The organism is Pseudomonas sp. KH_021 (genome assembly GCF_057838865.1).
In genome coordinates, this window is the sequence record NZ_CM174477.1 from 2964384 (window position 1) to 3078819 (window position 114436).

Consider the following 114436-nt stretch of genomic DNA (forward strand, 5'->3'; position numbering starts at 1 on the left):
TTGTCGCACTCGCCCCGGATGGCCTGAGCTCGGTAGGCGGCTATCCCGGCAATGACGACAAGGGGCGGGAGCTACAGCAGAAGGTCGATCCAGAAAAGCTGATGAATGATTTTTTTGCCGCCATCGAGTGGCTGATGAAGGACGCAGCCACCACCGGCAAGGTCGGTATCACAGGGTTCTGCTATGGCGGTGGCGTCGCCAACGCGGCGGCGGTCGCGTACCCAGAGCTAGGAGCGGCGGTGCCATTCTATGGACGCCAGCCCAATGTTGAAGACGTGGTGCGCATCAAGGCGCCTCTGCTTTTGCATTATGGCGAGCTGGATACGCGCATCAACGAAGGGTGGCCGGCGTATGAAAAAGCCTTGAAAGCGGCCGGCAAAACCTATGAAGCCTATATTTACCCCGGCGCCAACCACGGTTTTCACAATGATTCGACGCCTCGCTATGACGAAGCCGCCGCCAACCTGGCCTGGGACCGGACCCTGGCCTGGTTTCGCCGCTATCTGGTGTAAGGCTTAGCGGGCGCCGAACATCATCGTCCAGTAGATGCCGTATTCGCTGCGCGAGTCGGTGGTGGCCGCCGCGCCGACCTGTGTGAACATCGGGTTCATCAGGTTGGCGCAATGGCCGGGGCTGGCCAGCCAACTGGCCATGGCCTGGCTGGGCGAACCTTGCCCGGCGGCAATGTTCTCGCCAACTTGACGCCCACGGTAGCCGGCAGCCCGGGCCCGGTCATAGGGAGAGTTGCCATTCGGGTCCTGGTGAGCGAAGTAATCGCCACGGGCCATTCCCCGGCTATGGCCCAAGGCCGCCGTTTGCAGGGCGCTGCTCCAGGCCAGCGGCTTGGCGGGTGCAAAGCGCTGACGCCCACACATGCGCGGTTTGGCCCGAGCAGCGTTGACCTGAGCCAGCAAGGATTTATCAGTGCTGCGCCCGTCGCTCATACGGCTATCGATCAAAGGCCGGGCCAGCACCAGCTGCCATCGTCCACCGGCTTGGCTCAAGCTGATGTCGGCGTATTGGCTGTCGAGTACCGAGTCGCAATACTCATTGCGCAGCATGGCGAATGCGGAATTGGCATCGCGGGCCCCCACCAGTTGGATACTTTCCACCTTTGCCGCCTGATAGCCACGGGCTTTCAATCCATCGCGCAAGCTACCGCCGTAACCCATGGGCAGCGTTAGTTGTGACGTCAGTTTCAGCGGCGCCATCGCTGGTGCAACGCGCCCCTCGCAGCGTCCGGGGTGGGCACGATAACTGTTGATGGCTTGTAGTAACTGTCGCTCGTCAGCGCCATGGGCCGAGTTGGCAAATAGGGGCAGTGTGAACATCAGGCACAGTGAAAGAGCGCGACAGCGGAAGGTAAGGCGCATGGGCGAGCAGCTCGAAGAAGATGAGGGTGAAGACTCAAGGCTCGAATAGGACTGCTCGTTGGTGCACTAGTTTCAGCTGTTAAAACAAATATTTACCCGTGCTTTCGAGGACCAGTTCTAGGATTGAAGCGCGTCAGGTGCGTAAACCATAGAGCAGGCAATTTGCTGGCCCCCGGCTTATTAGCCAAGCGGCAGAATCCTTCTTTTTCAATGGATTAGGTGAATAACCTTATGCGGATTGTCTGTTATGCGCTGGCATCGCTCGTCATGGTCATTGGCTCGCTGACCGCCCAGGCAAAGCCTCTGAGGGAAAACGAACGCTATGTGTGCCGATGGGGCTCGGGCATCGCCGGTAATGCCCAGGCCTGGAAGCTCTCGGGCATCAGCCGATACGGCGCACGTCAAAAGCTAATCAGCCACAAGTTCGAGAAACAGTGGATGCGCCGCATGGCCTTGGGTATCACCGAGCAGACCTACGACAGCGCCACACGGATGAAGCCTGAGCGAGTCAAGCAGATCTACTTCGATGACTGCATCCGACACGAAATGGCGCGACGCTGACGCCCCTGGCAACGGAATTGGGCTGTTTTAACGCCATTGGGTCAGGGCTGCACCGTTGTGAGCAGACTGTGCGTGAGCTTTACGGTTTCTTTACGGCGATTGTTGCGTCCTGCAAGGATACTTGCAGATACAAATCTGCACTTCAATTTTCGAGAAACATCATAGTGAGCCAACCTGCTTCCCACATAAACGAAGACTCTCATGCAAAAACTTCAGCCGCAGGCCTGCTGGTTGCAGCGGTAGGCGTGGTCTACGGAGACATCGGCACCAGCCCGCTTTACACCCTCAAAGAAGTATTCGCCGGGCACTATGGGGTACAGGCTAACCACGATGGGGTGCTCGGCATTCTTTCGTTGATTTTCTGGTCGTTGATCTGGGTGGTATCGATCAAGTATGTCTTGTTCATCCTGCGGGCGAACAATCAGGGGGAAGGCGGCATCATGGCACTGACAGCACTGGCCCGTCGTGCTGCCGTGCCCTATCCGCGCCTGAGCAGAGTGCTGGTCCTGCTCGGTTTGTTCGGTGCCGCGCTTTTCTATGGTGACAGCATGATCACCCCGGCGATCTCAGTCCTTTCCGCCGTAGAGGGGCTGCAGCTTGCATTCGATGGGATAGAGCACTGGGTCGTACCTTTGTCCCTGGTCGTTCTGGTTCCGCTGTTCTTGATCCAAAAACACGGTACCGCACGAATAGGCATCTTGTTCGGCCCCGTCATGGTGCTGTGGTTTTTGGTTCTCGGTGCTCTGGGGATCTACGGCATTTTGCAGCGTCCCGAGGTGCTGCAAGCGCTCAATCCCTATTGGGGCGCGCACTTCTTTATCGTCCATCCGGGGATCGGGGTGGCTATTCTCGGCGCCGTCGTGCTTTCACTGACAGGTGCCGAAGCGCTGTACGCCGACATGGGCCACTTCGGTCGCAAGCCGATCGCTCGCGCCTGGTTCATGCTGGTGCTGCCAGGGTTGGTGCTGAACTACTTCGGCCAAGGCGCCTTGATCCTGGGCAACCCCGAGGCGGTACGCAACCCGTTCTATCTCCTGGCACCCGATTGGGCGCTCCTGCCGATGGTCGGCCTTTCTACGCTGGCCACCATCATCGCCTCGCAAGCCGTGATTTCCGGTGCCTTCTCCCTGACCCGCCAGGCCATCCAGCTTGGCTATGTACCCCGTATGTTCATCCAGCACACTTCGAGCCAGGAACAGGGGCAGATTTACATCGGCACGGTCAACTGGGCACTGATGGTGGGCGTCGTACTGCTGGTCATCGGCTTTGAGTCTTCAAGTGCCCTGGCCGCCGCATACGGGGTAGCAGTGACAGGCACCATGTTGATCACCACGATCCTGTCCTCGGCTGTCGCGCTGCTCCTATGGAAAATGCCGCGCTGGCTGGCGATCCCGATGCTGCTCGGCTTTTTGCTGGTGGACAGCCTGTACTTTGCGGCCAACGCCCCGAAGATTGTGCAAGGTGGGGCCTTTCCCGTCATCGCAGGTATTGCGCTGTTCATTTTGATGACGACCTGGAAACGCGGTCGCAAGATAATTGTCGAGCGCCTGGACGAGACCGTGCTGCCGCTTGATCTATTCATTGGCAGCCTGCGTGCGCAACCGCCGCATCGAGTACAGGGTACCGCGGTATTTCTAACGGCTCGGGCAGACGCCGTCCCGCATGCCCTCTTGCACAATTTGCTGCATAACCAGGTGCTGCATGAGCAGGTTGTGTTGCTCACTGTGGCTTCCGAAGACAGCCCTCGCGTACCTGCAGAGCGGCGGTTTGATGTGGAAGATTACGGCGACGGGTTCTTCCGGGTAAACCTTCACTTCGGCTTCATCGAGGAGCCTGACGTGCCTGCGGCCTTGAGCCTTTGCCGCGTGAGCAAGCTGGATTTCAGCCCGATGCGTACCACGTACTTTCTGAGCCGTGAGACGGTTATCCCGACCAAGCGTATCGGTATGGCGCGGTGGCGGGAGCATTTGTTCGCCTTCCTGCTGAAGAATGCCAACAGCAACCTGAGGTATTTCAATCTGCCGCTCAATAGGGTGATTGAGCTGGGAACCCAAGTAGAGATGTAGCGTTGGGGCGGGCGATCAAGCCGAAATCTGCCGATAACCGTCTTCCTCCCCAGGGCTGCGGTCAAAGTGGCGTTTGTACTCGCGGCTGAATTGCGAGGTGCTCTGATAGCCCACTCGATGCGCGACCTGCGCCACACCCAGGCGCTCACCGATCAACATCTGCTGGGCCTTGAGCAATCGCAACCGCTTCAGGTACTGCATGGGCGAAAACAGCGTGTTGCGCTTGAAATGTTCGTGGAACGTCGAGGCGCTCATGTTGGCGCAATTGGCCAATGCGTCGACGTTTAGTGGCTCGGCATAGTGTTCGTGCAGATAAGCCAGTGAAGACGCGATGCGAGCAAAGTCCCCTTGCTGTTCGACCAGCGCGCGCAACACGCCTGCCTGGGGACCGCGTAGCGCTACGTACAGCACTTCGCGCACCCGGGCCTGGCCCATCACCTGGCATTCGAGCGGGTCCTGCAGGCAGCGCAGCAACCGCTCGACACTGTCGCGCATGGCCGGGGTCAGCGCGGCTGAAGTCATGGACTCCGGGGTCTGGGCCTGTACTTGCTCATCGGGCATCAAGCCCATGCTTTGCACCAACTCGGCCAATACGGTGCGATCGATGGCAACGGAGACGCCCAGCAAGGGTTCATCTTCGGTGGCGAAGGTTTCGCACATGAAGGGGACGGACAAGGCCTGCACCAGATAGTGGCCGGCGCCATATTCCAGCGTCCGCGGACCGAGGCGCGCCAGTTTGCTGCCCTGTGCGAGGATCATCAGGCTGGGCTCGTAGATCTGCGGGCTGCTGGCCACATAGTGGTCCCAGGACAGCACCTGCACCTGAGGCAAGCGGGTATCGACAAAGCCCGGCCGGGTCGCCAGGGGCTGGATAAGCGAGCAAAGCGTGGCATTGGCATCGCTGTGGCGGGTGAGCAGCATGAGAGTCCAGGCGCAGGATTAGACAGTTGCATCATCGCAGATCCAAGCGCAAATGCCGCACGCCAAAGGGCAATGCCGGAGTTTTAGGCATGACACCCGGAGGAATGCTGGTGGGCGCACAGGGTGAGGACCGGGACAATGCGCCGCCTCTACCTTTGTCGCTTTTGCGAGGTTCGCTATGTACACATCCATCGGTTACGCCGCCCAGTCGGCCACCACCCCCCTCGCACCCATGACGTTCCAACGCCGCAGCCCACGGGCAGACGACGTGGCTATCGAGATTCTTTATTGCGGTGTGTGCCACTCTGATATTCACCAGGCACGCAATGAGTGGGGCATCGCTGTCTATCCACTGATGCCGGGCCATGAAATTGTCGGAAAAGTGACCGCAATCGGCGCCAATGTCAGTCGCTACTCGGTGGGCGACCTGGTGGGCGTCGGCTGCATGGTCGACTCCTGCCGTGACTGCCAGGCTTGTCATGCAGACCTTGAACAGTATTGCGAGCAAGGCCCGACCATGACCTACGCCACCCCGGACCGGGTCGATGGCAGCAACACCATGGGCGGCTACTCCAGTAGCATTGTTGTCAACGAGCACTTTGTCGTGCGCATCCCTGCAAGCCTGGACCCCGCCAACGCCGCGCCGATCCTGTGCGCGGGTATTACCACCTATTCACCGCTCAAGCACCACGGTGTGAAGGCCGGGCACAAGGTCGGCATTCTCGGTATGGGAGGGCTTGGCCATATGGGTATCAAGTTCGCCAAGGCCCTGGGCGCTGAAGTGACCTTGTTCACCCGTTCGGCCAGCAAGGCCGAAGAAGCCCGCCGTCAGGGGGCTGACCATGTCATCGTCTCCACAGACCCTGCGCAAATGGCTGCAGCGGCGGGGCGCTTTGACTTCCTGTTGGATACCATCCCCGTGCAGCACGACCTGAACCCTTACCTGGAAACCCTGACCTTCGGCGGTGTGCACATCCTGGTGGGGTTGATCGAGCCGGTAGACCCGCCGATCCACGCCGCCAATCTGGTGCTCAAGCGTCGGGTGATTGCAGGTTCCTTGATTGGTGGCATCGCCGAAACCCAAGAAGTGCTGGATTTCTGTGCCGAGCACGGCATTACCTGCGATATCGAAATGCTCGACATTGAACACATCAACGAAGCGTTCAGCCGCATGATTGCGGGGGATGTGAAATATCGGTTCGTGATCGACATGGCATCGCTCAAGGCCCGTGCTGCGTAACTACAGCGTATCGATCGGCGTTTTCAGATAGCGCACGCCATTGGACTCGGCCTCCGGCATCTGCCCGCCGCGCATATTCACCTGCACGGCAGGCAGCATCAACAGCGGCATGTCCAGGGTCTTGTCGCGGGCTTCGCGCATCAATACGAAGGCGTCCTCGCTCACACCTTCACGCACATGCACGTTGCCCAGGCGCTGCTCGAGGACGGTGCTTTCCCAGGCGATCGGTCGACCGTTCGGACAGTAGTCGTGGCACATGTACAGATGGGTGTCGCCGGGCAGGGCGAGAATTTTCCGGATCGAGCGATACAAGGTGCGCGCATCGCCGCCCGGGAAGTCGCAGCGTGCGGTGCCATAATCGGGCATGAACAGCGTGTCGCCGACAAACGCCAGGGCCGGCCCTTGTTGATGCACCACATAGGTCAGGCAGGTCGGTGTGTGGCCTGGGGTGTGCATGACGGTGATCTCATGCTTGCCCAGCTGGAACGACTGACCGTCTTCAAGCAACACATCGAACTGGCTGCCATCACGCTTGAACTGCTCATCGCAATTGAACAACTCGCCAAACACCTGTTGCAGCCCGACGATCCGGCTGCTGATCGCGACGGTGCCGCCCAGTCGACGTTTAAGGTAAGCCGCTGCACACAAATGGTCGGCATGCACATGCGTTTCCAGAATCCACTGCAGCGAGGCGTCGAGTGCCTGGATGCGGGCGATCAACTCGTCAGCCGCCTTTGTACGACTGCGACCAGACTTGGGGTCGAAGTTCAGCACGCTGTCGATCACCGCGCACTGGCGCGTTTCCCGGTCCATCAGCAAGTAACTGAAGGAGGAGGTCGAGGGGTCCAGGAAACATTCCAGTAGTAGTTGATCGTCACTCACCAGGCAGATCTCCGCACAGAGGCTTGATCAAGCATGGTACAGAATGGCCAGGTTTACAGCCCGCCTTGTGTAATGACGCCAATGCACGTTGAGCATATGAAGTTGGTTATAAATTTATGTCATAACGATATAAGTGCTTATAAGAATTATCGCTATGCTGCGCGCCTGCAGACGATTTTTAGGGCATATCGATGGACTTCGGTAATCTGGGTTTTGTACTGGCTGGGTTGATTGTCGGATTTATCGTGGGCATGACAGGTGTCGGTGGCGGCTCGTTGATGACGCCCATCCTGTTGTGGTTCGGGATCAACCCCGCCACTGCGGTCGGCACGGATTTGTTGTATGCAGCCATCACCAAGTCGGGCGGTGTGCTGGTGCACAAGAAAAACAACAACATCGATTGGAAGATTACCGGCTGGTTGACCGCCGGTAGTGTCCCGGCGGTACTGCTGACCCTGTGGTTTCTCAGCAGCCTGGGCGAGGCGCCGGATGCGTTGAACTCGGTGATCAAGCAGGCGTTGGGTGTCGTATTGCTACTGACGGCCCTGGCGATCCTGTTCAAGAAGCAGTTGCTGGCCTTCGCCCAGAAGCATGCCGGCGACCACTACCATCTGAGCGATGCCAAACTCAACGCATTGACGGTGCTGACCGGCCTGATCCTGGGCACGATGGTGGCCTTGACCTCCATCGGTGCGGGTGCGCTAGGCACGGTAGCCCTGTTTGTCCTGTATCCATTCCTGGCCACCAAGCGCCTGGTGGGCACTGAAATCGCCCATGCGGTGCCCTTGACCCTGGTGGCGGGCCTGGGCCATGCAAGCATGGGCAACATGGATTGGCACCTGCTGGGTTGGCTGCTGATGGGGTCGTTGCCAGGGATTTACATGGGCAGCCACCTGACCGGCAAGGTGCCCGATGGCGTGTTGCGACCTTGCCTGGCGGCGATGCTGGTGATGATCGGGGCCAAGCTTGCGTTCTGATTGTTTCCGGCACACCGGACACATCAGTCAGACCGCGTCACCTTCATCGCAGGCAAGCCTGGCTCCTTCACAGCCCATACGCCATGCGGGGTGTAGGAGCCAGGCTTGCCTGCGATGGCCATAGGTATCTACACAACTCTGGGGCAGCGCGGCTCTTGTAGCCGCTGCCGAGGTACGAGGCTGCGATCGGCGGCGAAGCCGTCGTAAATTCAGGCCCTTCGGCGTGCCTGATGGATTACGGTCTCAGGTTTTACGGCCGCTTCGCTGCCGATCGCAGCCTCGTACCTCGTCAGCGGCTACATTCGTAGCAGTACGCCAAAAGATGTGTAGATACCTATGCTGCGATGGCCATAGGTATCTACACAACTCTGGGGCAGCGCGGCTCTTGTAGCCGCTGCCGAGGTACGAGGCTGCGATCGGCGGCGAAGCCGTCGTAAATTCAGGCCCTTCGGCGTGCCTGATGGATTACGGTCTCAGGTTTTACGGCCGCTTCGCTGCCGATCGCAGCCTCGTACCTCGTCAGCGGCTACATTCGTAGCAGTACGCCAAAAGATGTGTAGATACCTATGCTGCGATGGCCGCACCGCGATATCCGATCAAAGCAACGAACCCCTGCGCTCATGCGCGAGCAACCAGCGTTTGCGCTCGATGCCGCCGCCATACCCGGTCAAGGCCCCGGTACTGCCGATGACCCGGTGGCACGGCACCACCAGGCTGATCGGGTTCAGTGAGTTGGCCAGGCCCACCGCACGGGCCGCGCCAGGGCTGCCGATCTGTTCGGCGATCTGGCCATAACTGCGGGTTTCACCCGCCGGTATGGTACGCAGGGCATCCCAGACCTTGCGCTGAAATGTCGTACCGCCCCCGTCGATGGCTAACCCATCCAAGGCCTGCAGGTCTCCTTCAAGATAGGCGAGTAGCACAGTGCTGATGTGCCCAAGCCCGTTGCTTGCAACCCACCGAACCTGTTCCCCGAATCGTGCCCTCAACAACCGCATCAAGCGCTCGTGTGGTTGATCGAAATCCAGCGCCACCAGCGCCTGTTCATTGGCCACGATCAAGATAGGCCCCATCGGCGCAGGCCAGTCGATTTGAGAGAACAACAGCAAGGCAGGCTCCTTTATTGGGTCATGCTAGGGCGCGCGATGGCGCTCATAGTACGCCAACATGGGCTGGGTACTCAGGCCATGGACCAGAATGCTCAAGGCTACCACTGAAAGCGTCAGGTCGATGGCAACATTCGCGGTGGCGGGCGCCAGCCCATGGTTCATCGCGAAAAACAGGTAGTACAGGCTACCAATGCCACGAATGCCGAACCAGCCTATCAACAGACGCTGCTTGAGATTGAGCAACGAACCCCAGGGCAACAGCAACACACTCAGCGGCCGCACCAGGCAAAACAGGGCCAAGCCTGCGAGCAGTGCCTGCCAGTTCCAGTGGCTGGCAACCACCACCCCTAGCAGCGTCACCAACAACACCTCCATGGCACGCTCCACCAGGCTGCCGAAGGCAAGCATATCGCCCATCATGATGCCCGCGGCAACCTGGGCATCCGGCAGGTTCTCGATGTCGCCATGCACGGCGTTTTCGGGGGCCGCGTCAAGATGCCCCGCAATCGGCTGGGCCAGATGTTCGGAAGGGGTGTGGGGGTCGCCGGTGAACTTGACTTCCGCCTGGCGCAGGCCCAGGCCTGCCGCAAATACCGACAGAAAACCATAGGCCTGCAGCCAATCGGCGAGTACATAGGCCAAGGCGATCAGGGCAAGGCCCAGGTAGTCGTTGGGCGACAGGGTACTGTCGTCGTTCCTGATACGCAGTGCCAGGGTCAAGCGGCCCAGCCACTTGCCCATCCAGTAGCCGATCAGAAGCCCGGCCGGTACAGCCCAGAGCAGGCTGTACAGCACCCAATCGAGGATCCATCCTTCATCGTTGCCGCCATGCTGCAAGGCCAACAAGCCCAGCAGAACGAAAGGGAAGGCGATGCCATCGTTGAGCCCCGCTTCGCCAGAAAGCCCAAAACGCAGGCGGTCGTAGTCGCCGGCATGATTGACTTGAACAAGCCCGGCCAGCACGGGGTCGGTGGGTGCCAGGATTGCACTCACCAACAACGCCTGGGGCCAACTCAACCCCAGAACACTGTGCAGCACTGCACACAGGCCCAGAATACTGAGCACCAGGACCGGGCCCGCCAGCCCGAAAGACACGCGCCATTGCCGGTGCTTGAGCGGCAAGCGCAGTTTCAGGCCGCTGACGAACAGCGAGAACAGCAACGCGACCTCGGTGAGGTGTTCCATCCATTGCGCGCTGTCCTTGAGATCAAGGTGCAGCACCCCCAGGCCTGCCGAGCCTATACCCACCCCCAGTGCCAGGCATACCGCCGAGGTGGTCACCGGCATCCAGCGCAAGTACGAGGAGGTCAACGCAAGCGTCAGCAGCACGGCACCCAGCGCCGCCACCCAGAGAGTGAAGCTCATGATCGGACCCTGCCTCGTGTGACGCCCCCGTGAGCATTCGAGGCGCGCTGCGGGGCAGAGGTTCCTGCTGACCGATCACTGCCGGCTCACGCTAGCCTCGAGTCCCAGGCAACATACTGCGCAGCACACCGTCACGGCGTATCAGCCCATGGAACAGCGCTGCCGCCAGGTGCAACAAAACGGTGGCGAACAGCAGGTAGGCAAGCCAGCTGTGAAGCGTTCGAAGCGGCGCATACAGCGTGAGGTCATGGGGCAGCAGCGCCGGCAGTTGCAGCGGGATCGGGTAACCCCCGGCCGAAAGCATGCCCCAGCCAATCAATGGCATGGCAAGCATTAAACCGTACAACAACAGATGCGAGGCCTTCGCCGCCCAGCGCTGGGCTGCTGGCATATCGGTTGGCAGTGGCGGCGGGGCGAAGGTCAAGCGGGTGACAATGCGTACCAGCACCAACACCAGCAGCGCCAGGCCAATGGCTTTATGCAGGCTGATCAGCAGGGTATGGCGAGGTGAAAGGTCGATGACCATGCTCACGCCAACGAACAGCATGGCCAGAATCAGCACGGCCATCAGCCAATGCAGCAGGCGGGCGAGTGGATGGAAGCGAGTGGACGGGGTGCGGTTCATGGCTTGGCTCCCAGGCTTGCGGCCTCGCGGCTGCGGCGGTTGAACGATTCGGAGTAGGCGGCTGAACGGGCAGCGAGAACCGGGTCGTCAGAGGGTTCGATGCCGCTTGGCAGAATCAACGGGTCGAAATTCAGGTCTCGGCAGGCGCCCTGTTCAGGGGCTTCGACCTGCTCGATCACCAGCGTGCCAGCCTCCACTTCGCGCCGCTCGGCAGGCCATGGATGAGAGGGGTCATCGACCGGGTCACCAGGCTCGGCCAGGGTCAGTAACAGCTTCCAGCGCAGCGGGGCCTGGGCCAGGCGGTGCGCAAGATCGTGCTGCAGGAAATCCTTGTCTTCGACCTGGGCGGGCAGTGGGGCGAACGGCGTTTGCGGGGCCATGCGCCAGCGCACATAGCGGGCGGTGCCCTGGGCGTCGATCAGGCGAAAGGCATTGATGCTGTGATAGGTGGTGCTGGCAAAGCTATCCGAGGCCTTGTAGTCCTTGGCCCACTGGCGAAAAGGCGCGCTTTCCGGATGCTTGGCGAAAAACGCCGGCATCTTCGTCGGGTCTGGCTTGCCGGTGGCGGGGTCTGGAACCATGGCGAGCATCTGCTCGTAGAAGGCTTCGGCCGTTCCGACAGCCAGCACGGGCGGGTTATTCATGCCGCTGCGCCAGTGCTGGCCATCGTCGGTGCTAAATTCCACGGCAAGGCTGCGAACTGGCACATTGGTATCGGCGCTGGCGGGGTTGGCGCCACCGATGGCGAAGCGGCCGATCACCGGGACCTTGGGTTGGCTGAACACTCGGGCGCGAGACAGCGATTCGGCCAAGCCACTGCTTTGGAAGTAACCGCTGACACACAAGCCCTTGGCGTGGTTTTTTCGATAGCCAGGATGGTGCCCGGCCTGGGACTCGAAGGTGTCGATGATTTGATTAGGCGTCAGGCGATCTGGGCCGATCCAGCCGGCAGCGTAGGCAAAGCCGGCTCCCAGGGCGGCGACGCTCAGGCCGATGGCGGACAGGCGTAACACAAGGGCGCGACCTTGTAATGGAGTGCTCATGGGCATTGACCCGGTCAGTGAATGAGCCAGTACGACGTTGCTGCGCCGACTTTATTCCACGCATCGGGGAATAAAGTTGGGGCTTGGGCGTCTGCCTCTTACACTGACCGCCTGCAGGCCCAGATTCCTGACTATGAATGACCTCAACGACGATCAATTGCGCGACATGCTCCAGCGCCTGCGCCGCTTTGCCTTGTGGTTGACCCGCGAAGCCAGCAGCGCTGACGACCTGGTCCAGGCCACCGTAGAGCGCGCCCTGAGTCGTCGCGCGCAGCAACAAGGCGACGACAGCTTGCGCCCTTGGCTGTTCTCGATCCTCTATCGACTGTTTCTGGACAGCAAGCGCCGCGAACGCCGGCATGCCCGCTGGCTGGCCTGGTTCGGGCGCGAGGAAGCAGTGGGCAGCAACACCGAGGACATCGTCCTGGCCGAGTCGGGCCTGGCTGCCTTTGCCCAGTTGTCGGCCGAGCAGCGGGCGTTGCTGTTGCTGGTGACCGTCGAAGGGCTGGGCTACAAAGAGGCCGCCCAGGCCCTGGATGTCCCCATTGGCACGGTCATGTCGCGCTTGTCGAGGGCACGTGCGGCACTGCGTGAACTGGCCGAGGGCAACACACCGCCCCCAGCACTGCGGAGGTTTAAATGAGTCGCTTGATCCCATCTGAAGAAGAATTGCATGCCTATGTCGACGAGCGTCTTGAACCTGGGCGTCGGCGCGAAGTAGCACTGTACCTGGCCGCCAACCCGGAACAAGCCGCGCGCATCGAAGGTTGGCGTAACGACGCCCGGCAACTGCGCACGGCCTTGGCCGGCTTTGCTGAGCATCCTTCCAACCCACGCCTTGATCCGCGTAATGTCCGCCGTCAGTTGCGTCAGCGTCGGCAGCAGCGCTGGGCGGTGGCGGCCATGTTACTGGTAGCGCTGGGCATTGGCGGGGCAGGGGGCTGGCAGGCTCGGGAGTCGAGCCTGTTGGCCAACAGCCCGCCGATGGCCGACGCCGTGCAAGCCCACCGTTTGTTCGCTCACGCCTCCAACCTTGACCTTGCGGCGCAGCGCCCGGCGCAGCTGCAGGCCTGGCTGGCCGAGCACTTTCGCCAAGCAACCCCGTTGCCGGATCTGTCGGCCTACGGGTTCACGCCTGTCGGTGCTCGGCTGCTGAGTAATGAACAAGGGCCTGCGGCCCTGTTGCTGTTTGAAGATGCCAAGGGCGAACGGATCAGCCTGTTCCTGCGTTCCCCCAGCGAGCACAACGCGCGAATGCCCCGTGGGCAGCGGGTCGAGGGCCAGTTGCAGGCCCGGTACTGGTCCGAGGGGGCCTACAACTATGCGTTGGTGAGTGATGCTGGCGACAGCCGGGCCGAACAGGTGCGGCAGGTGTTGGATATTGCGCTATGAGGCCGGGCAGTCGCATGAAGTGCGACAGGCCCTCCGGTGCCTATGACTAGGGCGTAACCCCTGAAAACCCATGACAAAAATCAGTAAAAACGGTCAGACCGTTGAGAATCAGTCGGTACGGCCCCGGCCATGCCCGACACAAGTTCGAGCCGCCGAGCAGTTCTGCACCCGCCAATCCAATTACCCGGATACTCGGGCGCTCCCCGGGCATAGGTTGTCGGCGCAACCTCAGTCCCGCCACAGCGGGAACCTCGGCAAGCTTTGGTAGAAGGCCATATCGTGGTTAGGCCAGAGTTGCGCGTCTTCGTCGCGGGCCAGCGCGTTGAGCTTGCGGATACTGGCGAGGGCCAGCGCTTCGTTGTCTTGCCAGCAGTAACCGGGGGCGATTTCCTCCGTCAGATTCTCGTTGAGATCGGCGGCGTCGCCGCAGAGGATCACCGGTCGGCCTTTCGGTAACTCGATGAACAACGACATATGCCCGGCGGTGTGGCCAGGGCTGGAGATGGCTTGGACGCCTGGGGCGACGGTGTATTCGCCAGTTTGCAGGCGCCATTGATCGGCATTGGTCAGTTCGTCGGCAAACACCCCCTCATCCAGGCCGGTACGCGCGGCCGCCAGTTCGTCGGCGTGCAGATGCACCTCGCAGCCCGGCAAGTCGCAGATGCCGCCGGCGTGGTCGAAGTGCAGGTGGCCGATGAAGACCACATCGATATCGGCTGGCGTCAGACCCAATTTCGCCAAATAGCGCGGGATGCGCTGCTCTTCATGCATGGTGGGCGGCTCGAACTGAGGGCGCATCGGCTCGAAGTACTGCTTACTCAAATTGGGATCGGCCACCTTGCGGTAGTCGCAGCCGACGTCATAGAGAATGCGGCCGTTGGGTGTCTCGATCAGGTACGCGAGGATCGGCGCTTGAATGAACTGCCCATGGCCGCGCCCGCGGGTCGACACGGTCTTCTCATAACGGTGGGTGCCCGTCAGCAGGGGCCAAAGCTTGAGAGCACGAGACATGGTGAATTCCTCGCGACACGGAGCCTACGAAAGCTGTGGCTTCATCGGCGGCAGATGGCAGTGGCGAACGAGGCCTCTGAGGGACTGGCGCTAGTCCGCTGTAGTTGAACTCCCTTCGGGTGGGAAAGGCGGTCCCGGGCTTGAGCCCCGTCGCCGCGATCTCCTTGTCCATGCGGGCGTAGTGGCTGAGCGTTGTACAGGCGTTGCGTGAGGCAATGCCTGCGCGAACAGTGGTCGAAGCATTCCCAACTCGTACGGCCGTGTACGTTCGTCATCGGTCAAGGGCATTTGGTTTTTTCGCAGGGGTTCGCATTCCAGGAGGTGTTACCCGTTTTCTTCCGATGGCAGCACAGATCGTCCAGCACCGAACTGGTGTAGGTCACCGTCACCGTCGTCACGCCGATCCGCGAGTGGTGATTGAGATCGCGAATCGTGGACTGGGTGTCCAGGTGCACGCAGGCATGTGATCCCATGTCGAGTGGCCCCTCGTGAATGGCTTGAACGCCCTTGAAGAAAATTGCGTAGTTCATTGTGCCGGCGCCACTGGCGGAGTAGCGCGCCCCCTTGCCGGACTTGGCGACCGGGTCTTTCAAATTGCCGAGACCGATGTTCTGGGAGTCCGTGTAACCCAGGCCTTCCAGCCGCGTGACCTTGGAAGCCTTCACACGGTCGGTCAAACCAATGCCGAGCATGGTGGAGCCGCCTGTAATCGGCAGCACGACATCGGCCAGGACCTTGCTCGATTTGGCGCTGTATTTGGCGGTCAGGGTCCCGGTGGGCATGCGGGGTTCCAGTTGTCCCGCGGATTTCGCGTCCTTCTTGTGCCCCTCGTCGACGACGGCCTTGTTAAACTCAATGGTGATGGTGTCGACCCAGGGTTGTGTTTTCGGGTCCGTGAGCGTTTCTTTGGCTCCTTCGAAAGCGATCGTGTCCTTGCCCTTGCTGCGGTATCGGGAAAGCGTGCGATTCACGCCTGCAGATGAGGATCCCGTCGAGCCGGTTTGCTGGACGACATGGGTCAGCTCATGGGCGATCAAGTGCTTGCCGGCTACCGATTCGGGCGCGTACTTGCCGGCCCCAAACACCAGGTCGCGCCCCACCGCGTAGGCGTCGGCGCTGACTTCATGGGCCGAGCGTTCGGCCAGGCTGCCAAGGTGCACCTGTACATCGGAAAAGTCGTAGCCGAAACGCTGCTGCATATCCTGTTGTAACGCCGGTTCCAGATGCCTGCCGGGGCTCGCCAGCGTCTGGTCCACGCTGTCAGGTACTGCAACTGTTCGCCCGGTGGCTTGTCCTGCGAAGCGCTGGATACCTGATGACACTGTGCTAACGGCAGGCACTGCGGACGTTGCCATCACCTCATCGGCCACCCGATCCGCTTCCCGCTCGTAACTATCCCCCGGTGCGCTGATTGCCAGTTTCGTTTGAATCAACGAAGACTCTAGGCAGCGTGGACAGGAGCCACCGCAGGCACATCGACCGGCTTTGGGTTGCAGGAGCGCCTGGTTCTGCCCTTGGGCCGACCGCCTCATGATCATTGGCGCATGCTGCGAAACACGCCCCTGCGAGGGTGCGCGCGAGTGTTCTGGTGGTTGGAATACCTGGCCCATTGGGTTGTCTCCCGAACTGATATGCCGCCGGCCGTGTCACAACCAACGTGGCCGGCGGTCAGGTGGCAGTAGACTCATTTTTTCTTCGGCGTGGTCGTCTTCGGTGTGGCCTTCTTCGCGGTCGAGCGGGGCGTGCGGGTCGGGGTCGGCGGCGATTGGCCGAGCACTTGTTTCGCCAGTTCGATCAGTTTCTCCGCCTTTTCTGCGCTACCGACGATCTTGATCAGGGTCCTCGGGTTGGCTTCAAGGAGCCCTTCAACGTCGACGATACCGCCTTTGGTCAGCTGTTTGCGCGTCGCTTCATCGAGATTGAGCTTGTCGAGCGGGGTGCGCACGCTGGGCTGCGGTGTCGGTTCAGGTGTCGGTGTTGGTTCCGGTGCTGCTGCCTCCGCCGGCGTTCCGTAAATGACCGTGCCGCTGACGGCCACCGACTTCGGCACGACGCGAACCGGCACCATCAGTGCAACTTGCAGCGCAACACCGGTACTGATGTGCTGTGCAGTCTTGTCACGCAGTACTTCAATACCAGCGGGGTCTGTGAGACGTACGTACAGATCGCCCGCTTTGCTCAGCCTGGCAGTTTCGGCGTTGTCATAGGCGGCGCTGAAATAACCTGAAGCGTCGGTGCGGCCGACAGCTCCAACGAGCGTACCGTTGGCGCCCATCAGTTCGACCGAGTGTCCGGCCAGGCCCTGGTCACGGTCGTTGACCACGCGGCCGCTGAAGGTCGAGCCACCGTCAGGCGTGACGGGTACGCTCATGGCGAGGGTGTCCGCGCTGGTGGCCAGCAAGCGACCGATCTGCGCACCGGCCGCACCCCGGGCGGCCAGCGCGAGGCTGGCGGGATGGTCGGCACCGTGCTTGGCGGCCATGCGCACTGCTTCGACCTGGTAGGCGCGGGTTGTAGCCACCTGGGTCGAGTTGATGTGATTAAGTGCCTGGGCTGTGGTCTGCTGCGTCAATGTCGCCAGCTCGGCCGAGCTGAACGCGTTTTGCGACAATGTACCGCCGAGCTGATCGGCATTGGCGGCCAGCACGTTGACCAGGAAGCGGCCGATGGCGGACGGTTCGGGGAACAGCCGATTGCACATTTGCGCGTCAAGCACCTGATTGGGCCGGTCCACCGTCGGCAGCGGGTTGGACCCCGCCGTCGGCTGAGCGACGATGCAATGGTCGGCCTGATTGAGCGCTGTCGTGTTCATGCGCATTGCCATCGTCAACAGCGAAATCGTCTGCGTGACGTCTTCGCGCAAGCGCGACGCGGTTGCGCGCACACTGTCGGCCATCAGTACCGCGTTGGCGAAGAAGGGATCGCCGCGGTAGACCGCTGAGGTGTTCGAGGCATACCCCAGGTCGTCCACTGCCAGCAGCGCCTGCGAGGTAATCGAGCGGTTGAACAACCCCAGACGCACGTAGTTGTCGTCGAATATCGTTTCACCGCCCGGCAGCGCCTGTTCGGCGGCCACGGCATAGCGACCCTTGGTGGCGGTGGAGTCGAACGCAAGGTAAGCGCCGAACCTGCGCGCCAGCAGGCGGTGGATACCGCCGAGGTTGAGCAGCAGGACGCCGCCCACGGCGGTATCGAGGAAGCCGAACAGGCCGCTGAACTCGCTGTTGAAATGGTTGTTGACCACCGACACAGGGCCAAATGCGTAGGCCGTCAGCGCGCGGCCGGCTGGCTGGTCGACGCGGTTGTCGTGCACGCGCAGCGCGGCGTTGCGCCCGCTGGAGGTCGACAGCTGTGTGGTCAGCGCCCCCGCGAAGCGGATGTAGAGGCCGCCGCGGATGCCGGCGTTGCGCTTTGCCTCGTAGTCCATGGTGGTAGCGCCGTTGGCGGTGAGCACGTTGTCGGTGATCTCCAGGTTATCGCCATAGCCGACGAACACGCCGCACACTGGATCGGCGGCGCGCGGACCATTCTCGTAGACGTGGTTGCCGCTGATCACTGCCGATTCAACGATCGCCAGCGAAACGCCACCGCGACCGATGAATTGCGCGTCAGCCAGTAGCGCCTCGGTAAATGGGTTGCGCAGGTTGTGGTGCACGCGGTTGTTGAGGATCACGAGGTCGCGCACCAGGTCGGTCGCGCGCAGCAGGGATGTCAGTGCGAGACTGAGGAGCGCCGCGTCGATGAAAGTGAGCAGTGCGGCCTTGGGGTCGTTGGTCGGGATCGTCTTCGTCGGGTCGGTAATGACGATGCCGGTGCGCAGCGCGAAGCCGATGCCCGACAGCCCCATCATCGCAATGTCGTTGGCCTCGATCGTGATCGCATGGAGAAAGCCGCGCGTTGTCGTCCGGCCACTCGGGGCGAGGGTGACTGCGTTGACCAGCATTCTCTCGTTACGCGCCTCGGTAACGCGCAGCACCCGGTACTGCGGAGCCACGAGCGTGTAGGTGCCAGGGGCGGTCTTGATGCTGGCCATGCCTTGCGCGTCGCTGCGGTCGGAGGCTTCGGTCGCGGCTTTGAGGTAGAGGTCGACGTCGGCCAGCGGCTTGCCCTGCTCGTCCTGCACCAGGGCGAGGAATTGGCCATTGTCGGTGACAGTGACGGTCGCCGGTGGTGGCGGGTCCGCCGCCGCGGTGAGAGCGATGCGTGGCTGGTTGGGCGCGGGTGGCGTTGGCGCCGGATCGAGGTCACCCCCCAGGGTGATGCCGTTGCCGGCGCCGCCTACGATGGTGTTCTCCAGAATGCGTACACGCTCGGAACCGGCGCGCACATGGATTCCGCCAATGGCGCGGTATGGCTGCCTGGGCAGTATTTGGGTGATCAGCAGGGCCCACACCGAGAAGGCATGGAGCCGCACCAGTCGAGGGAATTTATAGAGGATTTCCGGCCGTGCACAAGGGTCGGCCGGGTCGCGGGTGGGGTCCTCGTCAGGCTGTTCCGGCTTGTCGGGTGTCTCGTCGATGAAGGGCAACAGCAGCAGCGCGTTGCGCTCGATCAACACATCGTCGGCGAGCACAGAAATCGTCGCGCGGCCGTCGACCGTGTCCAGCAGGTGCAGGCGATTGCAGGCGATCGTGAGCTCGGCGGCGTTGCTGGCGCGGATCGCGTTGGTGCGCGCAATCATGCGGTTGTCGTGGATGCGCACATCCTGGCATCTGTCTTCGCTGCTGCCGTCGATGCTCACCGCGATGGCGTCGAAGTTGACCAGGTCGAGCTCGCAGACCTCGATGCCGACGCAGTCGATGAGGTGCAGGATCGGCTGGGCGCGCGTTTCGGTGCGCGGCAGCACCATCGAGCGCCAGCGGCAGCCGTGGATCTTGACGTTGCGCCGGCCTTCCAGGCGCAGATTGGCGCGGTGCAGACCCGGCAACAGGCATAGCTCTCCGCCAGCCGCCGGCAAATGCGCGGCGGCCTCTTCGAGCGAGTTGAAGTCGCCGAAGCTTGACACGCCGTCGCCGATCAGGAAGGTGCAGCAGGTTTTCTGGTTGGTCAGAGGGCGAAAGTGTTTGCGGCAGTCCTCGATCGAACCACTGATCGTGGTGTTGCGGTGCCCCGTCCAGTTGATTTCGGCCAGCGGCACGCGGTGATAGACGATGCCCACGGGTGGGGCGTCGTCTATCAGCATCTGCGGATTGGCGATCTCGCCGGCGCGTACCGTGAAGGTCCAGTAGTCACTCGGCCGGTAGTTGCCGGCGGCGGCTGCGTCGAATGCGAGGCGAATGCCGTCGCGCAGCTCCAATGGGTTGGCGACGTCGGGGAAGGCGCCGATGTCGGCGATGCCATTCCACAGGCGCAAGAACACCGAGTCAGTGGTCGCCGGCAACGTGCCGAAACTGGGCGGGGAGGCGAGTTCAAGGTCGTGGTCGGTGTTGAGGGTGGCGATGGTGCCATAAACCACGGTCCAGGCGCCGATCAACTCATCGTATTGCAACGCCTCGAGGTAGAACTCGGTCAGGCCGGAGTTGACGATGGCCGCGCGACCGGCGTCGATGATCACGCGATCGGGATCGGTCGTCGCGTCGAAGCGGCCGCGTCCGGTCAGGCCACCGTTGCATTGGCTCCATTTGAATCGCGGCGCCGTTGCAGGCGGCACGTCGGCGATTTCAATACGGTACAGGCAGTGCTCGAAGCCCGTGTATCCGCCACCGCCGACCATTGGGCAGTCGCCAGCGATGGCCACCACCGGCGCGAGCGAAACGCTAAGGCGCCCCTTGGCTGACGGGTCGTCGTGCAGCTTGGCGAGGACACTCGTGCAGTCTTCACCGTCAGTCAGGCGCAACAGGCGAACGCGGAAATTGACGAAGGCGCGCTCGGCGGTGTCCGGCCCGCCCAACGCCGGTTCGATCAGGCGTTGCGGGTATTGGAAACCGTGCAGCGCTTCTTGCGAAACTTCCAGAATTACCGCGTCGCGGATGCCGTTGTCGATTTGCGTCGGGGTGGGCAGCGGCATCGACAATGGTGGCCCGAAGTAGGTCGCGAGCCGCACCACCGGCGCCAGCGGGTCGGGTGTCATGCCCGCCAGCCGAGTGAGGATGCCGTCGGCCCAGGCGCGACCGGGGCGCAGCAGTACGTGCACCTCGCCATTGACCACCGCCGCCGATTCGACCCGAAAACCCTGCGGCTCGCTGGCCGGCACCGCGCACACGCCGGCGCCGATGATGTCGCGCCCGGCCTGGCCGCTCCAGCCGAGTTCGAGCAGTTCGCCCTCGGTCAGGTCGGCGTCGCTCATCACGCGGCCCTGCTGATGCAGTACACCGCTGAGGTTGCGCAGGACACCCTGGGCCGGCGGGTTCACCCCGCGTTCGTGCTCTTGAGGGTCGAAATTGAGTATCGAGAAATCACCTTGCATGGCGTCCTCCGTTACGTGAAAGGTATCAGTAGCGGCCTCACGCCCACCGGCATGAACTCCCGTAGCCGCACTTGCAAATTGGTCCATTTGTGCGCTTCGAGCAGAAAGCCAAAGGCGCCCATGGCATCGTCGTCAGGCCCGAGTTCGCGCACACGGCGGTCGGTTTCGCGCCGTAGCTGCGCATAGCCTGGGTCATTGAAGCGTTCGGAGGTGACCATGACGCGCGCGTCCGGCGCATACACACAGAAGTGGTTGGGTGGCAAGCGATCGTCGCCGCCGCTGAAGACACTCCATTTGATGCAGCCGTGCTGGTTGTCCAGCACTTCAAAGCGTTGCGTGAATAGGCCGCCCAAGCCGCCAACGGCGGCCACGCGCACCGGACCGAAGCAGGTCAGGCCGGAAAAATCCAGGTCGGCAGCCCAGCCCTTGAGCGGATCGCTGGCGGCGCTGATGGCGAACAGACCGGTTGGCGCGGTGGTGAAGCCGAGGCCGGCGTCGATGATGCTGTCCTGGATATCGAGGCGGTAGCGTGAGTCGACGGCGATAGCGCCGGTGATCGAGCGCTGGATCACGATATCGGGCGTGCGGACGAAGGCTTCGACGTCGATGGGGTCGCTGAAGCCGTAACCGTCGATCAGCCGCAGCGCGGGCTGCATCGGTGCGCGGCTGCCGTCGCGCAAGCTGTGGCCGCCGGGGGCGAGCGTGCAGCCGATGATCTCCAGGCGCGCCAGCGCGACGCGGTTGATCAGCGCCTGGCCGGCGGGGAAGGGTGCCGCTTCGTCCGCCGCGAGGTACAGGCCCTCGAGCCGCACCTGTGGCGTTGATAACGTGGTGCCTGCAGCGGTGAGCGGACGCAGCGACAAGGGTTGTGCCAGTAGCAGGATGGGCCGGTGCTCGCCAGCGGCGCGGATCGTCAGCGACTGCGTGAGGCGCAGTGAGTGGGTGCCGTCGACGGCGGTGCCGGACAGCAGCGCAAGGTCGATGCGGTGCATCAGGCTGTCGTTGATCTCGATGACTACGGGTCCGGTCGCAGCGTCCAGTCCATCCAGCGCGGCCTGTAGCGTGATGCAGCCGGTGGCTTCACCGACTTGACGCAGCTCCATTGCAGGCTCGGGCGCCGGGAAGTGGCGCGACACCGGGTGCGCGCCCACCGGCCCGGCAGCGCCGTAGGTGAAACTGGTGTACAGGCGCGACATCAGGGCGCCGTTTTGCGAGACGATCAGCTCGTTGGCCTGCGCTTGTGAATCCAGGCCGATCAGCACGCGACCGATGTCTGGGTCGATGACGATCTCGCCGAGACGCAACGGCCGGCGCAGGCCGGTTTCCCAGCCACACAGGTTGTCGCCGCGAAACAGCCACTGCCATTCGCTGAGCGGCGCCGGCGGCAGCAGAAGCGGCGCCAGCGACTGCGGCATGAACAGGTGCAGCCCGACGTCGCCGAGGTCAAAGCCGGTCGGTGGCGTGATGTCTGCGTTGTAGAAATCGACCTGTACATAGGCTTCGGCATGGCCCGCGGGCGTCTGGCTGGTGAGACGCGCGTCAAGCATCGGGGCGGGCACGGCATCGGCTTCGGTCAGCGGCGAGATGACGCCGCCTGAGGTACCGGGGCGCAGGAAACCAGGGCGGCTGGTGTTGAACAGGCGTACCGGGATGTCCAGCGGATGCAGGTCGAAGCGTAGCGCGAACTGCGCCAGGCCGGCCGGTTGGGAGCCGAGGTCAATGGCACCCTTGGCCAGCGGCAACACGCACGGCAGTCGGTAGGCCGCGAGCCGCCAGAGAAAGATCGCGAGGTTGGGCAGGTTGATAGGGCGCGCACCGTTTTGAGCAGGCTTTACGTCGGCGGTGTAGGCGAAAGTGTCGAACGGCGTACCGAGCAGCGCCAGCGCGGCCGGGTCGCGAATCGGCGCGGTACCGCCACGCGGGATATTGAAGCGCGTCAACGTCGGGACACCGTAAGGCGGCTCGCCGCCAGCATCGGGCCGCTGGTGGTTGAGGTGCTGTGTCCAGCCGAGATTCTCTCGCAGTTCGACGCTGCGACAGGCCCAGCCAGTGAGGTTGACCGCGAGCCGCTCGATGGCGCCGAGTGTGCCCTTGCGCCGTCGCAAGGCGATGGTGTCGGCCACGTCGGCGCGCAAGGTACGCGGGTCACCTTTCAAGTGTGTGGTGCCAAGCAGGTCCGCCAGGTAGGGGATGACCCAGTCGTCGCAGGTGTCGATGAACAGGTCTTCGTAGAGCTGCGCGATATTCGCGTGCAGGGCACCGAACGGCGTTTCTACCGCGGCGAGGTAGGCGCGCAGCTGGTTCGGCGGTACCACCTCGGCGTCGCGGGTGCGATAGATCTCGGGCAGGCGCTCGTACAGTGGGACGGTGGTCATGCGCATTCTCCCGCCGAGGGCTCGGCGACCGAGGTCAGGGTGAAGTGCTGTGCAGCGAGCTGAAGCAGTTCGTGTGCGCTGCATGGCAGCACCTGCGCCGCCGGCCGGGGTGCGGGTGGCAGTGAAAGCGTGGAGGGATCAAGGACGCCGGCGGTGAACAGGCCCAGCCCGGTGACCTTGCACCACAGCACCCCGGTCACATTCTGCAGTCGCCCTTCGATGCGGCTGGCGTATTCGCGCTCGCCGAGCCGCCGCGCGTGCAGGCCGAACAGGCCGTTGCGCTCATGCGCGGCATCGCCGGCCAGGCCGAGGGCGGCGCGCAGGGTGGTCTCGACGTCTTCTTGCCGGTAGCTCGGGTCGCGCGCATAGCTGAGGTCGACGAAGGCATGGCGCAGCAGCGCCTGCTGCACCACCAACGGAAAACGGTCCGGCCCACGGCAGCGCTGCGCGTGCGCCAGCGTTGCCCGGACCTCGGCGAACTCGGCTTCGCGCCCGCCTTCCAGGAGCACGCGCAGGATCACCGCTGGCACACCGGCATACAGATCCCAGGCGGCGGCTGCGGTGACCACGCCTGCCACGCCAAGCGTTTCGGTTTCGTAATCTTCGATGCTGACCAGACGCCCCAGGCTCTGAACCTTACCTGGCGCTGCTTCGCGCGCTTTCTCGCCGTCCTCCGGCTCGGCGCCACCTGAGACAATGCCGGCCAGCGACACTTTGTCGAAACCGGGTGGCCGCTCGCTCGCAGTCGGCGTGGCTCCGGGCTTGATCGCACCAAAGGCGCCGACGCCGCTGCGGTAGACAGCGACCACGTTCTTGAGCCCCGATGGCAGGCGCGCGCCGGTTTCGCCGTCGCCAAACTGTACGAAGCTGCGGCCCTGCGCGTCTTCGCGGACGATGTAGACCTGCGCTTGTGGCCCCCGGCCATAGAACGTGTCGGTCCGCGTCCACAGGCGTCCGTCGACCCAGACCTCCAGTTCGGGCGTCTGCGGCGGGATGCCGCCGGCAGACAGGAAGTAGGTCAGTGGCGATTTGGGTAGTGCAAAGGTTTGCCACTGTTGCCGGTGATCGCCGTTGCCGAGCACCGCGTCGTGTTCGGCCTTGCCTTGCGACGCGTCGACCAGGTTGCCGAATACCGTGACGCTGGGCGCGGCCTCGTCGAAATCAGCGCGGGTGAAGGGGGATGGCGGGCGGTCAAAGGTCAGCGGCCACATCTTCGTCACGTCCGGCGTTGGCGTGGTGAAGCTGGCGAGGCTGTTGGTGCAGACCAGTTCGACGCTGCGGCCGTCGGGATGGGCAAAATACAGCCGCCGCCCAGCCAGCGCTCGGGCTTGCGCAGCGGTGCCGTAGTAGTACAGCGCTTCGCTGCCACTGGCGAAACTGCCTTGCGCTGGCGTCATCGACGGACGCAGGGTGAGCGCCGGGCTCTTGACCTCGTGCAAGCGCATTTCGCGGATGTCGCCGATCTCGGTGACAATCGATGGGTTGGGTATCAGCTGGTTGTCAAGCTCCAGGATTGTCGATGGGCTTGCAACGTTTCCCCATTGCAGCGCACCCGCCCGCGAACCGATGACTTTGCGGGTGACGACGAATGGCACCGGCGTTTGTTGGCCGTCGAAACGCACCTTGCCCTGGACGATCAGCGTGCCACCGGTGGCGAAGTCGGACACTTCCTGGTCGAGCGGCATGTCGGTCTTGGCAAGCGAGGTGTACCACGCGGTGTCGAAGCCGTAGGTCGACGGGTTGTAGTAGAGAAAACGCTCGAACTTCGTATTGCTCGAGGTCGAACCGGTGATCGTGCCGGAGGCATCGATCAACGGTGCCAGCAGGGCGGCCGGTGCGTTATGGCCGAAGTGGCGGAAGGTGCGGCCAAGGCGCCAGGCTCTCACAGGCTGCAGCCACGAGGCGATGAGCGGCTTATCGAGGTCGATGATCACGCGACCCAGCGTGCGCGTGATGCTGGCTACTGTGACCACCTGCGGCGCCTGCTGCGTTGAATAGGGCGTGCCAGGTGCACTCCACATCTGTTCGTCGGGTACACACATCAGGCGGTCGCCGGGCTTGATTGCGACGCTGGCGAGGCTGGTCGAATCAGTGGCGCCGTCTACGCCGGCGAGTTCAATGCGTGCACTGCCGGCGGCAATGGTCGGAAGGTAGTGGCGCGCACGGTAGAGGTTGAACCGGCCGAGGTGGGGCCAGGCATTGAGCTCGGTGTCAGTCTGAAAATCCGCCGGTGTCGCCAGGTCCACCAGTTCGGCCTTGACTGCAAAGCCCGCGCGGATAACCACGGGCTGGTCGCCGCGCGCCTCGAAGGCGAGTGTGGCGCGCCCGCCGATGCCCGGCGCCAGGCGGTAACCGGTGAGTCGCACCAATTCGGCCACGCTCTCGCGCCAGGCGGCAGTGCGCAGGTAGGCCTCGTTGGCGTAATGCTCCTGGTAGAAGCTGAGAATGTCGCCGAGGATGGCGGCGCCTTGCAGCAGGGCGATGCCGGGGTCGTCGGCCTCGCGATGGGTCCAGGCGGCAAGCTCGGGCGCGGCGTCGATGCTGCGGGTCATGGTCTCGACGAAGTCGGCGTAGCGACCGATGCGGTAGGCAATGCGCGGCAGGCCGGGGCGATTGTCGGCGCGGCGCGGGAAAATGAAGGGGTCGATGATCAGCGGATTGCAGGACATCAGCGTCTCCCACCTTGCACGTCGAAGCGGATCAGTCCGCGTTCGAGGTGGTCAGGGTCGTTGGCCAGCAGGACGACCTCGTCGAAACCCATCTCCAACAGCTCCGCGCCGGGTACGCCGGGATGCGGGGCCGAGAAGCGCTTGATGGTGATGCTCACCACGTGCTTGATGCCGGCGATGCGGTGGATACGACCTTCGATTGTGCTGCGGTGCAGTGCCTGGCCGAAGGTCCATTGGTCCGGGTGGAAAAAGCCGCGCCGCCCGTCCGAGGTCCAGGTGTCGGAGAATTCCTGCTCCAGCAAGAAACGCAGGTCTTCACACCAGTAAGCTTCGTGCGCGCAGACCATCACGTGGATCTCCAGTGGCACGTAACGCGGCGGGCGCAGTTCGAGGTCCTCGCCGATCAGACGAACCGCTTCGAGGTGATCGGCGAGGCGTGGTTGCAGCTCGTCCCACAATGCGTCCGAGCGTGCGTCGCCGAGCGCGGTGAAACCGGCCGGGTCGATTGCGATGCGTACCGTGCGCCAGCTACCGGTCCAGGCGTAGCGCGCCACCGCGCGCGCTACGCCGCTCACTTCTTCGGCACGTTTTACATAGTCTGCCAAGGTGATCGCCCGGAGCTGGCGCGCGCGAAAGGCCTCGGGCGCGTTACGGCGGATGCGTTCGGCCGGCTCCGGGTCGCGACCGTCGGTGACGTCGAATGGATTGGTTACGGTAACCACGGCGCCCATCAGTACACCGGTCAGCGGTGCGTGGTTGATCAACTGGTCGGCGCCGATGTTGCCGGCATGCCCCCCGCCAATCTGGTACTTGGTGCGCACCACCGCACCGCTGGGCAAGAGGCGACCGTTGCTGCCGTTACCCATGCGCAGCACGCTGCGCTGGTGTTCGTCGGTCTCGACCATGAAGTGGTCACCGTTTTCCGCCGAGTCGTCGCTGTGCACCAGGCTTTCCACCTCGTTCCAATCGTCGTGCGGCACACCCGGGGCTTTGACCCGCACCCATAGCGTTGAACGCGCCGGCTCCTCGCCGTTCGGCACACCGCCGTGGCGGGGTGGCAGGTAGGCGAGCGGGCCGTCGTCGGGTAGTGCGGCGAGAACCCAGTCACGGCCATCGCCGTAGCGGTCCATGCGCTGGTAGTGGCGGTGTTTTATCGCCGCGCTGTCGCTCGGCAGCAGGGTGCCCGGCTCGTGGAAGTGCACTTTCTGCGGTCGACCCGCGTGCACCGGCAGCAGGTTGCCGTAGAAAATCGATACGTCGGCCACTGTCTTGGGTGGCGGACCGGGGCAGAAGGTGGTGAAGCTGTAGTCGAAACGCAGCGCATCTTCCTCACGCCAGTTCACCCGTACGAGCCAGGTAGTGGTCAGCGGATCGAAGAGGCTTTCGGCGCCGCCGCGATCGACGTCGTCACCGGGCACCAGCCTTAGCAACTGGAGCTTGGCCCGATGCCGGCCGGGTTTTTTGCCGGTCAGCGGGTTCAACTCCTCGGCGATCAGGACTTCGCGCCACTGGCCGACGCGCACCAGGTCACGCAATGCATCGGCCTCTGCCTGCGAGGCAAGGCCCGTAAACGGTACGATGTCTGCGCTGGTACTGCCGGCGGCCAGGGCCGGCTGCGCGTTGCTCCAGGTATGCAAGCGCAGGCGGTTGAGCAGTGGATCGAGGCGCTGGCGTTGCGCAGAGAGGAGCCGCCGCTGGCGGCTGGCGAAGAACACTGCATCTTGCATGGCCGGTGCGTCGCCGGTCCAGGTCAGCAGTTCCTGATCGTCCAGGGTGAAGGGTACATGGCCGGCCACCACCTGCAGCGACAGCCAGGTGCTCGCCTGGTTGCCCTCGTGCAGGTGGTAATCGACGAGCCGGGCATGACGGGCGAGGGAAACGCGCTTGCGCGTGGTCGCCAGATAGGCCTCGGCCATGACGCGGTCCTGGAAATCGCTCAGCTCGTCAGCGGCGGCGGCGAACAGGTCGATCAACACCTGGTCGTGGTCCGCCTCGCTGGTACTTGTCCATCCCGGAACACGCTCGGCCATCGCTACCATCAGAGTGTGGCGCAATGAGTCGTAGTCCTTGGCCAGATAATCGATTGCCGGACTGGGCTGCGGCGGGCGACCGGGTTGCAGTGGGGCACAGTCGTTGGTGAAGCAGCCGGGGCGGAACTTGAAGCCGATGCAGCTGAAGAACGGATCGATCAGGCTGGCATTCCAGACCAGTTCGAGGCTGTAGGTCGAGTAGTCGCCAACCGGTTCTATGCGCAGCGCCAGGCGGGTCGCGTCGATGCCCGTCACCGAGGTGACCTGGACTTGCCCCGACGCGCTGCCAGCGACGATGCGCGCGCCGCCGCGAATGCGCAATATCTGGCGTGCGCGCACCGGGTCGCCGCCGATGTCGGTGAGGATCGCCGCCACGTGCAGGCCGTTGAAGAACTGCAGTTCGACATTGGCATGGTCGGGGTTCGGTCCTGTGGGCAACGACACCAGCGCGAGCTTCAGACCGTCGAGACCGTGGCTCTGCAACTCGTGCGCGCGAACGTCGACCTGATCGGGAAAGGCTATGGCAGGCATGGAAGGCACGTCCTATCGGGAGTTGCGCTTGAATTTGATGACGCGTGAATCCGGGCTGCCGGCGGGACGGTATTTCACCGTCACCTCCAGCGTCGCCGCGGCGTCGTTCCAGGCCACGTCAATCAGTTCCACCGTCAGTCGGTGACCCAGCCAGCGTGACAAGCCGTTGGTGATGCGCGCCTTGACCACACCGCGCAGCGCCTCCGAGGCGGGCTCGAACACCAGTTTGCGCACGCCGCCGCCGAACTCGGGCAGGAACAGGCGTTCGGCGGGGCTGGTCAGCAGCAGTTGGAGCAATTCGTCGTGTACGTGCGCGTCGTCATTCGCTGGGCAGGCGGTACGTCCGTCGTTGCCGATATGAAATGGGAAGGCAAGGTGCCGTCCATTGGTAAGTGCCATGTTCATAACCCTTTGGCTTTTTGCTGGGTCTGCACGACCAAGGCTACGCCCTGGGGTACCTGCGCGGCGTTGAGGCACAGGCCGACACTGTTTTGCAGCAACACCGGCACGCCGTGCAGGGTGGTTTGTGTCGCAGCGGTCACCCAGCGGATGGACAAGCAGGGCGAATAGGCGCCCGGCGTGAACGGACAGCCGACGATGGGGTGCACATCGGTCTGCAGCAGCATCGGCGCGCCGTCGACCAGCGCCTCGGTGTTGGTCGTGACGAGCTGGGCGATCCCCCCGTGTGTGCACATGACGGTGCTGCCGGTGGTGAGGATGGGGATCATGGCGGCACTCCGAAGCTCATCGCCCCGTTAACCAGGCTCACACCCGCCAGTCCGACTTTGATCAGCCCGTTGTTCAGCGAAATGTTCTCGTTGCTGATCTTGATTTCGCAGGCACCGCAGGTGATCACAATCTCGCTGTCGGTGATGGTGATCGTCTTGGCGATGACCTTGTCGCCGTGGACGATCCTCACCTCGTTTGCCTCGTCGTCGAGGATCACCTTGTGCCCCTTTTCCGAGACGATGACCCGCACACCATCGCCTTGCGGCTCGGGCCGCTGGCCGCTGGCCCACCAGGCGCCCGACCAGATCGGGTTGTCCAATTGGCCCGCCTCGAACTCAATCCACACCCCGGAGCCGACCTTGGGCAGCAGAACCATGCCGTGGCCGTCACCGGCAAAGGGGGCGACCGGCAGCGCCCAACTGCATTCATGTTCGCCGAGCACGACCGGTACGGTGGCGCGGATGCGACACTGATTGTTGGGATCGCCGACGTCGGTGACGATGCCGCGGTATTTGCCGAAGTAGCGACCACCGACGCGCTCGACGAGGCTCTCGATGGTTTTTTCCATCAGGTCGGTCATCAGAATATCCCCCCGTTCATCGACACCGCCAATTGCAGGCCACCGCCCAACGCCTCGGCGACGGCCGCGCCCGAGACTTCAGTCACCGAATCGGACTTGGCCTCAAGTTCCTGGGTGTACAGCGATGGAGTGATGCGATGGACCACCTTGGTGATCAGGTAGTCGCCGCTGTACGGCGTGGCGCCGGCGTCGACGCGGACCTTTTGGTAGGGCGTCAGCAGACCGCCATAACAGCCGGGAATTACATGGCTCGCCAACTTGTAGACATAACCGTTGCGCCGCGCCTGAGCAGTGGCGGCCGCGGCCGGGTCTTCGCGGGTGTTGTCCGACGGGTTGAGCAACAGCCGTGGCGTGAGATCGGCCGGTAGTGCTGGCAGGTTGCGCATCAGGCCGAGGTCCGCCGCGCTGGTTTCAAAGGTGGTGACGCCCTGGTCATTGACCCGCAGCACCTGCGCATGGGTACGCCCGCCGCCGTTGGGGTCCTGCGTAATGCTGGCGTTGGCGAGATTGCGGCCGTTGCCAATCAGAACCAGAGGCGGCAGGTCCGCCGAGTCCGCCGGGTCGGCCAGGAAACAGCCGGTGCTAGAACCACGCTGGTTGCCTGGCAGTACGTAGACATGGCGATCGTTGGCGTTCGCCAAGTCGCGCAAAAATTGCAGCACGGTGCCGCGCCGCGTGGTGGCTTCGAGCGTGGCCTGGGTGGCGTCGATGCGCGTGTCGCCGATTTGTGCGAAGCGGCCGAACAGCTCACTGGCGATGTCGCTGGCCTTTCGATGCTCGAACGGCGGCTCCGTTTCCTCATCGCGATTGAGAAACGCGCTGTCGTCGCGCACGACGAGGGTCGCGGTACTGCGCCCGGGCTGCGAATCGAGCGCAGCGTCGACACTGACCAGCGGACCGTCGATCAGCGGGACGAAACGGCCATTGCCGATGTCAAGTTCGATACGCACGCGCGAGAAAGGCGCAATGCTATCTCCCGGCCAATGCAGCCAGACGCCGTTCGCATCCAGGCACATCACCATGCGCAGGTGCGCCTCCCAGAATGCGTCCATTTCCTGGGTAACCTCGATGTCCTCGATGCGCCGCAGTTGTTCCTCGCTCGCTGCGGTGTCGCCGAACCACACGCGAAAGCGTTGCTCGGCCATGATCAGGTCCTCGGTACAATGATGGTGTCGCCCGGTGTTTCCACCTGGGTACGACTGTCGAGTGCGGTGTTGGCGTCGGCCACGTGCCAGAACTGGGTGGCATCCCCGGTCCGGGACTGAGCGAACAGGTCCAGACGGTCGCCAGATTGCACTGTCTGCGCCTCGCCGCTCATGGGTGTCAGATAGCGCAGTTTCAGGGCGACCACTGTCTCGCCGGTCGACGTGGTGGTCGCGACGGTAGCGACTTTGGCGTAGCGTGAGTTCTGCAGAAACATTCGGCGCCTCCTGCTAGGGAATCAGCTCGACAATCTGTTCGGCCGTGTTGGCCAGGTTGGCGATGGCCTGGGCTTCCTTGGCGATGGTCGAGTACTCCAGGGCGCCCTTGGCCAGGATGTCGTCGGAGCAGTCGTCCACGGCGATCACGCTGAGCTGCAGGTCGACCTCGGCACGCGTCGGGTTCAGCACCGCGTCGTATTCAAGTTCAGAAATGCTCATTGAATCGATGGTCACCGGCAGCACCCGCGTGAGGCCCCAGATGAACAGGATGCGTGGGTACTTTTCGCGTGGAATCGGCTGGGCCGGAGCGTCGCCGCTGCCACCGCCGAGCGCGCTACCGATCGCGTCGATGGCAGCGCCGATCAGGCCGGCGATCTTCGAGCTGGGCAACACCATTTTTTCCAGCGCCGCGAGTTGCGGTCCGACGCCGAACAGCTGTGCCAGCTCCTTGCCCTCGTCGAGCATGTTGGCGGCGCTGAAGTGCGCCTTGAAGCTGATCTTCTCGAAGGTCTTCTCACCGGCCTGGGTGCTTTCGCGCTGAGTGACGCCGCTGGGTCGCGGTGGAATCTCCAGCGTGCGCGACAGCGACTCCGGATTGAACTGAAAAATCACCACGTTGGGGATCGGCCCGATCAGGTCGATACCGTATTCGATCAGTGCGCCGCGCAGCAGGCTCATATGCGCTCTCCGTGCAAACTACCGACGATGTGCTGGGCGATGCCCGCTGCCAGCTCGTTGGCGCCGGGCGACGCCGGGATGATCAAGCGGCCGGCATCGAGCAAGTGCTCGGCAACAGTGAGGCGCGCGTGATGCTGGGCAAGCGCCTGCGCGAAGGCAGGACCCAGTAGACGGGCCGCCGCTTCGGCGGTCGCCGGCGGAATGCCGCGCAGGTCGAGTTCGAGTGTGTCTATACGCAGGCGCGGGCCTGGCGAGGAGGGTGTTGTCATTGGTTATTCTCCTGCAATGCTGTGCGGGGGGCCGCCAGGTTCATCGGGTGATCCATTGCGCAGTGACCAGCTCAGCATAGGGGCCGAACTGTTCGAGACTGTTGGTACGGTCCAGCTTGTCGTACTCGCGTTGCAGTGCGCGCACCACGGCCGGCATGCTCAGGCGTCGCGGCGCGCCTTCGGCGGCGCTCTGCAGGCAGGCATGGAAGACGATGCCGCGGATGTGTCCGCCGGCCAGGGCGAAGCGCTGGGCGAGGAACTCGAAGTCGATTTCGCTGGCGTCGACGTCGGTGGGGATCACACTGCGCCAGATGCGCAGCCGTTCCACCGGCCCTGGCAGCGGGAACTCGACGACGAAGCGCAAGCGACGCAGGAAGGCCTCGTCGAGGTCCTTCCTGCGGTTGGTGGCGAGGATCGCGAGGCCCTTGAATCGCTCCATGCGTTCGAGCAGGTAGCTGATCTCGAGGTTGGCATAGCGGTCGTGCGCGTCCTTGACCTCGGTGCGCTTGCCGAACAGGGCGTCGGCCTCGTCGAAAAACAGGATGACGTCCGCCGAGTCGGCGACATCGAACAGCCGACGCAGGTTCTTCTCGGTTTCGCCGATGTACTTGTTGACTACTTGCGACAGGTCGATGCGGTACAGCGGCAAGCCGAGCTCGGCGGCAATCGCTTCCGCCGCCATGGTCTTGCCGGTGCCGGGTGGGCCGGCGAACAGCGCTGCCAGTCCGCATTCGTTCCAGGGGCGCGCAGTACCCCAATCGTAGTGCACGCGGGTCAGGTTACTCATGGCCGCGACGATCTCGTCGATCTGCGTGGCCTGGGCCGGTGGCAGCATCAGCTCGCTGCGGACGAAGCGCGGCGCGACGGCTTGTGCCAGGGTGCCGAGGTCGAGGTCGGCGCGTGCGGCAGCGAAGAGTTCGGCGGGATGGGGTGTCCGGCTCAGGGTCGCCAGCTCGGCGCCTATCCGGGTGATGGCCGCTTGCTCGTAGCGGAAGCGCCGCGCGAGCTCGGGCAGTATCGGGGCGAACGTGCTGTCAGGCAGCTGTCGACGCCAGCAATCGAGGCGCTGGGCGTAGTTCAGCGGCTGCACGTCGATGGTCGGCAGTGTCTCGCCGAGTCCGCGCAGCGCGGCGCGATCATGCGCGCCTACGAACAGCGTGAGCGCCAGGCCGGGCAGCGGCGGCGCCACCAGCACTCCATCGTGAGTGGTGCTGTCGGCCAGGGTCGCGGCCGGCAGATACACTGCGCAGCCGCGCAGCCAGGCGGTGCAGAGCGCCTGCGCCAAGTGTTCGCGTGGTAGTGCGGGGCTGAGGCGCACGGTAGGCACGCCAACACGCTCGGCGCAGGCGGCAGCCACCTCGGCAAGCGGCGCGCCGGGAGGCCCGATCACCGGTATAACGCGCATGCCGTTATTGCCGCCCGCATCGGTAAGACTTGCCACCCTGGCGCAAATACACGCGGAGCTGGCCGCATCCATGCCCAGCGGCAAGGGGGCAGGGGGGATTGATTCGAGTGCTGGTGGCAGCTCACCACCGGCGAACAACAGCTCACGGGTGACCATCGACGGCACCGCAAGCGAGGCCTGCCAGTCGTACGGCCCTGCGCCAGGCATGAATGCAAGCACGCCATGGCGCAGCAGTGGATGCGCCGGATCCATGCAACGCAGCAACTCGTCCGGTTCGTCCCACAGGCGCTGAGCCAATGCCAGGGTAGGGCTGGTGCGTGACAGGTCGTTCAGGCAGGTGGCGATGACCTGGCCAGCGGCGCTGTCAACACTCGGCAACAGCGCCATTGCCAGCACGAAACACTCGACAGGTGCGAGCTGCAGGTACTGCACGACCCAGCCGAAGGAGCCGCGCGGTGCGTCCGCCAAGGCCGACGGAACGGCCGTGGCGATGCAATCGCTCAGGTAGCGCGCGGTGACGTCCTCGGCGAAAAACAGGCGTTTGTCGCGCTCATAGCGCATAAGGTCGAGCGCGGCCAGTGCCCCGTCCACCAGTGGTGGCAGTGCCGCACCGTCGCTATCACTTCCACCCTGCAGGCGGCGTTCGCGCCATAGCCAACAGACTTCGCGTCGTAGACGCAAGCTGACTTGGCCCAGCCAGTATCGCGCCAGTGGGTCCTGCCCGTGGACACCCGGCAGGAACGCGACCGGATCGACGAGCGTGTGAGCGGCGGGAGGGTTGGTCGTCATGGCACCACCACGGTCGGGCTGGCGTTGGCCTGCTGGTTGTTGACGCGCAGGATCACGCGGTAGCTGCCAGCCGGCACTTTGGCTGCCGCGCCGACAACGGTCAGCGTCTGCTGGTCGGCGGCGCTCGTTACGGTATCGAACATCTGCACCGTCAAGGCGTCGGACTCACGGTAGAACAGCACCATCACATCGTCGGACTCAGCTCCAAGCAGCAGGCCTTGCAACTGGAGGTCGCCGGCGACGAGCGCAACGCTGTTCAAGGTCGGCAACAGCCGCGCGGCCAGCAGGTTGCTCGAGCGCGTACGGGTCGGTGACAGCCGACGGCGCACGATCAGTGGCATTTCGCCCCCCGACAACGAGGTGCCCGAGGCGATCGGCGTGCCGGGGCTGCCCTCGGCGATAACGACGAGCCGGTCGACATGGCGCTCGACGATGCTCAGTATCACGCCGCCGAGCACGACTTCCATCGTGCTGGCGTTGAGTTCGTCGCCATACAGCGTCAGCGTCGCACCGACCTCGAATCGATCGGGTTCGACCCGCTCCAGGCGGGTGCCCATCGACGGGATCACCTCGAGGCGCACACCATCGCCGCCAATGGTGGTTTGCGGGGAGGTGCTGTAATCGATACCGACCAGCAGCGACCCGCGTGGCAAGCTGGCTGGCATGATCATCACCGGGCGCATCTGGAAGGCCACCGAAAGCCGGAAGCGTTCATCGGTGCCTTGCATGATCTTGGACAACAGGTCCACGGTCGACTCGTCGAAGCTCAGCTTCAGTGGCTCGGGGTTGTTCTCCAGTGCCAGCTGCACGTCCAGCGCCACCGCCGGGTCCAGGTGCAAGAAGTTGAGCTCGTGAAGCGCTGCGATGCCGCGACCGAGCAAGTCATGCGCGGCGGCGGTGTCGCTCTTTTCTTTCGCGTCGAAGGCGGTTAGCAGAAACTTCACCACCAGCCACAACGGAGGTGGTTCGCCATCGCGCAGCGACAGATTGCGCAGATGCGGATCGAAGGCTGTTTCGTAGAGGAACAGGTTGAGCTTTTCGCTGGTGTTGTTCTTGGCCGCGTCCTCGGGTTTGCCAATCGAGACTTCGAAGCCACGGCGGATCAGGTGGTCCTGCAGCAGACGCGTCACTGCGCCAATCGCCCGGCCGGAATCTTCGAGTGCCATGGTCAGATACGGCGTAGCGAGCGCCGTGACAGGGCGCTGTGCGGTGATGGGGGGAGGGTAGGCGCACGTGGCGCAGTCACCGGCGGTGCCGGCGCGCGGGCCACTGTCTGCGCGGTCGGGGCTTCTACGCGCAGATGGATCGCGCCGATGGATATCTCGATGGACTCGTCGCGCGGCACGAGTGCGGGAGTAATCGGTGCCGGCACCAGTGTCGCCGGTTGGCTGACACGGCGGGGTGGGTCCTCCTTCGCAACCTCGGCGTGTATCAAGCTGTCAGCCTGTGAGTGCAAGACCGCTTCTGCGTTGGCGATAGCGTTGGTGTCGGTGTCGGTGTCGGCATCGGCATCGGCATCGGCGAAAGGTATAGTTGCCGGTGTGACAGGCTCGCTGGTGACGTTCACCACCACCAATGGCTCGCGGTTTGTCTGGTCAAGGGGCAGGGGCAGGGGCGTTTCCTGCTGCGGATCGGCGGCCACCCATTGCAGGGCCGCACGCACTACCGTCTGGCTCAGGGGCTGGGACACCGGTTCGCTGCTTTCAACGGACGAGGGGGGGGTACCAGCCGGTAGCTCATCGGTAAGCGGCTGTTCCCGCAGCTCGGGAGATAGCGCCGACTCTGGCTGTGCCTGCATGGCTGGTACGCTGTGTTCGATGTTGCTTTCGAGCGCTCGCGCAATACTGGCTGGCGAAGTGACGTTCACCGGCGAACCGCCAGTGGGGGCAAGACCGCTGGAGCGAATCAGAGCGCCGAAGTAGTCGATCATGATTGGCTCTCGATCAAGGCAAGGTATTGCGCACGCCGGGCTGGGGGTATCGCCAGCACTTGCGACTCGGTCCACCCGTAGTGCGAGGCCAGGCCGTGGATCTCATGCAGCAACACGCGCTGGCGGGCACAGAGTCGGGCCAATGCCGCCGCATCGAGGTCAATGGGCACTTCATTCGGTGCGCCGCAAGTCGGACACTGGCACGACACCGAGAAAGCGGTCAGCGGGTCGGCCGCCGCGATCGAGTCGGACAGTCGTGCCTCGTCTTGCGGCTGAACCTCGCCGGCAAGCAGCAACGTATCGAGCATCATGCGTACTGCCGCCGAACGCGAGGCTGGCTGGGCGGTGCGCCAGTGGCGAAGATCGTCGCCGGTGGGGCGGCGCAGGGTCACCGAGCGCTGTTCGTCGAGCGGCACATGGATCGGTTCGGCAGCGTCGGCGTCGGCGACCAGTGCCGGCAGCGGCAGATCAAACTCGAAGGCTTCGCCGCAGGGCGCTTGCGCGCAACGGGCCGTGAACGAGAAAGCGTTCACCTGCTCGGTCGTGGCGACCAGGCGCAGCAGGGCCGCGGTGCGCACGCTCACCGGTTGCGACCACCAGAAGGCGGGATCGCTGCACTCGCCACATTGCACGAGCAATCGGGTGACGAGACTCGGCCGGTCAGCGTGGTCGAAATTCACATCGAGGTCCACGGCATCGCCGAATGGGCGCATTGGCATGCGTGATGGAAGCTGGCTCATGGTTTTATGTCAGCCCGCCAGGGCCGGTTCCGTCGGTTCGGAGACATCCGGGTCGCGTTCCCAGCCCTCGTTCTCGAGCTTGAGCGTCTGAATCGCGATGGCGTTGGCATTCGCGTCGAGGTCGGGCAGCGCCTGGAACTCGGACACCCAGCAACGGTAGATCTTGTAGGCCAGCACGACCTGGCCGGTCTCGTTGTAGACTTCGAGGATCAGGTCCTTGCGAAAGTCCTTCAGACTTACCTCGGCACCGAGCCCATTGCCCACATGCCAGACCTTGTTGGCCCAGGCCTCGAATTCGAGGTCGTGGGTGACACCGCGCTCCAGGGTGATGGCTTCGTACTTGGTGCGTCCGGGCGACTTGCGCGAGGTCGACGGGTCGCCGCCTTCGCGGTGCTCGACGACTTCGGTGCTGCGCTTGAGCGCACCGACCTTGCTGACGCCGGCGACGTAGCGGCCGTCCCACTTGATGCGGAATTTGAAGTTCTTGTAGGGATCGAAGCGGTGGGTGTTGACGGCGAATTGGGCCATGATTCGACTCCCTTATTGCAGATCGCCGGCGATCTGCTGGATGGTGATGACGACGAACTCTGCCGGTTTCAGCGGTGCGAAGCCGACCTGAATGTTGACGATGCCGAGGTTGCGGTCGGCCTGCGTTGTGGTTTCCTTGTCGCACTTGACGAAGAAGGCTTCCTGCGGCGTCTTGCCCTGGAGCGCGCCCTGGCGGAACAAGCCGTTCATGAAGGCGCCCAGGTTCAGGCGGATCTGCGCCCACAGCGGTTCGTCATTGGGCTCGAACACCACCCACTGCGTGCCACGGTACAGGCTCTCTTCGATGAACAGCGCGAGGCGGCGGATCGGGATGTACTTGTACTCGTCGGCCTGCGCGTCGGCGCCTTTCATGGTGCGGGCGCCCCAGGACACCCGTCCGTAAACGGGGAAACTTCGGATCACGTTGATCCCTAGCGGATTGAGCTGGCCGTTCTCGATGTCGTTGATTGGCAACGCCACGTCCAGCACGCCATTCAAGGTGGCATCGGTACCGGCCGGCGCCTTCCACACGCCGCGCTGCGCGTCGGTGCGCGCGTAGATGCCGGCGATGGTCCCCGAGGGTGCCATTTCGCGCAGGCGCAATCCATTCAAGGGGTCGGGTATACGCACCGCCGGGAAGTAGGTGGCGGCGTTGCGTGACTGCGATGCTGAATTGCTCCATGTGCCTATGTCGTCCAGGGTGCGGTTGGACGGCGCGTCGACTATGTAGAACGCGCGCTTTTCCACGCACAGCGCGACCGCCGCGGGAATCAACCCTGCTTCCTCCCCGGTGAGCATGTCGAAGGTCTCGGGGATCATCATCAAGTTGAATAGATCGACGTCACGCAACGCGTAGATACCGGACTTCAGCGTCTCGTCGCCGAGTAGGTCCACCGCGTCGCCGCGTGTGCCGGTTCCAAGCGTGCTGGGCGCGACGTTGGCTGCCGCTACAGGTCGATGCTCGGCCGCGGCAGGGAATTCTCGGCCACCGTTTTCCAACCCCATGTGGATCGCTGCGGCTAATCCCCCGAATGCACCGCGCGCGATCACAACACTCGACGACTCACCAGCGGTCTGCGATTCAAATTTTAAACAGTCCGCGCCAGCGCTGCCGTCGGGTAACGACGTGGACGCTTGTAGTCGCGTAGTCAGGCCGGCAGCAGCGATGGCGTTGTTTGCTTCTAGAACAAGGGCGGCGAGGTCGACCCATGGAGCCCCAGCGATTGTCAACAGGAATGGCGTATCGCCATCGAGGACGCCGCCAATCAGGGTATTGGATGGCGATGGGGGCAGCGCGGTGATTTTCGCGCTGACTGCCGATCCCATGAGAGCAAATGTCAGGCCTGTATGCCAGTTGGCCTCGATGAGCGTTGAGTTGTTAGTGATCACCGACGTAACGAACTGAACGGATTTTGGGTCCATGCTCAGGCTGCGATGAATCTCGAGCGGCACAGTGCTGCCGTCTGATTGCAACTGTGAAACGATTAAATTGAAATCAGAATCGCGATTGCGCATCCCTGGGGTGTCCACTTCCACAGTGATACGCAGGGTATTCGCCCATGTGCCAGGACTCGCCGCAGCCACATCCAACACGTCTGCTGCTGCGTCTCCCTTTAACTTCCAGCCCGTCTCAACTTTACCGGCGGCGACCACCCGCACGATCAACGCCTGAGTGCCGCCGTTCATGAAGAACTGTCGCACCGCATACGACACGGGGCTGTCACGATCCAGGCCGCCGTAGCTGCGCTCAAAGTCGGCGAAGCTCGTCACCGACATCGCTTTGTCGGGTATGCCCTTGCGCGTGTAACCGACGAAGGCTGCGATCGAAGTCGCGACACCGGTGATGGTGCGCACCCCGCTGGCCTTTTCGACAATGTAGACACCGGGATAGCTGACTTGGGCCATGTCGCTGACTCCTTTGCTGGGCAGGGGGCCCACCAGGAAGAGTCCGACGGAGACTTCCTTGGTGGACTGTCTGTTTGGGTCGGTTCAATTGTTTGAACGCCGGGACCAGTGCCGCTATTTGGCTATTAACCGTCGGCTCGCCTATTCAGGTTGGCGATCAAGTAGTTGCTGGAGGAGGGGGCGGGCCCCAAGTAAGCAGATAATACGGGTAGGGCAAAATTGATTCATGTCACGTGCTCAGCGCTCTACATTCTGGTCGCGAGAAGCGTTCAGAATGTTCAACGAGTTGGTTGGATAAAGTAGCGAGCAAAGCTACCGCCATTCGCTTGAGCAGGACGGAGCGAAAGTTGCAGAATTGAAACATGCGCACTACCAAACTGACACAGTTCCATCAACTGCAGTTGCAGAGAGCTATCAAACATGGATCATGTGTACAGAGCAAAAATGATGATAGTTCGACTGGGAGGGCACACAATATTTCTACTGTACGAAACGCTTCTTTCCGACCAATGGATCCGTCGAAAACACTCGGTGATTTGTCTGAAAAAAACAGGCGATTTTTAATGCGTGCGTTAATTTCGGAATTTATATTATTTCCAAAAAATCTGATTGAATATTGATAGGTACCGCCACAGTTGAGGCAGGTTCGCCTTCAGCGGGGTCTCACCCAAGAGGATTTCTCACTGGTCAGCAGTCGCACAAACGTAAGCTTGCTTGAGCTGTCCTTATTGATCTTTTGGCAATTGGCTCTACACCATGACCCGGGCAGATCAACGAATGACCAATCGCCTATCCAGCCTGAAAGGCTCAGCACTCAACGAGGCGTTGGCTGAGTCCAGGTGCATGGGGTTGAAGAGGTAGTTTTGACTGTGCGGCATGACAGCACTGGGGATGGGCAGCAACAGGGAAGTACCGGACTTGAGAAAGTCATCGCCGAGGCGTTTTGTATAGCGGGTATCGGTCTCCCAGCCGACCTCAAGGTCTGGCGCAGGTGCAATGCCCACCTCATCAGGTATTTCAACCTTTAACAATTGCAGTGTTTGCGGAAAGTCTTCCTGGTCCACTTCCAGGTGAACAAGAATCTCCAACATGGCACCAGCCGGCGTACCCGCCAGGTACACGACCGGTCGCCCCGCGCTGTGCCAGCGACCACCGGCCAACAAACCACCTCGCCCGGTCAAATCCGCAAAAGCGCTTATCCGCCAAAAAATCAAAAGGCAAATCCTTCTGCCAGCTGCAATAGCATTTCTTCGACCTGCCGGGTGCCCTGAATCGTAGACAGCATGGCCATGGGGCTTTTGCCCGAGAATCTATCCTTGGGCTTGGTTAACCAGCGCTTGGCCTTTTCATCATCACCGAACAGTACATCGGCCATTGCAGTGATATGGGCTGAACGGAAAAGCCGGTCGCTTTCATCCACCGTCAATCGTTGGTCCTTGGCGATTCGAGTCTTGAGGGTTTTGAGCGGGATGATCTGATCCCGCTCAATCGGTGTGACGTCGCCCTGATCACAGAGCTGCATCAAGCGACTGGCGGCAAAGCCGAACTGGATCATTTCGTGGATTTGCAGCTCTGTGGCTTCGGCCGGTATCTGTAACAGTGCCTCCAGGCGAGCCCGGTAGGCGAAGTACGCAGGTTCTCGCATGATTTCGGCAAACATTGGGCTCTCCAGCATTGCGGCGTATGCCGTGTAGTATCAGGCATACGCCGCACATTGGAAACCCCAATGCACTTTGGCGACCGCCCACTCACGCAGGTTTGAGCCTATTGTGGCTGGCCCCTGGCAGCAAGATTTCGTAACATTCCTGCCTATTGCGCTTTCTGCAACAACCCCCGCCGCTGTGCTTTTCAGGTAATCCATGAAATCTAACCCTATACGTGCCGACGTCCTGGCTGGACTGACGACCTCCTTTGCATTGGTCCCCGAATGCATTGCCTTCGCCCTGGTGGCACATCTGAATCCACTGATGGGGTTGTATGGGGCGTTTATCATCTGCACCCTGACAGCCCTGTTCGGGGGACGGCCTGGGATGATCTCCGGTGCCGCGGGCTCCATGGCGGTGGTGATCGTCGCGCTGGTGGTGCAGCACGGCGTGCAATACCTGCTGGCGACGGTGTTGCTGGGTGGCCTGATCATGGTGCTGTTCGGCCTGCTGCGGTTGGGCAAGCTGGTGCGGATGGTGCCGTATCCCGTGATGTTGGGCTTCGTCAACGGGCTGGCGATCATCATTGCCCTGGCGCAGCTTGAGCACTTCAAGCAAGGCGAAACCTGGCTCAGTGGTACACCGTTGTATGTCATGTCTGGCCTGGTGGCACTGACCATGGCGATTGTCTACTTGCTGCCGCGCCTGACCCGTGCGGTGCCGCCCGCGCTGGTGGCGATCCTCGGTGTAGGGGCGATGGTCTACTTGCTCGACATTCCCACCCGCACGCTGGGTGATATGGCGCAGATTGCCGGTGGCCTGCCGGCCCTGTCGCTGCCTGTGGTGCCTTGGAATCTGGAAACCCTGCGCATCATTGCGCCTTATGCCGTATTGATGGCACTGGTGGGGTTGCTGGAAACCCTTCTGACACTCAACCTGACCGACGAAATCACCGAAAGCCGAGGCTACCCGGACCGTGAATGCGTGGCGCTGGGTGTGGCCAACATAGCCTCTGGTGTGTGTGGTGGCATGGGCGGGTGCGCGATGATCGGGCAAACGGCGATCAATCTGAGCTCAGGTGGGCGGGGGCGGCTGTCCGGCGTGGTTGCCGGTGTGCTGATCCTGATGTTTGTGCTGTTCCTGTCGCCTTTGATCGAGCGTATCCCGCTGGCCGCACTGGTCGGTGTGATGTTCGTCGTGGCCCAGCAAACCTTCGCCTGGGCATCGTTGCGAGTGCTTCACAAGGTGCCCAAGAGCGATGTGCTGGCAATTATTGCAGTCACCGTGGTGACAGTGCTCACTGATCTTGCGACCGCGGTGCTGTGCGGCATTTTGATTGCGGCCATCAACTTTGCCTGGCAACAGGCACGGGAGTTGTATGCCGACAGTCATCTTGAGGCCGACGGCAGCAAGCTGTACCTGCTGCACGGCACACTGTTTTTCGCCTCGACCACACCGTTTCTCGAACAATTCGACCCGGCCAACGACCCGACACAGGTGACTCTGGACTGCAAACACCTGAGTTTTGTCGACTATTCGGCCATTGCCGCACTGAAGACCCTGCGTGAGCGTTACGACAACGCTGGCAAGCACCTGCGCGTGGTGCACTTGTCCGAACGCTGCAAAAAACTGCTCAAGCGGGCGGGCGTGCAGTACGCCTGACCGGCGTCTGTAGGAGCACGGCTTGCCGGCGATGAACACAACGCGGTGTATCTGAATGACCGAGGCGAAACCATCGCCAGCAAGCTGTGCTCCTACAGGCCGTTGTAGGAGCACGGCTTGCCGGCGATGAACACAACGCGGTGTATCTGAATGACCGAGGCGAAGCCATCGCCAGCAAGCTGTGCTCCTACAGGCCGCTAAAAAAACAAATGTATAAATTAATCAGCTCTGGCCTGGACCTTTTCCCACGATGCGCAATCATTGTTTCATCGGATATGAAACGGAGGTGCGCATGTTCACCCGGTCCCTGACCCTTATCACGCTCTTGGCGATCGCCAGCCCTGTGCTGGCCGCCGACAGTGATTCCCCCTTGGCTCAGGAGCGCGGCAGGACCAGACCCTTGATCGTGATCGCGCCAAGCTCGGTCGACCCTACACTGGTCCAGCTGAAACAGGCGCTGGATAAGAAGGAAAACAAGGACGCCTTCAGCGAGCGCAAGATGGTGTTGTTCACGGTGGTCAACATGATCGGGCAGCGCGATGGCAAGAACCTAGACCCGCAAGCCACCATGGCGCTGATCCGTGACCTGAAACTCGGCGCCAGCACCGGCACCAAGGTGATCCTGGTGGGCAAGGATGGCGAGAAAAAGCTTGAAGAAACCGGCAATGCCGACATCAAGAAAATCTTCTCAACCGTCGACGCCCTGCCCACAGCCGAGAAGGAAGCCAGTGTTGCCGCAGTGCCAGAGCCGGCCGCGACAGCACCCGCTGACAAAGGGGGTAAACCGGCCAAGTCTTCCAAACCTGCGAAGCCGGTCAAGCCTGCCGAATATCCAGATGACTGAGTTGCTGTCAGTTAAGGTCGCGCCTCCAGGATCAGGTTGAAGGGCGTTTCAGTCGCTCGACGGAACTGCGTGAAACCGGCCTGCTGGAATACCTCGCGCAAGCGACCTTCACCCGCCTGTGCACCCAAACCCAGCCCGACTTCCTGAGACAACGAATTGGGTGTGCAGATAAACGTGGACGCTGCATAGAACAAGCGCCCCACCGGGGTGATGTTTTCGTCCAGCGTATCGTTGGCAAACGGTTCCACCAGTAACACGCTGCCGTCCGGCTTGAGCGCCTGGCGTGCATGACGGGCAGCGCCAACCGGGTCGCCCATATCGTGCAGGCAATCGAAATAGCAAATCAGGTCATAGTCCCGGCCAGGATAATCCTTGGCGGTGAACTGCGAGAAGTGTGCCTGCTCGGTGACGCCAGCCTCGTTTGCACGTTCAGTGGCGACGCCGATTGACGGGCCGTGGCAATCAAAGCCCTCAAAGCGCGAAGCCGGAAACGCCTGGGCCATGATCACCGTAGAGGCGCCGTGCCCGCAGCCCACATCGGCCACCTTCGCTCCGGATTTCAACTTGGCGACCACACCATCCAGGGCTGGCAACCATTCGCTGACCAAGTGTGCACGGTAGCCCGGACGGAAGAACCGCTCGGTGCCATGAAACATGCACGGATGATGATCGCCCCAGGCCAGGGCACCATTACCGCGCATGGCGGCGATCAGTTTGTCCTTGTCATGGAACAACGACGCCACCACGACCATGCCACCGGCGACGTAGACCGGTGAGTCCTCGATGGCCAGCGCCAGGGCCTGCTCTTCTGGTAAGCGAAATTGCCCGTCCTGATGCTCCATGTAGCCCGATGCGGCATGGGCACTGAGCCACTCCTTGATCAGGCGAGCGTTGCAGCCGGTCTTGTCGGCCAATGCCTGGGGCGTGATCGGCTGGCTGTCGGCCATCGCCCGGTACAGCCCCAGTTCGTCGCCCAGGATGATATTGGCAAGCATCGCCGCAGCGCCCATGTCGCTGACCAGCTTGCCCATGAAATCGTTGAGTTTGGCTTCGTCCATCGTCTGTACTCCCACCAAAAGACCGCCTGCACAGGCAGGCGGCCGGCCAGATTGGGCGCCAGCTCGGCATAGAACGACAGGGGAGGAGGCGTCGACGTCTTGCGAATCGAGCAATGCTCGAACGGGAAGAGCATTCCCGTCGGATAGGTCTTTAAGTGTAGACCGCTGGCGAGGGGATCAGCGTTTGCCCATCGAACGACGGCTACCGTTCGGCGCGCGGCTTGGGGATTTGTCGTGATTGGATTTGCCGGCACCCGGGTAACGCGCTTGATCCTGTTTTTTGGCAGCGGCAAAGGCGGCCGGTTTGAACGGGAAGCTGAACGCCGGGATGGCTGGTTTGCTGTCCTGGTCGTCGAGGTGGGTTTCAACGGGGGCCGATTCGACAGACGAAGGAGGTACGACAGACATGGAAAAGCTCCGAAGCGTGCGAGGTGATGGCCTGGAACTCACGCTATCAGACGTTCCAGGGGCGGCAGTATACCTGTAGATCGGTTGATACGGCGTTCTGGCTGTCAGTTCAGCTTCTGGTGCAGGGCCGACAAACATCTACCGCCAGCTCAGCGGTCGGCCCACGCAACATCGCTCACACAGTAAAGGAGAACTGTATGAGCGATGGATACGTAAACATTGTGCATGGAAGCAGGCCAAGCGCCAGCAACGCTGGCTTTTTTGGCAGCAGTTTTACCCGACCGGGGAAATCAAGTAACAAACGCCGGGCCAAACGGCTACGCGCCCAGCATGAGCGACGCCTGCAACAAGGTGTCGCGGCGCAGCAGCAGGTCATCACGGCACGCGGGCAAACGTTCGAGGCGACCCGAGATCGGCTCGATCTACAGCACACCGCCGGGGCGGCCGACAGAGCCAGGGCATTACAAGTCGAGTTGGACGCAGTACGTCGCGCTCCCCCCACGATAAGCGAAGTTCCCGGGGATATCTCGATCCTGCAGGAAAAAGGCGCAATCGAGCAGTTGATCGCGCGCAAACAGCAAGCACTTCAGACAGTCCGCCCGACGGCTCACGCCTTTTACGGAACTGATCCGCTGGGCAAGTCCGTCGATCAATACCTGGCCACTTACAACCCTCTGGCTGGTAACGCCTTCGAACGTTGGCAAAATGCCTACCTTGCAGGTCTGTCGGCACAGCAGCTCAACGAGGCAGTGAGTTCGCTGACCGCGCGCCTGGATGCGTTGACAGCTCAGCATGTGCAGCTGCGCGAATACTGGCAGCGAATGGCCGAACGTGGGCAGGCCCATGCCCAGGCTGAAACGCTGCGTAAAGCCGATATCAAGTTGTTGCGTTCGGGGGAAGAGCGTCGACTCCAGCGCCAGGTTTTGATGGCGCACACCGCGAGCGTCCCTGTTGTTATCGCCGCCGCACGGCCTATTTGGGTGGCTGGCACGGCCGCCTTGGGCCTCGAAGCAGGTCTGACGGCACTGAATACGACGCTGCGCCAAGCGGTCGCTGAACTGGCCAGGGTGGCCGCCATTCCGGTCGGGCGATCGCTCGGCTCATTTGTCACCTTGATGTTGTATTCGCCACCGCTGGCAGATGGCGAGCTGTCTGCCGAGCAGCGCCGCTTTCAGGCATTGGTATTACCTGTAGATGCGTTGGCACCGGTCTCGTCGCCGGACCTGAGACGCGCGGCTGATGGCAACACCACCGTCGAATTGCCCTATCGCATCAAGACAGAGACGGTGAACGAGACGACGAAGGTTCATCTGGTCAAGACCAACGAGCACACCGTGCCCGCGGATGTATCGGTCAAGGCTGCCGTGCATGATCCGTTACGCGATGTCTATGTGGTGCAGAGCAATAGCATGCCGCCCACCACGCTTGAGTTTGCGGCGGCTTCAGTAACGCCAACCGAGTCCGCTGCGGTATCTGGGCTCGCGGGCATTTCCACCGGAACGGTCGTCGAGTCCATACCCACGGGGGCCGACACCCAATGCAATGACTGCATCGTAGTGTTTCCAGCGAGCAGCGGCATTGAGCCGATGTACATCGGTTTCAAGAGCATTGAAGCCGGGCCAGGCGTAGTCAGTGGGGTGGGGCAGCACGCGGACCGTAACCTGAGACCGCAAGTTTTCGAGCACGGTAGCGCCGCGATTGCTTCGCCCATCGCCGATCAGTTGCGCTGGAGGACCTTCGAATCTGTCGAAGCACTCAGCTCGACGGTGTGGCAACAGATGGCCAGAGAACCTTCGCTGCAGGGTTTGTTCGAGCCTCTGAATTCCAAGCGCATGCAGCAAGGCTTCGCGCCAATCGCACCCCGTGCGCAATGGCGTGATGGCCAGCAGACCTTTGAGTTGACCTATTCGCAGTCAGGACTGCCAGCGGGCGCGGACTACAACCTCGACAACCTGCGCATTACCAGCCCGCGAGTCACTCATGGCAAACGGTTGGAGACACAGACTGTAGCGGCCTGGTCCGAGGCGAGCAGCGTGGCTTCGCAAATGTTGGAGCAAGCGCTGGAGCAGCAGCGGGCACTTGCACATCAGTTGCGACGTGAACAGCTTGAGCGCGAGGCCCTGCAAGCGCTGCACAAAGAAGCCCAACGTGCCGCAAATACCTACTACTTACCGACCCGGTTCGGCGAGTCGGCTGCGTTTATTACCAGCCCGTCCGGCCTGATCCCGGACAATGGGACATCCCTGCAAGACGCCCTCGGTCACGCCATTGCCGAACTGGCCCGCAATCCCTCCGTTGATACCGTCGAAGTCTTTGCCAGCCTGAGCTTTCCCGTGCCGGCCGATGCCGAGTTCGCTTTTGCGGTGGCTCTGCCGATGCTTGCGCCTCAGCTTGATCTGGCAGCGCCGCCCCCCGCGACCCTGGATCTGCCTTATCGCATAGGCGTGCTGAGCGAAGGCGCCGAAGTGGGTGTTTTCGTCACCAGCACACAAGGCCTTGAGCTCGGCACAGGCGTGCGGGTCAGGCATTTGCAGTTCGATGTCGCCAACAACAGCTACAGCGGGCAAACCGACGACCTGCCCACCAGGACGCTGACTACCACGCCAGCCCGAGCACCGGGCAGTGAGTTGCTGGGTTCGACGTTTTTACCTGCAGCCCCCTCATTGATCCTGGCGTATACCGGCAGCGAAACCGGACCCATCGCACCTGAGCTTGAGACTTACCCGGCTGCCGAAGGTGATATCGATGACTACATTTACTGGTTCCCAAAGGAGTCGGGACTTGCGCCGCTCTATATTGTTTTCAAGAGCAGGGAGGGGCCGCGATATCAGCCAGGGATAGTGACCGGGATGGGACAGCAGGTAGAGGGACGCTGGTTGGGGGCTGCAACGCAAGCTCTAGGGGCGCCGATTCCGGTACAGGTGGCGGATGTATTGAGAGGAAGGGAATTTAGGGACTTTGATGGATTTAGGTCTGCATTTTGGGCGGCGATTGGCGCTGATCAGGTGTTGGTGGCCCAGTTCAGTCGCTTGAACCAAGTCCGCATAAATAGGGGGTTAGCGCCTTATGCACTGCCCTCGGATCAGGTAGGGAAGCGAGGTGTTTTCGAATTGCATCATGTTCAACCAATCAGTCAAGGTGGCGCGGTTTACGATGTCGAAAACTTGCGCATCCTCACGCCACGTAAGCATATCGAGACGCATATCCAGAGTTCCGAGGGTACGTTATGAAGCTGAGAAATAAACTTGAAGATTACACTGAGGCAGAGTTCGAAGATCTGTTAACTATCGTCTTCAACTACACGTGTGATTCGGAAGATGCCTACCATGAACTGGTGGCTGAAATTGACCGGATCACTGAGCATCCGAAAAGAAACGAAATCTTGTTTTATCCCGCCCCCGACGCCGAAGACTCCCCGAAAGGCGTCATCAACACCATAAAAACCTGGCGCGCCGCCAACGGCAAACCCGGCTTCAAACCTCCTCAAGATTGAAACAGGCAAGCGGTTGGCGATGGATTCGCCAACCGTCTTTCAACCAATTCGTCACCCCTCGAATGGAATCGAATCATGGAACTCAAACCCAATCTACAAGCCTATACCGAAGCCCAATTCCTGACTTTGCTCCAAACCCTTTGGGCAGGCACTCCTACGGAGGCCGAGCACAATCGACTTGTCCATCATTTTGACCAAATCTGCGAGCACCCCTTGGGGGCGGACTTGCTCTTCTACTCAAATGACTATGGCACATGGGCCGATCCAGAAGGCATCATCGCCTTGCTCAAGGCTTCCCTGGCCCATAAAGGCCGGCCCGGTTTTATCCAGGATTTATCGGTGCCAACCGCCCCTCAACGCGTCGGCGAACTGGCCACTCAAGCGGGCCTTGAGCGGCAGGCGGCTCGTATAGCCCGCGCAGCAAGTCGATCGACACGATTTCCTGATCTGCTCGCCTTGGCCTTGGCACTGGATCAAGCCGAGCAGCAGGCTGACGACGCCCTCAGCCTGTTGCACACAGGCATCAGCCAGCTTGAGCGAGAGCTGGATGTTCCACGCGGTGGGCTAACACCCGCTGAGATCATGGACCAACAGGACGCCGAAAGGACAAAGCTGGAACTTTTGGCGATCAGCGCTCGCAAGGCGGTGTGGAATATTCTGGGTAGCCAAATAAAGGCAGAAACGGCTCAACGTTCGGCGCAGACGGCTCTCACGTTCAAAACCAAAGGCAAATCGCTGGAAGAACTTCAAGCCGCGCTTGGGTTTATCACCTTTGAAGTGCAGCAACACACGTCCGGCTGGCCCGCTGTCGAGGCGTACCAAGCCCAGCTCAAGTCCCGGATGCAGGCCATTTTCGAACGCTTGGATGAGCGTCGCACGCGCTTGCAGGCTGCCAGCGGGCAGCAACCTTGGAACACGGCCAGTCATTTTTCTGCGTCGCTTAAGGCTTCAGCACAGGGCCCGCAAATCCTGACACCGGCTGTTGGGGCAATGAATGCCTTTGCGAGCACCCTAGGCCCCTTGCAGCAATCGGTGTTGTCTGCGGTGGCGCACTTCAACCGTTGGGTTCTAACCGGTCAATCCTCCAAGGGCCTGCTTGCCGACGTCCTGCAGTTTTCCACTCGCCTGGGCCATGACGAACGTTTCGTTATCAGCCTGCCGCTCGCAGAGCTTGGGCCTTTGCCTGAAATGAACTGGCTGGAAGTTGCCAAGGCACACAGTGAGATCGAACTTCCTCTCAGGCTTGGCACTGCCAATCGTGAAATTGACGGCAGGAAAATGAAGCGCGTTTATATCGCCAGCACAGAGCAGCAAGCCATGCGCTCTGGCGTACGGGTTCGCTTGGCGCAATGGGATCAACAGCGTCAGCTCTACACCTTCGCGACTTCTGGCGCTGCTCCGGCAAGTCTCTACTGGACCTTACCCAACTCCACCGGTGCGCCTGATCCGGCTTCGTCGGGCGCTCAGTACCCAGGCGTCATTTCAGCGCCTCGCCAGCCGCTGCTTGAGCCTTTCAACCCTGAAAATCTGCATTTCGACGATTACGTCGTTGTCTTTCCGGCCGGGTCTGGAATTGCGCCGCTCTATGTCATGTTCAAGGACCGCTTCGATTACCCGGGCGTTGCGACGGGTCGGGGCGAGGGCGTTGGGCCATCGATTCGCGCAGGGCTCGACTCGGGTGCCGGTGCGCCTGTTCCGCTATCCGTTGCCAATGAACTGCGCGGCCGGGTATTCGAGAATTTTGCCGCGTTCAAGCAGGCGCTGTGGAAGGCTGTCGAGCAAGAATCGGCGTTGCGCCAGGACGTTGCCAGCGAGTCGCTAAGGTGGGTCCATCGAGTGGCTGTCGAGGCCGGTGGCGGTCTCTATGACATGGACAATTTGCTTATCGTGCGGGCGGATTGACCTGGCTGCCCTGCACCTTGGATGGCGGGAGCTTCAAGGTCCCCGAATCACTGAACCGAACCGTTCCGAACAAACCGCCCGCCAATTTGCCCCGCACTACATAAGGCAGGCCGTCCAGGCTCTTTACTTGGCTGAAGCCAACTGCCTGGCGCAGGACCGAGAAGGCAGTGATGCTGACGGGCACCACCAATACCTCTTCGCTGAAGCGTTCGACCACACCGCTTTGGTCGCTGACGCCGCTGGCCAACGGCTGGCCGTTGACGACCAAATCCAGGTACACGCCGTTATAGTTGATGGCGGAGTCGTTCGGGTTCAGCAGCCGCAACTTGACCGCCATGCGCATTTCCAGTTCTTGGCTGGGCAGGGGCTGGATACCGACCACTGTGATGCTGACGGGATCGTGTTGGGGAAACAGAGCGCACGCACTGAGGCTCAGAAGCAGCGATAGGGTGATGACGAGGCGATGGATCATGCCGGCTCCAGTGGGGTAGGCGTGCGATAACTAAAGCATACCCCGCCGACCGCGTAGGAGCGACGGGGGCGCCTAGCCCTTGGTCGCGATGGCATCACCGCGTATGCCGGATAGAGCGCGGTGATGCCATCGCGACCAAGGTCTGCTCCTACAAAAAAGCAAAAAAAAACGCCGGTTCACGAGGAACCGGCGTTTTTGAATAGTGGGGTGGACGATGGGGATCGAACCCACGACAACAGGAGTCACAATCCTGTGCTCTACCAACTGAGCTACGCCCACCACTGCATGTTGCTGCGGGGCGCATCTTACATCGATAACTGACTGATAGGTAACTATTTTTTCAAAAATTTGAAAATAATTGGTTTTAGCAGCCATCGATACAGGCATACACCACCAGTTCCACCAGCATTTCCTCACGGGCCAGCCCCGCGACGACGATGGCTGCGCGGTTGGGGTAGGGGGCCTGGAAGTACTCGGTGTATAGAGCGTTGACCGTGGCCAGGTAGCTGCGATCGGTGACGTAGATCATCACTTGGGTGACGGCGTCCAGTGAACTGTTGGCCGCCTCGAGGGTATGGCGCAGGTTGTCGAGGGTTTGCCGGGTTTGCGCTTCGATACCGCCTGGGACCACCTGGCCCGTAGCGTCGATGGGGATTTGCGCGGTGTAGAGCGTGCCGTTGCCGACCACCGCCCATTCCATCGGGGCTTTGGAGGCGAATAGGTCAGTCTTGATGGCGTATTTCATGGATGAGTTTCCAGAGTGAAGGGGGAATTCAGTCGGCATCGCTGCCGCCACCGGCACCACGCTGACGCGAGGCTTCGGTGCTTTCGACCAGTATCTGATCGGCCAATTGCTTGAGCCGCTGCCAGGTCTGCTCGCTGACCGTGAAGCCTTGCGCCAGTGCCTGCTGGGTTGATGGGGTGGTCGACATCGCCGTTGTCGGCTGGCTGAACGCCACGGTGATGCACTGCTCATCACCCAACCCCGGTGAGGGCATGTCTTCGATGTGCAAGCCAGGGCAGGTGCTGCCCGCGGTGAAGAGGGCAATACGCACCTGTCGAGCATCACGCCAGCGGGCTTGAACGTCCAACCCAAGTTCCGCCGCCCGACGCAGGTAGCCCAGCAACAGCAAGCGGTTATGACAATGGCGGATGCGCAGGACGGCGTGCCCGGTGTGCAGCGCCTTGGCAAGGGCCAGCTCCACGGCTTGCGCGGCGCAACGCAATACACTTTGACCCTTGGCATCGATCACCAGCAGGGCACTGTCCTCAAAGCACAGCGAAAACGGCCGGTTCGCCTCGCTTTGCAGGTACTCCAAGGCTTTTTCCAGGGCAGCCATACCGTCCAGCCCTTGTAACTGCAACCAACCGACCATCTCGGCGGCGTCTTCGCAATCGCCCAAGGCAAAACCCATGCCCTCAAATGCCTTGCGGCACATCACGTGAATTTCGTTAAGTGATACTCGCATCTCAATGAGCTCCATCCGGCATCACGGCAAAATTCCAGTCGTCGGTGAAAGGTTGGCCTATCTCACTGACCAGCGGCGCACCCTGGAACAGCGTGATACGTACCCAGCGGCTGGATTTTGGGTCGAATTTGCCGGCGCCAAAAAACGCCAATTTGCAGCGCAACAGGTGGATCGGCAGCATGTCGCGGGCCAGCAGGTTGGCGCGGATTTCGCCGAAGGCGCATTGCGCCATGGCCTGCAAACGCCGAACCGTCCCCTTGAAGGCTGGCTGGGCAATCAAAAAATGCGCGGTCAGGTCGCCCGGATGGGTTTCCTGATAGTCCAGTAACGCGGCGTGGCAGCGCTGGATATTGCGTGCGATGCCCAGCTGCATTTCCTTTTCGGCGCCTGGCTCATCCAGGCGCATGCCCAGGCGTGGCTCTTCTTTCTCAGCCGAGCGATACCAGAAAAAGTGCTCGGCGTCGGTGTTGCTGAAATCGTAGGACAAGGCCCAGCCGTAGTGGTTTTCGATCAGTTCGCGCAGTTGCGCCAGTGGCATCTGCGCGTCCAGGCGTAAGCTTTCGACAACACCCATCTGCTCAGCCAATGGCGTGACCTGCTCGGGGTATATCTCCAACAGCAGGCTCACCAGCAGCTCCTGGCAACCGAGGCTGGCATTGGCCTGGGCCCAGGCTTGCAAGCGTGGCCACAGGTCAACGCTGGCCGGTTGGCGGTCGAGCCAGGCGGCCAAGGGCGCAAGATCAGCCAGCGTTTGCTGGTCTAGCTCGCTTTGGCGCTGATCTTCGGTCAAGGTCTGCGCAAGGTGCAGGCGCGCCCGTTCCAGCAACTGATGGAAGCGCTGCAGGTTGGCAGCGCTCGCGGGTTGCGCCAGTACCTGGGCCAGCGCCGTTTCTCGTGCCCACAACCACTGGTTGACCAGTTGCGGGTGGTTGAGCAGAAAGGGCGCCATGCCCAGGCCCGTGGAGTTGCCAACACCCAGGTAGCGCTGCAGGGCGGCATCGAGTTTTACCGCGCGGCGCGGATCACGCGCCTGCGCCATATGTTCGATCTGTTCGATGCTGAAGTGACGCAGCAGGTACACCGTGAACATCTGCGCACTGAACGGTTGGTTGAAATCGGCGTTGTCTTGCAGGCAGCCAAAATCGGCGATGCCGAACTTGCCGTTGCCATACACGGCGGTGGTGCGATACAGGTAGCCGACTTCGGCCAGTTGGCGCGGGTCTGGCTGGTTGCCTTCAGCCAGGGCTGCGATAAAGCGGTCGAAATTGCGCAGGCTGCGGTTGGCCCGTGACAGCACCAATACGCGGGCATCGAAGCGGCCCGCTTCCTGCAATGGAGCATTACGTTGCAGGTCGGCCAGTTGAGCTTCGTCGACATCGCCGGCCACCAGCACAAAACTGACGTCCCACTGATCGGCGATAACCCGGTCGCTGCGTTTTTCCGGCGGCAGGTAGGCGGAGAAAATGACGCAGTGATAATGCGCCGATGGCGTCTCGATACGGTAGATGGCCGTGCCAAAGCCTTCGGCGTCCAGGTCGAAACGACTGCGCTGGATACGCCATTGCTGGTTCATCATCCGGCGCATGCTGCTGCGCACAAAACTCAAGGGACTCTGGAAGTGGCTGCCCAGGCGAGCCAGGTCCATGACCTGGCTGGTGGGGCGTAGCGATACGGCTTCTGGCCGGTGGTTTTCACGGTTGGACATTGTTGTTATTCCTGAATGCATCATGATCAGATGCCTTGCTCGCGCGCCATGTGCCGGGCAATCCGCACGGCGTCCCAGAGCGCCGGGAGGATCAGCAGCGACACCGGTACGGCGGTGATGACAATAAAGGACTGCAGGGCGGTGACGCCGCCAGCACCAATGGTGATCAATACCACGGCTGCCAGGCCCATGCCGATAGCCCAGAAACCGCACAACCATTTCTTCGGCTTGTTGGTGCTGGACATTGCCAGTGCCACGGTAAAGGCCATGGCATCGCCGTTGGTCGCCACCGAGATAAAGCTCAAGAACAGAAACAGCGCACTGATCAGTCCGCCCAGGGGCAGGTTCTGGGTCACGCCCAGCAACAACGCTTCAGGCTGGCTGCCGTGGGCGGTGACGATGCCAGGGGTTTGCAGTTCCAGGCCGATCCCGGTGCCGCCGACGACGGTGAACCAGAACATGGTGACCAGCGGGGCGATGATCGACAGCGTCATGATGATCTCGCGAATGGTGCGTCCGCGCGAGATGCGTGCGACGTACAGGGCGACCATCGGGGCGTAACCGATAAACCAGCCCCAGTAGAACACCGTCCACCAGTCCAGCCACTTGGGGTCGGCGCGGAACAGCGTCAACGGGATGAACTGTTCTACGTGCAAGGCGAAGGCTGATGGGAATCCACCCAGGATAAACATCGTTGGCCCGAACACCACCATGAACACCGCCAGCCCCAGCATCAGCCAGACGTTGATCTCACTGACAAAGCGGATGCCTTTGAGGCCCACCAGGCAGGAGGTGGTGTACATCAGCGTGACCAGGATGATGGTGATCGATTGAGTGACAATGTCGTTTGGCAGGCCCCACACCGAGTGCATGGCACTGCTGATCTGCAACCCGAGGAAACCGATCGGGCCGATGGTACCGGCCACCACGGCGATGATCGAGGTGGCGTCTGCCAGGGTGCCGATCGGACCTTTGAGTGCGCGCTCGCCAAACAGCGGGTAGAGCAGGGTACGGGGTGCCAGTGGCAAGCCCTTGTCGTAATGCAGGTGCATCAGCACGATCGCCAGCAGGCTGCCAAGTACAGCCCAGGCCAGAAACCCCCAGTGTACGAAGGACTGCGCCAGTGCGGCGGTGGCCGCCGCTTCGCTGTGCGGCTGCACACCGGCGAAGAACGGGGGCGGGCTGGCGAAGTGCATCATCGGTTCTGCCGCCGCCCAGAACGCACCGCCACCGGCCAGCAGGGCACACATGATCACGGCGATCCAGTTAAAGGTGCTGATGTCCGGGCGTTGTTCGATACCGCCCAGGCGTACGCGCCCGCATTTGGAAAAGCAGATGCCCAGACTGACCACGAAGGTTGCCAACATCAATACCTGCCAATACAACCCGAAGGCCTTGGTGGACCAGGCGAACAGAGTGTTGACCAGCGCCGACACCGCCTCGATGTCGACCAGTGCCGCAATCAGGAACGCTGCCAGGAAACCGCCGCTGATCAGGAACAGCGGCCAGTCGATATCCCGGGCGACGGGCAGGTTCATGGCCTGGCCGTCGGCTTGCAAGGTGGTTGGGTTTTTCATGAAACCTCCAGAGACCGGCGATTATTGTTATTGTTCATGCTGTCCGTGCAGGGAAGGGCTCAGGCCTGCGCCGTGGTGGCGGTTTCCAGCAGGCGCAACCAGTTCAAGCCCATGATGTTGCGTACCTCATCTTCAACAAAGCCGCGGGCGCGCAGGCCTTGGGCGATGATCGGGAAGTCGCGGCTGTCACGGAACCATTGCAGGGGGGCAGGCCAGTTGGCATTGTCCTTCGACCCCTCGCCGTAGTCCTTGTCCTTGCTCCAGCGGCCGTTGCGCATCCACTCAAGTACCGCGAGCGGTTGTGCCTGGCACAGGTCAGTGCCGATCCCGATGTGTTCCACGCCCATCAGGTCTGCGGTGCTGGCGATCATGTCGCAGAAGCTTTCCAGGCTGCATTGCGAAGCGCCCTTGAGGTGGAACGGATAGGTACTGAAGCCCAGCAGCCCACCGGATTCGGCAATGCCACGCAGCACCGCATCGGATTTGTTGCGCTTGGCGGCGTGGAAACTCGACGGGTTGGCGTGGGAGATGATCACCGGCCGGCTCGACAGCTCAATGGCTTGCAGCGTGCTGCGCTCGGCGCTGTGGGACATGTCGATCAACATGCCAACACGGTTCATCTCGGCAATCACCTGGCGGCCGAAGCGGCTGACGCCGTTGTCTTCGCTTTCGTAGCAACCGCTGGCCAGCAGGCTTTGGTTGTTATACGTGAGCTGCATGACAAACACGCCCAGTTGACGGAAGACTTCCACCAGGGCTATATCGTCTTCGATTGGCGAGCAGTTCTGGAAACCGAAGAAGATGCCAACCCGACCTTCCTGGTGGGCGAGGCGAATATCACTCGCTTCGCGCACTGGACGGATCAACTCGGGATAGGTCTCGAAGCGGCGGTTCCATTCACCGAGCCTTGAGAGGGTTTCACGCGCGTTCTCGTGATAGGCGATGGTGGCGTGTACCGCACTCAAGCCACCGGCCTGCATCTGCTGGAATATTTCCGGGCTCCAGTTGGAATACTGCAAGCCGTCGATCATCAATAAATCTTGCATGGTGAGTGTTCCCTTCAAGGCCGCACGTAAGTGGTCTTGACCACGGTGTAGAAATCGCGGGCGTACTGGCCCTGTTCGCGGGGGCCGAAGCTGGAAGCTTTGCGACCGCCGAAGGGCACGTGATAGTCGGTGCCGGCGGTGGGCAGGTTGACCATGACGCAGCCAGTCTGGGCGCGACGCTTGAACTCGCTGGCGTGGCGCAGCGATTGGGTGATGATCCCGGCGGTCAGGCCGTATTCGGTGTCGTTGAGGGTGGCCACGGCTTCATCGAAGTCACTCACGCGGATCACGCAGGCAATGGGGCCGAACACTTCTTCGCGGTTGATGCGCATGTCATTGCGGCTGTCGATGAACAACGCCGGACGCATGTAGTAGCCGTCGGTTTGCAACTGCAGCTGCTCGCCACCTTCAATCAGGGTGGCACCTTCGGCCTGAGCCAGACGCAGGTATTCCAGGTTCTGCTCCAGTTGCCTGGCCTCGGCCACCGGGCCAATCTGCACGCCAGCCTCCAGGGCATGGCCGACCTTCAACTGGCGCATCCGTACACGCAGGGCCTCGACGAAGCGGTCATGGATGCCGTCGCAGACGATCAGCCGCGAGGACGCCGTGCATTTTTGCCCGGTGCCGAAAAAGGCACCGTTGAGGGCGCACTCGACGGCGATGTCCAAGTCGGCATCGTCCATCACCACCAAGGCATTCTTGCTGCCCATCTCCAGTTGGCAACGCACCAGGTTGCCGGCGGTCGCTACCGCTACGCGGCGCCCGGTCGCCAGCGAGCCGGTGAAGGTCAGGGCGTCGATTTCGGCCGATTGCACCAGGGTTTCACCGACGCTGGCGCCGCTGCCCATGACCAGGTTGAACGTGCCCTCGGGCAAGCCCTGGCGGCTGATGATTTCAGTCAGCGCCCACGCACTGGCCGGCACCAGGTTGGCCGGCTTGAACACCACGGCGTTGCCAAAGGCCAGGGCCGGGGCGATCTTCCAGGCGGCGGTGGCCATGGGGAAGTTCCAAGGGGTGATGATGCCGACCACACCGACCGGTTCGCGGTGCACTTCAATGTCGATGCCAGGGCGCACCGAGGCTGCGGTTTCGCCCATCTGGCGCAGCACTTCAGCGGCGTAATAGTGGAAGAACTGGCCACTGCGATTGACCTCGCCGATGCCCTCGGCCAGTGGTTTGCCTTCTTCGCGTGACAGCAGTTGGCCGAGTTCTACCTTGCGGGCGATCAGTTCGTCGCCGATCGCCATGAGGATCTGCTGGCGCTGCTCCAGGCCGCTGGTCGCCCACAAGGGTTGTGCGGCGCGGGCGGCCTGGATGGCATCCTGGGTCTGTTCGACGGTGGCTTGCTGGTAGACGCCGATCAGGTCCTGGGTGTCTGAAGGGCTGTGATTGCTGACGGTGTTTTCGCCGTCGCACCAGTGCCCGCCGATGTAGTTTTTGTAAGTGTTGAGTGACATGAGAAGCCTCCGATTGCCTGGCTTCCATCTTGCGAGCAATATGGATTAAATAAAAATTAATAATAAATATGTTTCTATAAGGAAAACTAACCATGTTGCCCGAGCTGAAGATCGCTCAATTACGGTATTTCGTGCTGGTGGCTGATCTGAAAAGCTTCCAGGCCGCGGCGCGCCATGCCTGTCGTACCCAGCCTGCATTGTCATTGGCTGTGCGCGAGCTTGAGCAGAAGCTGGGGCAGCCGCTGATAGAAAAGGGCGGGCGAGCGGAGCTGACGCCTTTTGGCGAGCACTGCCTGCCGTTGTTTCGCGATTTGCTCGAACACCACGACCGCATTGCCCGGGAAGCGACCTTACTGGCCCGGCATGAAATCGGCCAGGTCAGCATCGCCACGGTTCCGTCGGTGGCCAGTCGACTGTTGCCCGGATTACTGGGCCGTTTTGTGGCTGAGCATCCCAATGTGCAAATCAGTATTCAGGACGGCAACGCTGACAGCGTCCAACAGTTGTTGCTGCAAGGGCAGGTGGACTTTGCCATCAGCAGCGTGTGGATTCCCAACGAGCAGATCGAGTTCGTACCGATCCTCAATGACCAGATCGGGGTGGTCTGCCGCCTTGATCACCCCTTGGTACAGGCCGATGGCGAATTGCACTGGACGCGGCTGCAAGGCTTGCCGCTGATTCGCAATGGCACCTCGCGCTTGCTGGAGGGCACTGAGGCTGAGGTGTTGCTCGAACACAGCCGGTTGTTTGTCTCCAACATGATTTCACTGATCGCGATGTTGGAAGAAGGAGTGGGCATCAGCACCTTGCCCTACCTGGCATTTCCGCTGGGTAATGAAAAGCTCGCATTCTTGCCATTGGCCGAGCCGAAGGTCGAGCGCCAGATCGGCTTGCTGACGCGCAAGGGGCGCAGTCTTTCGCCTGCGGCCGGGGAGTTGATGGGTTTTTTGCGAGGAGGTTTATCCCAGTCGCATTGATGCCATCTCTATGGTTCAGTGCTTCGACTTACCTGCGGTGGACCTCACCGCGGTACATCAGGCAGACACGCGCCGTGTTCATCGCGGCTAACTACCAAGGCGTGTGCCACCGTAGCTCACGTAGTCTGCACTTAAGAAGTCATGTGCATATTTTTCAGAGTGGAGTAGGATTAAATCCTATCTGATTCGGGAGGCTCATCATGCGTAGCACTCAACAATTCAGCATCACTCTGCCCAACCAAATGGCAGAGGTGGTGAAAGCCAAGGTCGCTACCGGTGAATATGCAACTGAAAGCGAAGTGATTCGTGATGGCCTGCGGGCGCTGCTGGCCCGTGATCGTGCCTTGGAAAGCTGGCTCGTTGGCCAAGTAGCTCCGGCTTACGATGCCTTGAAAACGGACGCCTCGCGTACACTGAGTGTCGACCAGGTGCGTGCCCGACTGTCGGCGGAGCACCAAAACGCCATTACCCAATCGTAATGGCGTATACCGTCGAATTTGCACCGGAAGCCTTGGAACAACTGGCTGCGCTCTATCGCTACATAGCCACGGCGGCCTCGCCGGAAATTGCCCAGCGTTATACTGACGCCATCGTGACCTATTGCGAAGAGCTACAGACGTTCCCGCACCGTGGGAACCAGCGAGACGATATCCGCCTAGGTCTACGTATTACCAACTATCGCAAGCGGGCCGTGATTGCCTTTGCCGTTGATGCCAAGCAGGTTTCCATCCTGGGCGTTTTTTACGGTGGACAGGACCTCGAGGCCGCCTTGCAATTTGAGCTGGACGATTAGCGAGCAGTAGTGCTGGAGAAGGTCCGATACCCAACGATCGAAGCATCAATCCATGACGCTGCTGACCGCTCCACATGGCGGCCTGCCCAGCACCTCGTAACTGACACGTGGCACCCGTGTCAGGTGGGTTTGCAACAGCGTGGCCAGTGATTCACCGCTCTCAAGGTAAGCATCGCCAAAGTCGGCGCCCAGGCGGCTTGGATGCGTGACCACTTCCAGCACGCCTTCTTTGGGCAAGCGGTTGTCGCGCAGGTCGGTCGGGGTGCAGACGTAGTCGGCGGTAGAGCCCGACAAGCGTTTCAGGCGTCGATTGAGCAAGGTTTTGTACAGGCGCTTGCCCGGCCCGATGTTGCCCCCAAGGTTACGTGCCAGGCGCACGGCTACACCTTGGCGAGCCGCGAAGCGGGCGACGATTTCGCCGATTGGCCAAATATTGTGTACATGCTGGTGGGAGTCCAGATGGCTGGGGCGAAGGCCATGATCCAGGCAGCGCTGCCATTGCGCTTCAAGTTCCTGCAAGACCGCTTGGCGAGTGCGCGAGCTCAGGTGCAGGGCATGACGGCGCAATTTCAGGTCGAACTCACCCGCGGCATTACAGAAATGCGGCTCGGACAGAATTGCCGTGCTCAGCGGCCTGCCATAAGTAAGATTGAAATGCAGCCCCACGCGGCCGCCGATCACTGGCAGGCCGGCCAGCACGCAGGCGCAGGTGAAGGCTGGCATGTTGGCCATGATCGTCGCGGAGCTGATCAAACCGCATTGGAAGGCCCGCAGGATGGTGGCATTCTCCTGATCACTGAGGCCGAAATCGTCAGCGTTGACTATGACTTGGTACGGCATCGCGTCCCCCTTGCTCGGTAGCAATGGTGGTGGCAGGTGCCACGGGTTTGGCAAGCCTGCGTTGTAGGTAGGGTTTGAGGCGCTTCCAGGCGCGTAGCGCCAGGCCCAGGCAAAGGCCGCTTGGCCGCCAGGAGTAGAAGCTTGCTCGGTAATGTTCCGTTTGGCCGGTCTGGCGCTCGTGCAGTTGGTGGCTGGAGTTTTCCAGGCTGACCCGCGAGGCGTCGATCCATTCCCAGCCTTCGTCCAGGCCCCAGCGAATCCACTCCTGCAGCAGCACCCGGCCGCTGCCAAGATCAGCATGGCCGGGCAGGAAAGCCAGGTTGTAGTCGTAGAGCCGACCGCGCTCGAATACGCCCAGCCGGTAGCTGATGCAGTGACCGTCCAGCTCCAGCAGTACGATCTTGACCCGGCTCTGTTCTGCCAGGTGGGTAAACGCTTCCCGCATCCATTGCTGACGCTGATGGCCGGAAAAAATCCCGACGCCTTCATCGCCCTTCCAGCTCTGGGCCTCGACCGCCTGGATCGCCTGCAGTAACGCCGGCATGCTGGCCGCGTCGGGAGTGATGCGGCGAATGTGCGCGCCACAGGCTGCTATTCGTTTGTAGGCTCGGCGCAGCTTGTAGCGTGGGTCACCCGAGACTTCCTGGTGGTCGGCCTCGCTCAGGCGATGCACCGGTACTCGGCAGGCCAGCCTCTGTTCACACGTTGAACTGCTCCGGCCCCATTGTTTGAGAAGCGTACCTGCGGCACCGCCAGGCACTTCATTGAACTGCAGCAAGGCATGGGGCAGGTGCTGACGAATCGCTGTCAGTACCTGTCGCGCGCCGATCGGATCAACCACGACAAGCAGGGCGATGCGGTCACTCAAGGGGTAACCCAAGTGATGCACCACCCTGAACTTCAGGGGGCCAAACGGTTGGCGGGTGGCCACCAATGGCAGGCACAGCCGCAGTTGCCCGTGCTCCCAGCCCAGCAATACCCGCAGGCGCTGGTCGCAGGCCAGGGCACGCTCGGCGGCGATCATCCAAGCCAGGCTATTGAACGGTGTAGCCTGGGCACAGTGTTCGCGCAGCCGTTCGTAGTCAGCAGCGGGGAAACCCGCCGCTTGCAGAGAATCACGCCACTCCAGGCGCAGCCCTGTCATCGTCAGGTCGCCGTCGCGGTCACGGAAGGTCGAGCCGGCTTGCACAAGGCATCCAGCCGCGATCCGGTGTAACGGGTTTCATGGCTGAAACGCCAGCGTCCGAACAGACCATAGACATGCATCACGCGACCTTGCTCCTGGTAGCCCATGCGAATGTGCAACTTCAAGGCAGGGATGTTGTGGGTTTCGCATACATCCACGACCTTGTCGCAGCCTTTTTCGGCCATGGCTTTCCACAGGTTCAGTTGCACGTCCACCGAAAGCGAAGTACCCCAGTAAGCGCGGATCAGTTCGCCACCGAACTCGAAAAATTCCCCTGTACCCACCGGGAAGATACAACCGTAGTAATGACGGTCGTCGTAGTCACGCACGCTACCCCAGATAAAGCTCACCGCGTCGCCCTTGTCGTCCAGGTACATGTGGCCGGTATGGCCTTGGGCAGCCAGCTCGCGCATGGTCTCGACCCGGTCACCGAAGTGGCGGGCAAAAGCGTTGGCGTTGAGCACGGTGATCGTTTCAAGGCGCAGCGGCGGATAAGGGCGCAGTTTGTGAGGGGGGACGGGGCTGACCAGGTCGCGCTCCATCCATAACAGCTCCCAGTGGTAAAACACGTAGCGCTCGGTCAAGGTCTTGAGGGTAGCCTTCAGGCCTTTTTGCTGAATGCGTTCTTTTATTTTTTGCAGTGTACTCATAGTGCCTCCGGTGTTGCTCAGAGAGGGTTGTGCACTGTTCCATGTGCTTTAACTGGCGTGCCAGGTCAAAGCAAACAGGGTCTGGCCGGGTAGCTGGAAACTCACTCGGCCGTGTTCGCATACGTATGGGGCAGGTCGGCTCTGGTTGTCTTCGCCAAAAAAAACGAGCTCGGCCGCCTTGAGTGGGCACAGCGATGCCTGCGCTTGCAGGCTCACCTGCTGCAGTCGCCGGCCCTTGTTGACGCCCAAAAGGCTGCGGCGTTGTTGAGCCGCCATGGCCAGGGCATCGACTTCAAAGGCGTCGTTGTCCAGCGCCAAGACCGTGTCTAGCCAGCGACGCTGGATAAACTGCTGGGCCAGGCCCACGGGCTTGAGTTCGAAACGGTTGCCGTCGATCACCCGGATCATGCCCTTGGGGTACTCGGGCTCATCGGCGGCATGGAACCAGTTGAGCATCGACAGCAAGCCATCGGCGGAGGCGTTGATCACCACCGAGGCCCACCAGAGCGCAGTGAAGTGGCTGTTCTGTTCATACAGGCTCAGGGTGGAACCGCTGGAGAGATTGGTCTGGTCCAACAGCAGGGCCTTGCGCGGCCGGCCCTGAGCATCCAGGCCCACCAGTTCTGCGGCCTGGCGCACGCTGTCGCGGTAAGTGCGGGTGGCCAGCAGATCGCGGATCATCCATTCATGCCAGGCCAGGGCATCGATCTGTAAACCGTTTTCCTTGAGCATCCTCCGCGCCCAGTCCAGGCCACGACGGTCTCGCGCGTTATCGTGGAACGGGCCATTGATCAGCCGCGAACTGGCGGGCATCGCAATGCGCACGCCGGCTTCCCGCGCACCGGGCGTTTGCTGGACGCGCTGGGCCATGGCCTCGAAAAAGCGTTTGTAGGTGTCGTAATCGCGGTAATTGAGGTTGGGCTCGTCCGCGAAAGCGATGTAGTGCAAGCCATTGCCGCCCAGTGCCTGGGTAGCGGCCAACCAGGCATCCAGGCCGCGTTGGCTCTGCGCGCCAGCATTGAGGTCGGCACGTCGGCCGGTGGCCGCGAGCAAGGTGATGTCCTGGCGTATACCAAAGCGTTGCTGATACAGGCGCCGAAAGCCGTCTTCATAGTGGCTGTCGCGGGCCAGGATATCGGCAAAGGTGTAAAAGCCGGCCGCTTGCGGGCGCAGGGCATCGAGCACCGCATGGCTGGACACTGGCGGCACGACATAGGGCAGATTGATGCCCAGTGCTGGCGTGGGGCCGAGCTCTTTAAGCCCCAGGCTCAAGTTCGTCCGACCGTTGGCCTGGCGCAAAGCCCCGAGGTGTTCAGGCTGTTGGGCGAATAGGTTGGCCGTGCCGTCGAGCCAGAAGGCTGCCTTGCCGTCGCCGATCAGGCGCAGGTGCCAGATCTGCTCCTTGGGGCTTACCGGCAACGCCACCTGATCGAACTGCCAGTAAGCGGGGTGAGGTTTGAGGGCCAGCGAAACGCTGCGCTTGTCCGAAAGTCGCTCTGCTTGCAGCGCGCGCACGCCGCCGTGGAACTTGCCAGCGAGTATCGCCTGCTGGTTGGCACCGACCCGGAAGTACAACGCATCACCGTCCCGAGTCTCGGTGCTGAAATGCACTTTTACCGGTTCGAACTGCGCAGTGGTCGTGACACTGTGCTCAACGCGGTAGCGGCGAAAGCTGTAGCCGGGAACTTCCAGTCGATAGTGGGTGGTGCTGGCTGCCAGGGGCCATTGCTGGCGGCCGCTGGTTTGCGTGGGGCTGATGATGCGTTCGGCCTGTAGCTGGCCTTGGCCGTCAAGCAGATACAAGTGCTCGGTATTGGCGTCGGCTTGCCAGGCGGGGGCCCAACTGATGTTCAAGGTGGCGGCCTGGGTGGGCGCCAGGTACAGGCTGCCGTCACGAATGTCCGCCCAGCGCATCGGGGCAGCTGTCCCGGCAGCCAGCCAACAGACGCTCAGCGCCACGACGGCCCAGCGGATCATGCGGCTTTCCTTTGCAACATCTGGCGCAAGGGGGCCAGGTCGCTGGGCAGAATCAACAGGGTGTGCAGCATCGGCACGCCACTGAGTTGGCAGTACAAGCGCAGCAGCGCCAGGGTGACGGCCAGATAGGCGATGGAGGAGGCGGCTGCCGCACCGACAATACCGAAGCGGGGGATCAGCAGCAGGTTCAGGGCCAGGTTCAACAGGGCACCGAGCCCCATCAACAGTGACACGGCGCCAGGACGGTCCTTGCCAAGCAGGTCCAGGCGCAAGATGCTGGCGTAGCACAAGCCGAACAGGCCTGGCAGCAAGGCCAGCAGCGCCGGGTAGGCGGGTTGGTAGGCGGCGCCGAACAGCAGCACGATCAGCCATTCGCCGATCAGCGCCATGCTCAGGCAGGCACAGAGCATGACCGTGGCGGTCAGGCGCAGGGCAAAGGGTGTCAGCCGGGCCATGTCCTTGTCTTGTTGCAGCAGGCGTTTCATCAGGGGGGTGGTCACCGCTTCCGGGACGATCAACAGCAACTCGGCGGCGGCGCTGGCCATGGCGTAATGACCCAATGCGGTACTGCCGAGCAAGGCACCGATAAACAGGTAGTCCGAGCGCAAAATCACCTGCTGGAACAGCAAATCCGGGTGGCTTCGGGCGCTATAGCGCAACAGTTCTTTTTGCCCGGCGCGGTCCCAGCACAGGCCCAGGTTGTGGTTGCGAGCGAGCCAGAACCAGCCGGCGATCACCACCAGGCTGATGCCAGCCAACCAACTGATCAAGGCAGCTTCCAACGCGGCCGACTTCCACATCCAGAACATCGCCAGGAACAGCAGTAACGGCGCTAATGACTCCACCAGCCGCAGGGCGTTGAAGGCGCCGACGTTGCCGGTGGCGTTGTGCAGGGTCAACAGGCCGCTCTTGAGGACGGTCAGCGGAACGGCCAACAGCAGCAGCCAGGCCAGCAGGCCCAATTGCTGGGTGACGGCAAGTTCAGTGCCGAACTCGCGCATCAAGGCCACGCACAACAGGGTCAACAGCGCGGCCAGCAGGCAGCCATACACCAGCACCTGGCTGATCAGCAGGCCCATGGGCTTTTGTTTGGCGGCCTGATACCCCACGGCCGAATTCAGGCCACCGCTGGTGGCGGCGCTGAGCAAGTCGGGCAGGGTGCTGAGCAGTGCGAACAGGCCCCGCTCACTGGGCCCCAGGATCCTCGCCAGCAAAACGTTGCGCAACAGACGCAGGAAGATCATCGCCAGGCGCGTGCCCATGCTGAGCAGCAAATGACGAACATAGTGGCTGCGACTCATGCGCGACTCCCACGACAGATTCGCCAGGCCAGCAGTGAAGGGCGGCTGGCATTGCGCTGGCTGACACCGATGCGCGGCAGCGCCAGTGGGTTGTTCTCGTCGCGACAGATACCTGCCCGCGTACTCAGCGCATAAGGGTAATGATGCGCGGCCAAGCGTTGGCGTACGCGAGCATCGTGATCACCGTTGGGGTAGCAGTAAACCGGCAACGGGTGCCGGCAACCTTGCTGCAAGGCCGCATGGCTGCGACTCAGTTCCTGGTCCAATTGACGATCATCCAGCCCGGTCAGGATCGAATGGCTGGCGCCATGGGGGCCGAAGGTGATCAGCCCGGAATCCTCCAGGCTGCGCACCTGCTGCCAATCCAGGGCCTGGGGCAGAGATTCAGCCGGGCAATTGTTGGTCAGTGCGCGCAAGGCCGCCGGTGCCAGGGTTTTCAGGCTTTGCAGGTAGTGAGCCAGCGCCAGGCTGCGCCTGGTTTCGCTGCCCCCCATGAAAAAGCCGGTTGGCAGTGGCCGGCCGAGATGCCGCACCTGCGCCATCAGTTTCAGGCTCGATTCGTCACCGTAGCTGCCCCAGAGCGTTTCACCCAGGCTCTCCCACCAGAATCGCTGGTGACTGCCAATAAAGTCGGTGGACAAAAAAATGCTCGCGGGTACTTGATGGTGTTGCAGCAGAGGGAAGGCGTTGAGCGCATTGTCGCGCCAGCCGTCATCGAAGGTCAGCGCCACTTTGGGCCTTGAACCCGGCGCACCGGCTTCGGAGTGTTCAAGCAGGTCCATCAAGGACACGCAATCGAAATGCCGCTTGAGCCACTGCAGCAGTCCGCCGAAGGCTTCTGGCCCTACGCACAGCTCGTTACGATGGGGCAGGTCCGCGCTGCGGTCGTCAGCCAGCACCCGGTGCAGCATCAGGATCACTCCGGTGCCGTGCAAGCGTCTGCGACCCAGGGGAGAGTTAAGGTATAGCCAGCCGCTGGTACGTTTGAGCATTTGCTTGATAGGCATGACGGGCTCTCAACGGTTCTGATCCGGGTTCCACTGGCTGTAGCGATGGCCCCGCAAAAATTGCCAGAGGCCAACGCTCATGCCCGCCAACGTCACCAGCACGAAGGCCGCCAAGCGAAACGGCTTGGGCAGGCGGTGGCGCATATCCAGCAGGCCGGCGATGGCAATCCCGTAGGCCAGCAACTGGGCGATCAAGGTGAAGCGATAAAAGCCATGGGCGTCCCACAGCAGCAGGTTGCTCAACAGCAAGGGCACTAGCAGTACCGGGGCCAGGCGGCGGATCAGCTTGTGGCTGATCAAGGCCAGGGCGTACAAGCCGTGCTTGCATGGATTAAGCAACGTGCGTCGCTGCGCCAGGCTTTGCAGCCCGCCCACGGTGACGCGCTGGCGACGGCGAAATTGCTTATTGGCGTCATCCACACCTTGGTCGATGACGCGTGCCGCGGGCACGTAGACGATGCGCTTGCCGGCCGCGGGCGCGCAGGTACTGACGAAGAAGTCGTCGTTGACCTGCGCCGGGATCGGCTCGAACAGCTCGCGTCGCAACGCCAACAAGGCGCCGTCAGCCGACACCATGCAGCCGGTACGGTTTTCCAGATGACGCAACCAGCCCTCGTAATGCCGGTAGAGGCTGTCGCCCAGGCTCAGGCCCTTGCCGGCCACGGGGATGACCATATGCCCGGCGGTGGCGCCCACCTCAGGATCACTCAGTGGTTCGAGCAGATGGCGCAAGGTGTCGAGCGCCCATTGATTGTCGGCGTCGGTCAAGACCAGGATATCGCCGCTGCTGTGGGCTACAGCGGCATTGAGCGCGGCGGCCTTGCCTTGGCGAGGCAGGTCGAGAATGCAAATCCGCGAATCCTTCACGTAGCGCGCACGTGCCACGGTATCGTCACTGGAGCCATCGCTGGCCAGGATGATTTGCAGGTGAGCGGCGACGTAATCCTGGGCCAATACGGTGCGCAGTTTGGCTTCGATATGGCGCGCTTCGTTATAGGCGGCAATGATCACGCTGACGTTCAGTGGCTGATTGGGATGCGCCTTTGGGGGGCGAAAGAAGGGGGCCGCCAGTGCCAGCGTCAAGGGGTAGCCCAGGTAGGCGTAGAGGGGCAACAGCAGGCAGAGCCAGAATATGAATTCAGCCACGGGCAGGCCTCCTTGCGGTGCGTTGACACAGATTCAGGATGAAGGCGACACCGGCCAGGTGCAGGCGGACCCAGTGCAAGCCCCACAATTGCAGGATGAACAGCGTGTCCCGGTGCTTTAAGCCCTGACGCAAGGCCAGGACCAGCGCCGGCAAAGCCGAAAACAGCACAAACAACAGGGTGACGGCCAGGTCACCGCTGGACAACGCCACCCAGGCGATCAGGTCGAGCAGCCAGATACCCAGCGCCAGAACCGGAAAGCGCAGCAGACGCAGGCTCGCGCCGTGGTTGAGCAGCAATTGCAGATGGTTGCCCTGGCGCCACATCTCCTTGCCCAACCATTCACGCCAGCTGCCTTCATACCCCCAGTGCAGAGCGGTCGGTTGGCTGACCATCATCAGCCGCGCCCCGGCCGCGGCCAGGCGCATAGTCAGTTCCTTGTCCTCGCCGGTGCGCAGGGTTGGATGAAAACCACCGACCCGCTGGAACCTGCTTTTGCGCATCAATAGATTCGCGGTCGGCAACCACTTGACCCGGTGCATGGACGGTTCAAGGGGGCGAGCATTGCGCCGTTGCCAGGCCTGGGCGAACCAAGGTGCTTCTGCAGGGGCGAGGATATCCAGGGCCAGCACATCGGCATGGCCACGCGCTTCGACGTCGAGCAGCAGGCTGAACCCGTTTTTCGGCATTTCCATGTCAGCGTCGATAAACGCAAGCCAGGTTCCGTTGGCCTCTGCCGCGCCATGGTTGCGCAATGCGCCGATCGCCACGTCCGGCAACACCAGCACCCGGGCGCCAAACTCACGGGCAATTTGCGGGCCTTCGTCGGTGGAGCCGTTGTCGGCAATGATCAGCTCGCAATCAAGGTTGGCCGTGTCTGCTGCCAGGCGTACCGCTCGCAGGGTGCGAGCGATATGCCGCGCCTCATTGAACATCGGAATCACCACGCTGATCTGGCTCATGGCTGTATCTCTGGGTTCAGACGGCGTTCGGCTTCCACCCGAATCACACTGGACATGGCCAGCAGGATCCAGACGTATTTCTGACTCGGCACACTGAGGAACATCAAAAACAACGCCACTGCCAGCACGCTCATGCCCAGGTGAGTGACCAGGTCGGCTTGCTCCCAGGCCTCGCGTTGCAGGCAGGCGCGGCGGGCGCGCGCGAGGTTGTACAAGCTCATGGCAATCAGGCTGACAAAGAACAGCCCCGCCGGTATCCCGATTTCGCTGAACAGTTCCAGGTAGGTGTTGTGCGCCCGACGGTACAGGTCGGTGATCTTGTGGTTGTTGGAGGCGAAGGCCTTGGCAAAACCGGTATTGGCGTAGTGCATCGGGAAGGTGCCAGGCCCTGTCCCCAGGAACGGATGGTCCTTGATCATTTTCTTGCCGACCACGATGTACGATGCACGCCGGCCAAGGGAGTCATCCTTGTAGGCAACGCCCTTGGACTGCAGCACGCTCAGCGAAGCGATCCGCTCGATGTAGCTGGCGGGCATCACGGCCGCCAGCAGCGGCAGCCCCAGCGCGATCGCCAGCATGACAAAGCCCAAGTGCCGAGGACGCACGCGTTGCAACTGCTCCCGGTAGTGGTACAGGCCGATCCCCAGGCTGATCAGCAGTACCACCAGCCCCGAACGTGACTCGGTCTTGGTCATGCCCGCCAGCAGCAGCAGTGAGCAAGCCAGCCACAGCAGGCGCTGCAGGGCATTGGGGCTCTTGATCAGCAACAACAGCGACATCGGGGTGGCCACGGCGATCATCATCGCGAACAGGTTCGGGTCTTCGAGCAGGCCCGCGGCCCGTCCTTGGTCCTGATAGGTGCTGGAGAACATCGCCATGGCGCAGGTCAGCGCCACGCTCAGGGTGACAAGGCGCAAAAACCAGCCCAGGTTCAGGTCGCGGCCCACTAACAGGGTAATTACGAATATGGCCAGGCCGATCAGCAATTCACGTAGATGAATGTAGGATTGCTCATGGTTTTCGCTGGCCAGGAAACTCAGCAAATACAGGGCCAGAAATCCCAACAGCGGTATCCACAAATTGCTGCGCAGACGTTCGGCCGGCAATTGGCGCAGAATCAGTTGCAACGGCAAAATCAGCATCAGCGCGGCGCCCAGCAGCTTGGCACCGGACACACCGCTGTCTTTGAACAGGCCTTCGAGCGGCACCAGCGCAACGATGCACAACAAGGCCCAGGAGGGCTTGCGGTAGATGACCAGCAAACCCACCAGGCCCAGCGCCGCACCGGGTGCCAGGTACGGCCAGGGGCTGGCCAACAGCAGTAGGCTAGCCAGCGCCAGAACACACACCAGTGACAGTGGAATGATCATGGTCTGGCCCCCTGTGCCATCGACATGTAAAGCTGCGACCAGCGCTCGGCGAGTACCGGCAGGTGGTAGCGGTCCTGCTGGGTGTGGCGGGCATGCTCGGCGAGCCGCCGGGCCAGTTGCGGGTCTTCGATCAAACGGTCGATGCAGGCGGCCAGTGCGGCACTGTTGGCGGGCTCTGCCAACAGGCCGTTGGTGCCGTCCTCGAGCACATCGGGAATCCCTCCGACCGCGAAGGCAACCACGGGTACGCCGGCTTGCATGGCTTCGAGCATGATCATCGGAGTGCCTTCGGTGCGCGAACTGATCACCAACAAATTCAGCTGCAGCCACCAATGGCGCATGTCGGTCTGATAGCCGGGTAATTGAATGTTGCTGCCCAGCCCTGCGTCATCGATTCGAGCTTGCAAGGTGTCGCGCTCCGGCCCGTCGCCGAGCATGACCGCGTGCAGGTCCGCATGCTTGTGGGCCAAGGGAATCAGCGCATCAAGAAACAGGTCCGGGCCTTTTTCGTCGCTCATGCGCCCGACATAACCGACCCGTGTGCACGGCTCGGTAGGGCGTGGTGGTAAGTCGGCACTGGCGGGCAAACCATTGGGTATGACCTGGAGTTTCTCGGCCTTGACGTGGGCCAAACGATGAACACTGGCAATGCTTTCAGCCACACAGACCACCCGCCGCACCGAGGGGGTTCGGCACAACTGCAGGCTGAGCCAGGTGTAGAAACGCTGCTTTTTACTGCGAGGGGTAAACCCGTGCTGGGTCACCACCAGCGGCAGGCGCAACAGCGTTGCCGCCACCCAACCGAACAGCAAGCCCTTGAAATTGTGGGTGTTGACCAAGGGGCGGGCGGCCCCCCGGCCGCGCAGGTACTTGATCAGGCCGGCCAGACCCTCGCAGCGCCGCGCTTGAACCCCAGCGTCACGAAAGCGCTCGACCAAGGCATCCGGGGCATCGAGAAACACCACTTCATGCAGGCCTTGGGTTGCCAGGCAATGGTCTAGCAGCATTCTCTCGGCCCCATAGAAACCGCCGCTGCTGAGCAGATGCACGATCGGCAGCGGTGCCTGCACAGGCGCGTTCAATTACACACCCAGTGCCAGAGTTTCGGCAGCGCGCCTTGCTGCAAGGCCGGTTTGGTGGTGATGTTGTATTGGTCGTTGATCACCAGCAGCACTGGCAGGCCGAGCTGTTGGGTCAATTGCGCAGGGTGCTTGAAACGATGGTCGAAGAACTCACGAACATAGACCAGCGCCACGCCCATCAGCAGGCCGGTGAGCAAACCAAACGGAATAATCAGCGAAGGGCGAGGGAACGCCGGCTCCGTGGGTACAAAGGGGGGGCTCAACACCCGGGCGTTGGAGAGGTTGTCCAGCTGATCTATGCCAGAGCGCTCTTCAAAGCGCTGGGTGTAGGTGGCGAAGGCCGATGACAGCGCATTGAGCTCGGTGTCCAGTTGGCCGACCGTGCTCTGGGTCTTCTGCAGTTCGTGAACGCGCGCCTTGTATTGGCTGATGCGTTGGGTCTTTTGGTCGATAACGTTCTGTATCACGGCCAGGTCGTTGGTGCGTTCACGAATGCGGTTGGCGACGACTTTCAGGAACTGAGCGCGGGTCAGGGCGATCTTCTGGCGCTCGGCCCGCATGGGTTCGATGGAGGTTTGGAACACGCTGGCATCGCTGACGTAGGCACTCACCTGTTGGGTCAATAGCTCACCCAGGACCTTGATCTCCCGATCCTCGATCGCCACGTTGTCGATGGTGGTGGAGAAGGTGAATGGGAAGGGTTCAAGGCCGGCGTTGGCTTTTTTCGCGCCGTCCAGGGCGTTCTGCAGGTAGCTCAGCCATTTCTGGTTTTGCAGGAGGCGATCGCGGTATTGGTTCAGTGCCTGCTCTTCGGTGTTGATCGCATTCAGGCGAAAGGTGATTTCTTCCTTGGGGTCCGCCGTCTGATTCGCCTCCAGCAGGGTCAGGCGTTTGCCTTGCAGGCCATCCAGGCGAGTCTGGTATTGGGCTTTCTTCTGCTCGTAGAAAGACTGGGGCAGATCATTGGATTGCAGGTCCTGGCGGTTAGCCAAGTAGTTGTCCAACAGTCTGGCGACAAACATCGTGCCTTGTTCTGGCTCGCCGAAGCTGTAGGTGATGGAAATCACGTTGGAGCCCGGCAGGGTTTCAATCTTCAGGTCTTTCTCTGCCTGGGCGGTGAGGACGTCAAGGGTGACATCGCGCACCGGATCCGTTTCCAGGCCAAACAACTCGCGCACCGGGTTGACCACCAACTCACGCACCGGGTTGATGATATTGCGGCGAATGGGGCTGATGATCAGGCGCCTGATGAGGCCTTCCGGAGGTGTGTACAGGCCAAGGTCGCGCAACTGACTGATCGTTTCGCGGATCAGCGTCGGGGAGCGCAGGATATTGCTCTCGGTTTCCATATCCGAAAGCGAGGGTGGGATGAACTTGTCAGACTCGGTGGTGAGCCCCGTGGCTGCGTCGCTTTGCGAGAGCTTTTTCGACTGCACGATGACCTGGGCGGTGATATCGAAGCTCTGTTTAAGCACCAGCGGCAACAGCAGTGCGATCACTGCAAAAATCAGGAAAACGCGCTTAACCAACTGGCGGTTGGCGAACAAGATCCTGAAGAACTCATGCAAATAGTTTTCCTTGGGATTCATGGCCGTGTCCTTGATGGTCAATTGTCGCTGTCTTTGTTGTCGACGCGATAAGCGAAACTGAAACCGAAGCCCTGGAAGAGCACCACATCAGCCAATTGCCTGGACAGCTCGCCGGCGCTGGCAAGACGGGTCTTGGGCACATAGAGCATGTCCCCCGGTTGCAGGAAGGCGACCCTGTCGGCCTTGCCGTCGAGCAGCTTGTCGACGTCGTAAGGGTGGGCATCGACCTGGTTGCCGTTGCGCCGCATGATCACCACCGAGTCCAGGCGTGCCTTGATGTTCGGGCCGCGCGCCAAGGTCAGGGCTTCAAGCACCGACACCGGGCGACGGATCGGGAAGGCACCGGGCTGGCCGACCTCACCCAGGACATAGATCTCATTGCTGGCAGTGGACTTGAGCAACACGTCCACACGCATGCGCCCAGGTAACGAGGCATAACGCTCGTTGAGGGTTTTCTCCAACTGATTGATGGTCATGCCTTGCAGTGGGATCGAGCCGATTTCCGGGAAGCTGGCGTGGCCGTCGTTGCCCACGGTAATTTCCCGGCTCATACCGGTGGCGGGGTGGTTCAGGGCGTTTTTCAGGTTGTTTTCATTACTCAGGGCGGTGATGAGCGAAACACTCATGCCGTCGCGGTTGGGCTGGAAAACGCTTTTGTCGCGGTAGGCTTTCTGAATGGTTTTGCGCGCTTCATCAGTGGTCATCCCGGCGATGTGCACCGGTGTGTTGAGATTGCGCAGTTGGATGGTGCCATCGGGTAACACCAATTGATTGCCATTGAGTTGACTGGCCGAGTCGAAGCTCAGCGCCACCGTGTCCCCGGACTGGACCCGATACGCCTCCGAGCCACTGGTGCTGATATGGAAAATCACGTCCAGGACGTCCTGAGGCCTCAGTACCTGTTCTGTCTTCGACACCTCCATGGCCTGGGCATCGGCCTGGTCGGCGGTGAGGATCTGCACTGGCATCTTTGCCTCTTGCTGGCTGGAGCAGCCAACCAGGGGCAATAACATCAACGCAAGTATTCTGGCTTTCATGGTCGTGTCCTTGGAGTTATCCCGGGCCTTGAATCAGAGGTGTCTATAGAGCCACTTGGGCATGTAGTACCGGCGTCGGTTGAACACGCTGCCGATCAATGTCGCGCCAGCCTGGGTCAGGCGGTGGGCAGCGGCCTGGGCGACCTCCCAACGCGTGTCTTCGGCCTGCACCACCAGGATCACGCCATCGACCAACGTGCTGATCACCAGGGTGTCGGCGGCGGCATACACCGCGTCACTGTCGATGACGACGAAGCGGTATTGCTCGACCAGTTGTTTGAGCAAAGGCCGAACACATTCCGGCCTCAGGCGATCGTTTCTATGGTTGTCACGGCCCACAGGCAGCACGTCGAAGGACAGGGAAGACATATGCACGATGCAGTCCTCCACAGGCGGGGTGTTTTCTGGGTTGAACAACAGGTCCCGAAAGCCGCGCACCTTGTGCAGCCCCAGTCGCTGGCTGACGTTGGTGGCGTTGGCGCTGACGTCGACCAGCAGCACCGGGCCGCTGGTCATGCCCGCCAGCTGGCTGGTCAGCGCCAGGGCACTGGTGGTGGTGCCGGTGCCGGTATTGGCCGCGGTCAGCATGAGGAGCCGCTGATTCTGGTCGAGCACCGTCGAGGTCAGATTGATCTCGCTGGGACTGACGATGCTCAAGCTTCGGGCTGATGATGAACCGTCCATTTCAACTTGCTCCTTGGCCACTGAAGACTTTAAAGGGGGTTTTCAACAAAATGATCAGATCAAGCTTGAGGCTTTGCTCGGCGATGTAACTCAGGTCGAGTTCCACCCGTTGGTCAAAATCGATGTTGCTGCGCCCAGAGATCTGCCACAGGCCGGTCATGCCGGGGTAAATGCTCAGGCGCGCCAAATGGCTGTCTTTGTAGCGGTAGGCGTTGAATGACGTGGGACGAGGGCCGACCAGACGCATGTCGCCCTTGATCACGTTGATCAGGTTGGGCAGTTCATCCAGGCTGCTCTTGCGCAGAAAACGGCCGATGCGCGTCACGCGTGGATCTTCGTCGATCTTGAAGTCGATGGAATCGGCACCGTGCTTGTTCAGATGGCGCAACGACTCCTTGAGGGACTCGGCGTTGACCACCATGGTGCGGAACTTGAACATGCCAAAGCAGCGGCCGCGAAATCCGGTGCGCCTTTGCACAAAGAACACCGGCCCCGGGCTTGAGCACTTGATCGCCGCGGCTATACCCAACAGCAGCGGTGCGATCATGACCATGATCGTCATCGCGCCGAAGCAGGCGACAACACGGTTGGTGCGCGACAGGTTCCAGGGTCGTCCACCCGGTCGATCGGTGATCCAGCTTCTGCCTTGGCGATGGATCGCTGCATCGATGCGCAGGCGATGGTTGGGGTCCAGGCGTTTGTCCTGTTGCAAGCCTTGCAGGGCTGCATCTTTTGGTTGTCCGGTCATCGAATATTGTCCTCAAGCAGCGTGGACAATGCAGGTTCATGTAGAGACGCAACTGCACGCTGTAATGACTTGATTTTGTTGTGGTCCACATCCATACCGGTCACGTTCTGACCCACCTATCCTGAACCCAATACGCTCACGTCCATGCCGGCGTGTTGCCAGGTTCTGGAGGGGCGTAAGCGATTTGAAACTGTTAAAAGGGGTATAGACCAGTGGTGCGTAACCGTGTCAAGGAACTGTCGTTCGTACAGGCTAAAGGGCACTATCAGACAGTGGCCTATTGGAATCAATTTGCTCTTTAATCAACTATTTACAGGAGCCGATGGCGGCGTAATCAATCTTTCTGTGAATCGATGAACGGTCAATTAAAACAATAAGCAAACGGCGTGCATTCAAACAGTTGGCGCGCCACCCAATAGTGTGGCAGGCAAGTCGACTTGTACTTTGAGTGGCGGATGCTAAGTTGACCTCATTGCCTTGCGCCGCCACGCATCAATGAGGGTTTGCCGGTGAAATACCTGAAGGAATTACTGCTTTCTATCTATCTGCTGATCCGTTACCCAGACTATATAGAACGCATTATATCGATGGGTTTAAGCGGGCCGCTTATTTTATATGTGGGCGTATTGAGTGTGCTGGTGCTCGCATTATTGCTGGCCTCTTATATACGCCAGCGGTGGATTCGCTATGGCGTAGCCTTGTTGTTTTTCAGTTCCGCTGTCAGCTTCGATATCTATTCAAGCGTCACCGCTAACTACCTGACTTACAGCGCTTTCATCTCACTCATCTACTCGGGTGGATTTATTCTTGAGGCCATTTCCCAGTACTACCCGATCATTGTCGCGGCGCTCTTGCGGGGCTTGATACTGCTAGTGGGGATGGGTCTGGCACCCAGGCGCAACTTGCAAAAAATACCGGCTTATTTGACGGTATTAGCACCGATCATGGGAATATTGTTGCTGACTGTCATTTTGTTTGCGCGCAGCGGCGAAGGCGGGCGCGGGTTGCCCATTATGTTCACACCGCTGGCCTATTTGAACCTGTTTGCCTATGAGTCGGTACACGACACCGTCGGCCCTCGTGAACCAGTGAAGTTGCCGCGTAATGGAGGAAAGATTGGGCATGATGTGGTGCTGATCATCGATGAAAGTGTGGCGGGAAACTACCTGGACTTGAACGCCGAACAGGGCGTGCACAGCAATCTGGAGTCGCCGCCTATTGGAGTTTCTATCGTTAACTATGGTTATGCCGCCTCCATCGCCAACTGCAGCGCCGACACCAATGTCACCCTTCGCTATGGCGGCACGCGGGCCGATTACCTGAAGATGAATGCCACCCTGCCTTCTGTCTGGCAATACGCCCACCAGGCCGGCCTAGGCACGGTCTATGTGGATGCACAACGCACCGGTGGGCATCTGCAAAACCTGATGACAGACCTTGAGCGCCAGGATATTGACGAGTTTGTTCAGTTCGACGGGGTCAGCGTGCGTGAGCGAGATATGGCGGCCGCGAACACACTCATTGAATTGATCAATGATGGCAAACCGCAGCTGATTATGGTCAATAAAGTCGGTGCTCACTTTCCCGTGCATGACAAGTACCCGGACGCGTTCATGGTCTATCGCCCGGCCCTGCCCAGGGGCCATTTCACCGAGGTGGCCGATACCGGTGAGCGCACGGGCTTTGGTGGCCAGGTAGATGACTGGACGCTCTACCGCAATGCCTACAAGAACACCCTGTCATGGAACGTTGGCGAATTTTTTGCGCGGGTCCTTGCCCAGGCCGATCTGAACAACGCCGTGATGATCTATACCTCCGATCATGGCCAAGACCTGCACGAACGGGGTAACCCAGGCCTCAATACCCATTGCGGCAGCGACCCAGTGGCAGAGGAAGGCGTGGTACCGCTGGTGGTGATCCAGGGTAGTGCCATCCAGGGCCCGGATTGGCAGGCGCAGCTTGCCGCCAATAAAAATCGCTCCAGCCACTACAACATCTTCCCGACCCTGTTGCAGCTGATGGGGTACGATCCGGACGCGATTACACCCGTGTATGGGCGCTCCTTGGCGGTCAGGACGCTGGACGACTTCACCTTCAACACCCGCTTCAATGCGCGGCTGGGTGCGAAACCTGTGTGGAAGCACATTGATCCTTCCCAAGTGGTTACGCCTTCAGCGCCAGACTCAGGGTTGGCGGCGGGGCGGTGACTCAGGGTTTCGGTTCGCGGATGCCCTGGTGTTCGGCCACGGCGCGCAAGGTCCGCAGGGTTTCCATGGGTGCATCGATGACAAACCGATTGGCCAGCCAGGCGGGCACCTCGCCGCCGGGCTCGGCTCGCATCTGATACGTGACACGGGTTTGCCGTGCACCGGTAGGTTCAAAGGTCCACAGCCCCGACAAGTGTGGCACCCGAATAAACCCGGGGACGGGCGGGCGGTAGTTGGGGACTGCGTCGATCTTGCGCAGCAGCTTGCCATCGTCTCGCCGCTCAGTGACCACATGCAGCACCAGGTCACGCGGTTCGGCAGGCCAGGGCAACTGGGTTTTCATGTAGACCCAGGTTTCATCGCCCTGGACTTTGAGCAACTCCATTTGCGCGCAGGCATACAGCCAGGCGCAGGCAACCCGCAAGTTTTCCTGCAGATCCGAGAGCGTCGAAACGTCGGCCTCGATATTCACCACCCCTCGATAGCTTTGGTAACGCGAACCCGGCACTTGGCTCAGGTACACCTTCACACCGTCTTCATCCTTGCTCAGGCGCCAGCGTTCGGCCGCCTGGCCAATGGGCGAGAGCAGGGTGGCAGTGATCAACAGCGCCAGCAGCGATCTGGACATGTCGTATCAGGCCTGTAATCGAGAGCGGATCAGGTTTGCCAGGGTTTCAAGAGTCGTCGTCGGGCCGTGGCCAATCAACAGGAAAGCATGATGGTTGGCAGCCCAATGGACGATGTTCAAGCCATGCCGGCGTTCGTGGGCCAGTGCACTGTCGCCTTCGTGGGGGGTGATGCACAGGGCCAACGGGTTGCCATGGGGGTCCTGATAGGCCAACTGGGCAATCGGCTGGCTATCGTATTGCAACAATTGCGCGCGCCTGAGGGTCAGGCCAGGCAACTGCACCTTTTCAAGGGTCAAGGGAAGCACCATGCGCTCGCTCACGGTTGCCAGTTGGGCGCGCTGGCTGGCGGTATCGACCGGTAGATTCTCCAGCGTGCTACGGGTGTACAAGGCCATGTAATCAGCCACATGCCCGCGCCAACTCGCAGTCGACGGACGCGCACGGGCGATCCAGCCCAGCCAGGCGCGATCCGCCAGCACGCCGAAGGCAAATAGCCCCGCTGCCGCCGCAATCAACTGCCGACGACCGATCCCTGCGATACGCACGGGCGCAGCGGGCGGACTAGGCAAGCCCGCGAGCATTGAAGCCAGGCGCTGCTCAGGTGCCTTGACGAGCAACTCATCGAAGGCTTGGGCGAGCGGGGCACAGCTTTGCCGTAGCCATGCCAGGCGCGCAGCCACGGAGGGATCGGCATCGATTTGCGACTGTACCCGACGGGCTGTGAGGGGCTCGAGTTCACCGTCGATCAGCGCAGTGAGGGTCTCATCGCTCAGCGGGCCTTCAGAATGCGAGCTCATGGCAGGTCTCCTGCTGTGGGTGAGCCCTGGGCCAACTTCGCCCGGGCGCTGGCCAGGCGGCTCATGACCGTGCCCACCGGTACGTCCAACAGTTGCGCCACGTCGCGGTAGGCCAACCCTTCGACGTAGGCGAGAAACAGTGTTTCGCGCTGGGCCGAGGGCAGGGCGGCGATCTGCCGCAAGACTTCATTGGCATAGACGTGAAGCTGGGCAAGCTGCTCACCATCGACCGCCAGCACCTGCTCGGCGTCAACCTGGCCTTGGCCGCGGCGTAGGCGTTGGGCGCGCAATTCGTTGAGCCAGACTGAGCGCAGGATGCTGAACAACCAATGGTCCAGGCGGCTGCCAGGGGAGAATTGGGCGGCACGCTCGAGCGCCCGCACGCAGGTGGCCTGCACCAGGTCTTCGGCCCATTGTGGCTGACGTGACAAGACCAGCGCATATCGCCACAACCGTGGCAGTTGGGGGGCCAACAGGTCGCGCATTTCGGTTGACGCCGCGATGGTCGCCTCCGCAGACAAGCACTGATGTTCATAGGGTTTCTGGGTGTGCGATAGACGCCGACAAGTCCTCATAGGACTCACAATGGCGCCCGCACAAGCGTTCGATCGTTTGCAATTGCTCCTGCGCCAGGTCCAGGCGTCCCTTGAGCACATAAGCCTCGCCCAAGTATTCGCGTACCAGCACGTACTGCGGATCCAGTTGCACTGCCTTCAGATAGTAGCCGATGCCTTCATCCACGCGACCCAGCTTGCGCGTGGCGTAGCCGCGGTAGTTGAGCGCTTGCGGGGTGTTGGGTTGCTTGAGTGTGTCGAGCAGGTCCAGCGCTTGTTGGTAACGTTCAAGCTTGGCCAGGTGATAGGCATAGGCGGCGCGGTCGGCATCCTGCAGGTGCTGGCTGGTTTGCAGCACGCAGCGACGGATGGTGCTGTCCCAGACTTTGCCTTTGGGGCAGGAGGGCACCGGTGGCCCATCGCCGTCTCCATTGGCGAGGGCGGTGCCTGCTAGCAGAAATATAGCCAGGCAGACGAGCATGATCAGCCAGTGTTTGCGCCATAGCGGCCCGTTGGGAGTGTTCATGGGCGAATCTCCAGAGAGTGGCCGACATGAACACTTGAGCAAGGTTGTTTATTCAATGTAGGAGCCGGGTTTACCCGCGATGAAGACGACGCGGTCTACCGGATGAACCGCGGCGATCCCATCGCAGGTAAACCTTGCTCCTACAACGATAGGATCGCCGCCGTTCAGTCAGCCTTGTCCACCGCATCCAGCGCTCGCGCCGAATACACCAGTGCCGCCCCGGCGTTCATCGCCACGGCTACGCCCAGGGCTTCGGCGATTTCTTCGCGGGTGGCGCCTTGCTTGACGGCTTCGGCCGAATGCACGGCGATGCAGCCGTCGCAGCGGGTGGTGACCGCCACGGCCAGGGAAATCAACTCTCGGGTCTTGGCGTCCAGATGGTTGGTCTTGGCCCCCGCACCGCTGGCGGTCAGGTAGCCACTGACAGTGTCGGGGGACAGTTGCTTGAAGGCGCGAGTACCGGCCATCAACTGCTTACGGTAGGCATCCCAGTCCATCATGCTCATTGTCTTCACCTTTTTCTTTGGAGTCGGCTAAGGACATTCAAGCTAGTTTTCCAGCGGCCGCTACGCCGTTGGTCGATGGACGGGAAAGCCTGCTCCTTCAGTCTTCAGCCTTCCTGTGGGCTGGGGACTGCCTGGCGATTGCGCCGCACGAACTGGTAGGCCACGGCCAGCAGGACAAACCACAGCGGTGTCACGATCAGTGCCTGGCGGGTGTCGGCCTTGAGCGTCAGCAGCGCAGTGATGAAGGCGAAGAACGCCAGACAAACCCAGCTCATCCATACGCCACCGGGCATTTTGTAGCGCGAGGCACGGTGCAGTTCAGGACGGTTTTTGCGATAGGACAGATACGACAGCAGGATGATCGTCCAGACGAACATGAACAGAATCGCCGAAACGGTGGTGATCAGCGTGAAGGCCTCGACCAGGTCAGGGATCAGGTACACCAGCAGCGCGCCGGCGGTGAGGCAGATGCAGGAGAAAATCAGCCCATTGGAAGGCACTGCGCGCTTGGACAGTTGCTGGAATGCCCGTGGGCCATGGCCTTCCTGGGCCAGGCCGAACAGCATGCGACTGGTGGAAAACACGCCGCTATTGGCCGAAGAGGCCGCCGAAGTCAGCACCACAAAGTTGATGATACTGGCTGCCGCGGGCAACCCGGCCAACACGAACAGCTCGACGAATGGGCTCTTGCCCGGCATCACATCGCGCCAAGGCGTCACGGCCATGATCGCCACCAGGGCGAACACGTAGAAAATGATGATCCGCAGTGGAATGGAATTGATCGCCCGTGGCAGGTTGCGCTCCGGGTTCTTGGCTTCGGCGGCCGTGGTACCGACCAGTTCGATGCCGACGAAAGCGAACACGGCAATCTGGAAGCCTGCGAAAAAGCCCATCAGCCCGTGGGGGAACATCCCGCCGTCGTTCCACAGGTTGGTTATCGAAGGCACACGCCCGGCTTGGGACGCATCGCCGGCAGCGACCATGTAAAAGCCCGTACCGACCAAGGCGATGATGGCAACGATCTTGATCATCGCGAACCAGAATTCCACTTCACCGAACATCTTCACGGTGATCAGGTTCAGCGACAGCAGCAGGCCGACGCACGACAAGGCGGGGGCCCACTGGGGCAAGTCGGGGAACCAGAACTGCGAATAGGCCGAGATGGCGATCACATCGGCAATGCCGGTGATGATCCAGCAGAACCAGTAGGTCCATCCGGTGAAAAAGCCGGCCCAGGGGCCAAGCAGGTCGGTGGCAAAGTCGATAAAGGATTTGTACTTGAGGTTCGACAGCAGCAGCTCGCCCATGGCACGCATGACGAAGAACAGCATGAAGCCGATGATCATGTAGACAAAGATAATCGACGGCCCGGCCAGACTGATGCTTTTGCCAGAGCCCATGAACAGGCCGGTCCCTATCGCACCGCCGATGGCGATCAACTGGATGTGGCGATTGGACAGATTGCGTTGCAGGTCGGTTTCGGTTCCCGCGGGCGGGTGAGCATGAGGTTGAGTCATTATCGGGGTTCCATTTTGTGAACGTCGTTATTGTTATTCGCTACATCATGGCGCAGCACCTGGGTGCAGCCATGAATGGAAAGCAAGAGCGATGCCAGCTTTCGAAATACGTATTTAGATCAGCCTGTTGCGATATGAATATCTTGTTGAGCGATAGATAGTGCTGGAGCGAAATCGCTACGTCTAGTGCGACTTATGGCCACAAGGGGCTATGGAAAGCGGGCTTTCGACGGGTGGGTCGAAATCGATACGGTGTTTTGAAATCGTTACGGGTCGATGCAGTCTGTGATCGCGGTGCGGCCATCGCGAGCAAGTCGGAGCGCCGAACCGTCTGCTCCTACAAGTGCTATACCTACTGTGCTTTTATTTCCTCCATGGAGCAGCCACAGCATGAAAATGGCCTTGATGATGGGCGCATTGTGCATGACCGGTTTGACGCTTGCAGGGTGTTCGAGCAGTACGGTCCAACCTGATGAATATTCAGGCTTCTTGAAAGATTACAGCCAGCTCAAGGCGGCCAAGTCCCCCTCGGGCGCCGACGTGATGCGCTGGATGGACCCGGACCTGAAGCTGTCCAGCTATAAGAGCGTTTATATCGAACCCAGTCAGTTCTACCCCAAGCCGGAAGCCACGACGCGTATCCCGCAATCCACATTGACAGGCATCACCCAATACTACGACCAGGCCCTCAAGCGTGAACTGGGCAAATCCATGCCGCTGGCGACCAGCTCAGGGCCAGGCGTTATCGTTGTAAGGCCAGCGATCACCGCAGTCAGCACTAAAACCGAAGGCCTCAAGGCTTACGAAGTGATTCCCGTGGCATTGGTGGCAGCGGCGGTCAGCACGGCATCTGGCATTCGCGATCAAGAAACCGATATCGCAACCGAAGCGGTGTTCCTGGATGGCGGAAACAACAAGGTGGTGGCCCAGGTGGTACGTAAAGGGTCAGGCAAGGTGCTGGATAATGACAGCCAGGTCATGGTCGCGAATGATGTTAAGACGGTGCTGGATGGTTGGGCATCCGACCTCCATCAGTCTTACCTGAAGCTGAAGAATCGCTAGCCCGACACATGGCGTTTGTCTGTAGCAGGCAATCTGTGCCAAGCTTTATTGCCTTATTTTTCAACAGGGTATGTTGGCGAAAGTCGATATGACCTGAAATTGCTCAAGCCATGGCGACCCGTTTCAAGGGCCGCAATGGCTGTGTAGCTGCAGACAGGATCCTGGCGTGCCCGATTTACCCGCAATCACCGAACCCCTGAGCGCTGTGCAGAACCCGCTGGTGCAGTACCTCAATCGCCTGGTGCCCTCCAGCCAGTTGACCATGAAGTATGTGCTGCAGGACGCCGCCGACCGGCTTGGGTTCGAAGACGCCGACATCCGCGACGTGCCCTGGCATTTGCTGCAGCCTGGTCATATTACAGCGCTGGTGGCGGCCTTGAGGGAAGACGGCTATGCGCCTAATACTTCGTCCCTCTACGTCAACGCGGTGCGTGGCGTCATGAACGAAGCCTGGCGACTGAACTTGATCGACCAGGACCACCTGCAGCGCATCCGTTCGGTAAAACCTGCCCAAGGCACACGCCTGACCAACGGCCGTAACCTCAAGCGCAGCCTGATTCGTGAGTTGATGGACGTTTGCGCTGCCGACCCGCGCCCCCAAGGGCTGCGCGACGCTGCCGTGATTGCCTTGCTCTATGGTTCGGGCATGCGCAAGTCTGAATCGGTCAACCTGGACCTGGGCCAGATCGACTTTGCCGAGCGCAGCCTGCAAGTACTCGGCAAAGGTAACAAGCAGCTGATCAAGTACGCACCCGCCTGGGCTTTTGACAAGCTCAATGCCTGGCTGGATTTCCGTCGCTCTCAGTTACCTGAAGGGCAGGGTGACGACGAGTTCCTGTTCAACCGCATTCGCCGTGGCAGCCATATCACCCGCGAACGCATCACTAAACATGCGATCTACTACATCGCCCGCCAGCGCGGCGCCCAGGTCGGTGTAAAAATCATGCCCCATGATTTCCGCCGCTCATTCATTACCCGGGTGATCGAAGAGCACGATTTGTCGATTGCGCAAAAGCTGGCTCACCATACCAATATCCAGACCACCGCCAACTACGACGTGCGTGATGACAACGAGCGGCGGCGGGCGGTGGATCGGTATGATTATTGATTTGAGCTAGTCGGCGCTGACTTTCCAATGCACCGCATCTGCTGGAAACACCACCTGTTCGACCCTCTGTGCAATCCCGCAGGTCAACGAATCCCGAGCCGCGATAACGCGCTCTTCAGCCGATAGGCATTTGAAGATATCCAGCGGCTCATCGGCGTTTTCCGTGACTTCCTGATAAATATCAGCATAACGCTGCAAGTCGTTGTTAAGGCTGAAAAAATACTCTCGCAACCGGGAGTGCTCGACCGAGGTCTGGCTGAAGTACCAGTTCATGGGATGGATCAAAAATCGTGAATGGGGCGAGGCAATCCGCTCAGTACCGGCCAGAAAAACCACGATACCCATGGATTCGATATTGCCGGCATTGATAGTACGGATTGGCACCGGCAAGGATTTGATGAAGGTATAGAGGGTAAAGCCAAAGTTGGTGCTGCCACCTGAGGTGGAAAGATTGAGCCAGAGAGAAGTGGCGCCCTTGTCGAGGGCTTCCAGGCAGCGGTCCCGAAAGCGTTCGTGGGTACCCTGATCGATGTGGCAATGGAAATGGACGATATGTTGGCTCACCAATCCGATCCTTGTGCAAATAAAAAGGGCCGAGACGCAAGCTTGGCTCGCGTCCGGCCCTCGGTCAACCGATCAACTAAGCGTTGCGGCCACCACCGCCGGATTTGCCGCCTTTTTTATCATCGGCAGGCATTTTTTTGCTGCGGTCTTGTGGCATGTTGCCGCCCGATGCGCCGCCAGACGAGGCCTGGCCTCCTTTTTTACCGGCGCTCGATGCTTTTTCGCGGTCATTGGAAAAGTTTCCTGGGTTCGACTTGCCAGTGTTAGCCATGATTCTTTACCTCTGGTTATTTTCAGAGGCGCACGCTGCGCCTCACATTGCTTGTGAAAGGCAAACCGGGGCAAAGTTTAAAAATCATGCAAGCGGCTGACAAACGGCAATTTCGGTGAAACAAGCGGTAGTCTGCGCACAAGTTAAGAGCACCTTGTTCTGCGACAGCTTCCAGGAGTAGCTGAGGAGCGATTCTCATCGATATCTGTGCGGTAGTTGGAGCATGCTCCCCCAGCCCGTCAGTGCGATGCGCGCATCACGTTTTTTTTGTATTCCGCGGCCAGCACCTCGACCCATGGATTCTTTTCATAAATCACGTCATCAATGCGGCTGACCTCGGTGATTTCCATGGCGGTGCCACATAGAAAGGCGCCGTCAAAGTGACCCAGTTCCGAGCTTGAAATATCGCGCTGCACAATCTGCAAATCCAGTGTGTGAGACAGTTCGTCAATGATGACGCGACGGGTGATGCCTGCCAGGGCCATTTCGGTGGTCGGTGTAATGAGTTGGTTTCCTTTCAAAAAAAAGACGTTGGATCCACTCGACTCGCACACGGTGTCAGTCGTCGAAAGGAACAGCACATCGTCGAATGCGTCACCTTTGTCACGAAAGCTCAAGAAACTGAGCGCATACGTGGACGAGTTTTTTGCCTGATAGGGGTGACAGTGAGCCGGTGCTCGGCGCCAATTGGCAATCGTCAGCCGGTAAGGTGTGGTGGAGGACTTGGGGGCGAATGGCAGGACAAATATCATTACTTTGCTGCGACAGCCGCGCCCCATGAAACTGACGTCGGCGTCGTCGTAGAACACGACGATTTTAATGTACGCGTCTACAAGTCCGTTTCGCGCCAGCAGTTCATTGCAAGCGTCGGTCAGCGTGGCGTTGCAGTAGTGCAATTCGTGTTTGAACACCTGCGCCGACTGTTGCAGACGGTGCAGGTGTTCCTCGCATTTAAAAATTCTTGCGCCGTAACTGCGCATTCCCTCGTAGACCGACGAGGCATAAGAAAGCGAGTGAGTGACGGGTGAAAAAGTTATCTGATCCGCCTGGAGGTATTGGCCGTCCAGCCACGCGATTGCCTTAGACATGATCCATTCCCTAGTTGATTATTGAGGTGATTTTTATGGCAACGCGGGGGATTCAGTGATTGACGACTTCACGTGCGGTCAGTGCGTTGTAGAACTCGCCCTTGATCAAGCCTTCGCCTTCGTAGCTGTTCGGACGTCCACCTTGAAGCTCGAGTTCCTTGATGATGGATTCGTAGTCGTCCACGGGGACAATTCTGAAGTCCATGCTCACCCGCGTCATGTTCTCAGTGTTCTCTGCGGTCCCGTGTAACAGCCGTGGATCGAACATCAGACACTGGCCATAACGAAGGTTGGTCGGCATGGCATCCGTCCGAAGGTCCGCCATCAATTGTGGGCGTTGCTTTGCATAATCGAAAAAAGCGACCCGGCTGTCCTTGTATTCGTCGTAGCTGTAATCCTGCTCTTGGGCGAACGCTTTCAGGGTGCAGATGCTGGTGTGCTTCGAGCAAACGCTGAGTGCTGCTGTATTCTTCACGTCGCAGAATGGCAACCACATGTTGATTTGCTGGAAGTAATCGCCCAGCAGGGTGTCCGAATGGTGAGTGAATAATTCACCGTCCGGCAGCCTGTAACGATCATCCAGTTTTGCGGGGATGTGGTAGCGCACCAACGGGTTATGTTCGAACACGAAATCGAAACCCAGGTGTTGGCTGAGCCAATTAACAAATTTGTAGTACTCCTCGATCATTGGCGGCCCCAGTGTTTGTAGCGGGTCATGCCAATGGCCGGAGTCCTCCAGGTGCTGACTGATTTCTTCCCGACTAAGGCATTCATGAATCTTGTTCAGCGGAAAATCATTTCTGAGGTTGTAGATACCGACCAGCGTCTGCTGAAGTGTACCGGCCAGGTCAAAGGTCGACGTCGAGTAATCGATAATCGAGATGCCATTCTCTATTATGTGTTCACTATTGAGTTGCCGGTTTATATCAAAAAAAGACATGAAAAAACTCCTTGCTAATTGTCTCTCTTGGTTGAAAATTCATGCATTTGTTTTTGCTGGCCCGTTCTGATGGGAATTAGCCAGTTTTCCAGGTCGACCACCAGATTGGAACCCATGCGTTTTTTTACATCGATGGCGCCGCGACCCAGACAACTCATCTTGAATCCCAATTCGTCAGCCACTCGATACAGCTGGTAGTAATCGCTGACGTATAAGTTAAGTCCCGGTGGCACCTGACTGCGATCTTGACCTTGTACCAATTGGGAGAAGACGCCGTGTTGCTCATCCGCGTAACTCAGGGAGCCATAGACAGGCACATTGTTCGATTTTTCGTAGTTCATTTTTATGTAGTACTTTGAACCTTCCGTTGAGCGTGCCAGCCCCTGCATCGCCTCAAGGGAATAGAGGCTCCTTACGTGCTGATATTTGTCCACATTGAACGACTGCAGCGTTGAAAAGGCTTTCAGCACTTCACTGTCTTCAGGCAATTCGCTGAGGCGATACACCTGTGTATGGCAAAGGTCCTCGGTCCTTCGGGTCAGGCGTATCATTTCTTTGTACGGCTTTCTGCCCATAATCGTGAGCAGGCAATCGTCCAGGTTTCCCTCAACGCGCAGATACGCGACTTGCATGAAGGGCACCGGAATAATGTCTGTTTCGTATTGTTGGCGCAGCGAGCTGCTGGTCTTTTCCAAGGACGGTACCAGTAGCCAGTCGGCGGTATGTGCCTCTTGTATCAATTGGTTCAAGAACTGCGGCTCCGGCTGCGCGGTGACCGGCAGGTAAAAAAAACCGGGCGCCACATAGGCCTGTTCCTCATGCAGGGGGCTGTGCTGATCCACCGTCCCCTTGAGCGTTGCTTCCCAGTGGGCAATCCCGCTCAAGGGCAGTTGTGGGTTAGAGATGCCATAACTGATACAAAATGCATCCCGCTGCGCGTGCAACTCCATGTTGACGATCCTTGTATAACGGCTTGTGAGGATGTGTTTATGCTGTTTTTTCAACCAGGCGCTTTTCATGGTTGAAGTTGAAGTTCCTGTTTCCAAGCGTGGAAAGTTCAGGGTTGTGCGTGATGATGAAAAACAAGGTTTGCGGCAGCGCAGTAATCACTTTCTTGATGAGTTGCAGTTCTTCGGCACTGCTTAGCTCCGAGGTGGCCTCGTCGAGAATGGCAATGGCCGGCGTATTGATAGTCAGGTCAAGCAACGCGAGTCGTTGAAGTTCTGACTTGCTCAGGTTCATTTCACCACTCCAGGGAACCTGTTGATTAAAACCATCCGGCAAGCGCTCGACGATTTCCGACAGTCCAAGATAAGCCGCTCGCTGATAGAGCTCTTCCCCTGACGGGCTATTGAAATGTTCGATCAGCAAACCCGGTTTGAATATCGGACTGGAGGTCAGTAACTGCACGTCCTCGGCATGTTGTCGTGCCAGATATCCATCAATGCCACCCAGTGTAGATATCTGCCCCATACTTGGCAGCAAGCTGCCCACCACCAGATTGGCAAAGGTTGATTTGCCAACGCCGCTGGCTCCCATGATCACCACCACATCATTCTCGTGAAACGCCTGGTCGAATTGTTCGAGCACCGTTGTTCCGCTGCGCGGGTTAACAAACGTGACGTTTGAAAACGACACCAGTGGCGCATTGTCACGAGCCTGTTGGCGTCTTGGCGCTGTCGCCGGGAAGGTGCCAGCCACCACCAGGCGATCGGCGCTATCGAGGACTTGTCGCAGTTCCACCGCGCATCTGCCCATGCGGGCAAAAATTGCAATCAGGCTGTAGGAGAGACTCACCGCCAGCACGTTAGCTATGGTGGCTTTACCAGTTGCGTGAAAGTAAATCGTTGAAGCCATGATACCGAACAGGAAAAAAATGCCCATCAAGTCCAGTTTGTAGCTGTACCAGCGACGCGTCGCGGCGTTATCCAGAGAAGTGAAGGCCCGAGTGGCCAGGCTGGCGCTCAACCAGTTTAGGATGCTTGAGTTGTTCGCGGTGCTGTCAAATCGGCCGCCATCCCAGTTCAGCGCTTGAACGCGTGAAAACAACACGGAGGTCGCGTCAATTTCTCGGGTATTGGACCTCTGCAACAACTCGCCGGAGCGTCTTGCCCCCCGCCAGTAACACAGGCCGATGAGAATGAACGGAAACAGTACGTAGATGTTGTTCAGAACGACGTAGCCGGCGGTGACGGTCAGCAAGGTTGCCGCGCCGACGGTTTCCAGCATCAGAGCGGGCAATACTTCATCAACGCGCCGCTGGTCCCATGTCAGCTTGTTTTGGCTGTCGCGATTGACTTTCTGGGTCAGGCGCTCATCCAGGCCAGGGTTCATCAAATGGGAGAAGTAGCGGATGCATTGTACCGACGCCGCCTCAATGCTTTTCCTGACCGTCATCAACGCTCCGGATATCGACAGTAAGGCACTCACCAGTAAAACGCTGGCCAGTCCGATCAAGGATGCGTGCAGGTGAGTACTCAGATAACCGCTGGCGATCAGGTAGTCGCCGGCAATGGTGAACACTTCTTTGAGCGCCAGCAGGGTGAATGCAACAAGCGTAATGGTCCCCATGCCAAAACCCATCAGGCTGCTGGTCATTGACTTGGAACTGACGTGAGGCTGCTCTGCCGGGTCGTTTGCCGTCGAGCGATCTGCCTCTGGCGCCGACCGGACAGAAACAGTACGTAAAACCGGTGCGGCGGCAAGTCGAGAGCGGGCGGCAGCGTGATGGATTTGCACCCCAGTGACCATGCCGTCAGAGACAGTCCAGACTTCCTCGGCGGCGTCTTTTTCTTCTGGTTTGTCCGTGACGAACATCACCCTGGTGTCGCGCCACGGGCCTTGCAGCAGTGACGTCAACAATCCCGCGGCTAGCGTTTCGTCCAGCCCCGAGGTGGGTTGATCAATGTAGATCCACTCTGGCTGCGCCACCAAAGCGCGGACCAGTTCGACGCGTTTGCCCTGGCCTCTGGAAACGTCCCAGTGGGAATTGATGCCTTGGTTCCGCTCGTTGATGTAATCGAGGTAAAACTGCTCGGGCAAGCGTGCTAGAGCGACGGCATTTCGCACCTCTTCGTCTGAAAAGTCCCGGCGATAGAGACTCAGGTTTTCGCCAAGACCGCCGGCAAATATCCACGGCTCGTCCGGAATGAAAATCGCTTGGCCGGCAGCCTCAGGAAAACGTTGCGCACAGTTTCTCAGCACGGACGTCTTGCCACTGCCTGCGGCACCGACGATAGCGATATGTGTTGCCGTCGTGGAAGGCATCGTTGGCATTTCGGGAGGGGGTGTACTGGGTTCACAACCATCAAGGTATTGCTCTATATGCTGGTGACCGACAAACCCTTGAGAGATGCTTTGCACAATGTTCGGAATATTATTGGCGACCGATCTCAGTCCACCGATCAATGCGATGGCGGCAAGCACCCCGGGCGCATCGACGTGGCCCAGGTAGACCAGTTGCAACAGGGCCGAGCTCAACAGCGCGGCGATGGGCGTCATGGTCGAGATCAAGCTGATGGCTGCTACCAGACGGGCAGCTTTTTTCAGGGAGGCTTCTTCAAGGTTTCGTTTGGTGGCATAGTCGCGAATCAATTCGGTGTTCCAGTTTTTCAGCCAGGCCTGGCGCCGATTTTTTGTCGCGAATGTCCCTATTTCTATGCGCTGAGTGGAGTTCAACGACAGCTGTTCATAGGTCATGCTCAGTCGTTGGGCAATCCAGAACACGGTCAGTGAACTGCCGGCAATGACGGCCAAGGCGGCCACTGCACTGACACCCAGGGCAAAAAAGAAAAACGTGGACGTGAAGATGATCGTTGCAAGTGCCAGGGTGATCGTGACCAACCCTGACCATGACGATTCGACACGTGCCGCTTCGCGGTCAAACAACGCGGTCAGGCTGAGCGGGAAAGCGCCACTCTGTGCAGCAGTCCTTTTGAGTAAAACCCGCTGTTCCACATAAGAACGACTGCCGACACCGACCAGCTCAGCCAGAAAGAACGTGTGGTTGAGTGCGAGCCAGGCGCAGTAAGTCAGCGCCAGGCAGGTGGCGCCCTGCGTGATGTTCGAGAGGACTGGTGAGTCACCCTGCATGAGTTGCGCCAGCAGTGATTTGAGGGTGATTGCGGCGCCAAAAGCCGCAGCGGCATGCACCCCGATCGCCACCAGCGCCAACATGACATCCCGTTTGAGGGCTACAAAAATCCTGATATGAAGCCGTCCTTTCCCGGTTCCCCGCGCATCATGGATGACTGCCTTGCACCAGCGTTGCCAGCGGGAAGCGTGGACTGAATGTGCACCTCGATTTCGTTCGGGGTCAGGCGTCCGAAACCACAGGATCGTCTTCAGGATTTCTGCAATCTTCATGAGGGCCTGCTATATACCGGCACAGGTTGAGGAGTGGTGGTTGTTGCGTGCACCGGGTGATCCGAACAGGCGATATCGGAAAATCGATCGCACAGCAGGGTGATCATGTTCCAGCCTTCGCTCAGGGTTTCACGCAGCTCTTCGATTTCCTTTGGCGACGCCTGGTTCAGCAGTTCTATGCCCATGCTGACGTGGCTGCCATCGTCTTCACCATGTTCCTGAAAGTGCGGCATGCTGGCGAATACCCGAGCGGCCTCGCTATGAAAAATCTCACCGCTGCCTTCCAGTACGACGTGCATCAGCAGCGTCTTGACCATGTCACTCTTGTAGAGCATCTGGTGCCTGAACCATTCCATGGTGGAATGAAAGGCGGCATCCGAGACGGGCGAATGGTGAGCATCGCGTTGATTGCGCAGGTTGTTGTTATGCCCCAGCTCTTCCACAAGGTGCTCAAGGGCAACTTTTTTGTGTGCAGGGTCACGCGTCATCGCCACGCGGATATGCAGCAGGTCCTGAAACATGTCTGCCCAGGTCTGCAGGCAGTCGAGAAGTTTTTCGCGCACTTCGGGTTGATCGATTGACGGCGAATTGACCAGCGACAACAGTCGGCTGTTCTTGAAGGTATCCAGATAAGCCTCGTTATCGCGCAACAGCGCATCGGCAGGCTTCGCAGTGTCTGTTTCCGGAGGTATGAAGACGACGTTCGGTCGCGTGGTGTCTTCGTACAGAGCCTTGCCGTTGAACTGGATGGACAGCGCCCAGAAACCCTCGTGGGTGCCTTTGAAACCATGCAAGGAGTGGGGCGGCACCAACACCATATCACCAGCTTCTATACTGCGTTCGGTCGCCCCCAGGGTTTTCCCCGAGCCGTCACAAATCAGGATCAGGCTCGCTTCGGGATGTTGGTGAACCGACAGTTCCTGATCCTTTTCGAGCCGAACCCAACTGATGGCCAGGTCACTTTGGGACGGAATGAACTCAGCCAGCGCAGGATGCTGGGAGAATATTTTTACAACGCCCAAATCGTGCAAGGCGCCATTCACCACAACGCTGTTGAGGGTTTCGATATCGTTCCGGGAGATGACTTCCATTTCTGCTGTTCCTTTTGTTAATTAGTGTGCAGAACTTAGCCTGTTCAGATGATCAATGGCGGTGTAGAACTTTTTGCGATCATGGCTGGCGATAACCACCAGGCCGATTTTGTCATCATTGGTGTGTGGCCTGCCCAACGGTGGATTGGCCTCGCCCATGACCAGCCTGATAATATCCACTTCCTGTAAGTAATCCTTGAGAAGCTCCGTATCCAGCGGGTCATAAAAAAGATGAGAGCCGGCGAATTCGTAACGTACCGGTTGTTCGGAAGTAGTTGTTTCGACTGCACAGCTATGGAATTGCAATGTTTCCCTGAACAGATTGACGCCTGTTGTCAGTTCAACCAGCAGACCGATGTAATCGCCACCGACCCGGTTGTTGATCTCTATCAGATGGAACTGTCCATCCGCGACGGTCACCTCAATATGGCAGGGACCGTGTTTATGGTTGATGGCAGTTAATAAGCGCTCGCAATAACGACTCAGTTGCTTGAGCGTGTCGCTGTCGAGATTGTCCGGCGAGATGATGTGCTGCTCTTCGGCGAGGGATGTTTGGTACAGCTGTTTGTTGGTGACGGCGAGGACACGGTGTTGCGAATCGATGGTCAGTGTTTCGACGCTGACTTCCCGACCGCTCAGAAACTCTTCCGCCAGCATGACGAAATTTTCCTGAGGCAGTCCTTCCAGCGTACTGTGCAGGGACGCAGCGTCTTTAATGATGAAGACGTTTTCGCTCCCGGAGCCCTTTGGGTCTTTCAGGACGATTGCGCCTGTATGGCGGCTGAAAAAACGTTCGACGTCGGCGCGTGTTCTGCAGGTTTCGCTATAGACGGCGAATTCGGTGGTTTCAAGCTTGGTGCGCATCAAGGCCTTGTCGATGCACATTTCACAGGTGTCGAAGTCCATGCCAGCAATCGCATAACGTTGGCTGGCGCGTGCCGCTGGCAGCAACCCGTCTTCGGTGAATGAAAAAATGAAATCAACGGGTTGGGTTATTAGGATCTCATCCATTTTGTCGAGAACGGTGGTTTCGGAGAAATCACTGATAAGGTGAATCTTGTCGGTCAGTGCTGTGAGGTTGGGGCCAACCGAGTCAGGTAGTTGCAATACGGTGAAATCAAAACCCAAGCCACCATAGTGCATGAAGGTTTCATCATGCCCACCGATCATCACGATATTCTTCATAATATGCCTTCAATAGACCGCTCGATCACTAAGGCTCGAGCGTGCAGGAAATGGTGGTTAATACCTGTTAATGGTGCGTAAGTTACTCGATGTGTCGATGTTGATTCATTTTGGAAAATAAGGCACGCGTTTCGGAAATGGAAACGAACGGCGCATAGGTACGCGCATAACTAAAAGTTTTGCCTTAGATTTTTTCGTTATATCGAACGATCGTCAACCCGCGAGGGACTGGCTCGTACCGAGGACGTAATGATATCTATCGCTGGAACGGTGTTGAGCGGAAACTGATAATGCACGGAGTGCTTTAGAGGAAAAGCTAAGCGGAAGAGTAGACGTATTTATAGCTGCGGTATGAAACATGCTAATCCCTTGAGTTTATGATTTTATTGATTGCAACGAGTACGATCCTTGCTCGTGCCCAATACTTTCATTGCTGTTTCTGGATGTCAATGCCGGAAACAAATTGACAAGCTTGTTACTAAGAGGGTGTAGATAAAATAAACTAAGCTCACCATTCCTACTGTTTGGACAGCCTTGAAGTCATGTCCCGAACCGGACGCCCGCCCGCGATTGCCTCAGAGCAGTACCCAATGCTAGTCAAGCTTGCACAAGCCCATCCCTTCTCCAGCCAAGCTGAATTGGCGGATGCATTCCACGCTGAAACAGGTATCACCGCTCATCCCGCCACGTTTGCAAAAGCCTTGAAGCTGGCGGGGATTACACGCATGGCGCAGCGCGCCAAGGGCAGCTTTGTGTCACCCGAACCTCGCAAGTCCTATGGCTACAACGAAACGCATCGACGCCAGCTGCCAGAACAACGATATCCCAGTTGCTTGACTGATGCTGAATGGGCACTGGTCGCTGATCTGTTTGAAACCCAGGGCGGTCGTGGTGTGCCACCGCGTCATTCTCGACGGACGCTGCTCGACGCCTGCTGCTATGTAGTACGCACCGGGTGCTCATGGCGCATGTTGCCTCGCGAATTTCCTCACTGGGACAATGTCTACAAGACCTTCCGCCGGTGGAGTACACAGGGCAAATTTGAGCAGATGCATGATCGCTTGCGCGCGCAATGGCGGGACAGAGAAGATCGCGATGACGCCCGTCAGCGGCTACCTTGGATTCCCAATCGACTCGCAGTTCCCCTCAAGGCGGGGACAGTGGTTTCTACGCAGGTAAGAAAGTAAAGGGCCGCAAGCGAAGTCTGATAGTCAATACGCTGGGTCTGCTTTTGGCGGTGAGTATCAGCGCAGCAAGTGTGCAGGATCGCGACGCAGTGGATGACTCCGTGGCTTACTCGAAGGAAAAATACCCCTCATTGAATACGCTCTTCGTCGACAGTGCATACGCGGGGAAATGGGCTCAACGCATGTATCAAACGCACGCGGTCAACGTTCAAGTAATCCGGGGGCCAAACAATAGAAGAACGGGGCAATGGCACTCAGAGCAAGGCGATCTGTTTACTGTAGCTCCTGCACCTGCCGGCTTCGTAGTTATGCCCAAGAGGTGGGTTGTTGAGCGGACTCATGCTTGGAATGAGAGGGCTCGGCGGCTAATCATGCACCACGATCGACTGCTCGCCGTGAGTGAAGCGTGGGTGTGGCTGGCAGAGGCGCGCATACTAGCGCGTCAACTCATGACTTGATTTTGTCTACACCCTCCTAGGCTCTGTATGAAATGTGTTTGAGCGAAGGTTAGGCAAGGCGAAAACACATTACATACAGAACCTAGGTCCCTATACCTGGCGCGATCCGACTTGTGGAGGGTTGTTACAGTCCTTGGCTAACCCCGAAGGAGTTGGTCCATGACCTCCAGGCAATGCCGAAGCCCTGGCGATACATCACCCACTCTCCGGCTGATGATGATCGGCGAAGTGGCATTGGCATCGAGCAGCGGTGTGTAGCCGATATCCGCCCGGTGCAGCACCTGTACCGAGGCCGGCACCAAGGTAATGCCGATGCCTGCCGCCACCAGCCCAATGGCGGTCTGCAGTTCATTGGTCCACTGCGCCACCTTGATGCTCAGGCCGTGGGCGTCAAACAGCGCGATCACATGGTCGGCATAACTGGGGCGTGGGTTGCCGGGGTAAAGCACGAAGGGCTCATCCGCCAGGTCCGCTAGCGTGACGGGCCCCTTGAGCAGTGGGTGTCCAGTCGGCAGGACGGCGACCAGGCGGTCTTCGGTCAACACCCGTTGTTCGATGGCTGCATCGTCAATGCGAATCCGCCCGAAACCCACATCGATTCGCCCAGCCTTCAAGGCCTGGACTTGTTGCAGGGTGGTCAGTTCCGAAAGCCCCAGTTCAAGTTCCAGAGTGCTGTCATGGCGCAGATGACGGATCAGGTCAGGCAATACCCCATATAAGGTCGAGGGAGCAAAGCCGATCCCCAGCCAGGTTTTTTCACCCAGGCCTATGCGTCGAGTGTTGTCGCACACCTTATTGAGCTGTTCGAGCAGGGCGCTGGAGTGTTCATGGAAAAAACGCCCAGCTTCGGTCAGGCGCAAGGGCCGCGAACGCTCCAGCAGGTTGACACCCAATTCATCCTCCAACTGCTGGATCTGCCGGCTCAGCGGCGGCTGGGCGATGTGCAGGCGTTCGGCGGCGCGGGTGAAATTGAGGGTTTGGGCCAACACCTGAAAATACCGCAGGTGACGTAGCTCCATGATGATCTCCACAGTTGAAACGATACTCTGTAGGTATCGTGCCAGACCAAATCAATATTGGCACCTGAAAACAACCCGTTTCAGAATCGGTTCCAGAATTTCAAGAACCTGACGGGTATCGACATGCTTGCTAGCGCCATTCAATCCATCGAGACGATCATCGTCGATCTGCCAACCATTCGCCCGCACAAGTTGGCGATGCACACCATGCAGAACCAGACCCTGGTCATCATTCGCGTGCGCAGCGCCGATGGCATCGAGGGGGTGGGTGAGTCCACGACCATCGGTGGCCTGAGCTATGGCAATGAGAGCCCCGATAGCATCAAGACCAATATCGACCGTCACTTCGCACCGCTGTTGATCGGCCAGGACGGCGCCAATATCAATGCCGCCATGCTGCGCCTGGACAAGGTCATCAAGGGCAACACTTTTGCCAAGTCCGGTATCGAGAGCGCCTTGCTCGATGCCCAGGGCAAGCGCCTGGGCCTGCCGGTCAGTGAGCTGCTGGGCGGCCGGGTGCGCGACAGCCTGCCGGTGGCCTGGACCCTGGCCAGTGGCGATACCGCCAAAGACATCGCCGAAGCCGAAAAAATGCTCGACCTGCGCCGCCATCGCATCTTCAAGCTGAAGATCGGTGCCGGTGAAGTCGACCGCGACTTGGCCCACGTGATCGCCATCAAGAAAGCCATGGGTGATCGTGCGAGCGTACGCGTCGATGTCAACCAGGCCTGGGACGAAGCGGTGGCCCTGCGTGCCTGCCGAATCCTGGGTGAAAACGGTATCGACCTGATCGAACAACCGATTTCGCGCAATAACATCTCGGGCATGGTGCGTTTGAACGCCAGCAGCCCTGCGCCGATCATGGCCGACGAATCCATCGAATGCGTGGAAGACGCGTTCAACCTGGCTCGCGTCGGCGCAGCCTCTATCTTCGCCCTGAAAATCGCCAAGAACGGTGGCCCCCGCGCCGTGCTGCGCACAGCAGCGATTGCCGAGGCAGCCGGTATCGGCCTGTACGGTGGCACTATGCTTGAAGGCGGCATTGGCACCCTGGCCTCGGCCCAGGCCTTTGTCACCCTCAATAAGCTGACCTGGGATACCGAGCTGTTCGGCCCATTGCTGCTCACCGAAGACATCCTGCAAGAGCCGCTGCAATACAGCGACTTCCACTTGCATGTGCCCAAGGGCCCAGGCCTGGGCGTGAACCTTGACGAAGAGCGCCTGGCGTTCTTCCGTCGCGACAAATCCACACTTTGTGTCTCTCAAGCTTAAGGAGCGCACCATGCTGTTCCACGTCAAAATGACTGTAAACCTGCCCGTCGACATGGAGCCTTCGCGCGCCGCGAAGCTTAAGGCTGATGAAAAGGAACTCGCCCAGTCGCTGCAGCGCTCGGGCAAATGGCGCCACCTGTGGCGTATCGCTGGGCTTTATGCCAACTACAGCGTGTTCGATGTGGACAGCGTGCAGGAGCTGCATGACCTGCTGATGCAATTGCCGCTGTATCCGTATATGGCGATCGAAGTGAATGCCCTGTGCCGGCATCCGTCTTCGATCCATGAGGATGACCGCTAAGCCTTTGTGTCTTGCCTGCACGCTTATAAATACAAGATGAGGATTGCCTGATGAACGTTAAAATCTCCCACACTGCCGAAGCTCAAGACTTCCTCGAGGAAGCGAGTGGCCTGAAGAACGATGCCGGTAATCCACGCACCAAAGCGCTGATCCACCGCATTATGCGCGACACCGTCAGCATCATCGAAGACCTGCAGGTCACCCCGGAAGAGTTCTGGAAAGCGGTCAACTACCTGAACGTGCTGGGCGCACGCCAGGAAGCCGGCCTGCTCGCCGCAGGCCTGGGCCTTGAGCACTACCTGGACATGCTGATGGACGCAGAGGACGAAGAGGCCGGCAAGACCGGTGGCACGCCGCGCACCATCGAAGGCCCGCTGTACGTCGCCGGCGCGCCGCTGTCGAACGTTGAAGCACGACTGGACGACGGCACCGACCCTGCCTGCACGCTGTTCATGAAAGGCCGAGTGACCAATGTCCACGGCGAGCCACTGGCTGGCGCCGTTGTCGATGTCTGGCAGGCCAACACCGCCGGTACTTACTCCTATTTCGACCCGTCGCAGTCCGAGTTCAACCTGCGTCGCCGTATCGTCACCGATGCCGATGGCAACTACCGCTTCCGCAGCATCGTGCCGTCGGGCTATGGTTGCCCACCGGATGGTCCGACCCAGCAACTGCTGGACGAGCTGGGCCGCCACGGCCAGCGCCCGGCGCATATCCACTTCTTCATCTCCGCGCCGGACCATCGTCACCTGACCACCCAGATCAACCTGGCGGGCGAAAAGTACCTGTACGACGATTTCGCCTACGCCACTCGCGACGAGCTGATTGCCCACATTACCTTCAGCGAAGACCAGGAAAAGGCCAAGGCCTACGGTGTAGAGGGGCGCTTTGCCGAAATCGACTTCGATTTCACCCTGCAACCCTCGCCTGAGCCTGTCGAGCAGCAGCGCCGGGAGCGAGTTCGCGCACTGGAAGACTGATACAGCGCTGTAACGGCACAGGCCGCAAGACAATACCTTTTGTCTTGCGGCCTTCCGTGTTTGTACCAGGGGTCACATAATGGCTACACGTGATTAGCCCCCTACATAACAACAACGAGAGTGATCGGATATGGAAGCGCGACTACTGAGTGAGCGCAGCCTGGTGTTTGCACAGGCCGACCCCTATGCGGTGTCCGGCTATGTGAATCAGCACGTCGGCAACCATTGCATTCGCCTGCCCAAGTCCGGGACCCTGCAGGCGCAACTCAACCACCGCAAGTTCGCGAGTCTGGACCTGTGCCGGATCAGCTACGGCGGCGGTGTACGCGTGACCTCCCCAGCATTGGAAACCATCTATCACCTGCAAGTATTGCTGCGTGGCCACTGCCTGTGGCGCGGGCATGGCCAGGAAGAACACTACTTCACGCCCGGCGAACTGCTGCTGATCAACCCGGACGACCCGGTTGACCTGACCTATTCCGACGACTGCGAAAAATTCATCATCAAGCTGCCGACCAACGTGATCGAGTCCGTGTGCCAGGAGCAACGCTGGCTGCACCCCGGCCCAAGCGTGCGGTTTATGGAAAACCGCTATCAGCTGGGCGCTCTGGAAGGTTTTGTCAATCTGCTCGCCATGGTCTGCGAGGAGGCCGAGGCCATCGACAGCCTGCCCAGGATCCAGGAGCATTACAGCCAGATCATCGCCAGCAAGATGCTCAGCCTGATGAAAACCAATATCTGTCGCGAAGGCCTGGGCACTCAGGCGGCCACCTTCGAGCGGATCGCTGATTACATCGAGCGCAACCTCAAGCAGGACATTTGCAGTGAAGAGCTGGCGCGCCAGGCGCAAATGAGCCTGCGCTCGTTGTACGGCCTGTTCGAGCGCAACGCCGGCACCACGCCCAAGCATTACATTCGCCAGAAAAAGCTGGAGCGGGTCAACGCCTGCTTGAGCGACCCCAGCTGCACCGTGCGCAACGTCACGGAGCTGGCCATGGACTATGGCTTCCTGCACTTGGGCAGATTTTCCGAAAATTACCGCAATCAGTTCGGCGAATTACCGTCGGACACCCTCAAGCGCCGTCATTGACTCCTTCACCTCTGCGATGAAATCGACGCGGTTTACCTGGACCACCGAGGTGTCCTTATCGCGAGCAAGCTCTGCTCCTACCTCGGGCGGTGGTGTACGCACCGGTAGGAGCCAGGCTTGCCTGCGATGAAGTCGACGCGGTTTATCTGAAGCACCGAAGTGGCCACCCTTTGCACAAATCGGATAGCACTCTGCATTAAGCGGATATTGGCGCACTGCGCGCCCGCCTAGCATGAGGCCTTGCCTGATAAAAACAAACGGAGGCCCCGGCCATGAACCTGGGAGTCGATTACCTTAATGCCCTGTTGGAAGAAGATCGTGAAAAAGGCGTCTTTCGCTGCAAGCGCGAGATGTTCACCGATCCTCGTCTGTTCGACCTTGAGATGAAGCACATTTTCGAGGGCAACTGGTTGTACCTTGCCCACGAAAGCCAAATCCCCGAGAAGAACGACTACATCACCCTGCAGATGGGCCGTCAGCCAATTTTCATCGCGCGCAACAAGGACGGTGTACTCAACGCCTTCCTCAATGCCTGCAGCCATCGCGGTGCGATGCTGTGCCGCCACAAGCGTGGCAACCGCTCGTCTTACACCTGCCCATTCCATGGCTGGACTTTCAACAACTCCGGCAAATTGCTCAAGGTCAAAGACCCTGCTGAAGCCGGCTATCCGTCCAGCTTCAACTGCGAAGGCTCCCACGACCTGACCAAGGTGGCGCGCTTTGAGTCCTACCGCGGTTTCCTGTTCGGCAGCCTGAACGCCGATGTACCGCCATTGGAAGAACATCTGGGCGAGTCGGCAAAAATCATCGACATGATCGTCGACCAGTCCCCCGATGGCCTGGAAGTCTTGCGCGGCGCCTCCTCGTATATCTACGAAGGCAACTGGAAGCTGACTGCCGAGAACGGCGCCGACGGCTACCACGTCAGCTCCGTGCACTGGAACTACGCCGCCACCCAGAACCAGCGCAAGCAGCGCGAGGCCGGTGACAGCAACCCAACCATGAGCGCCGGTAGCTGGGCCAAGCAAGGCGGTGGTTTCTACTCCTTCGACAAAGGTCACATGCTGCTCTGGACCCGTTGGGCCAACCCTGAGGATCGCCCTCTGTACGAGCGCCGCGACGAACTGGCCCGCGACTTCGGCCAGGCCCGCGCCGACTGGATGATCGGCAACTCGCGCAACCTGTGCCTGTACCCCAACGTCTACCTGATGGACCAGTTCAGCTCGCAGATCCGCATTGCCCGGCCGATTTCGGTCAACCAGACCGAGATCACCATCTATTGCATCGCGCCCAAGGGCGAGAGCGATGAGGCCCGTTCGCGCCGTATCCGCCAGTATGAAGACTTCTTCAACGTCAGCGGCATGGCCACCCCGGACGACCTGGAAGAGTTCCGCTCCTGCCAGATGGGTTACCAGGGCAGCACCACGATGTGGAACGACATGTCCCGTGGCGCCGAACACTGGATCGAAGGCGCCGATGAGGCGGCTCAACAAATCGAGCTCAAGCCACTGCTGAGCGGTGTTCGCACCGAAGACGAAGGCCTGTTCGTGCTGCAACACAAGTTTTGGCAAGAAACCATGCTCAAGGCGTTGGCCGCCGAGCAGTCGAACCTGATTGCGAAGGAGGGCGGGCAATGAGCGCTTCCTATGAAACCGTGCGTGACTTCCTCTACCGCGAAGCGCGCCTGCTGGACGACAAACAGTGGGATGAATGGCTGGAGCTGTACGCGGCCGACGCCACCTTCTGGATGCCGTCCTGGGACGATGACGACGAGTTGACCACCGACCCGCAGCGGGAAATCTCGCTGATCTGGTACGGCAGCCGTGAAGGCCTGGAAGACCGGGTGTTCCGCATCAAGACCGAGCGCTCCAGTGCCAGCATCCCGGACACCCGTACCTCGCACAATCTGAGCAACATCGAGATCATCGAGCAGGGCGACGGCGTTTGCCAGGTGCGTTTCAACTGGCACACCTTGAGCTTTCGCTACAAGACCGTGGACAGCTATTTCGGCACCAGTTTCTACACCCTTGATGTGCATGGCGAGCAGCCTCTGATCAAGGCCAAGAAAGTCATCCTGAAGAACGACTACGTTCGCCAGGTGATCGATATCTACCAGATCTGAGGTGGCTGCCATGACTTACAAGATCGCACTCAATTTCGAAGACGGCGTTACTCGGTTTATCGACAGCAACCCGAGCGAAACGGTGGCCGACGCCGCGTATCGCCAGGGTATCAACATCCCCCTGGACTGTCGTGACGGCGCTTGCGGCACCTGCAAGTGCTTCGCCGAGGCCGGCCGCTATGACATGGGTCAGGAATACATCGAAGACGCGCTGACCGAAGACGAAGCCGCCCAAGGCTACGTGCTGACTTGCCAGATGCGCGCTGAAAGCGACTGCGTCGTGCGAGTGCCGGCCTCTTCGGACGTCTGCCGTACCCAGCAGGCGAGCTTCAGCGGTGAGATCACAGCTGTCGAGCAATTGTCCGACAGCACCATCGCCCTGAAGATCAAGGGCGAAGCCCTGAGTAAATTGGCATTTTTGCCGGGCCAGTACGTCAACCTGCAGGTACCCGGCAGTGACCAGACGCGCGCCTACTCCTTCAGCTCACTGCAGCGCGATGGCGAAGTCAGCTTTCTGATTCGCAACGTCCCAGGCGGCCTGATGAGCAGTTTCCTGACTGGGCTGGCCAAGGCCGGCGACAGCATGAGCCTGGCCGGGCCATTGGGCAGCTTCTACCTGCGTGAGATCCGCCGGCCGCTGCTGTTGTTGGCTGGCGGTACAGGGCTTGCGCCGTTCACGGCGATGCTGGAAAAAATCGCCGAGCAGGGCAGCCCGCATCCATTGCACCTGATCTACGGCGTCACCAATGACCTGGACCTGGTGGAAATGGACCGCCTGCAGACGCTGGCCGCAACCATTCCCAACTTCACCTTCAGTGCCTGCGTCGCCAACCCCGACAGCCAGCATCCGCGCAAGGGTTACGTGACCCAGCACATTGAGCCGGCGCACCTGAACGATGGCGATGTGGACGTCTACCTGTGCGGCCCACCGCCGATGGTCGAAGCCGTCAGCCAGTACATCCGTGAACAGGGCATTACGCCGGCCAATTTCTACTTCGAGAAATTCGCCGCCAGCGCGGCCTGAGCCTCAAAGGAGTTGTCCATGAACCGATTCAACGACAAGGTCGCGCTGGTTACCGGCGCGGCCCAGGGTATCGGCCGCCGTGTCGCCGAGCGCTTGCTTGAAGAAGGCGCGAAGGTGGTGGCCGTCGACCGTTCGGACCTGGTGTTTGAACTGCAGGGCTTTGAAAACGTTTTATGCCTGACGGCCGACCTAGAGCAGTACGGCGACTGCGAGCGCGTGATGGCCGCAGCTGTCGAGCGATATGGCCGCCTGGATATCCTGGTCAACAACGTGGGCGGCACCATCTGGGCCAAGCCGTTCGAGCATTATCAGCCTGATCAGATCGAGGCTGAGGTGCGTCGCTCACTGTTCCCGACCCTGTGGTGCTGCCATGCGGCGCTGCCGTATATGTTGGAGCAGGGGCGTGGCGCGATCGTCAACGTTTCCTCGATTGCGACGCGCAGCCTGAACCGCGTGCCCTACGGTGCAGCCAAGGGTGGCGTGAATGCACTGACGGCCTGCCTGGCATTTGAAAACGCCGGTCGTGGTGTGCGGGTCAATGCCACGGCGCCCGGTGGCACCGAGGCACCGCCACGGCGCATTCCGCGCAACAACGCCGAGCAGAGTGCCGAGGAGCAGGTCTGGTATCAACAGATCGTCGATCAGACCCTCGACAGCAGTCTGATGAAGCGCTACGGCACCATTGATGAACAGGTCGGAGCGATCCTGTTCCTGGCCTCGGATGAGGCTTCCTATATCACGGGCGTCACCCTACCCATTGGTGGAGGTGACCTCGGTTAACCCAAAGGGCCTGAGCGATCAGGCCCTTTTTGCTGTGTGCGATTACTTAAAAAAACAACAAGAGTCGAATGCCATGCGAAAAATCGATATCAATGGCCTGATCGATCAGGCGCGCTTCAATTCCTTTCACTGGCGAGTACTGTTCTGGTGCGCGCTGATCATTATCTTCGACGGCTATGACCTAGTGATCTACGGCGTGGTACTGCCTGTGCTCATGAAGGAGTGGGGGCTGACCCCCTTGCAGGCTGGCGCCCTGGGCAGCTATGCGCTGTTTGGCATGATGTTCGGGGCCTTGCTGCTGGGCTCGTTATCGGACCGGATCGGACGCAAGAAGGTGATTGCCATCTGCGTGATTCTCTTCAGCGGTTTCACCGTGCTCAATGGCTTTGCCCGCACGCCAACCGAGTTCGGTATCTGTCGCTTTATCGCAGGCCTGGGGATCGGTGGGGTAATGCCCAACGTGGTCGCTTTGATGAGCGAGTACGCACCGAAGAAAATCCGCAGCACCCTGGTGGCGATCATGTTCAGCGGCTATTCGGTGGGCGGAATGCTCTCGGCGGGGCTTGGGATCGTGTTGCTGCCAAGCTTTGGCTGGCAATCGGTGTTCTATGTGGCGGTGATTCCATTGCTGCTGTTGCCACTGATCATGCGTTGGCTGCCAGAGTCGGTAGGGTTCATGGTGCGTCAGGGCCGCAACGAAGAAGCTCGTCACGTGCTGCAGCGCATCGAGCCGAGCTATGTGCCACAGGCTGGCGATGAGCTGTCGATGGCCTCCCTCAAACCTGCCGGTGCTCCCTTGATGCAGCTGTTCCGCGAAGGGCGGGCGATCAGTACGGTGATGCTTTGGGTCGCGTTTTTCTGCTGCCTGTTGATGGTCTATGCCCTCAACTCCTGGCTGCCGAAATTGATGGCCAGTGCGGGCTACGGCTTGGGTTCGAGCTTGAGCTTTCTGCTGGTGCTGAACTTCGGCGCGATTTTCGGTGCGGTCGGCGGCGGCTGGATCGGTGACCGCTTGAAGCTGCAGAAGGTGCTGGTGGTGTTCTTCGTGGTGGCCGCCATTTCCATCAGCCTACTCGGCTTCAAGAGCCCGACCGGCGTACTGTACGGGCTGATTGCGGTCGCTGGGGCAACCACCATTGGTACCCAGATCCTGGCTTATGCCTGTGTAGCGCAGTTCTATCCAATGTCTATCCGCTCCACCGGCCTTGGCTGGGCCTCGGGCGTGGGGCGCAGCGGTGCGATTGTCGGGCCGATCCTGGGTGGCGCACTGGTGGGCATCCAACTGCCGCTGCACTTGAACTTTATGGCATTTGCCGTCCCCGGTGTCATTGCCGCCCTGGCGATGTGCCTCGTGTATCAGCGTCAGGCCAAAGCGCCTGTGCTGTCCGCTGAGGCCAGCCCGGCACCTTGATTCGGGTTTGTCTGAGCGCGGTGGCGGTGCCCTGGAGGTAGGGCACAGCCACCGCTCATCTTTTGGAATACTCATGAAAAATCTACTGAAGGACTTCTCGGTGTCGGCCGCGGTTGCCGGCTTTATCGCCACGCTCATTTCCTACGCCGGGCCGTTGGTGATCATCTTCCAGGCCGCCAAGGCCGCGCACTTGCCCGACGAGGTGTTGTCCTCGTGGGTATGGGCGATCTCGATTGGTAGCGGTGTGCTCGGCATTGTGCTGAGCCTGCGCTACAAAGTGCCCATCATCATTGCCTGGTCCGCACCGGGTTCAGCCTTGCTGGTGGCTCTATTGCCCGGCATCAGCCTAAACGAGGCGGTCGGCGCTTTTCTGCTGGCCAACCTGATCATCCTGCTGGTGGGGCTGTGCGGCATTTTCGATCGCATCGTTGGCAAACTGCCCGCCGCCATTTCCGCTGCCATGCTGGCGGGCATCCTGTTTAGTTTTGGTACGCAGCTGTTTGTGTCGGTGAAGGACAAACCGATGATGGTGCTGGCGATGTTTGCCACCTACCTGCTGTGCAAACGGCTGATACCGCGTTACGCCGTCATGGCGGTACTGATCGTTGGTAGCGTGATTGCGTTGCTGACCGGGGACATGAACACCGGTGCGCTGGTGATTGGCCTGGCAACACCGGTCTGGATCAGTCCTGAATTGAGCTGGCACGCAGCACTCAATATCGCCTTGCCGTTGGTGATGGTCTCGCTGACCGGCCAGTTTGTGCCCGGTATTGCTGTACTGCGCAACGCCGGTTACAGCACGCCAGCCAGCCCGATCATCAGCAGCAGTGCGCTGGTCAGCATGCTGTTGGCCCCCTTTGGTTGCCACGGTTTGAACCTGGCGGCAATTACGGCGGCGATCTGTACGGGTCGCGAATCCCATGAAGACAGTCGCAAGCGCTATGTAGCCGGTATTGCGGGTGGGGTTTTCTATCTGGTGCTGGGCGTCTTCGGTGCGACGCTGGTTTCGATTTTCACAGCTTTTCCCCATCAATTGATCGCAGCCCTTGCAGGTTTGGCGCTGTTCGCGGCCATTGCCGGCGCACTGGCGGGCTCCATGGCGGTGCCGGATGACCGTGAGGCGGCGTTGATTACCTTTTTGGTGACGGCCTCGGGCATGTCGTTCCTGGGGCTGTCGGCGGCTTTTTGGGGGCTGATATTTGGCCTTGTTGCCCATGGGGTGTTGACGTTCAAGCGAAGCCGAGCGGGTGTATCGGCCGCGCAAACCGCACGCTTCTGAGGGCGTACCGAAAGTCGATTTGATACTGTGGTACGTACTACAAAATTACGTACCATTTATGGCTATAAATTAACCAAAAAATCATCTTTTTATAGCACTCGATAATGCTGAATTATCAAAGACCATCTGCTTTTTAAGCGTTAGAATGCCGCCCAACAGTACAAAAGCAGGGGGCATAGGTGAGTGCTGAAATCGAGCGGTACCTACAGGCCGGGACGCGGGAGAACACGCGGCGCAGCTATAAGTCCGCGATAGATCACTTCGAAACGCACTGGGGCGGGTTTCTGCCGGCTACCAGTGAGAGCGTGGTGCGCTATCTGGTGGCCTATGCGGATGCGCTGTCGCAGAACACCTTGCGACTACGCTTGGCGGCGCTGTCCCAATGGCATGTGAGCCAAGGCTTCCCGGACCCGACCAAGGCGCCGATGGTCAAGCAGGTAATGAAGGGAATTCGCACGCTGCACCCGCAGCAGGCGAAGCAGGCCGAACCGCTGCAGCTGGTGAGCCTGGCGCAATGTGTCGGCTGGCTGGAGCAGCAAGCGGCGCAGGCACGCGAGCAGGGGCAGGACGGTCGCATGCTCAAGTGCCTGCGTGATCGAGCGCTGGTGCTGATCGGATTCTGGCGTGCGTTCCGAAGTGATGAGCTGTGCCGATTGAGCATCGACCACATCCAGGCTCGCAGGGGGGAGGGCATGCAACTGTTCCTGCCTTGGAGCAAAGGCGATCGAGAAAACGCCGGCACCACCTATAAAGCGCCTGCGCTTGAACGGTTGTGCCCGGTGGACGCTTACCTGGACTGGATCGCTGTGGCGGGCTTGGCCAGAGGCCCGGTGTTTCGCGGCATTGATCGCTGGGGCCACATTGGCGAGACAGCGCTGCACCCTTACAGCGTCGCGCCAATCCTGCGCGAAGCGCTGGCCGGGGCAGGCGTTGAGAGTGAGCACTACAGCAGCCACTCGCTGCGTCGTGGTTTTGCCAACTGGGCCAGTGGTAGCGGCTGGGACCAGAAAACACTGATGAGCTATGTGGGCTGGAAGGATGCCAACTCCGCGCTGCGCTATGTGGATGCGCAGACACGGTTTGTCTTGTAGGAGCCAGCCTCGCCGGAGTGCCGGACCACTGCGATGGCCATAGGTATCTACACATCTTTTGGCGTACTGCTACGAATGTAGCCGCTGACGAGGTACGAGGCTGCGATCGGCAGCGAAGCGGCCGTAAAACCTGAGACCATAATCCATCAGGCACACCGAAGGGCCTGAATTTACGACGGCTTCGCCGCCGATCGCAGCCTCGTACCTCGGCAGCGGCTACAAGAGCCGCGCTGCCCCAGAGTTGTGTAGATACCTATGCTGCGATGGCCACACCGCGGTGCATCAGGCAGACCGCGGTGCGTTCATCACGGTGGTCCGGCATTCCGGTAAGCTGGAGCGCCGATCCGCCGGTTCCAGACGATCTGGAAGCGCGCCGGACATTATCACTCTTGACGGCTACTCAATTCCAAAAATGCGTATATAGCCACTATCCAAATCACGCCAACAATCAAAATTGCTGACTTTATTTTCAACAGCCGTTTGAGATGAGGAGGAAAATTCTTTATGTCTTCCGGATCGAGTTCGCCTGCACGAATACAGGGTCGAGGCATCATCACCATTCCTGCAATTTTGGTGACCAGTATCAGCCGGCCAAACAACCCTCGATTCTGTAGTGCTAAGCCAGATGCAACGATATGGCGACTGTTTTTCAACGCTTCCATCAAGTCACTTAGGTACCGGCGACTGAGGTAGACGCTAAATATAAAGTTCACAAGAGCCAAGGGAATTGGTGCACCCGCGAACGCGATGATGGCCCAAGGATTCCAATTGCTCATCACGGCTGTTCAACCTCATGTAGCGACTCGCCGATGATTTCCCCTGCACGGCCTCCTACCGTTGAGCCGCCCCAGGCCCCAGCCCCTACAATCGCCGCGACGCAAATTCTGCCTGCGGTAGGGCTCCGAATCCCGAGTGCTGCGCAAATTGTACGACTTGCCCAATATGCCGCTTCACCACCTATGTATCCGGCTGCTGCTGAGCCTACAAACTTACTTCCCTCGGTGAATTTGATCTTTCTGCACTCTGCTTCTGTACCTGTACTGCAAACCTCCTGAATCGCCAGCAGTGACGAAGCTCCTCCTATCCCAATCGCGATGTAACCACCCGTCTGCATGTATTTCATGGCACGAGTCATCGAGTCCACATGTTGGGTATACCCCGGTATCTGTCCCGGTGCTCCAGCCTTATCCCAATGGTGAACAAGGCTGCGGCTGGAGATACCGAGCGCCGACTTCAATTTTTGGTGGCCGCCAAAACTCGTGCGATCCCTCAAGCTTTTGGAGTTGAGCAGATGGGCGTCCAACCGAGTCAGCAGCGTTTTGCGTTCCGCGAAAAACTCCGCAGACTTCAAGTGGCCGTGTTGGCGATAGCTGTTCTGGTGCAGGTTTTCGATGTCTTGCAGGGTCTTGCGCAAATCGGTCAGGTGCTTTCCAGTACCACCGCTGTGATGCCCAACCAAGTCGAGGCTTGCCCTGTGAAGGTGACGATTTCAGCGCCATAGCGGTACATGAAGTCAGCTTCTTCCGGGGTCAGCGGCTCCAGGGCTTTTTTGACCTGTTCGGCCGCCTGCATCAGTTGCGCTTCCTGAGCGGTGCAGAACTTGTTGTTTGGGTCGCTGAGCACCAGCAGGGTGCCGGCCTTCACCACAGGGTCGAGGTTCGGGTTGAGCCTGGAAAACATCCACACCCATTTATCCGGGTCTTCTTCGAACAAGTCATCGTAGAAGTCTTTTAAGGGCAAGCTCTGGGGCAGGACGTAGAAGCCGGCTTCAGCTGCTGGCTCCGGCGCAGGCTCATAAAATTCACGCTCGGGAAAGGGACGGGGGACTGCGGGGGTAACCATGTTCGGCCGAGCCGGCGTGCACACGCGAGGCATGGGGCTGTACAGGCGCTCGTCGTCTAGCCAGTGGGGTTTTCGATCAGTCATGGGGCCCGGTTCCTTTTGGCGGAAACGGCGAAGGCTAGCAAGTCCGGGTGGGTGGTAGAGGTGCATGGGCTAAAAAGAGAAATGTCCTACATTGGTTCGCGATCACGACTGAGCGCAGATTCCGACGTGACAGATGTGAAGCGGCCCACGGATTACCCCCATCTTGCACCTCATCGTCGCGCACGATAGGCTAGCGAGGTCGCTGCCAATTCAGTGACCGGTTTTGACAGACCGAATCCTCCAGACGCATGGCGTCCAGTACTCGAACAGCGGGCGCTTTTTTTACGCCTGTTGCTCGTGCAATGGCGGCTGTGCGTGGGGCACCTCGTGTGCGCCGGGACCTGGAGCCCGGTCTGTCAACCCGCGTACAGCTGCCACCCAACTTGTTTGACAGCAGGACGTGGCAGCTCCATTTCTCCAGGAGCGTCACAACGATGAAGATCGTTCCAGATCCACCACCCTACCTTTTCGGTACAGTTCTCCAGACCGCCCAGATAGCGTTCAGCTCCTGCGGCCACTCCCATGAACCCCTCTTCGACACCTGCGCCGGCATCATTGCCGAAGATGCGTTGATCCATATCGAACGTCATCTCCAATCGGCCTGTGAAGCCGCCTATCGCATCTACACGATTACACCTCAGGTTGATACCGGCCTGCATTGGTCGACGGTATGGGCTGTCAATGCAGCTAAAGCGTTGGTGGAGGCCCTGCTTAGTGGCGCCGATGATGTGGTGCTGCCGCCCAGGGACGCGCAAGGTTTGTTTGTGCCAGGCACGATCCGTAAAACCGCTGAAAAGCCATTTGGCCATTTCGGTGTCTGTGACTTGGCGATGTTCAACGTCAGGGCAGGGGTGATGGCCGAAGATGCGCTGGTGCATGTCTCGCTGTATTTGCAGGCAGCCTACGCCACGGCGGATGAGGTGTGTCGCATGACTGCGATGGCTGATCGGGGTCTGCATTGGGCAGAGCTGCATGCCATTGAAACTGCCAGCGCGTTGGTGGAAGCGTTGCTGGAAGGTGCGGAGGCTGGTTGATCGTAGGCGTTCGCCGGCCGCCTCCGGCGTTGCCGGATTGCCAATGTAGGAGCCAGCCTCGGCTGCGATGGCCACACCGCGGTGCATCAGACAAACCGCGGTACGGTCATCGTGGCATAGGTATCTACACAATTCTGGGGCAGCGCGGCTCTTGTAGCCGCTGCCGAGGTACGAGGCTGCGATCGGCGGCGAAGCCGTCGTAAATTCAGGCCCTTCGGTGTGCCTGATGGATTACGGTCTCAGGTTTTACGGCCGCTTCGCTGCCGATCGCAGCCTCGTACCTCGTCAGCGGCTACATTCGTAGCAGTAGACGAGTTCAGCGAGGCCAGGTCCGGGGACGTAGTCCTCGCAAAGCCTGTACTCGCGGTGTATCTGAATACTGAAGTGCCAGGTTTTACGACTGCTGCGCAGCCGGACGTGGCCTCGTTCTACTCGTCCACTGCTACGAAATGCAGTACACCAAAAGATGTGTAGATACCTATGGTCATCGTGGTGGTCCGGCATTCATGCAGACCGCGTTGCCTGCATCGCGAGCAAGCTCTGCTCCTACAACCTTTCACAAAACATTCATCAAATGGTTACTCCAGTCACTTGTGCGAGTCATAGGGCTGACATGCCCAGTGCCTAAAGTCGGTTGAACTCAAATACGGCCATGGATGGCTGTTCAACCAGACAGAGAAGCCCATGAACGCAGCTATCCATGTCGATCAACTGAACAAGACCTTTGCGCGTAAGACGGCACTGGTCGACCTCGACCTGACCATCGCGGCCGGCGAGATGGTCGCGCTGATCGGCGCGTCCGGCTCCGGCAAATCCACCTTGCTGCGCCACCTCGCCGGCCTGGCCTGCTGCGATCGCAACAACGGCGGTAGCGTCAAGGTACTGGGTCGGGAAGTGCAGGCGTCAGGCCGACTCAATGGCAAGGTTCGGCGCTTGCGCGCCGATATCGGCTATATCTTCCAGCAGTTCAACCTGGTCAATCGCCTTAGTGTGCTGGACAACGTGTTGCTCGGTTGCCTGGGGCGCGTGCCGCGCTGGCGTGGCAATCTGGGCCTGTTCAAACCGGAAGAAAAACAGTTTGCCCTGGAGTCCCTGGACCGCGTCGGCCTGGCCGATCTGGCGGCACAGCGGGCCTCGACCCTGTCCGGTGGCCAGCAGCAGCGCGTGGCGATTGCCCGGGCCCTGACCCAGCGTGCCGAGGTGATTCTGGCGGATGAGCCGATTGCCTCCCTGGACCCGGAGTCGGCGCGCAAGGTCATGGAAATCCTCGCCGACATCAATCGCCGCGATGGCAAGACCGTGGTGGTGACCCTGCATCAAGTCGACTACGCCATGCGGTATTGCCCGCGTGCCGTGGCGCTCAAGGGCGGGCGGATTCATTTCGACGGCTCCGGTGCCCAACTGAGCAGCCAATTCCTCAACGATTTGTACGGTGCCGACATCGACACCCGCCTCATGTGCTCCGAACAGACCCACGTCACCGAGCCCGCCCCCAGGCTGGTGCTGGCCCGCGCGTGAACACCTTCTTATTCCAATCGCAGGAAACCCTTGAATGTTGAACCGTATCGGTCGCGTTTTTGCTGGCGCAGCATTGCTCGCCACGTGCGTACTGGGCACTGCCCAAGCTGAAGAGAAAGCCATCAATTTCGGCATCATGTCCACCGAGTCATCGCAGAACCTCAAGAGCATCTGGCAACCGTTCCTGGACGACATGCAGAAAAAAACCGGCCTGAAGATCAACGCTACCTTCGCCTCGGACTATGCCGGCCTGATTCAGGGCATGCGCTTCAACAAGGTCGACGTAGCCTGGCTCGGTAACAAGGCCGCCATCGAGGCGGTGGACCGCTCCAATGGCGAGATTTTCGCTCAGACCGCTGCTGCCAGTGGCGCCGTTGGCTACTGGAGCCTGTTGATCGTGCGCAAGGACAGCCCGATCAATTCCGTTGACGACATGCTGAAAAACGCCAAGAACCTGACCTTCGGCAACGGCGATCCGAACTCCACATCAGGCTACCTGGTGCCGGGCTACTACGTGTTCGCCAAGAACAACGTCGATGCCGCCACGGCGTTCAAGCGCACCCTCAACTCCAGCCATGAGGTCAACGCTTTAAGCGTGGCCAAGGGGCAGTTGGACGTGGCGACTTTCAATACCGAAAGCTGGGATCGCCTGGAAGTCACTCAGCCTGATAAAGCCGCGCTGCTCAAGGTGATCTGGAAATCGCCATTGATCCCCGCCGATCCGCTGGTGTGGAGCAAAAGCCTGAGCGACAGCGAGAAAGCAAAGATTCGCAATTTCATCTTCAGCTATGGCGACACCGAGTCCGAGAAAGCCGTGCTTAAAGGCATGCAACTGGGCAAGTTCTTGAAGTCGAGCGACGACCAGTTGTTGCCGATCCGTCAGCTTGAGCTGTTCAAGCAGCGCACCACGATCAGCACCGATACCAAGCTTACGGCTGCGGACAAAGCCAAGCGCCTGGCCGAGATCGATGCGCAGCTTGCCAAGCTGCAAGAGCGTATCAGCGTGTTGGAGCAATCCAACACCGAGAAGAGTGCGGCCCACGCCGGTTGACCCAAGGCGCGGCGCACTCACGCCGCGCCTCTTTGTTAGAGAGAAACCAATGACCACTCTGCACGCTGAAGCTGTCGGCAAGCGTACCTGGCCGCAATACGCCGGTTGGGGCCTGTTCCTGGTGCTGCTGGCCTGGGCCTGGCACGGCGCTGAAATGAACCCGATGGCGCTGTACCGCGATTCTGGAAACATGGCGACCTTCGCCGCGGACTTCTTCCCGCCGGACTTCCATGACTGGCGCGCCTACCTCAAGGAAATGATCGTCACGGTGCAAATCGCCCTCTGGGGCACGGTACTGGCGATTGTCTGTTCGGTACCGCTGGGCATTCTCTGCTCGGAAAACATTACGCCCTGGTGGATTCACCAACCGCTACGCCGGGTGATGGACGCTTTCCGCTCGATCAACGAAATGGTGTTCGCCATGTTGTTCGTGGTGGCGGTCGGGCTGGGGCCGTTTGCCGGCGTATTGGCGCTGTGGATCAGCACCACCGGCGTTCTTGCCAAGCTGTTCGCCGAAGCGGTCGAGGCGATTGATCCGGGCCCGGTCGAAGGGGTTCGCGCCACCGGTGCCAGCGCCTTGCAAGAAGTGATCTACGGCGTGATTCCACAAGTGATGCCGCTGTGGGTGTCCTACGCGCTCTACCGCTTCGAGGCCAATGTGCGTTCGGCCACCGTGGTGGGGATGGTCGGTGCTGGCGGGATCGGGGTGATTCTCTGGGAGAACATCCGTGCCTTTCAGTTCGTGCAGACCTGCGCTGTGCTGCTGGTGATCATCGTCGTCGTCAGCTCGATCGACATTCTGTCGCAACGCCTGCGCAAGCAATTCATCTGATTTTCGGAGGGGTGCCT

Annotated in this window: 102 protein-coding genes, 1 tRNA gene and 2 pseudogenes (1 of these 105 running past the window's edge); 35 read left to right on the forward strand and 70 right to left on the reverse strand. The window is 60.3% G+C overall.

The features are described 5' to 3' along the window. Positions 1 to 512: the 3' portion of a YghX family hydrolase gene (yghX, locus tag AC3IX4_RS13745; RefSeq protein WP_489261047.1), read on the forward strand. It extends 376 nt beyond the left edge of the window; the window shows 512 of its 888 coding nt (coding positions 377-888); its start codon lies beyond the left edge, outside the window; its stop codon occupies positions 510 to 512. A 3-nt stretch (positions 513 to 515) separates the two neighbouring features. Here the strand turns inward: yghX and AC3IX4_RS13750 are convergent, their stop codons facing one another. After that, on the reverse strand, positions 516 to 1373 hold the full coding sequence (locus AC3IX4_RS13750) for a CAP domain-containing protein (protein WP_489261048.1): 858 nt from the start codon (positions 1371 to 1373) through the stop codon (positions 516 to 518). Between the two features lie 231 nt (positions 1374 to 1604). Here AC3IX4_RS13750 and AC3IX4_RS13755 point away from each other — a divergent pair, with 231 nt between their 5' ends. Both AC3IX4_RS13755 and AC3IX4_RS13760 read left to right on the forward strand, forming a co-directional pair. Continuing rightward, complete coding sequence (locus tag AC3IX4_RS13755; protein ID WP_489261283.1) at positions 1605 to 1934, forward strand: hypothetical protein; 330 nt, start codon at positions 1605 to 1607, stop codon at positions 1932 to 1934. A gap of 164 nt (positions 1935 to 2098) precedes the next feature. Further along, entirely contained in the window at positions 2099 to 4000 is a 1902-nt protein-coding gene (locus AC3IX4_RS13760) for a potassium transporter Kup (RefSeq protein WP_489261049.1), read from the forward strand. 15 nt (positions 4001 to 4015) lie between these two features. Here the strand turns inward: AC3IX4_RS13760 and AC3IX4_RS13765 are convergent, their stop codons facing one another. Continuing rightward, positions 4016 to 4921 carry an AraC family transcriptional regulator gene (locus AC3IX4_RS13765; RefSeq protein WP_489261050.1) on the reverse strand — a complete coding sequence of 302 codons (906 nt, stop codon included), beginning with the start codon at positions 4919 to 4921 and terminating at the stop codon, positions 4016 to 4018. Positions 4922 to 5099: 178 nt separating this feature from the next. Here AC3IX4_RS13765 and AC3IX4_RS13770 point away from each other — a divergent pair, with 178 nt between their 5' ends. After that, positions 5100 to 6161 carry an NAD(P)-dependent alcohol dehydrogenase gene (locus AC3IX4_RS13770; RefSeq protein WP_489261051.1) on the forward strand — a complete coding sequence of 354 codons (1062 nt, stop codon included), beginning with the start codon at positions 5100 to 5102 and terminating at the stop codon, positions 6159 to 6161. Here AC3IX4_RS13770 and AC3IX4_RS13775 read toward each other — a convergent pair whose 3' ends face one another. Beyond that, entirely contained in the window at positions 6162 to 7046 is an 885-nt protein-coding gene (locus tag AC3IX4_RS13775) for an MBL fold metallo-hydrolase (RefSeq protein ID WP_489261284.1), read from the reverse strand. 188 nt (positions 7047 to 7234) lie between these two features. Here AC3IX4_RS13775 and AC3IX4_RS13780 point away from each other — a divergent pair, with 188 nt between their 5' ends. Next, on the forward strand, positions 7235 to 8020 hold the full coding sequence (locus AC3IX4_RS13780) for a sulfite exporter TauE/SafE family protein (protein WP_489261052.1): 786 nt from the start codon (positions 7235 to 7237) through the stop codon (positions 8018 to 8020). Between the two features lie 596 nt (positions 8021 to 8616). Here the strand turns inward: AC3IX4_RS13780 and AC3IX4_RS13785 are convergent. The 4 genes from AC3IX4_RS13785 to AC3IX4_RS13800 form a co-directional block, all read right to left on the reverse strand. After that, positions 8617 to 9129, reverse strand: a complete 513-nt coding sequence (locus AC3IX4_RS13785; RefSeq protein WP_489261053.1) for a methylated-DNA--[protein]-cysteine S-methyltransferase — start codon at positions 9127 to 9129, stop codon at positions 8617 to 8619. A gap of 24 nt (positions 9130 to 9153) precedes the next feature. Beyond that, positions 9154 to 10494, reverse strand: coding sequence for a cation:proton antiporter (locus AC3IX4_RS13790; protein WP_489261054.1), 1341 nt, complete (start codon positions 10492 to 10494; stop codon positions 9154 to 9156). 91 nt (positions 10495 to 10585) lie between these two features. Then, positions 10586 to 11119, reverse strand: a complete 534-nt coding sequence (locus AC3IX4_RS13795; RefSeq protein WP_489261055.1) for a cytochrome b — start codon at positions 11117 to 11119, stop codon at positions 10586 to 10588. Continuing rightward, the gene (locus AC3IX4_RS13800; RefSeq protein ID WP_489261056.1) at positions 11116 to 12168 is read right to left on the reverse strand and encodes a catalase family peroxidase; all 1053 of its coding nucleotides are present in this window, start codon (positions 12166 to 12168) and stop codon (positions 11116 to 11118) included. The genes AC3IX4_RS13795 and AC3IX4_RS13800 overlap by 4 nt, the downstream gene beginning before the upstream one ends. Positions 12169 to 12295: 127 nt before the next feature. Between AC3IX4_RS13800 and AC3IX4_RS13805 the strand changes: the two genes are divergently transcribed. Together AC3IX4_RS13805 and AC3IX4_RS13810 are read left to right on the forward strand one after the other, a co-directional pair. Then, entirely contained in the window at positions 12296 to 12805 is a 510-nt protein-coding gene (locus tag AC3IX4_RS13805) for a sigma-70 family RNA polymerase sigma factor (protein ID WP_489261057.1), read from the forward strand. Further along, positions 12802 to 13554: an anti-sigma factor family protein gene (locus AC3IX4_RS13810; protein WP_489261058.1), complete on the forward strand. Its 753-nt coding sequence runs from the start codon at positions 12802 to 12804 to the stop codon at positions 13552 to 13554. Before AC3IX4_RS13805 ends, AC3IX4_RS13810 begins: the two co-directional genes overlap by 4 nt. Positions 13555 to 13782: 228 nt before the next feature. On the opposite strand, the gene AC3IX4_RS13815 is transcribed toward AC3IX4_RS13810, so the two are convergent. From AC3IX4_RS13815 to AC3IX4_RS13905, 19 genes are all read right to left on the reverse strand, one after another. Next, positions 13783 to 14565, reverse strand: a complete 783-nt coding sequence (locus tag AC3IX4_RS13815) for an N-acyl homoserine lactonase family protein (protein ID WP_489261059.1) — start codon at positions 14563 to 14565, stop codon at positions 13783 to 13785. A gap of 278 nt (positions 14566 to 14843) precedes the next feature. Continuing rightward, on the reverse strand, positions 14844 to 15998 hold the full coding sequence (locus tag AC3IX4_RS13820; RefSeq protein ID WP_489261060.1) for an eCIS core domain-containing protein: 1155 nt from the start codon (positions 15996 to 15998) through the stop codon (positions 14844 to 14846). A gap of 251 nt (positions 15999 to 16249) precedes the next feature. Then, the gene (locus AC3IX4_RS13825; RefSeq protein WP_489261061.1) at positions 16250 to 20971 is read right to left on the reverse strand and encodes a hypothetical protein; all 4722 of its coding nucleotides are present in this window, start codon (positions 20969 to 20971) and stop codon (positions 16250 to 16252) included. A gap of 11 nt (positions 20972 to 20982) precedes the next feature. Continuing rightward, positions 20983 to 23346 (reverse strand): phage tail protein, encoded by a 2364-nt coding sequence (locus AC3IX4_RS13830; protein WP_489261062.1) that lies wholly within the window; start codon positions 23344 to 23346, stop codon positions 20983 to 20985. Then, on the reverse strand, positions 23343 to 26015 hold the full coding sequence (locus AC3IX4_RS13835; RefSeq protein ID WP_489261063.1) for a baseplate J/gp47 family protein: 2673 nt from the start codon (positions 26013 to 26015) through the stop codon (positions 23343 to 23345). Before AC3IX4_RS13835 ends, AC3IX4_RS13830 begins: the two co-directional genes overlap by 4 nt. Then, positions 26015 to 28576, reverse strand: a complete 2562-nt coding sequence (locus AC3IX4_RS13840; RefSeq protein ID WP_489261064.1) for a baseplate J/gp47 family protein — start codon at positions 28574 to 28576, stop codon at positions 26015 to 26017. Before AC3IX4_RS13840 ends, AC3IX4_RS13835 begins: the two co-directional genes overlap by 1 nt. Positions 28577 to 28588: 12 nt before the next feature. Continuing rightward, a complete protein-coding gene (locus AC3IX4_RS13845) occupies positions 28589 to 28975 on the reverse strand; it encodes a GPW/gp25 family protein (protein ID WP_489261065.1) in 387 nt (128 codons plus the stop codon). A 2-nt stretch (positions 28976 to 28977) separates the two neighbouring features. Then, complete coding sequence (locus AC3IX4_RS13850; protein ID WP_489261066.1) at positions 28978 to 29304, reverse strand: hypothetical protein; 327 nt, start codon at positions 29302 to 29304, stop codon at positions 28978 to 28980. Then, positions 29301 to 29885 (reverse strand): phage baseplate assembly protein V, encoded by a 585-nt coding sequence (locus AC3IX4_RS13855; RefSeq protein ID WP_489261067.1) that lies wholly within the window; start codon positions 29883 to 29885, stop codon positions 29301 to 29303. The genes AC3IX4_RS13850 and AC3IX4_RS13855 overlap by 4 nt, the downstream gene beginning before the upstream one ends. Continuing rightward, positions 29885 to 31030 carry a hypothetical protein gene (locus AC3IX4_RS13860; RefSeq protein ID WP_489261068.1) on the reverse strand — a complete coding sequence of 382 codons (1146 nt, stop codon included), beginning with the start codon at positions 31028 to 31030 and terminating at the stop codon, positions 29885 to 29887. Before AC3IX4_RS13860 ends, AC3IX4_RS13855 begins: the two co-directional genes overlap by 1 nt. Positions 31031 to 31032: 2 nt before the next feature. Beyond that, positions 31033 to 31305 (reverse strand): hypothetical protein, encoded by a 273-nt coding sequence (locus AC3IX4_RS13865; RefSeq protein ID WP_489261069.1) that lies wholly within the window; start codon positions 31303 to 31305, stop codon positions 31033 to 31035. 13 nt (positions 31306 to 31318) lie between these two features. Further along, complete coding sequence (locus tag AC3IX4_RS13870) at positions 31319 to 31984, reverse strand: hypothetical protein (RefSeq protein ID WP_489261070.1); 666 nt, start codon at positions 31982 to 31984, stop codon at positions 31319 to 31321. After that, positions 31981 to 32253, reverse strand: a complete 273-nt coding sequence (locus AC3IX4_RS13875; protein ID WP_489261071.1) for a hypothetical protein — start codon at positions 32251 to 32253, stop codon at positions 31981 to 31983. Before AC3IX4_RS13875 ends, AC3IX4_RS13870 begins: the two co-directional genes overlap by 4 nt. A gap of 40 nt (positions 32254 to 32293) precedes the next feature. Then, positions 32294 to 34447 (reverse strand): ATP-binding protein, encoded by a 2154-nt coding sequence (locus AC3IX4_RS13880; RefSeq protein ID WP_489261072.1) that lies wholly within the window; start codon positions 34445 to 34447, stop codon positions 32294 to 32296. Continuing rightward, positions 34444 to 35613, reverse strand: a complete 1170-nt coding sequence (locus AC3IX4_RS13885) for a Pvc16 family protein (protein ID WP_489261073.1) — start codon at positions 35611 to 35613, stop codon at positions 34444 to 34446. Before AC3IX4_RS13885 ends, AC3IX4_RS13880 begins: the two co-directional genes overlap by 4 nt. Before the next feature lie 2 nt (positions 35614 to 35615). Further along, on the reverse strand, positions 35616 to 36377 hold the full coding sequence (locus AC3IX4_RS13890) for a hypothetical protein (RefSeq protein ID WP_489261074.1): 762 nt from the start codon (positions 36375 to 36377) through the stop codon (positions 35616 to 35618). Next, positions 36374 to 37117, reverse strand: a complete 744-nt coding sequence (locus AC3IX4_RS13895) for a hypothetical protein (RefSeq protein WP_489261075.1) — start codon at positions 37115 to 37117, stop codon at positions 36374 to 36376. The genes AC3IX4_RS13890 and AC3IX4_RS13895 overlap by 4 nt, the downstream gene beginning before the upstream one ends. Before the next feature lie 9 nt (positions 37118 to 37126). Beyond that, a complete protein-coding gene (locus AC3IX4_RS13900) occupies positions 37127 to 37645 on the reverse strand; it encodes a phage tail protein (RefSeq protein WP_489261076.1) in 519 nt (172 codons plus the stop codon). Positions 37646 to 37657: 12 nt separating this feature from the next. Next, positions 37658 to 39550 (reverse strand): phage tail sheath C-terminal domain-containing protein, encoded by a 1893-nt coding sequence (locus AC3IX4_RS13905; protein WP_489261077.1) that lies wholly within the window; start codon positions 39548 to 39550, stop codon positions 37658 to 37660. A gap of 635 nt (positions 39551 to 40185) precedes the next feature. Here AC3IX4_RS13905 and AC3IX4_RS13910 point away from each other — a divergent pair. Next, positions 40186 to 40269, forward strand: a pseudogene (locus AC3IX4_RS13910) (helix-turn-helix domain-containing protein); the annotation flags it as partial. Positions 40270 to 40320: 51 nt separating this feature from the next. Here AC3IX4_RS13910 and AC3IX4_RS13915 read toward each other — a convergent pair. Both AC3IX4_RS13915 and AC3IX4_RS13920 read right to left on the reverse strand, forming a co-directional pair. Continuing rightward, positions 40321 to 40764 carry an RES family NAD+ phosphorylase gene (locus AC3IX4_RS13915; protein ID WP_489261078.1) on the reverse strand — a complete coding sequence of 148 codons (444 nt, stop codon included), beginning with the start codon at positions 40762 to 40764 and terminating at the stop codon, positions 40321 to 40323. Further along, positions 40761 to 41210 (reverse strand): Xre family toxin-antitoxin system antitoxin, encoded by a 450-nt coding sequence (locus tag AC3IX4_RS13920; protein WP_489261079.1) that lies wholly within the window; start codon positions 41208 to 41210, stop codon positions 40761 to 40763. Before AC3IX4_RS13920 ends, AC3IX4_RS13915 begins: the two co-directional genes overlap by 4 nt. A gap of 199 nt (positions 41211 to 41409) precedes the next feature. Here AC3IX4_RS13920 and AC3IX4_RS13925 point away from each other — a divergent pair, with 199 nt between their 5' ends. Further along, the gene (locus AC3IX4_RS13925) at positions 41410 to 42855 is read left to right on the forward strand and encodes a SulP family inorganic anion transporter (protein ID WP_489261080.1); all 1446 of its coding nucleotides are present in this window, start codon (positions 41410 to 41412) and stop codon (positions 42853 to 42855) included. A gap of 292 nt (positions 42856 to 43147) precedes the next feature. After that, the gene (locus AC3IX4_RS13930) at positions 43148 to 43699 is read left to right on the forward strand and encodes a DUF4174 domain-containing protein (RefSeq protein WP_489261081.1); all 552 of its coding nucleotides are present in this window, start codon (positions 43148 to 43150) and stop codon (positions 43697 to 43699) included. An 11-nt stretch (positions 43700 to 43710) separates the two neighbouring features. Here AC3IX4_RS13930 and AC3IX4_RS13935 read toward each other — a convergent pair whose 3' ends face one another. Both AC3IX4_RS13935 and AC3IX4_RS13940 read right to left on the reverse strand, forming a co-directional pair. Next, positions 43711 to 44757: a class I SAM-dependent methyltransferase gene (locus tag AC3IX4_RS13935; protein WP_489261082.1), complete on the reverse strand. Its 1047-nt coding sequence runs from the start codon at positions 44755 to 44757 to the stop codon at positions 43711 to 43713. A 177-nt stretch (positions 44758 to 44934) separates the two neighbouring features. After that, positions 44935 to 45165 (reverse strand): hypothetical protein, encoded by a 231-nt coding sequence (locus tag AC3IX4_RS13940; protein ID WP_489261083.1) that lies wholly within the window; start codon positions 45163 to 45165, stop codon positions 44935 to 44937. A gap of 26 nt (positions 45166 to 45191) precedes the next feature. Here AC3IX4_RS13940 and AC3IX4_RS13945 point away from each other — a divergent pair, with 26 nt between their 5' ends. The 3 genes from AC3IX4_RS13945 to AC3IX4_RS13955 all read left to right on the forward strand — a co-directional run bounded on the left by AC3IX4_RS13945 (position 45192) and on the right by AC3IX4_RS13955 (position 50560). Continuing rightward, positions 45192 to 48395 carry an S-type pyocin domain-containing protein gene (locus AC3IX4_RS13945; RefSeq protein ID WP_489261084.1) on the forward strand — a complete coding sequence of 1068 codons (3204 nt, stop codon included), beginning with the start codon at positions 45192 to 45194 and terminating at the stop codon, positions 48393 to 48395. Next, complete coding sequence (locus tag AC3IX4_RS13950; RefSeq protein ID WP_489261085.1) at positions 48392 to 48658, forward strand: bacteriocin immunity protein; 267 nt, start codon at positions 48392 to 48394, stop codon at positions 48656 to 48658. The genes AC3IX4_RS13945 and AC3IX4_RS13950 overlap by 4 nt, the downstream gene beginning before the upstream one ends. Before the next feature lie 75 nt (positions 48659 to 48733). Then, entirely contained in the window at positions 48734 to 50560 is a 1827-nt protein-coding gene (locus AC3IX4_RS13955; protein ID WP_489261086.1) for an S-type pyocin domain-containing protein, read from the forward strand. On the opposite strand, the gene AC3IX4_RS13960 is transcribed toward AC3IX4_RS13955, so the two are convergent. The 8 genes from AC3IX4_RS13960 to AC3IX4_RS13995 form a co-directional block, all read right to left on the reverse strand. After that, positions 50541 to 51032, reverse strand: a complete 492-nt coding sequence (locus tag AC3IX4_RS13960) for an LEA/WHy family protein (protein ID WP_489261087.1) — start codon at positions 51030 to 51032, stop codon at positions 50541 to 50543. The two genes, AC3IX4_RS13955 and AC3IX4_RS13960, sit on opposite strands and share 20 nt — an antisense overlap. A 203-nt stretch (positions 51033 to 51235) precedes the next feature. Further along, positions 51236 to 51311: transfer RNA gene (locus tag AC3IX4_RS13965), tRNA-His, on the reverse strand. Positions 51312 to 51396: 85 nt separating this feature from the next. Further along, positions 51397 to 51777 carry a RidA family protein gene (locus tag AC3IX4_RS13970; protein ID WP_489261088.1) on the reverse strand — a complete coding sequence of 127 codons (381 nt, stop codon included), beginning with the start codon at positions 51775 to 51777 and terminating at the stop codon, positions 51397 to 51399. A gap of 28 nt (positions 51778 to 51805) precedes the next feature. Beyond that, complete coding sequence (locus AC3IX4_RS13975; RefSeq protein WP_489261089.1) at positions 51806 to 52501, reverse strand: DUF3726 domain-containing protein; 696 nt, start codon at positions 52499 to 52501, stop codon at positions 51806 to 51808. 1 nt (position 52502) lies between these two features. After that, complete coding sequence (locus AC3IX4_RS13980) at positions 52503 to 54206, reverse strand: hypothetical protein (RefSeq protein WP_489261090.1); 1704 nt, start codon at positions 54204 to 54206, stop codon at positions 52503 to 52505. Between the two features lie 26 nt (positions 54207 to 54232). Beyond that, positions 54233 to 55783 (reverse strand): BCCT family transporter, encoded by a 1551-nt coding sequence (locus AC3IX4_RS13985; RefSeq protein ID WP_489261091.1) that lies wholly within the window; start codon positions 55781 to 55783, stop codon positions 54233 to 54235. Positions 55784 to 55842: 59 nt separating this feature from the next. Next, positions 55843 to 56829, reverse strand: a complete 987-nt coding sequence (locus tag AC3IX4_RS13990; RefSeq protein WP_489261092.1) for a dipeptidase — start codon at positions 56827 to 56829, stop codon at positions 55843 to 55845. A 14-nt stretch (positions 56830 to 56843) separates the two neighbouring features. After that, positions 56844 to 58286, reverse strand: a complete 1443-nt coding sequence (locus AC3IX4_RS13995; protein ID WP_489261093.1) for an aldehyde dehydrogenase family protein — start codon at positions 58284 to 58286, stop codon at positions 56844 to 56846. Between the two features lie 92 nt (positions 58287 to 58378). Here AC3IX4_RS13995 and AC3IX4_RS14000 point away from each other — a divergent pair, with 92 nt between their 5' ends. From AC3IX4_RS14000 to AC3IX4_RS14010, 3 genes are all read left to right on the forward strand, one after another. After that, complete coding sequence (locus AC3IX4_RS14000; RefSeq protein ID WP_489261094.1) at positions 58379 to 59263, forward strand: LysR family transcriptional regulator; 885 nt, start codon at positions 58379 to 58381, stop codon at positions 59261 to 59263. 200 nt (positions 59264 to 59463) lie between these two features. Further along, positions 59464 to 59742 carry a ribbon-helix-helix domain-containing protein gene (locus AC3IX4_RS14005; protein ID WP_489261095.1) on the forward strand — a complete coding sequence of 93 codons (279 nt, stop codon included), beginning with the start codon at positions 59464 to 59466 and terminating at the stop codon, positions 59740 to 59742. Then, positions 59742 to 60056, forward strand: a complete 315-nt coding sequence (locus tag AC3IX4_RS14010; RefSeq protein ID WP_489261096.1) for a type II toxin-antitoxin system RelE/ParE family toxin — start codon at positions 59742 to 59744, stop codon at positions 60054 to 60056. Before AC3IX4_RS14005 ends, AC3IX4_RS14010 begins: the two co-directional genes overlap by 1 nt. A 45-nt stretch (positions 60057 to 60101) precedes the next feature. Here AC3IX4_RS14010 and AC3IX4_RS14015 read toward each other — a convergent pair whose 3' ends face one another. From AC3IX4_RS14015 to AC3IX4_RS14080, 14 genes are read right to left on the reverse strand one after another with little or no spacing between them, the layout of a single operon-like run. Beyond that, positions 60102 to 60896, reverse strand: a complete 795-nt coding sequence (locus tag AC3IX4_RS14015) for a carbohydrate deacetylase (RefSeq protein WP_489261097.1) — start codon at positions 60894 to 60896, stop codon at positions 60102 to 60104. Next, the gene (locus tag AC3IX4_RS14020) at positions 60868 to 62040 is read right to left on the reverse strand and encodes a GNAT family N-acetyltransferase (protein ID WP_489261285.1); all 1173 of its coding nucleotides are present in this window, start codon (positions 62038 to 62040) and stop codon (positions 60868 to 60870) included. The genes AC3IX4_RS14015 and AC3IX4_RS14020 overlap by 29 nt, the downstream gene beginning before the upstream one ends. Positions 62041 to 62042: 2 nt before the next feature. After that, positions 62043 to 62732, reverse strand: a complete 690-nt coding sequence (locus AC3IX4_RS14025) for an N-acetyltransferase (RefSeq protein WP_489261098.1) — start codon at positions 62730 to 62732, stop codon at positions 62043 to 62045. 48 nt (positions 62733 to 62780) lie between these two features. Further along, the gene (locus AC3IX4_RS14030; protein ID WP_489261286.1) at positions 62781 to 64706 is read right to left on the reverse strand and encodes a hypothetical protein; all 1926 of its coding nucleotides are present in this window, start codon (positions 64704 to 64706) and stop codon (positions 62781 to 62783) included. After that, positions 64706 to 66010 carry an oligosaccharide flippase family protein gene (locus AC3IX4_RS14035; RefSeq protein WP_489261099.1) on the reverse strand — a complete coding sequence of 435 codons (1305 nt, stop codon included), beginning with the start codon at positions 66008 to 66010 and terminating at the stop codon, positions 64706 to 64708. The genes AC3IX4_RS14030 and AC3IX4_RS14035 overlap by 1 nt, the downstream gene beginning before the upstream one ends. After that, positions 66007 to 67017 (reverse strand): polysaccharide deacetylase family protein, encoded by a 1011-nt coding sequence (locus AC3IX4_RS14040; protein ID WP_489261100.1) that lies wholly within the window; start codon positions 67015 to 67017, stop codon positions 66007 to 66009. The genes AC3IX4_RS14035 and AC3IX4_RS14040 overlap by 4 nt, the downstream gene beginning before the upstream one ends. Positions 67018 to 67026: 9 nt before the next feature. Beyond that, a complete protein-coding gene (locus AC3IX4_RS14045) occupies positions 67027 to 68163 on the reverse strand; it encodes a glycosyltransferase (protein ID WP_489261101.1) in 1137 nt (378 codons plus the stop codon). Further along, positions 68156 to 69124 (reverse strand): glycosyltransferase family 2 protein, encoded by a 969-nt coding sequence (locus AC3IX4_RS14050; protein ID WP_489261102.1) that lies wholly within the window; start codon positions 69122 to 69124, stop codon positions 68156 to 68158. The genes AC3IX4_RS14045 and AC3IX4_RS14050 overlap by 8 nt, the downstream gene beginning before the upstream one ends. Next, positions 69121 to 70494, reverse strand: coding sequence for an O-antigen ligase family protein (locus tag AC3IX4_RS14055; protein WP_489261103.1), 1374 nt, complete (start codon positions 70492 to 70494; stop codon positions 69121 to 69123). Before AC3IX4_RS14055 ends, AC3IX4_RS14050 begins: the two co-directional genes overlap by 4 nt. After that, on the reverse strand, positions 70491 to 71576 hold the full coding sequence (locus AC3IX4_RS14060; protein WP_489261104.1) for a glycosyltransferase family 4 protein: 1086 nt from the start codon (positions 71574 to 71576) through the stop codon (positions 70491 to 70493). Before AC3IX4_RS14060 ends, AC3IX4_RS14055 begins: the two co-directional genes overlap by 4 nt. After that, positions 71573 to 73165: a GumC family protein gene (locus tag AC3IX4_RS14065; RefSeq protein WP_489261105.1), complete on the reverse strand. Its 1593-nt coding sequence runs from the start codon at positions 73163 to 73165 to the stop codon at positions 71573 to 71575. Before AC3IX4_RS14065 ends, AC3IX4_RS14060 begins: the two co-directional genes overlap by 4 nt. A 17-nt stretch (positions 73166 to 73182) precedes the next feature. Further along, positions 73183 to 74202, reverse strand: a complete 1020-nt coding sequence (locus tag AC3IX4_RS14070; RefSeq protein WP_489261106.1) for a polysaccharide biosynthesis/export family protein — start codon at positions 74200 to 74202, stop codon at positions 73183 to 73185. Between the two features lie 33 nt (positions 74203 to 74235). After that, the gene (locus AC3IX4_RS14075) at positions 74236 to 74886 is read right to left on the reverse strand and encodes a CpsD/CapB family tyrosine-protein kinase (RefSeq protein ID WP_489261107.1); all 651 of its coding nucleotides are present in this window, start codon (positions 74884 to 74886) and stop codon (positions 74236 to 74238) included. A gap of 1 nt (position 74887) precedes the next feature. Further along, positions 74888 to 75634, reverse strand: a complete 747-nt coding sequence (locus AC3IX4_RS14080) for a sugar transferase (protein ID WP_489261108.1) — start codon at positions 75632 to 75634, stop codon at positions 74888 to 74890. A gap of 509 nt (positions 75635 to 76143) precedes the next feature. On the opposite strand from AC3IX4_RS14080, the gene AC3IX4_RS14085 reads away from it, so the two are divergent. Further along, positions 76144 to 77841 (forward strand): sulfatase-like hydrolase/transferase, encoded by a 1698-nt coding sequence (locus tag AC3IX4_RS14085; RefSeq protein WP_489261109.1) that lies wholly within the window; start codon positions 76144 to 76146, stop codon positions 77839 to 77841. Position 77842: 1 nt separating this feature from the next. On the opposite strand, the gene AC3IX4_RS14090 is transcribed toward AC3IX4_RS14085, so the two are convergent. The 6 genes from AC3IX4_RS14090 to cycA all read right to left on the reverse strand — a co-directional run bounded on the left by AC3IX4_RS14090 (position 77843) and on the right by cycA (position 82370). Continuing rightward, complete coding sequence (locus AC3IX4_RS14090) at positions 77843 to 78469, reverse strand: START domain-containing protein (protein WP_489261110.1); 627 nt, start codon at positions 78467 to 78469, stop codon at positions 77843 to 77845. 6 nt (positions 78470 to 78475) lie between these two features. Continuing rightward, positions 78476 to 79267: an anti-sigma factor family protein gene (locus tag AC3IX4_RS14095; RefSeq protein ID WP_489261111.1), complete on the reverse strand. Its 792-nt coding sequence runs from the start codon at positions 79265 to 79267 to the stop codon at positions 78476 to 78478. Further along, a complete protein-coding gene (locus AC3IX4_RS14100; RefSeq protein WP_489261112.1) occupies positions 79264 to 79752 on the reverse strand; it encodes an RNA polymerase sigma factor in 489 nt (162 codons plus the stop codon). The genes AC3IX4_RS14095 and AC3IX4_RS14100 overlap by 4 nt, the downstream gene beginning before the upstream one ends. 46 nt (positions 79753 to 79798) lie before the next feature. Further along, positions 79799 to 80302: a tetratricopeptide repeat protein gene (locus tag AC3IX4_RS14105; RefSeq protein ID WP_489261287.1), complete on the reverse strand. Its 504-nt coding sequence runs from the start codon at positions 80300 to 80302 to the stop codon at positions 79799 to 79801. A gap of 209 nt (positions 80303 to 80511) precedes the next feature. After that, complete coding sequence (locus AC3IX4_RS14110) at positions 80512 to 80853, reverse strand: carboxymuconolactone decarboxylase family protein (protein WP_489261113.1); 342 nt, start codon at positions 80851 to 80853, stop codon at positions 80512 to 80514. Between the two features lie 104 nt (positions 80854 to 80957). After that, the gene (cycA, locus tag AC3IX4_RS14115; protein ID WP_489261114.1) at positions 80958 to 82370 is read right to left on the reverse strand and encodes a D-serine/D-alanine/glycine transporter; all 1413 of its coding nucleotides are present in this window, start codon (positions 82368 to 82370) and stop codon (positions 80958 to 80960) included. A gap of 390 nt (positions 82371 to 82760) precedes the next feature. Between cycA and AC3IX4_RS14120 the strand changes: the two genes are divergently transcribed. Beyond that, positions 82761 to 83432, forward strand: coding sequence for a DUF3313 domain-containing protein (locus AC3IX4_RS14120; protein ID WP_489261115.1), 672 nt, complete (start codon positions 82761 to 82763; stop codon positions 83430 to 83432). A 166-nt stretch (positions 83433 to 83598) separates the two neighbouring features. Further along, positions 83599 to 84540 carry a site-specific integrase gene (locus AC3IX4_RS14125; protein WP_489261116.1) on the forward strand — a complete coding sequence of 314 codons (942 nt, stop codon included), beginning with the start codon at positions 83599 to 83601 and terminating at the stop codon, positions 84538 to 84540. Between the two features lie 6 nt (positions 84541 to 84546). Here the strand turns inward: AC3IX4_RS14125 and AC3IX4_RS14130 are convergent, their stop codons facing one another. From AC3IX4_RS14130 to AC3IX4_RS14165, 8 genes are all read right to left on the reverse strand, one after another. Next, the gene (locus AC3IX4_RS14130; RefSeq protein WP_489261117.1) at positions 84547 to 85104 is read right to left on the reverse strand and encodes an ATP-dependent Clp protease proteolytic subunit; all 558 of its coding nucleotides are present in this window, start codon (positions 85102 to 85104) and stop codon (positions 84547 to 84549) included. A 76-nt stretch (positions 85105 to 85180) separates the two neighbouring features. Further along, positions 85181 to 85375, reverse strand: coding sequence for a KGG domain-containing protein (locus AC3IX4_RS14135; RefSeq protein ID WP_489261118.1), 195 nt, complete (start codon positions 85373 to 85375; stop codon positions 85181 to 85183). 239 nt (positions 85376 to 85614) lie between these two features. After that, a complete protein-coding gene (locus AC3IX4_RS14140) occupies positions 85615 to 86463 on the reverse strand; it encodes an aminotransferase class IV (RefSeq protein WP_489261119.1) in 849 nt (282 codons plus the stop codon). Positions 86464 to 86515: 52 nt separating this feature from the next. Next, positions 86516 to 87403: a phytanoyl-CoA dioxygenase family protein gene (locus tag AC3IX4_RS14145; protein ID WP_489261120.1), complete on the reverse strand. Its 888-nt coding sequence runs from the start codon at positions 87401 to 87403 to the stop codon at positions 86516 to 86518. 14 nt (positions 87404 to 87417) lie between these two features. After that, positions 87418 to 88422, reverse strand: coding sequence for a hypothetical protein (locus AC3IX4_RS14150; protein WP_489261121.1), 1005 nt, complete (start codon positions 88420 to 88422; stop codon positions 87418 to 87420). Then, a complete protein-coding gene (locus AC3IX4_RS14155; RefSeq protein ID WP_489261122.1) occupies positions 88391 to 91768 on the reverse strand; it encodes an ATP-binding cassette domain-containing protein in 3378 nt (1125 codons plus the stop codon). The genes AC3IX4_RS14150 and AC3IX4_RS14155 overlap by 32 nt, the downstream gene beginning before the upstream one ends. Further along, positions 91765 to 92859 carry a cupin domain-containing protein gene (locus AC3IX4_RS14160; protein ID WP_489261123.1) on the reverse strand — a complete coding sequence of 365 codons (1095 nt, stop codon included), beginning with the start codon at positions 92857 to 92859 and terminating at the stop codon, positions 91765 to 91767. Before AC3IX4_RS14160 ends, AC3IX4_RS14155 begins: the two co-directional genes overlap by 4 nt. 21 nt (positions 92860 to 92880) lie before the next feature. Next, on the reverse strand, positions 92881 to 94044 hold the full coding sequence (locus tag AC3IX4_RS14165; protein WP_489261124.1) for an ATP-grasp domain-containing protein: 1164 nt from the start codon (positions 94042 to 94044) through the stop codon (positions 92881 to 92883). Positions 94045 to 94586: 542 nt separating this feature from the next. Here AC3IX4_RS14165 and AC3IX4_RS14170 point away from each other — a divergent pair. Beyond that, positions 94587 to 95689, forward strand: a pseudogene (locus tag AC3IX4_RS14170) (IS5 family transposase). 137 nt (positions 95690 to 95826) lie between these two features. On the opposite strand, the gene AC3IX4_RS14175 reads toward AC3IX4_RS14170, so the two are convergent. After that, positions 95827 to 96708: a LysR family transcriptional regulator gene (locus tag AC3IX4_RS14175; RefSeq protein WP_489261125.1), complete on the reverse strand. Its 882-nt coding sequence runs from the start codon at positions 96706 to 96708 to the stop codon at positions 95827 to 95829. A gap of 123 nt (positions 96709 to 96831) precedes the next feature. Here AC3IX4_RS14175 and AC3IX4_RS14180 point away from each other — a divergent pair, with 123 nt between their 5' ends. The 11 genes from AC3IX4_RS14180 to AC3IX4_RS14230 all read left to right on the forward strand — a co-directional run bounded on the left by AC3IX4_RS14180 (position 96832) and on the right by AC3IX4_RS14230 (position 108058). Further along, positions 96832 to 97980 carry a muconate cycloisomerase family protein gene (locus tag AC3IX4_RS14180; RefSeq protein WP_489261126.1) on the forward strand — a complete coding sequence of 383 codons (1149 nt, stop codon included), beginning with the start codon at positions 96832 to 96834 and terminating at the stop codon, positions 97978 to 97980. Positions 97981 to 97990: 10 nt separating this feature from the next. Continuing rightward, positions 97991 to 98281 (forward strand): muconolactone Delta-isomerase, encoded by a 291-nt coding sequence (catC, locus tag AC3IX4_RS14185; RefSeq protein ID WP_166566990.1) that lies wholly within the window; start codon positions 97991 to 97993, stop codon positions 98279 to 98281. 50 nt (positions 98282 to 98331) lie between these two features. Next, positions 98332 to 99261: a catechol 1,2-dioxygenase gene (gene catA, locus AC3IX4_RS14190; RefSeq protein WP_489261127.1), complete on the forward strand. Its 930-nt coding sequence runs from the start codon at positions 98332 to 98334 to the stop codon at positions 99259 to 99261. Positions 99262 to 99391: 130 nt separating this feature from the next. Continuing rightward, entirely contained in the window at positions 99392 to 100351 is a 960-nt protein-coding gene (locus AC3IX4_RS14195; protein ID WP_489261128.1) for an AraC family transcriptional regulator, read from the forward strand. 272 nt (positions 100352 to 100623) lie between these two features. Continuing rightward, positions 100624 to 101988: a benzoate 1,2-dioxygenase large subunit gene (gene benA, locus AC3IX4_RS14200; RefSeq protein ID WP_489261129.1), complete on the forward strand. Its 1365-nt coding sequence runs from the start codon at positions 100624 to 100626 to the stop codon at positions 101986 to 101988. Then, positions 101985 to 102473, forward strand: a complete 489-nt coding sequence (gene benB, locus AC3IX4_RS14205) for a benzoate 1,2-dioxygenase small subunit (RefSeq protein ID WP_489261130.1) — start codon at positions 101985 to 101987, stop codon at positions 102471 to 102473. Before benA ends, benB begins: the two co-directional genes overlap by 4 nt. 10 nt (positions 102474 to 102483) lie before the next feature. Beyond that, positions 102484 to 103497 carry a benzoate 1,2-dioxygenase electron transfer component BenC gene (gene benC / locus AC3IX4_RS14210; protein WP_489261131.1) on the forward strand — a complete coding sequence of 338 codons (1014 nt, stop codon included), beginning with the start codon at positions 102484 to 102486 and terminating at the stop codon, positions 103495 to 103497. A gap of 18 nt (positions 103498 to 103515) precedes the next feature. Next, positions 103516 to 104277, forward strand: a complete 762-nt coding sequence (locus AC3IX4_RS14215; protein ID WP_489261132.1) for a 1,6-dihydroxycyclohexa-2,4-diene-1-carboxylate dehydrogenase — start codon at positions 103516 to 103518, stop codon at positions 104275 to 104277. 73 nt (positions 104278 to 104350) lie between these two features. Continuing rightward, the gene (locus tag AC3IX4_RS14220; RefSeq protein WP_489261133.1) at positions 104351 to 105688 is read left to right on the forward strand and encodes an aromatic acid/H+ symport family MFS transporter; all 1338 of its coding nucleotides are present in this window, start codon (positions 104351 to 104353) and stop codon (positions 105686 to 105688) included. 73 nt (positions 105689 to 105761) lie between these two features. Next, complete coding sequence (locus AC3IX4_RS14225) at positions 105762 to 106967, forward strand: benzoate/H(+) symporter BenE family transporter (protein WP_489261134.1); 1206 nt, start codon at positions 105762 to 105764, stop codon at positions 106965 to 106967. 179 nt (positions 106968 to 107146) lie between these two features. Continuing rightward, positions 107147 to 108058: a site-specific integrase gene (locus tag AC3IX4_RS14230; RefSeq protein ID WP_489261135.1), complete on the forward strand. Its 912-nt coding sequence runs from the start codon at positions 107147 to 107149 to the stop codon at positions 108056 to 108058. Between the two features lie 383 nt (positions 108059 to 108441). Here the strand turns inward: AC3IX4_RS14230 and AC3IX4_RS14235 are convergent, their stop codons facing one another. The 3 genes from AC3IX4_RS14235 to AC3IX4_RS14245 form a co-directional block, all read right to left on the reverse strand. Beyond that, on the reverse strand, positions 108442 to 108720 hold the full coding sequence (locus tag AC3IX4_RS14235) for a hypothetical protein (protein ID WP_489261136.1): 279 nt from the start codon (positions 108718 to 108720) through the stop codon (positions 108442 to 108444). A gap of 113 nt (positions 108721 to 108833) precedes the next feature. Then, a complete protein-coding gene (locus AC3IX4_RS14240) occupies positions 108834 to 109472 on the reverse strand; it encodes a hypothetical protein (protein WP_489261137.1) in 639 nt (212 codons plus the stop codon). A 5-nt stretch (positions 109473 to 109477) separates the two neighbouring features. Beyond that, on the reverse strand, positions 109478 to 109984 hold the full coding sequence (locus AC3IX4_RS14245) for a hypothetical protein (protein ID WP_489261138.1): 507 nt from the start codon (positions 109982 to 109984) through the stop codon (positions 109478 to 109480). Positions 109985 to 110418: 434 nt separating this feature from the next. Here AC3IX4_RS14245 and AC3IX4_RS14250 point away from each other — a divergent pair, with 434 nt between their 5' ends. From AC3IX4_RS14250 to phnE, 4 genes are all read left to right on the forward strand, one after another. Continuing rightward, the gene (locus tag AC3IX4_RS14250; protein ID WP_489261139.1) at positions 110419 to 111018 is read left to right on the forward strand and encodes a hypothetical protein; all 600 of its coding nucleotides are present in this window, start codon (positions 110419 to 110421) and stop codon (positions 111016 to 111018) included. 684 nt (positions 111019 to 111702) lie between these two features. Continuing rightward, positions 111703 to 112536 (forward strand): phosphonate ABC transporter ATP-binding protein, encoded by an 834-nt coding sequence (gene phnC / locus AC3IX4_RS14255; protein ID WP_489261140.1) that lies wholly within the window; start codon positions 111703 to 111705, stop codon positions 112534 to 112536. Positions 112537 to 112570: 34 nt separating this feature from the next. Then, the gene (gene phnD / locus AC3IX4_RS14260) at positions 112571 to 113587 is read left to right on the forward strand and encodes a phosphonate ABC transporter substrate-binding protein (protein ID WP_489261141.1); all 1017 of its coding nucleotides are present in this window, start codon (positions 112571 to 112573) and stop codon (positions 113585 to 113587) included. 49 nt (positions 113588 to 113636) lie between these two features. Next, positions 113637 to 114419, forward strand: coding sequence for a phosphonate ABC transporter, permease protein PhnE (gene phnE, locus AC3IX4_RS14265; RefSeq protein ID WP_489261142.1), 783 nt, complete (start codon positions 113637 to 113639; stop codon positions 114417 to 114419). The last annotated feature ends 17 nt before the right edge of the window (positions 114420 to 114436 follow it).

Coding starts and splice junctions, on each gene's coding strand:
- AC3IX4_RS14120 (WP_489261115.1), top strand. CDS start 82,761: ATGAAAATGGCCTTGATGATGGGCGCATTGTGCATGACCGGTTTGACG.
- AC3IX4_RS14165 (WP_489261124.1), bottom strand. CDS start 94,044: ATGAAGAATATCGTGATGATCGGTGGGCATGATGAAACCTTCATGCAC.
- AC3IX4_RS14155 (WP_489261122.1), bottom strand. CDS start 91,768: ATGAAGATTGCAGAAATCCTGAAGACGATCCTGTGGTTTCGGACGCCT.
- AC3IX4_RS13750 (WP_489261048.1), bottom strand. CDS start 1,373: ATGCGCCTTACCTTCCGCTGTCGCGCTCTTTCACTGTGCCTGATGTTC.
- AC3IX4_RS14175 (WP_489261125.1), bottom strand. CDS start 96,708: ATGGAGCTACGTCACCTGCGGTATTTTCAGGTGTTGGCCCAAACCCTC.
- AC3IX4_RS14065 (WP_489261105.1), bottom strand. CDS start 73,165: ATGAATCCCAAGGAAAACTATTTGCATGAGTTCTTCAGGATCTTGTTC.
- AC3IX4_RS13800 (WP_489261056.1), bottom strand. CDS start 12,168: ATGCCCATGAGCACTCCATTACAAGGTCGCGCCCTTGTGTTACGCCTG.
- AC3IX4_RS14105 (WP_489261287.1), bottom strand. CDS start 80,302: ATGCTCGTCTGCCTGGCTATATTTCTGCTAGCAGGCACCGCCCTCGCC.
- AC3IX4_RS14250 (WP_489261139.1), top strand. CDS start 110,419: ATGAAGATCGTTCCAGATCCACCACCCTACCTTTTCGGTACAGTTCTC.
- AC3IX4_RS14090 (WP_489261110.1), bottom strand. CDS start 78,469: ATGTCCAGATCGCTGCTGGCGCTGTTGATCACTGCCACCCTGCTCTCG.
- AC3IX4_RS14150 (WP_489261121.1), bottom strand. CDS start 88,422: ATGAAAAGCGCCTGGTTGAAAAAACAGCATAAACACATCCTCACAAGC.
- AC3IX4_RS14005 (WP_489261095.1), top strand. CDS start 59,464: ATGCGTAGCACTCAACAATTCAGCATCACTCTGCCCAACCAAATGGCA.
- AC3IX4_RS14220 (WP_489261133.1), top strand. CDS start 104,351: ATGCGAAAAATCGATATCAATGGCCTGATCGATCAGGCGCGCTTCAAT.
- AC3IX4_RS14110 (WP_489261113.1), bottom strand. CDS start 80,853: ATGAGCATGATGGACTGGGATGCCTACCGTAAGCAGTTGATGGCCGGT.
- AC3IX4_RS13950 (WP_489261085.1), top strand. CDS start 48,392: ATGAAGCTGAGAAATAAACTTGAAGATTACACTGAGGCAGAGTTCGAA.
- AC3IX4_RS13905 (WP_489261077.1), bottom strand. CDS start 39,550: ATGGCCCAAGTCAGCTATCCCGGTGTCTACATTGTCGAAAAGGCCAGC.
- AC3IX4_RS13895 (WP_489261075.1), bottom strand. CDS start 37,117: ATGAGCCAGCTTCCATCACGCATGCCAATGCGCCCATTCGGCGATGCC.
- AC3IX4_RS14095 (WP_489261111.1), bottom strand. CDS start 79,267: ATGAGCTCGCATTCTGAAGGCCCGCTGAGCGATGAGACCCTCACTGCG.
- benC (WP_489261131.1), top strand. CDS start 102,484: ATGACTTACAAGATCGCACTCAATTTCGAAGACGGCGTTACTCGGTTT.
- AC3IX4_RS13830 (WP_489261062.1), bottom strand. CDS start 23,346: ATGACCACCGTCCCACTGTACGAGCGCCTGCCCGAGATCTATCGCACC.
- catA (WP_489261127.1), top strand. CDS start 98,332: ATGAACGTTAAAATCTCCCACACTGCCGAAGCTCAAGACTTCCTCGAG.
- AC3IX4_RS14025 (WP_489261098.1), bottom strand. CDS start 62,732: ATGAGTACACTGCAAAAAATAAAAGAACGCATTCAGCAAAAAGGCCTG.
- AC3IX4_RS13970 (WP_489261088.1), bottom strand. CDS start 51,777: ATGAAATACGCCATCAAGACTGACCTATTCGCCTCCAAAGCCCCGATG.
- AC3IX4_RS13880 (WP_489261072.1), bottom strand. CDS start 34,447: ATGACGACCAACCCTCCCGCCGCTCACACGCTCGTCGATCCGGTCGCG.
- AC3IX4_RS13885 (WP_489261073.1), bottom strand. CDS start 35,613: ATGGCACTCGAAGATTCCGGCCGGGCGATTGGCGCAGTGACGCGTCTG.
- AC3IX4_RS13990 (WP_489261092.1), bottom strand. CDS start 56,829: ATGCAAGATTTATTGATGATCGACGGCTTGCAGTATTCCAACTGGAGC.
- AC3IX4_RS13755 (WP_489261283.1), top strand. CDS start 1,605: ATGCGGATTGTCTGTTATGCGCTGGCATCGCTCGTCATGGTCATTGGC.
- AC3IX4_RS13780 (WP_489261052.1), top strand. CDS start 7,235: ATGGACTTCGGTAATCTGGGTTTTGTACTGGCTGGGTTGATTGTCGGA.
- AC3IX4_RS14195 (WP_489261128.1), top strand. CDS start 99,392: ATGGAAGCGCGACTACTGAGTGAGCGCAGCCTGGTGTTTGCACAGGCC.
- AC3IX4_RS14020 (WP_489261285.1), bottom strand. CDS start 62,040: ATGACAGGGCTGCGCCTGGAGTGGCGTGATTCTCTGCAAGCGGCGGGT.
- AC3IX4_RS13925 (WP_489261080.1), top strand. CDS start 41,410: ATGAAATCTAACCCTATACGTGCCGACGTCCTGGCTGGACTGACGACC.
- AC3IX4_RS13810 (WP_489261058.1), top strand. CDS start 12,802: ATGAGTCGCTTGATCCCATCTGAAGAAGAATTGCATGCCTATGTCGAC.
- AC3IX4_RS14145 (WP_489261120.1), bottom strand. CDS start 87,403: ATGTCTTTTTTTGATATAAACCGGCAACTCAATAGTGAACACATAATA.
- AC3IX4_RS14235 (WP_489261136.1), bottom strand. CDS start 108,720: ATGGAAGCGTTGAAAAACAGTCGCCATATCGTTGCATCTGGCTTAGCA.
- AC3IX4_RS13985 (WP_489261091.1), bottom strand. CDS start 55,783: ATGAAAAACCCAACCACCTTGCAAGCCGACGGCCAGGCCATGAACCTG.
- AC3IX4_RS13955 (WP_489261086.1), top strand. CDS start 48,734: ATGGAACTCAAACCCAATCTACAAGCCTATACCGAAGCCCAATTCCTG.
- AC3IX4_RS14160 (WP_489261123.1), bottom strand. CDS start 92,859: ATGGAAGTCATCTCCCGGAACGATATCGAAACCCTCAACAGCGTTGTG.
- AC3IX4_RS13920 (WP_489261079.1), bottom strand. CDS start 41,210: ATGTTTGCCGAAATCATGCGAGAACCTGCGTACTTCGCCTACCGGGCT.
- AC3IX4_RS14135 (WP_489261118.1), bottom strand. CDS start 85,375: ATGGCTAACACTGGCAAGTCGAACCCAGGAAACTTTTCCAATGACCGC.
- AC3IX4_RS13930 (WP_489261081.1), top strand. CDS start 43,148: ATGTTCACCCGGTCCCTGACCCTTATCACGCTCTTGGCGATCGCCAGC.
- AC3IX4_RS14055 (WP_489261103.1), bottom strand. CDS start 70,494: ATGATCATTCCACTGTCACTGGTGTGTGTTCTGGCGCTGGCTAGCCTA.
- AC3IX4_RS13890 (WP_489261074.1), bottom strand. CDS start 36,377: ATGATCGACTACTTCGGCGCTCTGATTCGCTCCAGCGGTCTTGCCCCC.
- phnE (WP_489261142.1), top strand. CDS start 113,637: ATGACCACTCTGCACGCTGAAGCTGTCGGCAAGCGTACCTGGCCGCAA.
- AC3IX4_RS14245 (WP_489261138.1), bottom strand. CDS start 109,984: ATGACTGATCGAAAACCCCACTGGCTAGACGACGAGCGCCTGTACAGC.
- AC3IX4_RS13805 (WP_489261057.1), top strand. CDS start 12,296: ATGAATGACCTCAACGACGATCAATTGCGCGACATGCTCCAGCGCCTG.
- AC3IX4_RS14215 (WP_489261132.1), top strand. CDS start 103,516: ATGAACCGATTCAACGACAAGGTCGCGCTGGTTACCGGCGCGGCCCAG.
- AC3IX4_RS13945 (WP_489261084.1), top strand. CDS start 45,192: ATGGCCTGGAACTCACGCTATCAGACGTTCCAGGGGCGGCAGTATACC.
- AC3IX4_RS14100 (WP_489261112.1), bottom strand. CDS start 79,752: ATGCGCGACCTGTTGGCCCCCCAACTGCCACGGTTGTGGCGATATGCG.
- AC3IX4_RS13975 (WP_489261089.1), bottom strand. CDS start 52,501: ATGCGAGTATCACTTAACGAAATTCACGTGATGTGCCGCAAGGCATTT.
- AC3IX4_RS14040 (WP_489261100.1), bottom strand. CDS start 67,017: ATGCCTATCAAGCAAATGCTCAAACGTACCAGCGGCTGGCTATACCTT.
- AC3IX4_RS13980 (WP_489261090.1), bottom strand. CDS start 54,206: ATGTCCAACCGTGAAAACCACCGGCCAGAAGCCGTATCGCTACGCCCC.
- phnD (WP_489261141.1), top strand. CDS start 112,571: ATGTTGAACCGTATCGGTCGCGTTTTTGCTGGCGCAGCATTGCTCGCC.
- AC3IX4_RS13855 (WP_489261067.1), bottom strand. CDS start 29,885: ATGACCGACCTGATGGAAAAAACCATCGAGAGCCTCGTCGAGCGCGTC.
- AC3IX4_RS13900 (WP_489261076.1), bottom strand. CDS start 37,645: ATGGCCCAATTCGCCGTCAACACCCACCGCTTCGATCCCTACAAGAAC.
- AC3IX4_RS13940 (WP_489261083.1), bottom strand. CDS start 45,165: ATGTCTGTCGTACCTCCTTCGTCTGTCGAATCGGCCCCCGTTGAAACC.
- AC3IX4_RS13935 (WP_489261082.1), bottom strand. CDS start 44,757: ATGGACGAAGCCAAACTCAACGATTTCATGGGCAAGCTGGTCAGCGAC.
- AC3IX4_RS13845 (WP_489261065.1), bottom strand. CDS start 28,975: ATGGCACTTACCAATGGACGGCACCTTGCCTTCCCATTTCATATCGGC.
- AC3IX4_RS14010 (WP_489261096.1), top strand. CDS start 59,742: ATGGCGTATACCGTCGAATTTGCACCGGAAGCCTTGGAACAACTGGCT.
- AC3IX4_RS13770 (WP_489261051.1), top strand. CDS start 5,100: ATGTACACATCCATCGGTTACGCCGCCCAGTCGGCCACCACCCCCCTC.
- AC3IX4_RS13960 (WP_489261087.1), bottom strand. CDS start 51,032: ATGATCCATCGCCTCGTCATCACCCTATCGCTGCTTCTGAGCCTCAGT.
- benB (WP_489261130.1), top strand. CDS start 101,985: ATGAGCGCTTCCTATGAAACCGTGCGTGACTTCCTCTACCGCGAAGCG.
- AC3IX4_RS13870 (WP_489261070.1), bottom strand. CDS start 31,984: ATGAGCCTGCTGCGCGGCGCACTGATCGAATACGGTATCGACCTGATC.
- AC3IX4_RS14015 (WP_489261097.1), bottom strand. CDS start 60,896: ATGCCGTACCAAGTCATAGTCAACGCTGACGATTTCGGCCTCAGTGAT.
- phnC (WP_489261140.1), top strand. CDS start 111,703: ATGAACGCAGCTATCCATGTCGATCAACTGAACAAGACCTTTGCGCGT.
- AC3IX4_RS14140 (WP_489261119.1), bottom strand. CDS start 86,463: ATGTCTAAGGCAATCGCGTGGCTGGACGGCCAATACCTCCAGGCGGAT.
- AC3IX4_RS14080 (WP_489261108.1), bottom strand. CDS start 75,634: ATGACCGGACAACCAAAAGATGCAGCCCTGCAAGGCTTGCAACAGGAC.
- AC3IX4_RS13865 (WP_489261069.1), bottom strand. CDS start 31,305: ATGTTTCTGCAGAACTCACGCTACGCCAAAGTCGCTACCGTCGCGACC.
- AC3IX4_RS14225 (WP_489261134.1), top strand. CDS start 105,762: ATGAAAAATCTACTGAAGGACTTCTCGGTGTCGGCCGCGGTTGCCGGC.
- AC3IX4_RS13840 (WP_489261064.1), bottom strand. CDS start 28,576: ATGCCTGCCATAGCCTTTCCCGATCAGGTCGACGTTCGCGCGCACGAG.
- AC3IX4_RS14000 (WP_489261094.1), top strand. CDS start 58,379: ATGTTGCCCGAGCTGAAGATCGCTCAATTACGGTATTTCGTGCTGGTG.
- AC3IX4_RS13995 (WP_489261093.1), bottom strand. CDS start 58,286: ATGTCACTCAACACTTACAAAAACTACATCGGCGGGCACTGGTGCGAC.
- AC3IX4_RS14050 (WP_489261102.1), bottom strand. CDS start 69,124: ATGAGCCAGATCAGCGTGGTGATTCCGATGTTCAATGAGGCGCGGCAT.
- AC3IX4_RS13790 (WP_489261054.1), bottom strand. CDS start 10,494: ATGAGCTTCACTCTCTGGGTGGCGGCGCTGGGTGCCGTGCTGCTGACG.
- AC3IX4_RS13795 (WP_489261055.1), bottom strand. CDS start 11,119: ATGAACCGCACCCCGTCCACTCGCTTCCATCCACTCGCCCGCCTGCTG.
- AC3IX4_RS13875 (WP_489261071.1), bottom strand. CDS start 32,253: ATGACAACACCCTCCTCGCCAGGCCCGCGCCTGCGTATAGACACACTC.
- AC3IX4_RS14075 (WP_489261107.1), bottom strand. CDS start 74,886: ATGGACGGTTCATCATCAGCCCGAAGCTTGAGCATCGTCAGTCCCAGC.
- benA (WP_489261129.1), top strand. CDS start 100,624: ATGAACCTGGGAGTCGATTACCTTAATGCCCTGTTGGAAGAAGATCGT.
- AC3IX4_RS13825 (WP_489261061.1), bottom strand. CDS start 20,971: ATGCAAGGTGATTTCTCGATACTCAATTTCGACCCTCAAGAGCACGAA.
- AC3IX4_RS13835 (WP_489261063.1), bottom strand. CDS start 26,015: ATGTCCTGCAATCCGCTGATCATCGACCCCTTCATTTTCCCGCGCCGC.
- AC3IX4_RS13850 (WP_489261066.1), bottom strand. CDS start 29,304: ATGATCCCCATCCTCACCACCGGCAGCACCGTCATGTGCACACACGGG.
- cycA (WP_489261114.1), bottom strand. CDS start 82,370: ATGACTCAACCTCATGCTCACCCGCCCGCGGGAACCGAAACCGACCTG.
- catC (WP_166566990.1), top strand. CDS start 97,991: ATGCTGTTCCACGTCAAAATGACTGTAAACCTGCCCGTCGACATGGAG.
- AC3IX4_RS14070 (WP_489261106.1), bottom strand. CDS start 74,202: ATGAAAGCCAGAATACTTGCGTTGATGTTATTGCCCCTGGTTGGCTGC.
- AC3IX4_RS14180 (WP_489261126.1), top strand. CDS start 96,832: ATGCTTGCTAGCGCCATTCAATCCATCGAGACGATCATCGTCGATCTG.
- AC3IX4_RS13860 (WP_489261068.1), bottom strand. CDS start 31,030: ATGGCCGAGCAACGCTTTCGCGTGTGGTTCGGCGACACCGCAGCGAGC.
- AC3IX4_RS13815 (WP_489261059.1), bottom strand. CDS start 14,565: ATGTCTCGTGCTCTCAAGCTTTGGCCCCTGCTGACGGGCACCCACCGT.
- AC3IX4_RS14035 (WP_489261099.1), bottom strand. CDS start 66,010: ATGAGTCGCAGCCACTATGTTCGTCATTTGCTGCTCAGCATGGGCACG.
- AC3IX4_RS13765 (WP_489261050.1), bottom strand. CDS start 4,921: ATGCTGCTCACCCGCCACAGCGATGCCAATGCCACGCTTTGCTCGCTT.